Origin of the sequence: Acinetobacter pittii (genome assembly GCF_022449185.1) — a bacterium.
GTDB classification, from domain to species: Bacteria; Pseudomonadota; Gammaproteobacteria; order Pseudomonadales; family Moraxellaceae; genus Acinetobacter; species Acinetobacter pittii_I.
In genome coordinates, this window is the sequence record NZ_JAKUKO010000004.1 from 173,014 (window position 1) to 288,356 (window position 115,343).

Genomic DNA, 115,343 nt, shown 5'->3' on the forward strand with positions numbered 1-115,343 from the left:
CATACAAGCATCAGTTGCTTCATGATAAGCTCTGAGTACTTCGGCAGCTTCGCCTGCGCCATCAGCTACAATGTCAGCAACCTTACCTGAATCCATTGGAACGTCTTGGGCTAACATTGAAACAGTTAAACCATTTTGAATAGAAACTTCACCAGAATCTGGTAATAGGCTTCCCTCGATCAGTTTAAGTAAAGTAGACTTACCTTCACCATTACGACCAATTAAACAGACTCGTTCGCCACGTTCTAGATTAAAGTTCGCGCCATCGAGCAGGGCAGGTCCGCCAAAAGCAAGTTGGACATCCCTTAGGGTAATATAGGCCATAATGTTTTCCAGAATCTCAAATGAGGATTTAAATGACTAAACCACCATATCATGATGATCAAGCGTCATTTTCCGCACCCATTGAAGATTTGCAAGTGCGAATTACATTTTTGGATGATTTAGTTGAACAATTAAATCAACAACTCGCTATTCAAACTCAAGAAATAGCTGATTTGAAAAAACAAATGCAATTTCTTTATCAACGTGTGGAATCGTCGGATTTATCAGAAGGTATTGCCCCTTTTGATCCATTAACGAATAAACCTCCTCACTATTAATAAAAAGGCAAGTTCGATACTTGCCTTTTTATTTAGGAATATTGTCAATTCTACTTAAAAACCTTGTAAGACAATCTTCCCCTTTGTTGTCCCACTTTCAATTTGCTGATGAACTCGTTTTAAATTTTCAGCATTAATTGGACTTATAACTTCAGTCACAGTTGTTTTGATTTTTCCTTCATCCACCAGCTTGCTGACTTCATTTAATAGTTCACTTTGTTTTGCCATATCTTCGGTCTGGAACATTGAACGTGTAAACATAAATTCCCAATGCACAGATACAGACTTGATTTTAAACGGTTTGATATCTAACTGTTCAGGATCATCAATAAGTCCAAAACGGCCTTGCGGTGCAATCAACTCGACAATATCTGCTAAATGCTGATCTGTTTGAGTAGTCGAGAACACATATAAAGGTGCAGTTAAACCTAATTGCTTGATTTGGGCTGCTAAAGGTTGACGATGATCTAACACATAATCTGCTCCAAGTTGCTTAACCCAGTCTTGAGTTTCTGCTCGTGAAGCTGTTGCAATAATTGTTAGGTTTGTCAGCTGTTTAAGAAGTTGAATGGTGATTGAGCCAACGCCGCCAGCTCCACCAATCACTAATATTGTTGTGTTTTCTGGCGCTTTCTTTGGAACTTGCAGGCGATCAAATAACATCTCCCAAGCTGTGATTGCAGTTAAAGGGAGAGCTGCCGCCTCGGTTGCTTCTAAAGTTTTTGGTTTATGGCCAACGATGCGTTCATCAACGAGTTGTAATTCGCTATTACTACCTTGACGATTAAGAGCACCTGCATACCAAACAATATCGCCAATCTTAAATTGAGTAACTTTATCTCCAATCGCTTCAACTACACCTACAGCGTCCCAGCCAAGCGTTTTCCACTGATTATTCTCAGGGCTTACATTCTTTCGAATTTTTGTATCAACCGGATTAACTGAAATTGCCTGAACACGAACAAGTAAATCATGGCCTTCTGCAACGGGAGTGTCGAGTTCAATATCAACGAGTGCTTCTGGTGACGTAATGGGACCTGCTTTTTGATATGCCACAGCTTTCATAATTATCATTCCTCTTGTTGAGAGTTTGATCATAACGTAAGCTTAAAATAAGTGACTACAGACAAATAACGCTCATAGTGTCAAAAAGGATACTGTAAAATGGCAAAAGCAAGACACTCAAGTTTTGATTGCTCTCCGGGTTGTTCAGTGGAGGCAGCGATTAGCTTGATTGATGGAAAATGGAAATGCGTCATTCTTTGGCATTTATTTAATGAAGGCACCTTGAGGTTTAACGAAATTCGAAAGCGTGTTCCGAGTATTACCCAAAGAATGCTGACAAATCAGCTACGTGAATTGGAACAAGATGGAATTATTCATAGAGAAGTCTATCCTCAGGTACCACCTAAAGTAGAATACTGCCTGACTGATTTGGGACAAAGTCTTGAGAAAATTCTGTTTGCTTTAAAACAGTGGGGGGATGCTCATATTGACCAGTTTGGAAAGCTGACACTTGTTGATGGCCATCCGAATCCTTAAAGATATTTGTGTCAGCTCATCGCAATTTGCACTGTGAAATCTGGCTATTTTTAAGCTTGCCCCTGTATCGGGCATTATTTTTATGATGAAACTTGCGTTTTCTGGTCAGCTTATGCAACTCTAATAAAAGAGATTAATAGGTTTTGCTATGGACAATATGGGAATTTGGGTTACCGTTATCATTGTTCTTTTCGTACTAGGCTCCATTTTTGGTTTAAGAGTGAGCCCACGTGAAAAGGCACTTGGTATTATGCGTGATAAAGCGCGTAAAATGGGTTTACACCCGCGTGTAATCGTTGCACCTGAATGGACACATGTCCCAATGGCGACTGAAAAGCGTGCCAGCATGGTTGCTTATTATAGTGTATTGATTCCCGATGCCCGTTTATCTTTAATGCGTGCTCGCGTTATAGACGGCAAATTAAAAGTGGTTCAAGGTGATGAGAAATTTAATGATTCTCCCATTGCATTAAAAGGGATTTATGCTATTGATATGCAGGCAAACTGTGTAGGGCTTTATTGGGATGAGGAATCAGACCTGAGAGCAACACAATTAGATGAGATGAAGGCTTATCTGTTGAACTTGGCTAAAGCCTGATTTTTAAATTTATTGGTATAGGAATAACATTTTATATGGCGAATACCTCGCGCTCTGCATCTCAAAGCACAGCATCTACTGCACCTGCTGCACATAAACGTGCCTTAGTGATTGTGGAGTCGCCTGCCAAAGCGAAAACCATCAATAAATATCTGGGTTCGCAATACATTGTAAAGTCTTCTGTAGGTCACGTGCGTGATTTGCCAACAGGTGGCAGTAAATCAACTGAGAAAAAGCCGGCTGCCCGGACGAAACTCACTGAAGCAGAAAAAGAACAAAAAGCCAGTCAGGCTTTAGTTAATCGTATGGGGGTTGATCCTGAACATGGTTGGGAAGCTCATTACGAAGTTCTGCCAGGTAAGGAAAATGTTGTTGCTGAACTAAAAAAACTCGCCAAAGATGCCGATGCAATCTATCTCGCAACGGACTTGGATAGAGAAGGGGAAGCCATTGCTTGGCACCTAAGAGAAGTTATTGGGGGTGATGACAGTCGTTATCATCGCGTGGTATTTAACGAAATTACTAAAAATGCCATTCAAGAAGCATTTAAACAACCTACGCGCCTAGATTTAAACCGAGTTAATGCTCAGCAAGCACGCCGTTTCTTAGACCGCGTAGTGGGTTTCATGGTTTCGCCATTACTTTGGGAAAAGATTGCCCGTGGTTTATCGGCAGGTCGCGTACAGTCAGTTGCTGTAAAGCTTGTTGTGGAACGTGAACGTGAAATTCGTGCTTTTATTCCAGAAGAATATTGGCAAGTTTTTGCAGATACCCAAGCAAAAAAAGATGACATCCGTCTTGAAGCAGTTAGACAAGCAGGTAAAACGCTTAAACTGAAAAATAAAGCTGAAACCGATGCTCTATTAGACATTTTAAAAGGTGCTGAATATAAAGTTGCACAGCGTGAAGATAAACCGACTAAGGTAAATCCAAGTGCACCCTATATCACTTCAACGCTTCAACAGGCTGCAAGTACACGTTTAGGTTTTTCTGTAAAGAAAACTATGATGCTGGCGCAGCGTTTATATGAAGCAGGTTTTATTACCTATATGCGTACTGACTCAACGTTCTTGAGTGATGATGCAGTAAGCATGGTACGTGCCCATATTGAAAGCCAATTTGGTGAGAAATATTTACCGGCAAAGCCAAACCGCTATGGTAACAAAGCGGGTGCTCAAGAAGCACATGAAGCAATTCGTCCTTCTAATGTTGCGCTTACAGGTGATCAGCTTGCGGGTGTAGAGCGTGATGCTCAACGTTTATATGATTTGATTTGGCGTCAGTTTGTTGCATGTCAAATGACTCCAGCAGAATATTTATCTTCAACTTTAACGGTTGAAGCTGCAAATGTTGAATTGAAGGCAAAAGGCCGTACGCTTGTATTTGATGGTTTTACACGAGTGCGTGGTGCTAACAAGTCTGATGACGATATTATTTTGCCTGCAATTAAAGTAGGCGAAATTTTAAAATTAGAGAAGTTAGACCCAAGTCAGCACTTTACTAAACCACCTGCACGTTTTACTGAAGCTTCTTTGGTTAAAGAGCTCGAAAAACGTAGTATTGGTCGTCCTTCGACTTATGCAGCGATTATTTCTACGATTCAAGAACGTGGCTACGTTAAGTTAGAAAACCGTCGTCTTTTCGCCGAAAAAATGGGTGAAATTGTCACGGATCGTCTTGATGAAAGTTTCAATAACTTGATGAACTATGCATTTACAGCAGACCTTGAGGGGCAGCTCGATAAAGTTGCAACAGGTGAGCGTAACTGGAAAGAGTTACTTGATACTTTCTATGGTGATTTCAAGAAACGTCTTACCAATGCTCAGGGCGAGCACGGAATGCGCCGTAACCAACCAGTTGAAGTACCAGCAGTACATTGTCCTGAATGTTCACGTCCAATGCAGATTCGTACAGGTACAACAGGTGTATTCTTAGGATGTTCTGGCTATAACTTGCCGCCTAAAGAGCGTTGTAAAGGTACTTTGAACTTAACACCTGTTGAGTCCTTAGCTGCTCTTTCTGATGATGATGGTGCTGAAACCGCAGACTTGATGTCAAAACATCGTTGTGCAAAATGTGGCACAGCCATGGACAGCTATGTAATTGATGGTGGTCGTAAACTACATGTATGTGGTAACAACCCTGATTGTGACGGTTTTGAGCTTGAAGAAGGCGAGTTCAAGATTAAAGGCTACGATGGACCAACCATTCCGTGTGATAAATGTGATGGTGAAATGCAGCTTAAGACTGGCCGTTTTGGTCCGTATTTCGCTTGTACAAGCTGTGACAATACTCGTAAGGTCTTGAAAAGCGGTCAGCCTGCACCTCCACGGGTTGAACCGATCAAGATGGAACATTTGCGCTCAACAAAGCATGATGACTATTTCGTGTTGCGCGATGGTGCTGCTGGTCTGTTTTTGGCCGCAAGTAAATTCCCGAAAATTCGTGAAACACGTGCGCCAAAAGTTGCGGAATTGCGTAGTGTTGCTGCTCAGCTTGATCCTAAATATCAATTTATTTTACAAGCGCCAGATGTAGACCCTGAAGGTAATCCGACAGTTGTGAAATTCAGTCGTAAGAATCAATCACAATATGTAGGCTCGGAAACTCCAGAAGGCAAACAAACCAAATGGAGCTTAGTTTACCAAGATGGTAAATGGGTTGAAGGCTAATTAAGTCCACAATAAAAAATGCTAGCTCAGCTAGCATTTTTTATATCTAAAACAATAAAAGAAAATTTTAGTTTTATGGGGAAAAAGAATGTGGAAAAACATTCGGGTTTTATGTTTGTTAATTATTTTATTGATTGTTGCTGTTCAGGCATGGCGAGATCAAAACCAAGACTGGAATCAACCTATTGTTGTCGTTTTACATCCTATTAATGCAGATGGTTTGCAGACAACTCAGAGCTATATCCATCAGTTAAAATACACTGATTTTGAGAGAATAAGAAATTATTTGGGAGAATGGTCGCAGCATTACCGTGGTCAATCAGGAAACTTTGTAATTCGTTTAGGTCAGCCATTACAGCAACGACCTCCTGAGGTTCCTCAAAATGCCAATATCTTTCATGTGATGTGGTGGAGTTTAAAGTTCCGTTTTTATGCATGGCGACATCAACAATCTGAAGATAATGGGGCATCACTTAAACTTTATTTAAATTATTACGATCCCCATTATCAAAAAGTTTTGATCCATTCGACTGCTTTGGAAAAAGGTCGTATTGGTAGTGTGAATTTATTTGCGACCAACACACAAGCTTCTCAAAATCAGATCGTGATTGTTCATGAGCTATTACATGGCTTTGGGGCACAAGACAAATATGATTTAAAAACTGGTCAACCGCTTTATCCTCTAGGTTATGCGTACCCTGAGAAAGTGCCTTTATATCCGCAAACAGCGGCTGAAATCATGGGGGGGCAAACGCCCTTATCTGAGCAGAGCAGTAAAATGCCGAATGGTTTACATGAAACAATAATAGGTTTACCTACAGCTCAAGAAATTGGTTGGGTGAAATAAAATTGTGGATAAATACTGCTTTATCCACATTAATTGATAAGAAACGATGCAGATTTTATACAGACAAAAAATGTGAAGTGGATCACTATTATTAGGTAGATGAAATTCTAATACCTGATAATAAGAGTGGCCATGATGAAAACTGTCGGTAATGATTTGGTGCGCAATCAGTTACATGCTGATCGTAAGTGGTATTTGATATTAGGCTTTGTGCTTATTGGCTTTGGTCTGATTTTGTTTAGTTCATTACCATTTGCGACCTTTTCTGTCGTTTTTTTATTTGGAATACTCATGATGGTCGGAGGTGTTTTACATCTTGTTGCGGCTATTAGTGTTTTTAAAGGCGCAAGCCGATGGTTATGGGCACTGTTTGGTGTACTTTATTTAATAGCGGGTTATTACGCTTTTTCTACTCCTGTAAAAACAGCGGTAGTTTTAACAAGCTTACTATCGATTGCACTTATCATCGCTGGGACTATACGTACAGTAAACGCGATTTTACTTAAACCAATTACTGGATGGGGTTGGACCTTATTTTCAGGATTATTAACACTCGCTACAGGTATTTTGATCTTGGTTTCTAAAGATTCACCTTTTTGGGTGTTAGGCATGTTCCTTGCCATAGATATCTTATTCCAAGGAATTAATTTTCTAGGTTTGGCTTCTGCGATTAAGCATCTGCCATCTAGTTCAAAAACAGTATCTTAAATAATATTGTTGAATCAAAGAGCACTTTAGGTGCTCTTTTTGTTTTTAGGACGGGCAGACGCATCAGTGTTTGGGTCTGTTAAACTATGTCTTGGTGTTTTAGCGATATGTGTTATGAGTCTTGCAAAATTAATTAATGAACTAAATGCTCAGCAAAAAAAAGCAGCCACGACGTCTGCGCAGAACTGTTTAGTTTTAGCAGGTGCTGGCTGTGGCAAGACTAAGACGATTGTTGCCCGTGCTGCCTATTTAATTGATCAAGGCTTACCAGCAAACCAAATTCAGATTTTAACGTTTACTCGACGTGCTGCGAGTGAAATTGTTGCAAGGGTAGAGCAGCATGTAGGAGCACAGGCAAAGGGCCTAAGAGCTTCGACTTTTCATACTTTTTGTATGTATTTACTGCGCCGTAATCCACAAGCTTTTGGCTTAAATCAATTTAGTATTATTGATCGCGATGATCAGTTACTGATGTTCCGTTTATTAAGAGGTAAAGACAAAGATAATGTTTTACCTAAAGCGGCAGAGCTGTGTGATTTATATTCCTATGCAAGAAATACTCAAACCAAGCTTTCTGAAGCACTGCTTAAGCAACTTCCAGAAGCCTATGAGCACAAGGCACAAATTGCTGAGTTGATGAAAACTTATGAGCAACGTAAAAGAGAGCGTAATTTTTTAGATTACGACGATATCTTGTCGATTGTGGCTGTTCATTTACAAAACTCAGAAGCGTTGACCAATTGGGTGGCAGGCTTTTGTCAGGCATTGCTAGTTGATGAAATGCAAGATACAAACCCTTTGCAATGGGCTTTGTTGCAGCCCTTAATTGGTAAAGTGAAGTTATTTTGCGTGGGTGATGACGCTCAGTCCATTTATGGCTTTCGTGGCGCAGACTTTGAAAATATTCATTCTTTTAAAGAACGAATACCCGATGCAGAAGTACTTACACTCGCTTTAAATTATCGCTCGACTCAAGAAATTCTAGATTTATCAAATTGGTTGTTGGCACATAGCCCAATTGATTATCAAAAACAGCTACAAGCACATCGTGGCCAAGGGCAAAAGCCACAGCTACATTTGTTTGGTAATGAGTTTGAAGAAGCAAACTGGATTGCACAAGATTTAATAACGCGCCATCAGCAAGGTGCAAACTGGCATGACCATATGGTGTTAGTACGTTCTGGTTATAGTGCCCGATATCTAGAAGGGGCTTTTATTGCTGCTGAAATACCTTATCGTTTTATTGGTGGGGTAAAGCTTCTTGAGTCGGCCCATGTAAAGGATGTACTGAGCCTGCTACGTATTGTGAGTAACCCTCACGATGATTTGGCTTGGATGCGCTTTCTAACCTTGTGGGATGGGATCGGTGATGTTGGTGCTAGTAAGTTAGCCCAAGAGCTGATGGGAATTGTTGATGTCGAGGAGCGCTGTCAGCGACTTGAACGCCATGGCAAGGTACCTCTACAAGCGATTTTAATTTTAAAACAGCTAGATGTATTACAGCAGCATGTCGAGGCAAGTATTGGTTTGGCTCTCGATGCTTTAGGTGAACAGCTAGAGCAAAATTATAAAACTAAAGATTGGTCGCGTCGTTTAAAAGACTTTGATTTGGTTAAGCAACTTGCACGCAAACATGCGTCGTTAGGTGAATTCCTTGAAGAATATGTGCTTGAACCGATTTCAGTTTCTGAAATTGAAAAAGCTGCTGATCAAGATTTGGTAACTTTAATTACGATTCATTCAGCTAAGGGTGCCGAACAGAAAGTTTGTTATGTACCTCACGTATCACCAAATCAATATCCTTATGCAAGAGCACAGGGTGATTTTGATGATGTTGAGGAAGAGCGCCGTGTGCTGTATGTCGCCTTAACGCGTGCTGAAAATGAATTAATCTTGACGAAGCAAAATCTTAATACGTGGTCGCAAGACACCTATGATGAGCAAGGTCGTAAAATTGAGAGTTATTTCTTAAATGATCTGCCTGCACACTTGGTTCAAGCAAAAATTCATAGGCAAGTACCTCAGCAATTTACTAAAAAACAATGGAACAGATCTCCTGCAGTAAATTTAGGTTTTGGTATCGATCTGGACTAAACTACTGTATAAGACGCTGTGATTACTTAAATGTATATTGGCCCTCCCTTTTATTGCCAATTAAGGTTAGAAAATGAAGATATTAGTTCGTAATTTAGATCGTGCTGTAAGTGAAGCTGAAGTTTTAGAGTTATTCAAGGCATATGGTAAAGTTGATACATGTGTTCTGGTGACTGATAAAGATACAGGTAAATCGAAGGGCTTTGGTTTTGTTGAAATGCCTAATCCCCGTGAAGCGATTAAGGCAATTAAAGGCTTAAATACGCTTAAAGTAAAAGGCTATGGAATTCGAGTTAAAGCAGCCGAAGAATAAGTTTTTCTGATGAAAAGACAATTTTTAGCTCTCTCGATTGTAACGCCGAATGGTACTCGTATTGCTGAAGGTATAAAAACACTTGAAGTGCGTTCATGGGTACCTACGCAGTTGCCAGTGAAAGATCTATTAATTGTCGAAAACCGGAACTTTCTGGTTAAAGATACTGATGAAGAGGAGGGAGTTGCTGTCGCTTTAGTTGATGTCGACTCTGTTCATATTTGGCGAAATGATGAGGTCAATTTAGCCTGTGCATCTGCTTGGAGTGAAGGCTATTTTGCTTGGGTCTTAAGTAATGTTCGTCCTATAAAACAGCCAGTGAAAGTTTTAGCTAAACGTAAAATTTATCAAGTTGAGCTGGATTTACCATAAATAACGTTGATTTTATCAATGGAGTCGTTAAGCTAAGAATAGCTATTGCAATGGCGATTTTAGAACAGGAAAGTTTAGTTATGTCACGTGTTGCTCGTTATCATGCCGATCGTACCAATCAGAAGCTCTATTTTGCACGTCTAGCGTGTCAACAGGCAGAGCAGACCGATCATGTGCAGCAGGTACAAGCTTACCGTGAAGCAGCTGTATTTCATTTACATGGCGCAATGTTAGCGTTCTTACAAGAATTGGTACGTTATTACCGTTTAAATGATTTGCAACCCACCTTAAAATCTATAGAGGAACATATGGCGGCAAAAGGGCAGGTTTCTCCTGAAGTGTCCGTTTTGCAGCAATTGGCAAAAGATGGTTTTGTTGCAGAGTTAAAACGAGCTTATCGTATGTGCCAATACGCCCCAGAACCCAAAGAACCGACTCCAGAAGAAGAAACTTCTTCTAACCTCATTATTAAAGTGACACAAGGGCCTCAGTCTTGGTTGCCAGATGTTAAAATCTTGCGTGAATGGCACCGAGAATTAAGTCATTTAATTGATGGTTTTCGTAACGAAATGGTCGAGTTCTAAAATTAAACTGCCTAGATGCTTGAAATTTCGACTAGGTGTGCCTATATAAATAAGACAAGAGATGCAAAGTGCAAGGGTGCTTTGCCACCATGTTGAAACATGGAGGAAGTATATGTCTATACAGCAATTGAAAGAGTTATTTGGAAATCAAGAAGCAGTGTTGGAATTAGTTCAACTCGAAGGTGGTGAACTCGCCTTGCGTAATGCAGGTTCTGAGAATGAACCCTTGGTTAAAATTCAATTTAGCGATGAAGTCAAAGCAATCTTGGGTGAGCAGACTCCAGTTGTTGCTCAGCATATGATTCAGGCTGCATTGTTTGGACTGCTGGAAAAGCAGGTAAACGAGTGGCAGGCTGAGGTATTAGACGAACAGCCTAAATTCTTGAGTTAAAAAAAGCGTACTCTTGAGTACGCTTTTTATATGGGTTAATGAATCGTTGACTGATGAGCAAGCTCGATCTGATTTAAGATGTGATGGCTCATATTCTTTGCCATTTCTTCTTTTGCATAGAACACTTCGCCAATATTTTCGTCACGGATAACTGCTGCTTCTTCTTTGCTTTCTGCGCAAATTAACACCTGAATCTGAGGATTTAATTGCTTGGCAATGGTCACGATACGGTGAATATCTAAAATATCCATAGGTGAGATTACCAAGAGTCGTGCATGCATGATATGTGCTTGAATTAAAACACTCGGTTCAGTAGCAACACCACTCACAGCAGCAATATTTGCGTTACGTAGTTTTTCTACGATTTCACGATTCTCTTCAGCAATAACGACCTTAATATTCTCATTAATTAAATTTTCAGTAATGCGTCGTCCTACACCGCCATATCCCACAATCACGACCTGATCACGTAAGTAAGCTTGATCAACTTCATCGGGTAACATTGCTAATGGGTCACCACTACGTTCAAGCAGTCGAGCTAAGTGAGAGCGTTCACGAATCCAGCGTTGTACAGGCTCAATGGCTGAGAAGATGAAAGAGTTAAGTGTAATTGAAAATAAAGCGCCAGCTAGAATCAGATTTTGAGCTTCTAAGCTTAATAGGCCTAAAGAAACACCCAAGGTCGCCAAAATAAATGAAAACTCACCAATCTGTGCAAGGCTTGCCCCGACTGTTAAAGCTGTATTGATTGGATAGCGGAAGAATAAAACCAGTGCCATTGCAGCGAGTGTCTTACCCACCATAATAATCGCGATAACAGCTAAAATATGGAGCGGACTCTCCACAAGAATATGTGGATCAAACAGCATACCCACAGAAACGAAAAATAAAATCGAGAAAATTTCACGTAGTGGGAGAGTCTCTTCTTCTGCACGATGGCTAAAGTCTGATTCTTTAACGACCATACCCGCAAAGAATGCACCTAAAGCCATTGAAACCCCAAAGATGGCATAAGAACCGTAAGCAATCGAAACAGCAGCAGCGACGACAGTCAGCGTAAATAGCTCTCTTGATCCTAAACGAGCAACAAATTGCATAATAATAGGTACAACGCGTTTGCCTACAATCAGCATAAAAGCAATAAAGCCAACAACTTTAAGTAGAGTCACTCCGAGGGTTAACCAGATATTACCATCTGCACCTGCTGGTGCTTTTCCACCGAGTAAAACAGCTGTAGCCGGAAGAAGTACTAAAACCAGTACCATCACTAAGTCTTCGACTAACAACCAACCCACAGCAATTTTGCCGTTAACTGAGTCTAAAAGACCTCGGTCTCCTAATGCTTTTAATAATACAACTGTACTCGCACACGATAGACTTAAGCCGAAAACGAGTGCAGACCCGAAACTCCATCCCCATAGCATTGAAACGCCAATACCAAGTAAGGTTGCAACGGCGATTTGTAAAATTGCGCCAGGCAAGGCAATACGACGAACCAGTAATAAGTCTTTTAATGAAAAGTGCATCCCTACACCGAACATTAAGAACATGACCCCGAGTTCTGCAAGCTGGTTGGCAAGGTGAATGTCTGCAACGATACCAGGTGTATTGGGACTAATAATAATTCCGGCAATTAAATAGCCGATAAGAGGAGGGAGTCGTAATCGGGCTGCAAAATAGCCAAAAATGAGGGCAACGCCGAAACCAACAGCAAGTAAAATAATTAAATCTACGTCATGCGGCACTAAAAACTCCTTTTACGTGAGTTAGGCTAAAAACAAGCATAAAAAATGCCAAGGCGGAATGTAGAGAAAGTTTAACAAAAAGGCAGATATAAAAAAAATGCAAAAAAAAACGACTTCATAAAGAAGTCGTTTTTTTCGAGGCTAAAATTATTTGATTTTAGCTTCTTTGAAAATCACGTGTTGACGGATTTTTGGATCAAATTTTTTGATTTCCATTTTTTCCGGCATAGTACGTTTGTTTTTAGTCGTGGTATAGAAGTAACCTGTACCAGCTGAAGAAACGAGGCGAATCTTATCACGCATTGCTCAGACTCCTTAGATCTTTTGACCTTGAGCACGAAGGTCTGCAACAACCTTTTCGATACCCAATTTGTCAATAATACGCATACCTTTAGTGGTTAAACGAAGACGTACAAAACGTTTTTCGCTTTCTAACCAGAAACGGTGGTGGTGCAGGTTCGGCTCGAACCGGCGCTTGGTTTTGTTGTTGGCGTGTGAGACGTTGTTACCAACGACTGGACGCTTGCCGGTAACTTGGCAAACCTTAGACATGGTGTAACTCCATTGATTCAGCCAACAGCAAATCTGTGGCCAGTCATACTAAATGTAAACGGATGAATTCATTCAAGGGGCGTTTTATACCAAAAATACGATTAAAAGACAAGCGAAATTGGTAAAAACGAGGCATGATTTAGTATAACAGATCATGCCTTGATCAGTTAGCGCAACAAGGTTTTCGAAATGAATCGATGAATCGGCTTATTGAACGGTGGAAGAATATATTTAAGGCTATAAAGTTTTGGATTTGACATCACCGAACGCTCATGAGAAAGGCTAAAAAAGCCCTCTGGTCCGTGATATTTACCCATACCTGATGCGCCAATTCCGCCAAACGGTAAATCATCTTGTGCAACATGGGTAATCACCATGTTAATTCCGAAATGCCCTGAATGGGTGTGCTGTGCAATATAGTCAGCACGCGCTTGATCATAGTCAAAATAATACATCGCTAAAGGACGTGGACGACTATTAATGAATTCGATGACTTCTTCTATTTGGTCATATTCTAAAATCGGTAGAATAGGCCCGAAGATTTCATTTTGCATAATATCCATTGCGGTCGTCACGCCAGTGACTAAAGTCGGTGCAATTTTGCGGACATCATCTAAAATTTCATTTTGCGGATTAATTTCAACAATACGTGCGCCTTGATCACGGGCATTTTCGAGATAACCCTGAATGCGGTTGTACTGTTTATCATTAATAATAGAAGTGTAGTCTTGGTTGTTTCTGAAATGAGGATACATTCCTGCCACAATCAATTTAAAGTTTTCGATGAACTCGGCAGTTTTGCCTCGTGGTAAGAAAATATGATCTGGTGCAACACAAGTTTGTCCTGCATTCCACAATTTACCTACAGCAATACGTTGGGCAACATCTTTCATATCCATAGATGCATGCACAAGGGCAGGAGACTTTCCGCCTAACTCGAGAATTACTGGAACTAGGTTTTGAGCTGCGGCTGCCATCACTGTTTTACCAACAGAAGTTGAGCCTGTGAAAATCATTTTGTCAAAAGGCAAATGACTAAACGCATCTGAAATAACGCCACCACCATTTACCACAGCAACTAATTCTTGTGGGAATGCTTCTGCCAATGCACTTTCAAGGACTCTTCCAAAATTTGGAGAGGCACTAGAAATTTTGATCATTGCATGATTGCCCGCAGCTAATGCACAGATCAGAGGTCCAACCGAAAGTAATAATGGATAATTCCATGGTGTAATAATACCAATCACACCCATAGGCTGATATTGTACCCAACCTTTTGCTGGCTGATGTAATACACTGATGTGGCGTTTTGATGGTTTCATCCATGCAGTCAGATGTTTACTGTAATACTTGATTTGTTCCAAACTCGTGAGTAGTTCACCAATTTTTGTTTCCATAACTGCACGATTGCCATAATCAAGGTTAATTGCTTCGGCAATCTGATCTTGATATTTTACCAAGACTCTTTTAAGACGAGCTAAACGATCAATACGCTCTTTAGCAGTGGGTACCGGATGACGTAAATAAGCGAGCTTTTGTTGTTCAAGCAAGTCATGTAAATGCTTAACATCATAAGGAAGCTGAGTCTCTGGATTTGTTTTTGTTTGACTGTTCATCGGTACTTACCAAATATACTGATATACTTATTTTTTAGAGTAAATACTCTAAATAGTCAAGTCGGTTTATGTGTTTAAGTCTTAACCATGTGAATTATTAAAGGTTATTAAAATGTCTCTACCTAAAGCTCTGAAGACAAAAGACCGGATTTTACAAATCAGTTTGCAGCTTTTTAACGAGCGAGGTGAACGGTCGGTTACAACCAATCATATTGCTGCGGAGTTAGGTATTAGCCCTGGAAACTTGTATTACCATTTCCGGAATAAGCATGAAATTATTAAAGAATTAATGTACCAATATCAGGTTGAGACTTTGGAAATGCTTTCGTTACCTGAAGACAGACCATTAACGACCAATGATAAAATCAACTATTTTCAGGTATTAAGTGGTCAACTTTGGAGTTACCGTTTTATCCATCGTGATGTCTATCATTTAGTTGAAAGTAACGAAGACTTTAAAAAGATTTATCCTCGTTTTGCGGGACAGGTCATGCAACAGGGGCAAAAGATTTATCAAGCCTTTGTCGATGCCGGCCTTATGAAAATGACACCATCTGAAATTGAAGCGCTCATTATTAACTTATGGATTGTATTAACAAACTGGACAAACTTTTTATATATGTCTGGTCACATTAGTGACAATAACCACTTAGAAGAAAAATGGGTTTGGCAGGCATTACGTCAAATGGTTTTCCTTGAAGGCCCTTATCTTATGGGGGAAAGCCGAGCAACTTACGAGCAGTTGCTTGATTCACTGGGGCCTTCTGATCTATTCGCCAGCTTGTCGTCGTTAAAAGATGAATAGTTGTACTTGCTTATTTAGAGCGCTAGAATACTCGGCTTATTAAAAATTTGACTCAATTAAGTGATATTAACCAAATGAATATGACCACTGCCAATACAGCCCGTTTACTGATTACTTGTGAAGACAAGCCTGGGATCGTACAGGCTGTATCGAGCTTTTTGTACCACCAAGGTGCAAACATTACCGCGCTTGATCAGTATGCGACGGAAGCTCAGGGTGGGCGTTATTTCATGCGTGTTGAGTTTGAACTTGACCATTTACAGTCACGTAAAGATGCATTAATTCAAACATTTGCTGCCAACGTTGCTGAGCGTTATAGCATGCAATGGCGTCTTGCTTTCGTAAATGAAATTAAAAAGGTTGGTATTTTAGTTTCTAAAGTCGATCATGCTTTACTTGAGTTATTGTGGCGTCATGCACGTGGGTCGTTACCTTGTGAAATTACACACGTGATTTCTAACCACGAAGATTTACGTGAATCTGTTGAGAACTTCGGTATTCCATTTACTGTAATTAAAGTAACTAAAGACAATAAAGCTGAAGCTTATGCACAAATTGATGAAATGATGCAGGGCAATGACTTATTAGTTCTTGCACGCTACATGCAGATTTTAAGCGAAGATTTTGTTGCGAAATGGGAAATGAAAATCATCAATATCCACCATTCTTTCTTGCCAGCTTTTGTTGGGGCAAATCCTTATAAGCAAGCTTATGAAAAAGGTGTGAAGTTGATTGGTGCGACAGCTCACTATGTGACGGCTGATCTAGACCAAGGCCCAATTATTGAGCAGGACGTTGAGCGTGTAAGCCATGACTATAATGTTGAGCAATTACGTGAGCTAGGTGAAGATGTTGAGCGTAATGTATTGGCTCGCGCAGTAAAATGGCATTTAGAAGACCGTATTATTGTTGATGGTAATAAGACGGTTGTTTTTTAAATAGCGCTTATTTTAAAGAAGCACGCTTCATGCGTGTTTTTTTATATCAAAAAAATTATTGAAATGATATAACGTAACAATATTGAATGATTTTATGGTAAGATTTGATCTCTTCATAGTGAAATTAGCCTAACTATATAAGTTAGATTAAACACTTTGTGAACAAGAGATACGCGTTCATGTAACTATGAGAAAACAAAAGCAAAGACACTCAACTGATACAAATTAGTGATATTGAGCAAATGTTTTTCTCAAAAAATAGTTGCAAATGAAAACACTTCTCATTTATTATTGTGGCACTTTATTGTTCTATCCGATGTTTGAAATCGTTTCTACAAATAGAAATCTGAAATCATCATCCATTAGGTAATTAGATTCTTATGAGTCAATCTTCCGCAGCCTTAAACTCTCCCAATCCGATGAAAAAGAAAGTCATCACGGCACTAATTGCGGTTGCAATTGGTCATATCGGGGTCTTATGGGCGGTCAGCCATATTAAGCCTGCTGAATTAAAGCCAATCGAGAAGAAGCCTTTACAGGTACGTTTCGTAAAAATTCAAGAGCAACCAAAACCACTACCTCCTAAGCCAAAGGAACCGCCTAAAAAGCCGGAACCTAAAAAAGAGGTAAAAGAAGTTAAAGTTGTTGAAAAGCCTGTGACACCACCTAAAAAAGTGGAAAAAATTCAACAGGTGAAAAAGGCTGAAACACCAAAAGAAACAGTAAAGACAGAACCTAAAGTTGAAACCAAAGTGGTAACAACAACTGTTACTGAAAAAGTTATTGAAAAACCAAAACCAGTGGTACAAGAAGCGCCTAAAGCTCAACCTGCCCCAGATCCATCACCGAAACGCGTTTCAATTGGTGGTTCGGGTGTACAGTGGAGCCGCTCACCACGTTTAACAGTTTCTTCAAAAGATTTACAAGGCGAAGCACGCTCTGTCATGGTACTTATTGAAGCCGATGAGAAAGGCAAAATTATTAATGTACGAGTGACTAGAAGTAGTGGTATTTCAAGTCTAGATGACAAAGTTGTACGTGCTGTTCGCGGTGCGAAATTTAAACCTTATATGGAAAATGGTGTTGCTTATCCAATTAAAGCAGAGCAACCCTTTGATTTAACCCCTTAAATGAATTTGAGTCCCAACGGCTAACCTTAATCAGGAGTTCAATATGAACTTTTCAATCTATTGGCAACATGCAGATGCAGTGAGTAAAACCCTGTATTTCATCTTATTGGCAATGTCGATTGCTACCTGGACAGTTTTCATCTTACGTTTGATGGGGACTCGCCAGCTAAAACAACAAGCTTATGCTCAACTTTCTCAGGCTATTACTTCGCTAAAAGCAAAGTTACAACCGTTGAGTTTTGAACAGCGTAAAGCGGTTGCAGAGCAGGCATTACTTCGTCAGATTTCTGCTGAAAAAGCCAATGCTGATAAAGGTATTTCTGTTTTAGGAACGATTGCTTCAATTGCACCATTCGTAGGTTTGTTTGGTACGGTTTGGGGTATTTTCCATGCGCTGGTTGCCGTAGGTAAAAGCGGACAAGCAGGTTTGGCTCAAGTGGCTACACCTGTAGGTGAAGCACTGATTATGACGGGTCTTGGTCTTGCAGTTGCGATTCCAGCGGTATTAGCTTATAACATTTGTGTACGTGCAAACCGTGGTCTTGCTCACGACTTACAAGACCAAGCGCACAGCTTGTTAATTGACACAATGTTGCAGCAAGACTCAACTGTAAAGTCTGATGTTAAAACTGCACAGCAAAGTTACGTTGGAGGTCAAGCTTAATGGCTTTTCAATTGGGTGAAGACCACGATAGTGGCATGAATGAGATGAATCTCATTCCGCTAATCGACATTATGTTGGTGTTAATGATCATCTTTTTGGTCACAGCAACAGTTGCCAACCCATCGATTCCATTAACGCTTCCTAAAACAACTGCTGAAATTATTGATCCACCACCAAAAGCAATTACGATTAGTATCAATGCAAATGGTGAAGTGGCTTGGGATACTCAAGTAATTAGCCTAGATGAGCTTCAAAAACGTTTTCAAGAAGCAGGTCAAGGCGATGTTAAACCAACAGTTCAACTTCGTGCTGATAAAGAGTCGAAGTACGATACTGTTGCTCAGGTAATGTCTCGCGCCAGTGAAGCCGGACTGAGCGATATTGCCTTTGTAAGTGAAAACTAAAATTTAGTTTACTCAATAAAAAAGCAACCAAACTGGTTGCTTTTTTATTGCTCTGACTTACTGATCTTTCATCAGATGCTGGAATTTACTATATAGCTTGAGCAGCTTTGGTGGAATCGCAAAGTTGCAATAACCTTGTGAAGGATTCTTTGCATAGTAATTCTGATGATATTCTTCTGCTGGATAGAATGTCGGAACAGGAGACAGCTCAGTCACAATATCAAGATCGTCATTTTTTAGCGTTTGAATCGTGTGTTCGGCAGCCTGTTTTTGTTCTTCGTTATAATAGTAAATAACAGAACGGTATTGAGTACCAATATCATTACCTTGGCGGTTTAAAGTTGTTGGGTCATGCGTTGCAAAGAACACGTCGAGTAACTGGGAGTAAGTTACTTGCTGTTCATCAAAGTCGACTAAGATCACCTCAGCGTGCTGGGTGTCTCCTTGACATACTTGCTCGTAGGTAGGGTTAGTGGTGTGTCCACCTGCATAACCACTAGTTACTTTTTCTACACCACGTATTTGTAAAAATACAGCTTCGACGCACCAAAAACAGCCGCCGCCAAATAATGCCTGTTGCATTGTTTTTCCCTCTATTTCCTATCTATTACAATAGGGTTTATCTATTTAGATTACAAAGAAAAGCGTGTATAAAAAAGTAAAGAAAAGTGCATTACTTATTTCATTTAGCTTTAGGTAAACCTTGTCGAACTATTTGAGAGAAGTGTTCACTACTCTGATCTGAAAGCTGTTCAAAATTTTCAGTACGTGGATTGATATGTGCAATTTGATACCACTGTTTTAAACTGACATTTTGATTAAGTGCTTTAAGATCATATAAATAATTAGGTAAGTAACCTGAAGCGATTAGACGATAATCTTTAGGAAGCTGATATGGGTTAATTGCTTGAACCATATCAAAAATTAAGGTTGTACAGTTACTCGTAAGGGTATTGTACCACTCTGGTTTTGTACGCAACTCATCTGATTTTTTAAGATATTCTAAAAATAAAGCCTTTTGTTCAGCATGGGGCATATTAACTGGAAAATTATAAACTTGCTCTTTACGGATATTGCTACGCGTGTAGACGATATCTTTTTCATCAGATGCAATTAAACTCAGTTCATATTTTCTAAAAAATCCGCCAATTGCCGAAAACTCTTCAGTTTTTTCTTTACGAATCTCGATTGAGAAGACTAAAGGTTGCTGATTCTTAAATTCGAAGCTTACCAGTGTATGAGCAATTTGTGGCCCCATCCAGTAAGAGGCAATGATGTTTATTCCATTTAACTGGTTGAGGTCAAAAGTTCGAGTTTCCCAGCGAACATCATAGGTGCCATCAGGATGCCAGTTGAAGTTACGGACATTGTGCAAAGTGACTACATCGCCATGCTTTTCATAACTGAGCATATTGGCAACTTCAGGATTCCAGTCTCGGTCTTGACGTGCAGTAATCGAAAAATACCAAACAAGAGAGCAGGCAAAAGCTAAAAGGTAAATCAGGATGTCTGTACGTCTGCTAACAAGATGACCTTCAACATATAAGCCAGCCATACTGAGAGCAAAAGCAATCCAGATACCAATGAGTATGCGGCTGCCTAACACACCAAAAGGTTGTTGAACCCAAAGAGCTAAACATAGCCAAATGCTGGAAAGCACAATAAACAACGTGAATAGACTATGTAAAGCACCGAAGAGGAGGGCGATAATAAATTCACGTGTTCCGATATTGTGCATAGGCATCCATAAAATTATTTTTTATAAGTAGCAAACTCGAATGAAGTTCCTGATTTTTCATCAACTTGCTGCTCACTTGCAGTTTTGTGAAATTCACTCGGTATTGTTGGATAATGTGCATCACCTTGCACATCTAAGTCAACATGAGTAAGTTCAAGACGGTCTGCAATTGACAATGTTTGCTTGAAGATCTCACCGCCACCAATGATGAACAGTGCTTGTTTTTCAGTATTCTTTACATCTTCTAAAGCTGCATTCAAAGCATCTTCAATTGAATACGCAACTTTAACGCCGTCAAATTGCCAGTTAATGTCACGGGTAATTACCCAATTCACACGGTTCGGTAGAGCACGGCCCATAGACTCAAGAGTTTTACGGCCCATCACGACCACACCACCTTGGGTGATTTCTTTAAAGTGTTTTAAATCGGCAGAAATATGCCAGGGCAACGCATTGCCTTTACCAATACAGTGATTTTTGTCCATTGCCACAACGTGGACAACTTCTACATTTTGCCATGCCATAATCTTGCTCTCTAAACCGTAATCTAATGAAATTTAAGCCGTTGTTATACTGCAACTGGTGCTTTAATTGCCGGATGTGATTCGTAACCTACAATTTCAATATCTTCAAATTTGAAATCAAATAAGTCAGTTATTTCTGGATTTAGTTTCAATTGGCATAGCGGTAAAGGCTCACGTGTCAATTGAAGTTTAGCTTGTTCAAAATGGTTGGCATAAAGATGCGTATCGCCACCTGTCCACACAAAATCACCGACACCTAAACCACACACTTGAGCAATCATATGGGTGAGTAGAGCATAACTCGCAATGTTAAAGGGTACGCCTAAGAACACGTCAGCACTACGTTGATAAAGCTGGCATGACAATTTATTGTCTTGTACGAAAAATTGGAAGAGTGTGTGACAAGGTGGCAAAGCAACTTGTCCAGCTTCATTTGGGTTCCAACCAGAAACGATTAAACGGCGTGAATTTGGATTGGTTTTAATTTCGTTAATTAACCATTTGATTTGGTCAAAACCATCTTGATTATAAGTACCGTCAGCATTTTTAGTCGCGCCGAAATTACGCCATTGGTGGCCATAAACAGGGCCTAGTTCATGTTCTGGGCGGCCAAAACGAGCTGTTTGTTCTGCGGTTGCCCATTCGTCCCAAATGGTGACTTTATTGTCTTTTAGATATTGTACGTTGGTGTCGCCTTTTAAAAACCAAAGTAACTCAATCACAATAGAACGGAAGTGAACTTTTTTTGTGGTGAGTAAAGGAAAACCTTTAGAGAGATCAAAACGCATTTGATGACCAAATACAGAACGGGTTCCTGTGCCTGTACGGTCGCCTTTGTCACCGCCATTATCAAGGATATGTTGTAGAAGGTCTAAATATGCACGCATAACACTCTCGAGTTCGGATTAATTCCATCAAATAAAAGGGAAAGATAGGTCAGATGATATATAAATACTCAAATGTATAAATACATAAATGTGTAAATACATAAATGTATAAATACTCAAAGATGATACCTGTTGTCGCTCAAGATGAAAATCTAAAATTAGTTCTATGGCATTTTGATGAATGTAATTAGTCAAAACGCTTGGCACGATTTTGATAAATCGAAACAAGAAAAAATCCAACCAGTACAAAGCCTAAAGCTTGTATCATTACGATCCAATTGTGCTGAGGTGGCAATATCCACACCACAATAGCAACAATAATGAAAGGATAAATTCTCAGCAGAAACTGGAAGTTAGATTTATATAAACTACGGTCTGGAATTTTTGTTTGTAAATATTGCCCGAAATGAAGTCCGAAACCTAACACAAGGCTAAGAACAGTGTAAGTCGGTGATAAAGGCTGGACTTGATTGGCTGCATAAATTGCAACACAAACAACAATAATGAAGATAAGTTTGATGTGACGCGGTGCGTTGTACCAATAAGCCAACATAGATTGAGCCTATTTATTAAAAAGTGATTGCGGGGAAAAGATAAAAGCTGCAAGCGCCATAAAAGCGATTCCTTGAACACCCCAGATCAGCAAGTTTGGCATTGTTTTAACAAAAATAAGTGCAAATAAAAGAGCGATAGGGATCCAAGTCAGCAGGCGGTAAAGCAAACCGGTTGGGTTACTTTGAGCAAAATGCAATTTAAAATAACGGCAGATTAAAAAAATAACGCCAGTTCCCGTAAACATTAAAATGGTATCTAAAGGCAATGGCTGGTATTGATATAGCCCAATACAGATCAACAAGGTAATAATTAAAATCATTAATTTTTTAAAAGTTGGGACTTGCGTGTTAAACCAGAATTCCAGCATAGCGAATCTTCTTTCTTGGGAGATAAAAACTGTAGCATAAAAAAGAGGAGCCGAAACTCCTCTGATTTAGATGTTAACTGTTCTTTTGAGGGCCCCAGTCATAAATTTTCTTTTGATAGGCATACCACATCATCCAAAGGCCAATGAGTAGCATTGGAACGGTGAGGATCTGACCTTTAGTCATCCAGCCAAATAAAATGAAACCTTGATCGGCATCGGGTTGGCGGAAGAATTCCATTACAAAACGTGCAACGCCGTAACCCATTAAAAATAACGCTGAAACCGCCATACGTGGACGAGGTTTTGAACTAAACCACCACAAAACAATAAAGAGTAATAGCCCTTCGCAAAGCGCTTGGTAGATTTGAGAAGGGTGGCGTACCAATTGTAATGGATCGGTTGGGAAGATCATACCAAATGGATAATTTGGATCAGTGACCGCACGACCGTATAACTCTCCGCCAATAAAGTTACCAATACGTCCGAACATTAAGCCTGTCGGTACACAAGGGGCAATAAAATCGAGGGTCTGGAACCATGTTTTTTGATATTTTTTACACCAAAATAACATCGCAATCATGACGCCTAAGAAGCCACCATGGAAACTCATACCGCCTGTCCACACTTGGAATAACCAGATGGGATTTTCAAGGAATTTATCAAACTCATAGAAAAGCACATAGCCGATACGTCCGCCGAGTACAACACCTAAAGCGCCGTAAAACACCAGATCGGAAACCATGTCCGATGTCCAGCCATCACGCTGTTTGGCACGGTAGGAAGCAAGTCCCCAAGCACATAAAAATGCCAATAAATACATGAGTCCATACCAATGGACTTGAAGAGGTCCTAGATGTATTGCGACCGGATCGATATTAGGATAGGTCAGCATTGCTGCTCCTTGATCTTACGTTTTGACAGATTGTAGCGGAATGATGTGAAAAATGTTGTACATTCAATGTGTAAACATAGGGAACAAGAATCGATGTGTATTGTGGCTTTAGCATGGCATGTTCTGGATGATATGCCCTTGTGTCTTATTTCAAATCGGGATGAATTTTATCATCGACCAACTGCATTGTTACATCAATGGGAAGGTACCCCGATTATTGCGGGGCAAGATTTACAGTCGGGTGGGACTTGGATGGGTGTTACACCACAAGGTCGATGGGCTGTGTTAACCAATTTTCGTGATGGATATGATAAGAAACAATACCAAACTTCTCGCGGTCATTTAGTTCAAGCTTTTTTAGAGTCTGATTTATTGCCAATTCGCTTTGCTCAGCAATTAGAACAACAGCAACAGAACTTTGCTGGGTTTAACCTGTTTATGGGAAATGTGGATCAGGCAGTCTATATGAGTAACCGCGGGGAAGCTCCTCAAGTATTAGCCAACGGCGTTTATGTGGTTTCAAATGGTTTGATGTCCGATCACTGGGAAAAAACCAAACATTTACGAACCCGTTTTACGCAAGAGTTTTTGCCTATGCATCAGCACAAAACAGAAGAGTTAAGCTTGCAACATGCAGCGTGGGATATTTTAGAAGATGAGCGTAAGGTCACCACAGCATTGTTGCCAAATACGGGCATTCAACCAGAAATGGAAGAGTTATTATCATCGACTTTTATTCAAAGCCCAGTATATGGAACACGTTGTTCGAATTTTTTAAGAATGACCAATAATGAATGGATTTGGTTGGAAAAGACCCAGCAAGGCGAACATAGCGGTCAAATTGTGCAGCAACAGGTTCTCTTAAATCGATAATAATAAAAATGCCGATCAAGTGATCGGCATTTTTGAGATGAGGAACAAATTAACCAGCAATAACGCCGCCATCTTTACGGGTAATGACTACAGTTGCTGAGCGTGGGCGCGCAGTTTTGTTATTTGGGTCTTTTTGTGTAGCAGGCCAGTTACTGTCTGGTGTCGCGTAATTTATAGAATCTTCACCAGGGTGCTGAACATTAATGAAGATTGCTTTGTGGTCAGGTGTCATCGCAATACCTGTAATCTCACATTGCTTTGGTCCAACCAAGAAGCGGCGTAATGTTGAGTCTGTGACTTTAGCGCCTACTAAGGTTTGCTGGCCATTTGAAGTGGTTGCTGCCGCACCATCGGCAATCTGGCCTGGTAATGCAGCAAGCATCATACAGTTGGTTACATCTGTATACGCGCCATCGTCTGTTTGAATCCAAAGTACACCACGTGGGTCAAACCACATACCATCTGGAGATGAAAAGTCATTGTTATCTGTTAGGCCAGATAAATTAACGTTTGAAGCCATTGATGCTTCTGCACCAAATAGGTAAATATCCCACTTAAAAGTTTCGGCAGTTGTTTTGTCATCAGTTTCTTTAAAACGGATAATATGGCCGTTCACATTACCTTTTTGCTCTTTGGTACCATTATATAAATCTGTGTAATTACGTGGATTGGCCGCATCAGTTGGATAGTCTTTACCACGATTTGAGTTGTTAGTGAGCGTGACATAGACTTCGCCGTTCACTGGGTTGACCGTACACCATTCTGGGCGGTCCATTTTTGTCGCACCGACGGCGTCACCCGCTAAACGTGCAAATGTCACAACATCTGCTTGAGATTTAAATGGATAAGTGGTGTTGCTTTCATTTAAGCCATTTTTGCCATAAGCAAGTTCAATCCATTGACCTGAACCATCGTTATTAAACTTAGCAACATACAATTTACCAGCGTTCATGTATTTGTCGCCAATTGCATAACCGCCATTTATATCTTTTGCATCCCACACTGCGGTAGAGACGAATTTATAGATGTATTCACCACGAGAGTCATCACCCATATAAAATGCTAATGGTTGACCTACAACGGCACGGCAAGCACTGTCTTCATGTGCAAAACGACCAAGTGAAGTACGTTTAACTGGGTTTTGACGTCTATCAAATGGATCAATCTCGACCATCCAGCCAAATGTATTTGGTCCATTACGGTAGTCTTCGGTGGCTTGTGTAGCTTTTACATCGGCATTCCAGCGGTCATAGAGGTCTTGTGACTCGATTTGACCAATCGCAGTTTCCCAACCGTAACGAGAACTTGCACCTAAATAAATTTGTCGTCCTTGTTCATCAACGTTAGGGATTAACTCACCATTTTTATCTTTTTCATAAATGATTTTGCCCTCGGTATCTTTTTTAGGAGCACCTTTCTCATCTTTCTCATAACGATAGAGCTCATCTTTTTTAACACCTAAGCCATAACGCTTTAGGGCAATTTTTTCTGCATCTGTACGAGCATATTCATCGCTACCTGAACGTTGGAAATAACCAATAAAGTTTTCTTCCGTGGTTAAGTATGTGCCCCAAGGTGTATACCCATTACCGCAGTTATTATGGGTACCGCGAGTTTTACGTGCAGTAGGGGAGAAGCGAGTTGCGAGCAAGCTAGAACCAGCTGCTGCACCTTCAAAATCCATCTCTGTTGATGCTGTAATACGACGGTTAAAAGCAGAACTTTTATCAATTGTTACTTGTTGAGTTGTTGGGTCTTTTTTAATGTGAACAATAGAAACGCCATGCGCATTGGTTTCACGAATGACTTCATCTTCAGGACGGCGACCGTCAACCTTAGTTGGACCTTTTGGGTGAAGGAAGGTCTGGTTGATATATTCGTGATTCATGACTAACAAACCTTCAGCTGAAACACTTTCGTCAAAGCGGTTTGTTGAAGTATTTAAGCCAAAGAAATGCATACCATCATGACAGTCGCCTGAACGGAACTGAAAGCTTGGGCCTGATGGAATATTATTGTCGTCCCATTCGCCAAAATTAGGGTTGATTGAATCACCCAATGCATAAATGACATTCGCTTCATAACCTTCTGGTACGGTCACAATATCATTATGGTTTTTCGCAACTGCGGTAAAAGTTAATTTTTCTGGTTTTTTATTTGGATCTACAGGTGTGGTTCCACCGTTGTTAGAACCTGAATCATCATCGCTATCATTACAGCCTGTTAAGGTAGAGGCTAAAGTTAACGCTACAGCACCACTTGCTGCTTTAGTAATCAAACTACGGCGACTGATGTGTTGTTCTAAAATGTCGCGGAAGTGGATATTGTCAGAAGTATTATTATCCAATTCTTGGTCTTCATGATATGGCGTCAGCTCTGTCATGGGAAATTCCTAAGTAAATAAAGAGATTGTTCTAAAATTCTTCATGAGCTTAGTTTATGAATGTGACGAGGCGTTGACGTTTTGATGATAAGTTAATGAAAAGTTCTGTAATTTTTCATTTAATTTTCATAAAAAGTAAAAGCTGAATGTAAAAACATTAAAGCTGACCTTAGCCAGCTTTAATGTTTAGAGAGGCTATGAAAAATTATTTAGTTGTGACTGAAGGGGCAATTGGGTCTGCTGTAATATAGCCGACGTTAGCACTATAACCATTGTTGTAATTTTGGTTAATTAATGCCTTAACATCCTCAGGTACACTACTACTGTCGCCTGGATGTTGGAAGTTGCTCATGATGTAAGTCCAACCATTGATTGAATCTACAGCATGTAAACCTGTTGACTCTGCACCTGCAGGTGTAGAAAGCAGTCGTGTTAATTCTTTGGTATCTACATTGTATGCCCACAAGAAGTTGTTCACGTGGTTACCTGAGTCTTCACCAATGAATAATGTACGTAAAGTTTCAGAGAACTTCAGATTGTCTGGGCTGGCAATTTTGTCTGGATTCGCTGTATTACCTAAACTATCTTTCGCAGCAAGATCTTCACCCATGAGTAGCATATATGAGTAAAGAGGAACCCATTCGCTATTGATTGCGCTGCCTTCATTGTCTGTAAAGCTATTACCTAACTTGTGTGCAAGCACGCCACCAGCAGTAATTTTTTTAGAGAACGCGACATTATGTTCTGCAACATAACCTTTACCGCCAATGACCATTGAATCTTGAATATTAGCTAAAGCAGAGTAAGCAACTTTATCTTTAATATTTACGTTAGTACCTTCCATCTTGGTAAACGCCATACTTGCACCTTTTAGTGCTGCATAACGATGTGTTTCCAAGAAAGCTGCTGCTTTTTCCATACCTGGTTTAAGTTTGACCCAAAGCTGTTTCTTTGCCAAAGTGATTTCAGTATAGCTGGCATCATTTGGATTGGTTGTTAAACTTTCCATGATGTCAGTTGACTTAATCCCACCAGCAACTAAATCCTCAATTTCTTTACTTGTCGCATGGCCAAGTTTGATCCATTGAATGCTAGCAGTTGAGGTTTCAGTTAGCGTATTGATGTATTTAGCAACATAGAGCGTACCTGCCGATAAATCTTTTTCTTTATCTGCAACGAACATGAAGAAGCCACCGTTGGTGTAGTCATCACCCATAATGGCAGTACGGTTGTCTGGCATAACATGGATAAGTTCGTGAGAAATACGACCTAAACAATAGTGTTTTTTAATGCTACCAGTACCATCAAGGTTAACTGTTACTTCTGGCAAATGACCGTAGTTATATGGGTTTGCTTTAGTTTCATCACCAAAGAAGTATTTACCAAGATATTTTGGATCTGTACCGCCAATGCCTTGATTGAATGCATCTGGCTCGTATTCTTCACTTGATAAGTGAGTGTTCCAAGGTGATAAGCTAGCACCGCAAGTAATCCATAAACCGTGTACTGGTGCAGTATCAACATTGAAGTATTTTTTAAGTTCTAGGTGACCTGTTTTTTGGTCTTGATCTAAAGTCAAAATTGCGATTGGAGATGGTAGTTGACCGTAAGTATCGCCGCCTGCTTGGTCTTTAGAGTTGTATTCAAATTGAACAACGTGGAATACTGGGTTTGCTACACCTTCAACTTTCGCACCTTCTAATTGAATTAGAGATGAACCATCTGGACAGTCTGAAAAGAATTGACGTTCTTTACCAGCAACTGACTTATCCATAATTGGATTGCCGTTAACATCAAAATAACCACCCGCGATAATCGTCCCACCACCGTGCTTTGGTACGCTATCACCTGTTTTAAAGAAGGGTTTATAAGCGAGTTGGTATTCAGTACTGGTTGAGTTTTCCCAGTCAATTTTTAATTTAGAATTCACTAAAGTTGTTGCACGGTCTGCCGCAGTTGTTGGCGCTGGCATTGCTGTGAATTTTGCATTTTTAAATTTGCTTGGTTGTGGTGTTGGAGTGACTACTGAGCTGTCATCACTATCATTACAACCTGCTAATGTTGCTGCCGTAGCCATCGCCCCTAATGGTAGAAAAGGAATCCCCGAAAACCATTTTAAAATTTCGCGACGCGTTGGTTGAGTAGAAGCAGTTGTCATAAGAAATCCGTAAATTTTGTGGGTATATTTGTTGAGTTGATTCTATGGACTGAAAATGACACTTTTCTTACATTTTTAAGTCATTTTGAAGACAGTTTATTGCTTTGTAGATTGAAAAGTGTTCTACATAAAAAAGCCGGAACTTGTAGGTTCAGGCTTTTTCTTAGAAATCATTTTATTCAGCAGAATGGGCTTTTCTTTTCTCAAGAATTTTACCAAAGAGCAATCCCAGCTCAAAAAGCAACCACATTGGAATGGCTAACATCACCATTGAAATTGCATCTGGCGGTGTAATAAACATCGCTACAAAAAAACATCCAACAATAATAAAACGTCTTTTTTCAGCAAGGCTTTTTGTATTTACCACACCGATTAAAATAAGGAGAAGCGTAGCGATTGGAATTTCAAAAGTCAGTCCAAATACTAAAAATAACTTTAAGCAGAAGCTTAGGTAGCTATTAATATCCGTCATCGGTGCAACAGTTTCAGGCGATACACTAATAAAGAAATGTAAAATTGCCGGAAGAGTAATGTAATATGCAAAAGCAACACCCGCATAAAACAAGACAATACTACCGATGAGTAATGGTAGTGCTAAATGACGTTCTTTTTGATAGAGTGCTGGACGAACAAATGACCAAATTTCATAAAGAATAAATGGCATTGCCAGCACAAGTGCGACAAATAAATTGAGTTTAAAAGGCGCCATAAAGGTTGCAGTGACATCTGTTGCAATCATTGACGAGGAGGTTGGAAGTTGCAGCCTCAAAGGTTCAGATAGTAATTGGTAAGTATTATTTCTAAAAGGTAATAAGCAAAAAAATAAAAATAAGGTTACTCCGACAATCCTAAATAAATGACGTCGTAAAACGACCAAATGGCTCATGATTGGCATTTGGTCTAAATTTTCCTGATTATTTACAGTGGTTGAAGGCAGTTGGTTCATACGGCAATCTTCAATTTAACAGGTGATGTCTCTGAAATATCAATTGATGATGCTAAAGGCATAAATTTTCTAATGTATGGGACTTTATAATGGCCAGATATAGGAAGACATATCCGAATAGGTTGGGGCACTGATTTGGTTGCCTCAGCCTTATCTATATTTTCAGAAATATTCTGCTTTTGAATTTCTTCAAGCTGTTGTTGTACTTTACGTTCTAGTGCTTCAATGCGGTTGAGTTCTTCTTGCATTTCTTTTCGAAACTCAGAAAGACGCAACTCTTGATCAATCTCATTTTGCAAATTAGTAATATAACGTTTTAGGCGAACATACCAACGACCAGCAAAGCGTGCAGCTTCTGGAAGTTTATCCGGGCCTAAAACTAAAATTGCAATAATTGCAAAACAGAGTAGCTCTGTCATTCCTACATCAAGCATGGTCGAAAACCTTTAGCTTTTTACTGATGTGCTGTCAGGTGTTTTGACTTGGGCATCAATTGTACGTGGAGTATTAAGAGCAGTAGTCTCATCTTCTTCACGAACTGATTTTTTAAAGTCTTTTACTGCACCGCCTACGTCTTTACCAATATTTTTTAATTTCGACGTACCGAATAATAAAATAACGACAATTGCAAAAATAACGACATGCCAAATAGATAAACCGGCCATAATCTTATACCTCTTTTCAGTTTGCTTTATATCAACAGGTTGCCATGACAGGAATGTGACATTTATATGTCATTTTTAAGACAATGAATGACTTTCAAAACCTAAAAAGTTAATTTTATAAACCGCATATCTTCTTTTTTTTATTTATACATAGTTTGAAAAGAGTCACTTAAATTACTTGAAATGGAGAGTACATTTCATTTTGAAAAGGTGTAGCATAGCAAGCTGGTTTTGATGAGCAAGAGGAGAGAGCGTGGCGTTACTACTGCCTGTATTGGCATTTATCACAGGACTTCTACTTGCTCAGACTTCCCTTGCAGAAACCATAAAACCTATTCTTTCAGCTTGGCTTGCCCGCTTACTAATTCCGATTGTGATTATTTACAACATGGTATTTTATCAGCCAGGTAGTTTGAGTTTGATGCTGTTTAGCTTCGGTTCAGCATTTCTTATTTTCTTTGCCTATTTAGCTCTATTTAAAGACAGATTATTAGCGCTTTGCGTGAGTTATACCAACATGGGGTGGCTTGGCTTTCCCTTTGCCATGGCTTTATTTGGCCCTGATGCTACGGCTCCTATTGTGGCTTTATATATTGGTATGTCTCTTTTTGGCAATGCATGGGCTGTTACTGCAGTCACCACTGCACCACAAAGTAAGCTCAACATATTAAAAAAGGTTTTAACTTCTCCACCGTGTATTTCAATATTCTGTGCACTTTTACTTAGGTCGTTAGGTGCTCAACATATCGAGCATCCTGCTATACATTGGGTATATGAAGTTGCTAAGTTTGTCATGACTTTTGCTGGTATGTGTGTGCTGGGAATGTGGCTACGCCGTACTCGAGTGTATTTAAAAGACTTAATTTACAGTACAAAAGCTCAAGCATTTAAAGTAGTGTGCGGGTTTATTCTTTGTGGCTTAACTTATAGATTTTTACCCATTCCAAATATAAACCAGCAAATTGGAGTGATGTTTTTAATGTTCTGTCTACCGCCAGCAGCCAATATTGTAGCGCTAGAAACCCATTATCAAGGGACTGGAAGATCGGCGGCTTACATTGCCTCAGGGACGATTGTGAGTTGTATTTTTATTGCGATTTATGCGGTGTTTTTGCATTTCCCACTATAATTAATTTAAAAATTTTTCCCCTACATCTGCTTGTGCGAAGGCGGCATGGATGCAGCCAGTTAGACTGTGGTACATGAACGTACCATCAGTCTAACAAAAGATTTTGCTTACTTTTCATCTTTGAAAAGTAAGGTCTGCCTATACAAAGTTTAATATATTCTAACGCTGCATATTGTGGCCATGTGATCAGCTTACTTCTGTAAGCTCTCTCTAAATAACTGCATCGCTTGCCCACGATGACTAATCTTATTCTTGTCTTCTTTAGACAATTCAGCGCTAGACACTTGTAGCTCAGGCAACCAGAACAATGGGTCATAACCAAAGCCATTTTCACCACGTGCAGCTTCTAAAATTTCGCCGTGCCAAATGCCTTGGAAAATTTGTGGTAAAGGATCTTCAGCATGCGTCACTAAAGCAAGTACGCATACAAACATACCTTCAATTACTTCACCATTTTTACGGTAGGGTAAAAGGTCATTTAATAATTTGGCATTGTTGGCTGCATCGTCACCATGTTCTCCAGCATAGCGTGCTGAATAAATACCAGGTGCGCCGCCTAAAACTGGTACACAAATACCAGAGTCGTCAGCCATAGCAGGTTTACCTGAAATTTTAGAGGCATGACGAGCTTTAATAATAGCATTTTCAATAAAGCTTAAGCCGTCTTCAATTGCATCAGGAATATTAAGGCGACCTTGAGGAATAATTTCTACTGGTAACTTAAGCTGTTCAAAAAGTTTTTCAAACTCTGCGACTTTACCTTTGTTATTGCTGGCAAGAACTAAACTGCCCTGATCAAACCAATGTGGGGTAGACATAATAAAACCAAACTTTATAGCTAATATCGAACGTGAGTTATGTTACGTGTTTTTTAAGAGGGGATATAGAGGGAAATAAATAGAATATAAAATGGGACAACCTAAACTAAAGCCACCTTGTAGAACATACAAGGTGGCTTTAGTCGAGTAAGGTTTTTTACGGATGAACCGTTATTATTGTGCTTGAATCCATTTGTCTGCACGGTCACGCGCTGTACGGATTTGTTCTTGAGTTAAGTTCGCCGCTAGAGCAGTTTTCTTACCTTCAGATAGGCTAATCACTTTATTATCGAGCATGCCATCACGAGTTGAAAGCTCATACCATTGGTAAGCACCAACGTAGTTTTTCTTTTGCTCTTCCATCATCGCAAGGTTATAGCTTGCACGGTTATCACCATTGCTTGCTGCTTTTTCAAAGTATTTACGAGCCATAGACTCATCTTTTTTAACACCAATACCGTCGGCATACATGCGGCCTACGTTTAATTGTGCGGGCGATAAACCTTGATCCGCTGCTGCTTTAAACCATGCGAAAGCCTGTTTGTCATCTTTTGCTACATCTTTACCATATTGATAATGTGTACCAAGATAAAACTGTGCGCCTGCTTGACCAGCTTTTGCTGCTTTCTGAAGATCGTTAATCCCCATTGTTGAAAAACGTGCAGCCTGACTCGCAACCGATTGTGGCTGGGCGATATAATCTGCATGAGCCTGCATACTTAGCAGTCCTGCAAATAGTGTGCTAAATAATGTCTTTTTCATAGTGCACTCACTCGATAAATAGCGACTTCACCAAACAAATTCGGAACATGTTTGCTTAACAGGCTTCCCTGCTGATTTCCATTGACGGCGAGTCGATTAATAATTTGTATCTGATTTTCAGCACATAGTGCTTCGAAATCTTTAAATGTACATAAATGAATATTGGGGGTGTTATACCACATATATGGTAGAGCATCCGATACAGGCATCATTCCTTTTAATGCAAGAAAAGAGCGAGTCTTCCAATGTGCAAAGTTTGGAAAAGTAATAATTGCCTGTTTACCCACACGCACCATGTCTCTTAATAAAACATCGGGTGCATCTACGGCTTGCAAAGCTTGTGCCATAACCACATAGTCAAAGGACTGGTCTGCAAAGCGGCTTAAGCCGAGATTCAAATCTTGTTGAATAATATTTAACCCGCGACTGACGGCAATTGCAATCTTTTCTTGATCAATTTCTAAACCATAAGCACGAATTTGATGCTTTTGGCTCATATGAGCGAGTAATTCACCGTCACCACACCCTAAATCGAGTACGCTTGAGCCAGGTTTAATCCACTTTTCTGCCAGTTGTTGATCAATACGCATTAGCTTGCCTCCAGTGATGTCGATTTTAAGTGTTCTTCACCGCCTAAGAAAGCGCGCATGGTTTTGACATACAGTGGAATAGGAAATAAGAACGAGTCATGACCTTGTTCAGCATCAATGTCGAGATAACTTACTGGCTTATGATTGGTAATAAGCGCATCTACAATTTCTTGTGAGCGGCTTGGTGCAAAACGCCAGTCAGTTGTGAACGAGACAATCAAGAACTGGCATTTAGTTTTGCCCATCGCTTCAGTTAAAGAATGGCCGTATTCACGAGATGGGTCAAAGTAATCTAAAGCTTTAGTCATGATGAGATAGGTATTGGCATCAAAGTTACGGCTGAACTGTTCACCTTGATAACGTAGATAGCTTTCGACCTGAAACTCGACATCAAAACCGTACATAAATTTGCCAGATTTTAAATCACGGCCAAATTTTTGTTTCATAGCTTCTTCTGAAAGATAGGTGATATGACCTACCATGCGAGCCAAAATTAGTCCGCGTTTCGGGTAACTATCATTTTCTAAATAACGGCCATGATGGAAATCTGGATCAGACAAGATTGACTGACGAGCAACCTCATTAAATGCAATATTCTGTGCTGAAAGCTTTGGTGCACTGGCAATAATCACACATTTTTGTAGGCGGTCAGGGTAGTCTACGGACCATTGTAGTGCTTGCATGCCTCCTAATGATCCACCGACCACTGCATACCAGACATCTACACCCAAACGGTCAGAAAGCATGGCCTGAGTTTTAACCCAGTCGCGTACCGTTACTAATGGGAAATCAGGTCCATAAGGGCGATTGTCATTTTCAGGATTTGGTGAGGTCGGGCCAGTTGAGCCATTACAGCCACCAATATTATTGAGCGAAACTACAAAAAATTTATTCGTATCAATTGCCTTACCCGGGCCAATACAACTATCCCACCATCCAGCTTTTTTATCATCTTCGTGGTGATAACCCGCTGCATGATGATGTCCGGAAAGAGCATGACAGATTAAAATTGCATTTGATTTATCAGCATTTAAAGTGCCGTAAGTTTCGACCATTAGTTCAAAACGTGGCAAAACACGATCACATTCAAGGTGTAATGGTTCTTCAAATTGGAACTTTTGCGGAGTGACTAACCCCACTGAATCAGCTGGAAAAGACACGGGAACATTTCGCCTTTTAAATCTTTCAGGAATAAAAAGAAAGGATACCAAGCTAGGTATCCTTTCCAAAGTCTTTTTTTAATTAAACAGCGGCGGCAACAACCTGATCTGTACTTAAAACACCTTGATCAATCAAACGGTTGGTACACGCAATAATTGCTTCAATGGATGAGGTGACTGTATTGTCATGAACACCAGCACCAAATGAACCTTTACCTGTACCTTTTACTTGAAGCTCAATTAAGGTTAATGCTTTCGCATTTGCACCAGAACTAATACTACGTTCTTCATAGTTCAATACGTCAATTGGTAATTGAAGAGCATTTAAGAATGCAGAAATTGGTCCATTACCTTCACCACGAAGTTGTTGTGTTTCACCTTCGACATCAATATCAAGTTCGATAATTTGAGTACCATTAATGTCAGATAACTTGTAGTGTTTGACTGTGTAATGGTGGTTCTTCACATCAACATACGCGTCTTTAAATAAGGTCCAGATTTCTTTAGCGTTAATTTCTGTACCGTTCTCATCAGCATATTGTTGAACAACCTGACTGAATTCGATTTGCAAACGACGTGGTAATACAACGTTGTAGTTCGATTCTAATAAATAAGCGATACCACCTTTACCAGACTGACTATTTACACGAATTACAGCATCGTAGTCACGGCCCAAATCTTTCGGGTCGATTGGTAAGTATGGCATATCCCAGATTTCTTCGTTTTTCTGGTACTCGAAGCCTTTTTTAATAGCATCTTGATGTGAACCAGAGAATGCAGTAAATACCAAATCACCTGCATATGGATGACGAGGGTGTACAGGTAAACCAGTACATTCTTCAACCGTTGCAATCACTTCATTAATATTAGAAAAATCTAACTCTGGTGCTACACCTTGGGTATACATGTTCAATGCAATAGCTGCAACGTCAACGTTACCTGTACGTTCACCATTACCGAACACACAGCCTTCAACACGGTCAGCACCTGCCATAATGGCAAGTTCTGATGCAGCAATACCACAGCCACGGTCATTGTGACAGTGAACAGAAATGATCACACCATCACGACGTGCCAAATTACGATGCATCCATTCAATTTGGTCTGCATAAACATTTGGTGTAGAAACTTCTACAGTCGCTGGTAAGTTTAAAATAACTTTATGATCTGGACGTGCATCCCAGATTTCTGTGACGGCATCACAGACATCTTTAGCGACTTCTAATTCAGTTGCAGAGAAACATTCTGGGCTGTATTGGAAAATCCAGTCTGTTTGAGGATATTGAGCCGCATACTCTTTAACTTTTTGAGCAGCATTAATTGCTAATTGTTTTGCGCCATCAACATCTACATTCAACACCTTTTGACGGAAGGTTGGAGAGTTCGAGTTATAAATATGCACAATTGCGCGTTTAGCACCTGCCAAAGATTCAAAAGTACGTTCAATTAAATGGTCACGTGCTTGAACCAAAACCTCAATGTATACGTCATCAGGAATATGATTTTCTTCGATTAACATGCGAGTAAAATCGAAATCAATTTGAGATGCTGAAGGGAAACCGATTTCAATATGCTTAAAACCAATTTTCACAAGCATTTTGAACATTTTGAATTTTTGTTCCATGTTCATCGGTTCAAAAATTGCTTGGTTACCGTCACGTAAATCAGTACTCATCCAGATTGGCGCTTTTGTAATTTCTTTATTTGGCCATTGGCGATCTGGTAAATCCACTCGTTGGTACATACGGCGGTATTTTTTGCTTGGGTCAGCCAACATCATGAGAAAACTCCTTGTCTCGTAGCGCGGTTGCTCTGGATATATTTAAAAGGCAACGTCTACAGTTATATATGGTATCTAATTCAGAAAAATTAAAGGTAATTTTGAAGTGCTGCTTTAAAAAGCAGGCAAAATTTTTATACGCGCGCTTGGCGCAGCATCAGGAGTTGCAGATGATGTCTTGCTTGAGTAGGCGGGGCAAACAAGTAATTCGTTTTCATCTCTAGACCGTGAAATAATAAGTTTGGTGGTTTGCAGGTAATCTTGTTATTTAGATATATCACATCTAAACAATGATTACACCTTGTGCAAAATTCTTATCATAATTTTAGTTAAATAGTTTAGAAAATAATTTTCTAATTTTGCGCCATTTTGTTTTTTGTGGGAAATAATTTTCATATTTTTGCCTTATTAAGGTAAAAAAGATTATCTGGTCTTAAAAAGGCAAAAATAAATATAGTTACAGTTCTGACCACATACGAATTAAATTATGATAAATGTTGGTCAGCTTCATGACTTCTGAATAGTTATCGCCGTGTGCTTTACGTAGTTCTCGAATGCTCTCATCAAGATTAAATAAAAGGTGGCGTTTACTATCGTCACGGACCAAACTTTGTACCCAGAAAAAAGAAGCAAAACGAGTACCTGAGGTAAGGCTACTGACTTCGTGCAGGCTAGTAGACGGGTAGAGCACGACATCACCTGCTGGTAATTTAACTTCGTGATAACCATAAGTGTCTTCAATCACTAGGTCACCACCTTCATATTCATCGGGTTCACTTAAAAATAATGTACAAGATAAATCAGTGCGGAGCTGTTCAGAAGTTCCACGGATAAGGCGAATTGAGTTGTCTACATGGAAACCGAAGCTTTCATGTTCATCATAACGATTAAAAAGCGGTGGAATAATTTTGTGGGGTAGGGCGGCAGCCTGAAACACTGGATTTTGCCAAATTGCTTTGATGACAAGATCACTTAAATGATGAGTAAGCGGGTCTTGTTCTGAGAGTTGCTGATTTCTTTTCACAGAAGCAGACAAGGTGCCGGCAGTCACTTTCCCACCTACCCAATTGGCGTCTTCCATGAGCTTACGAAACTCGGCAACTTGCTCTTTGCTTAAAACATTGGGGATATGATGAATCACGGCAAACACCTTTTAAATAGATACTTCATTTGTAAAAATAGCCTCATGACGAGGCTATTTTATATGAACTTCAATTAATTCCATAAATAAATTATGGAATTTAATCTTAGTACTTAAAGTTAATCGCTAAGACAGCATTACGACCATTGCCTTCAAATGCGTAGTGAGCTGCATGTGCACTTGTGAAATAACGCTTATCAGAGATATTGTTGATGTTAAGCTGTAAATTTACGTTCTTGTTCACGTCGTATTTAGCCATAGCATTGTAAATAGTGTAGGTTGGCAAGTATTTTGGAGCAGTCGTGTTTACAAAGACTTGATCACGATATTCAACACCAGCGCCTAAAGTCAATTGAGGCATTACTCTGTACGTAGACCAAAGTGTAGCACTGTTTTTCGCTACAAATGGTAATGGCTTACCTTCTTGAGCAACTGCATTGTATGCCGCTTCAGTGATTTCGCTATCTAAATAGCTATAGCCTGTAGAAACATCCCATTTGTCGGTAATTTTGCCGTTCAAACTAATTTCAAATCCATCAACTTTACTTTTACCTGCATTGGCAGTCGTATTCGGATCGATCTGGATGCGAGTATTTTGCTTTTCAGTACGGAAAACTGCTGCTGTTAAATTAGCACGGTTATTAAACAGATCCCATTTAGTTCCTAACTCGAAAGTACGAGCTTCTTCTGGTTTTAGATCATTTGCACTCGCACTTGCAGCACCTGAGTCGCTAATAGAATCTGAACCTGTATCACCTTCAGCAAGCACGCCTACTGGGTTTGCTGACGTAGCATAGCTTAAATAAATACTACCATCTTCTGTTGGTTTAAAAACTAAACCAGCTTGGTAAGAGAAGTAGTCTGTATCGCTTTCTAATTTATCACCAGCTTTATGAGGAGTACGTCCACTTACGTCCTTATTATATTTTTTCTCAGTTTCAAATTTATCCCAACGAACGCCTAGGTTAAGTAACCATTGTGGATTAAATTCGATACTATCTAAAGCGTAGACTCCTACATTGTGACTACGTGTCGTAGATTGTGCTTTAATAGATCCACGTTTATCTGTAAATGCACCATTTCCTGGATTATTTAAACTCGTACACCAACCATTTGCCGCCGCAGCTTCTGAAGTACAATTTTTAATATTGCTGTCTAAAATAGTAGATGTGGTTTCACCTGCAGCATTAGTAAATGTATATACACCTTGGTCGGTCTCTTGGAAGCTCCATTCAGTTCCGACATTAAAAGAATGTATTAATGAACCAGTATTAAATTTACCTCTTAAAGAAAGCTGATCGCTATAAGCATCGCTATCTAAGATACGGCTTAAAGCGCGGCGAGCGATTGTGCCTCTGTAAATGTTACCTTTAGAGTCATCAGCATTCGTATAAACATAATCAGATTTAGATTTGTTGTAAGTTGCTACATTCGATAAGGTAAGATTTTCATTAAAATCATGTTCTAACTTAAATGTACCAATATGGTTTTCACGTTTATCAAAATCACGTGCTTTCCAACCATAGTAGGTTCCTGCTTTTACATCAACAGGTTTACCATCACCAGGTGTTACTGTCACTCCTGGAGGAGGAGTTGTTGGATTTGCATTGTTAAATGGGATACCGGCATCAGGTTCATCATTACTACGTAAATAGTAGTAGCTCAGTGTTCCGCGAGTTGCCGTATCTAAACCAAATGCAAGACTTGAGGCAATACCGGCACGAGCATATTCAGCGCCGTTACTCTGACCAGCTTTTTCATTTTCGTGACCCATGATAACTACACGACCAGCAATGCCATTTCCAAAGTCTTTGTTGGCATCAAGTTGGATATGACGATAGTTATCAGTACCGCCTTGGATACTGCCTTGATAAACGTCACCTTCATGAGCAACTTTAGGAATTAAGTTAATACTTCCGCCAACGCTACCACCACCACCAAGAGCAGAAGAAGAGCCTTTGATGACTTCTACTTGTTCAATGGCAAACATATCGCGATTTTGAGACGTTGTATTACGAACACCATCAACATAAATAGAAGACTGACCGCTATAACCACGAATGTAAGGCATATCGGTAAACGGGGTACCACCTTCACCAGCACCTAACGTAATACCAGGTTCATAGCGTAACGCTTCGAGTAGGGTATTAGAGTTTGTATCTTTAATTAATTTTTGAGAAAGAATAGAGACTGATTTTGGTGTGTCTTTGAGAGGAGCTACGAATTTAGAGTTTGCAGACTGATCTACTTTTAAAGATTCTTCTTGAGTCGCTTTAGCATGAATTGTTGGTAATTGTGAAACTGCTTCTTGCGCGATGGCTGTTGTTGCAATCATTGATAGCGATGAAGCTATTGCAGAAGAAACAATTTTTTTACGTGTTCTAATCAAAGACATAACTTCAGGACTCTAAAACTAAAAGGTTATGCGAATAATAATAATTCTTATTTATATGTACAGTTTGTGTTAATTGGATTTGCCAATTGAATTATGAAGAGAAAATGAATAATTGAATGGTAAATTGTACTTTTATGTAGCTAATCTACTGATTATTGGTAATTGTTTATTAAAGCGATTAAATTCAAAGTTTAATTGTAATTTTAGATTTATAAAGAATAACTAAAAAATTAGTTTTACTTAAGTACTTATTAAAAATATTTAAAGAATCATAAAATTACTGTGAAATTTACTAGAATAATGTCCTTCACTTACATCAAGTGATCGGTTAATTTTGTATATCTTGAAAGTTGTCATATAATACAGCACTTTTTTAAAAACTGTTCCTACTAACTAATTTTTATCGAGGAAGCCATGCAAGTAACGACTGAAGCGGTTTCGGGCGTTGCCCGTCGTTTAAATGTGTCTGTACCGACGAGCCGTATTAACGAGCAATTTGAAGCTCGTTTGAAGCGCACTGCCAAAACTGTGAAGATCAACGGCTTCCGTCCAGGTAAAGTACCTGAAAACGTTGTTCGTCGCGAATACGGTGCAAGCATTTATCAAGAAGTTGTAAATGACATCATTCGTGATAGCGTTTTTGAAGCAATTCAACAAGAAAAAATCAATGCGGTAGGTATGCCGAACATTGAGAAAGTTGAACATAAAGAAGACGCTTTAGTTTTTGAAGCAACTGTAGAAGTTTATCCAGAAGTTGAAGTAAAAGCATTTGACGGCTTAGAAGTTGAACGTAAATCAGCTGAAATCAAAGACGCTGACGTTGACGCTATGATCGAAAACTTGCAAAAACAACGTCAAACTTGGGCTGTAACCAAGGGTATGGCGAAAAAAGACATGCAAGTGACTTTTGACTTTGAAGGCACTATCGATGGTGAGAAGTTTGAAGGCGGTTCTGCTGAAGACTTTAAACTTGTGTTAGGTTCAGGTCGTATGATCCCTGGCTTCGAAGATGGCATCATTGGCATGAAAGCTGGTGAAGAGAAAGTAATTGACGTTACTTTCCCTGAAGATTACCAAGCTGAAAACTTGGCTGGTAAAGCAGCTCAGTTCAAAATCACTGTGAAGCAAGTTGAAAAATCTAAACTTCCAGAAATTGATGCTGAATTCTTAAAAATCTTCGGTGTAACTGAAGAAGAAGGCGTTGAGAAGTTAAAAGCTGACGTTCGTAAGAATATGGAACGTGAAGTTCGCAATGGTTTACGTAACCAAGTTAAACAAGCTGCTTTTGATGCTCTTGTTGCTGCGAATGAAGTTGAAGTTCCAACTGCAATGGTTGCTCAAGAAATTGACCGTCAACGTCAACAAATGGTTCAACAGTTCACTCAACAATTTGGTGGTGCAGGCGCGCAATCTTTTGACAAGAGCATGCTTCCTGACGAATTGTTCAAAGAACAAGCAGAGCGTTCTGTTAAGCTTGGCGTATTGGTAAGCAAAGTTTTAGCTGATGCTAAACTTGAAGTTGATCAAGCTCGCGTTGATGCTTACATTGACGACATGGCTTCTTCTTACGAAGATCCAACTGAAGTGATTGAATACTTCAAAAATGATGCTCAACAACGTGCTCAAATCGAAGCAGTTGTATTAGAAGATCAAGTTGTTGATCACATCTTAGCTGGTGCTAAAGTGACTGACAAAGCTGTATCTTATGATGACTTATTGAAAGAACAACAAGCTCGCCGTATGGGCTAATCTTTTAAGAAGTCAGAAAAAGGCGCCGAAGGCGCCTTTTTTGTTTTTCATTATGTGGTCAATTTGAGTGCGGCATTAAGTACTTAGGTATAAATAATATAATATTTCAGTGCGAACCTTTTGCAATTTGAGAAATTATCCCGCATATTGTTGCCATAGGTTAAGTCACAAAAAATTTAGGAATAAATAACGTATGTATGTTCCAACAATTGAAAATGCTTTAGTTCCTGTTGTGGTTGAACAATCTTCTCGCGGCGAACGTTCTTTTGATATTTATTCACGACTTTTACGTGAGCGCGTCATTTTTTTGACAGGTGAAGTTGAAGATAACATGGCAAATTTGATCGTTGCCCAAATGTTGTTTTTAGAAGCTGAAAATCCTGATAAAGATATCCACCTTTATATTAACTCTCCAGGTGGATCTGTGACAGCGGGTATGGCCATTTATGACACGATGCAGTTTATTAAGCCTGATGTCGTGACATATTGTATGGGGCAAGCTGCTTCAATGGGGGCATTCTTATTAAATGCGGGTGCTAAAGGCAAACGCTATTGTTTAGAAAATGCCCGTGTCATGATTCATCAACCATTGGGTGGTTTCCGTGGTCAAGCATCGGATATTGAAATCCATGCGCGTGAAATTCTCTTTATTAAAGAGCGCTTGAACCGCTTAATGGCAGAGCATAGTGGTCAAGACTATGAAACCGTTGCTCGTGATACTGACCGTGATAACTTTATGACAGCCCAAGCTGCTAAAGAATATGGTCTGGTAGATCAGGTGTTAAGTAAGCGTCCATAAGGACCTTCTTATATAAATAACTTGAGATGTTGAAAAAGATCTCCATTTAGTTATTTATGCAGTGCATCTTGCCCTAATATTTAAGATTCTATTTGTGGAGTGAATATGTCCGAACATCCTCAAGGACAAAAACATTGTTCATTTTGCGGTAAAACGCAGTCTGAAGTCGGGAAACTGATTGCAGGTGAGGACGCATATATTTGTAATGAATGTGTGGATGTCTGCTTAGACCTTGTACAAACCAGCCAACAGGTTGAAGCAGGTGACTGGGCGAGTAAGGCATTGCCAAAACCACATGAAATACGTGCTGCGCTTGATCAATATGTTATTGGTCAAGATCTTGCCAAAAAGACATTATCTGTTGCGGTTTATAACCATTATAAACGCTTAAAAGTTGGTCATAATGGCCATGTCTCTAAAGAAGTAGAAATTGCTAAAAGTAATATCTTACTGATTGGACCTACTGGCTCAGGTAAAACTTTACTTGCGCAAACATTAGCTCGCCTTTTAGATGTTCCATTTGCTATGGCAGATGCAACAACATTAACCGAAGCTGGTTATGTGGGTGAGGATGTTGAAAATATTGTGCAAAAGCTTTTGCAAAAAGCAGACTACGATGTAGAGAAGGCTCAGAAGGGCATTATCTATATTGATGAGATTGATAAGATTACTCGTAAATCTGAAAATCCATCAATTACGCGTGATGTGTCTGGTGAAGGTGTACAACAAGCATTATTAAAAATGATTGAAGGTACAGTTGCTTCGATTCCGCCTCAAGGTGGTCGTAAGCATCCACAGCAAGAGTTTATCCAAATTGACACCTCAAATATCTTATTTATTTGTGGTGGTGCATTTTCTGGTTTGGAAAAAATTGTACAACAGCGTCAAGAGAAAGGCGGTATTGGTTTTACAGCTGATGTTAAAAACAAAGATGAAACCAAAAAGCTTGCTGAATTGTTCCGTCAGGTTGAGCCAACTGACTTAGTGAAATTTGGTTTGATTCCAGAATTCATTGGTCGTTTACCAGTGATTGCTACACTTGAAGAGCTAGACGAAGAAGCTTTAATGCAAATTTTGACTGAGCCAAAAAATGCATTAACACGCCAATATCAATATCTTTTCACTATGGAAAATGTTGATCTGATCTTTGAAGACTCTGCATTACGTGCTGTTGCTAAAAAAGCGCTTGAACGTAATACGGGGGCGCGTGGTCTACGTTCTATTATGGAAAACGTACTGCTTGAAACTATGTATGATTTACCAAGTCGTACAGATGTTGGAACAGTCATTATTAATGAAGCAGTTATTAATGGTGAAGCAGAACCTGTTTATCAGGCTGAACGTCAACCTAAAGAAGCTGCAACGCATGAAAGTGTTGCTAAGGCAGATTTAAAGGTTATTGATTCGAAGTCTGCATAGATTTCATTCATCTAAAAAGCATGAATCGCGTTAGTGATTCATGCTTTTTTTGTTTTCAATTTATATGGGTAGTGTTAATCTTAAAAATACAAAATACGCATAGTTTTGCGGTGTAAAAAATAAATCAAAAACAAAACGCTTTGAGGGATGCCATGCGTTATTTAATCGTATCTTTGTGCTGTGCCGGACTATTTGTGGGCTGTCAAAGTTCATCTCATTTAGAAAAAAATTCGAGTGAATTGACCGCGACTCTACCTAAGGTTGATGTTGAAAAAGAACCTGGTTTACTGGATCAATATCATTTAGGCGGTTTTACTGTGGGAGGGTGGGTCAACCAAAAATTGGGTCAGACTTTTGCTCCAATCAAACCACAAAATGAACAGGCAGCTGTAGTTTATCTATATCGACCAGACACAAAATGGAATCGTCAGGAAATTGCAGCGATTAATCTCTTTGTGAATGGTAAGCGCATTCCGAGTCTATTACATAATCATTATTACTGGATTGAGTTACCAGCAGGAACGTATCGCCTTTCCGCGAGTCGCCCTTTACTTGGTATCCATTTTCAAGAACCAAAATATATTGATATCACTGTTGAGGCGGGAACGTCTTATTATTTGAAATATGATGAAGAAAATAAAATGGACCGAAGTGAACATACTGGTCCATTTATGTTAATGCAAGACAATATTGGACGTAGAGAGATAGCATTTACCGAGCTTAAATCTTCTAGCTATAATTTTGTTGCTGAAGATACTTCAGGAAAGATCCGTCATAAACCACAAGAATTAAAGCCAGCCAAATATGATGAGAAATCAGATGTACATCTGATTAAACCATTTAAATTATGGAATCCTTTAACTTGGTAATGAGCTGCAAAAGATAAAGAAAAGTTAAGACTTTTCTTTATCTTTCATGAGTGGTGCAAGAATTTTAAGTATTTCTTCTTGCATATGATCTCGTGCTTTAGGGTCATTAAACGTTTGCTGTCCCAACTCCATCATATATTCTGAAATTTGTCCCATAATCTGTACGTTCTTGCGTGTAATTGATTGGCCTTCTGGGGTTTTTAAAAATTTCAGATTAGCCTGAATTTCCTCTTCAGTATAAGTCTTTAGGTAAATATCCTGTAAGGCTTGGGTGGTTTTTGGGTTGCTAATGAGCTGATTGCTCGAATCTTTTAAGAGAGAACCTAACTTCTTCGCGGCCTCTTTTTCTTTTGGACCTAAAGTTTTGATACCCGTGATATTACTAACGATCTGTTCTGCCTGTTGATCATAGTAAGGCGTTAATTCATCAATTGATTCTTTAAGCAGGTAATCAATTTGGCTCATTTGCATGAGTTCTTTAACTGAACTTAACTTGGCAGGAGAGGCAAACAAGCTTGTGGTAATACAGCTTAGACAAAGGCTGATTGAGAGATTTTTAAGAATAGGGCGAATAGTCATGAAATGACCTATATTCAATATTTGGCGAGAGGGTGCTTTCATTAATAGCATAGATTGACGAACTAATTGTTACAATTTTTTTCAGATTTTAAAATAAAAAAAGAATGCATAAAAAAAGCACCGAATTCGGTGCTTTTCTTGATTAGCCAGCTGCTGCATCGACTACTGGAATTTTTCCAATTTTCGCTTGCCAGATTTTTGGAGCTACTGCGTGAATTGAAGTACCATTTACGTCAACTGCAACAGAAACAGGCATATCTTCAACTACGAATTTGTAGATGGCTTCCATACCTAAGTCTGCAAATGCAACAACTTCAGCTTCACGAACAGCTTTAGATACGAGGTAAGCCGCACCACCAACTGCCATTAAGTAAGTTGCTTTGTTGTCTTTGATTGCTTCAATTGCTGTAGGACCACGGTCAGCTTTACCGATCATACCGAATAGGCCAGTATGTTCTAATACTTTACGTGTGAATTTATCCATACGTGTTGCAGTTGTAGGGCCAGCAGGACCAACAACTTCATCACCCACTGGATCAACAGGGCCAACGTAGTAAATAAATTTACCTTTAAGATCAACTGGTAATTCTTCACCATTGTCGATCATTTCAACCATACGTTTGTGCGCAGCATCACGACCTGTGTACATTGTTCCGCTAAGAAGTAATGTGTCACCTGGTTTCCAAGAGTCCATTTCTTCTTGAGTAATGGTATCAAGGTTTACGCGTTTAGACTGTGAAGAGTCCCAAGTTACAGAAGGGTAGTCTTCAAGTTTTGGTGCTTGAATATGAGCTACACCTGTACCATCAAGCTGGAAGTGAGCATGACGAGTCGCAGCACAGTTAGGAATCATGCCTACTGGTTTACCAGCAGCGTGACATGGGTAATCTTTGATTTTAATATCAAGAACAGTCGTTAAACCGCCAAGACCTTGTGCCCCAATACCAAGTGCATTTACTTTTTCAAAGATTTCGATACGAAGTTCTTCGATTTTGTTCTCTGGTCCACGACGAAGTAATTCATCCATGTTGATTTCTTCCATGAGCGCTTCTTTAGCAAGCATCATGGCTTTTTCAGCAGTACCACCAATACCAATACCGAGCATGCCAGGAGGACACCAGCCTGCACCCATAGTTGGAACAGTTTTAAGTACCCAGTCAACAATTGAGTCAGATGGGTTAAGCATCGCAAGTTTAGATTTGTTTTCTGAACCGCCACCTTTAGCAGCAACAGTAATATCTACTTTGTTACCCGGAACGAGTTTGTAGTGAATTACAGCAGGGGTATTATCTTTTGTATTTTTACGACCAAATGCAGGGTCAGCAAGTACAGAAGCACGAAGAACGTTGCTGTTTTCAAGGTAACCTTGGCGAACACCTTCGTTTACTGCATCGTCTAAGCTCATCGTTAAATCAAATTTAACATCTAAGCCCACTTCAAGGAAAACGTTAACAATACCAGTATCTTGGCAAATTGGACGATGACCTTCCGCACACATGCGAGAGTTAATTAGAATCTGTGCAATTGCATCCTTTGCGGCTTTGTTTTCTTCGCGATCATAAGCACGGCTCATCGCTTGGATAAAGTCTTGCGGGTGATAGTACGAAATAAACTGTAGGGCGTCCTTGATCGATGTAATCAAGTCATCTTGTTTGATAATCGTTGTCATACCAGAAAATCTCTTGAGCGGGCTGTTAGCTAGCGGGCTAAATTATATGACAAAAAGACAGTGTTGTGGGAGATTGGTTGATCTTTTGACCGAAAGTCGCATAAGAACATATTGATGTGATTTAAAAGAGAGAAATTGGAAAATTATTTATTTTTGAATGACTAAAATAAAAAAAGCCATTTGAGCGGACATCAAATGGCGAGAGGTAGTAAAGGTGAATTATATTAATTATTTGGCAGCGGCTTGCTGTTCTGCCTGAATTGCGGTTAATGCAATGGTAAAGACGATGTCATCTACCAATGCTCCTCGAGACAAGTCATTGACTGGTTTGTTGAGGCCTTGCAGCATTGGACCTACACTTACAACATTTGCAGCACGTTGTACTGCTTTATAAGTTGTATTGCCTGTATTTAAGTCTGGGAAAATAAATACATTTGCGCGGCCAGCAACGCGTGAGTCTGGTGCCTTTTGACGTCCTACGCTTTCAACTGAAGCTGCATCGTATTGAAGTGGACCATCAATCAGTAAGTCAGGACGACGTTGTTGAGCAATTTGAGTTGCTTGCTGTACTTTTTCAACATCAGCGCCTGTTCCGGAAGTACCGGTTGAGTAGCTGATCATGGCAATACGTGGGTCAATTCCAAAAGCTTTCGCTGAGTCAGCAGACTGAATTGCAATTTCAGCAAGTTGCTCTGCTGTTGGGTCTGGGTTAATTGCACAGTCGCCATACACATAAACTTCATCTGGCAAAAGCATAAAAAATATTGATGAAACCAGTGAATATTCAGGTGCTGTCTTGATGAGTTGGAATGCTGGGCGGACCGTATTTGCTGTGGTGTGTACCGCTCCTGAAACTAAACCATCGACTTGATCTAAAGCTAACATCATGGTGCCAAGCACAACGGTATCTTGAAGCTGCTCTTTCGCTTGAAGCTCATTGAGTTTACCTTTACGTAGCTCAACCATTGGTGCAACGTATTGATCACGAATACTATCGGGGTCGACAATTGCCAATTCGGCCGGTAATTCAATACCACGTGCTTTTGCAACATCGTGCACAGCATCTGGTTTAGCCAGCAAAATACAGTCGGCAATGCCACGTGCCTGACAAATTGCTGCAGCTTGAATGGTGCGCGGTTCATCACCTTCAGGTAGCACAATCCGTTTTTTTGCTGCAATTGATTTTTGCACCAATTCATGACGGAAAGCCGACGGTGACAGGCGAGGGGTAGCGGCATTGTTGCTGTGCTGTTTAAGCCATTCGACATCAATATGACTTGAAACAAATCGGGTCACTTGCTCAGCACGTTCAGTATCGTCAGTTGGAATCTCATTGCCAAAATTAGATAAACGCTGAGCAGTTTCAAGTGTGTTTAAACGAGTATGTAAAATCGGCAAACCTTGTTTAATTGCACTTTGACAAAAGTCTAAAAGCTCTGGTGCTGGCGCTTCTCTTTCGGTAAGTACCAAACCTGCAAGAGGAATACCATTGCTGGTTGCCAAACTACTTGCAAGTAAAACGTCGGTACGCTCAGATGCGCTAATAATCAATTCGCCTGCAATAAATTTATTCAGTTCGTATTCAATGCTTGAAGCAATTAAACTTGAATGCAAAATACGACGTGTTTTAGCTTCACCTTGATGTACCCATTGCCCATCAATGACATTTGCAATATCAAGTGTTCTAGGTACACTTAGCGTGTTACTAAATGGAACCAGCCCAATAATCGGTAAATCACTAGAACCAAAATAACGATTATATTTTTGCAGTTCAGTCGTAAATTTTACGATTTCTTCAGTCGGTCGTAATGATGGATCAAACGCAACAGGAATTTGTGCTGTTTCTTCAGTTAATCCACGGGTACGCATAAACAGTACACCAGCAGTACGATTTGATGTTGCTCCACCAAACTGGCGTAAATGAGCATCTACTTTTTCTGCTGCTTTTTTCGGGTTTTGAATATCTGCTGTGCTGACCAGCACGACTTCTGCATCAAGTGCTTGAGCAAGACTTGCGTTGAGTTCACTGGCGAAGTGGTCTTGTCCGTTAGGTAATAAGCCTTCCACAATAATGACATCATGGTCTGCTGCAACGCTACGGTGGAGACTAACAGCTTCTTCAAGTAATTCATCTACTTCCCCAGCGGCAATAAGCTGAGTTAATTTTTCATGCGAAATAGATTGAACAGTTTTACTTTGAAATAAATGACCAAATAATGAAGTGGTTCGGTCAAGATGCTCTTGGTCTTCTTGAGAAAATGGTTTTAAAAAGCCAGCTTTAATCCCGTTGCAATCAAGTGCGTAAATCATACCTAAGCAGGCAGAGGTTAGGCCAACCCCTTCACCTGTAGGAATCAATAAAATTGTATTCATATAAACCTATAAATAAACGAATATCGAGTTTTCGCTAAGCTCTAATTAAGCAAGGCTTGCTACAGATGCTGTATTTTCTGCTGCTTCAACAACTTGACGAGTTTCTTTGGCAATACGGCCTTCTTCATCTGTAGGAATGACCCAAATTTGAGGTCCTGTTCCGTTGTCGATTCGGCCTTCAGTGCCACGTTTTAGGTTGTTGTTTTGATCTTTATCAAGCTGCAAACCAAAATGAGGTAAATACGCTAAGGTTTTTTCACGAATATAGGCTGAGTTCTCGCCAATACCGCCAGTGAAGATTAAGCCGTCTAAAGTTGGTAAACCACAGCTTAATGCAGCAAGTGATTTTGCAAGGCGATAACTAAAGACTTCAATTGCAAGGCAAGCATCTTCATTGCCATTTTCAGCAGCTTCAATCACTGTACGCATGTCGTTAGACAGTTGAGATAAACCTAATAAGCCACTTTCGTTATTTAAAACTTTATCAATTTTTGCTAAGTCCCAACCGAGGTTTTTCGCAAGGAAGCTATGTAAGCTTGGGTCGACATCCCCACTACGTGTTCCCATCACTACACCTTCAAGCGGAGTAAGGCCCATAGAAGTATCAACACTTTGTCCATTCCACACTGCGCAAGTTGAACTGCCGTTTCCTAGATGCGCTGTTAACCATCCACCTTTTTTCAAGTTACCTGCGAGCTCACTCGCTTTATCAGACACATAAGCATGGCTTGTACCATGGAAGCCATAACGGCGGACGTTATGGTCAGTATATAAAAATTTAGGAATTGCATAACGATATGCATGCGGTGGCATGGTTTGATGGAATGCAGTATCAAATACGGCAACCTGAGGTAATTCAGGAAATAGGCGTACGGTTGCGTCAATACCAATTAAATGTGCTGGATTATGAAGCGGAGCCAAAGGCGTTGCTGCACGAATACGTTCAATAATTTCAGGAGTGAGTAATTCTGCTTTGGTTAAACTACCACCGTGCACAACACGATGTCCGATTGCTTGCGGTTTGTAGTTGGCAAGACGTGCAAGTAAAGTTTCTAAAGCTTTGGCATGGTCAGCATAAGGAATTGAAAGTTCAAGTGGTTCACCACCTACTGTAATTCCCTTAATACGAGCATCAGCTGCCCCCAAGTTTTCTGCTAAACCGTAAATACGATCTTCACGACGCTCTGAAACCAGTGCGTATTTAATAGATGAAGAGCCGCAATTGATAACTAATACTGATGTAGCCACGTTGAAATACCCAAGTCCTGATTTAAAATAGTTTTCCTAACTTCCTGTTCAAGATGTATTATTTTTCGATACAGATTGAACGGGTTGTCATGTTTTAACATGTGTTGTTTTTCTGTCCAAGATAGACTTTAGCCCATTAGACTTAAGCACTATCGACCATCAAATTATTTGTAACTAATATTTGTCCAGTATAAAGCTTAACCACTGTATTCCTTGTTTTTTTATACGCATAGAAATGAGTTTTTTGTATATATTTATGAAAAAATAAACCCAAATGAAGGATGAATTTTAAATGGTAGAAACCAAACCTTTATTGAATAAGTGAGTTGGTTCTTTAAGTTAAATTTTAAGCATCTATTACAAATAATATACGTAATTGAAATTAAGTTTTGATGGTATTTAAGGGAGTTAAAAAGAACCTAATATGGATTTATAAGTACTAAAAATTAGAATGAAAAGCTCATCATTTATATATTGTTAAATATATTTTATTATGTTGATTTACAATAAATTTACTGTATTTTTGAGATTTGGTTTAGCTGTAAACATACCTAAATATTAAATAAGTCTTTTGTCTAAAATATAAACTTACTATCTCTATAAAGCTTGTGCTGAGGCCATTACAGCAGGATTGGCTGGGGTTGCATGTCGCTTTTTGCGTGAATAATATTGTTCATCCTTTTTCAAATGATCATAAGAAATATATCATTTGGTCTATTTTTATTTTCCGGCTTATCCGGTTGTACAGGAGCGTCCAGCATGGACTTGCCGAATCCAGTATTGGCAAAAGTGACCGAGCGTGTAATCGCACGTAGTCAAAAAACTCGTTCTGCATATTTACAACGTATTGAACATGCACAAGGCAAATTTCCTGCTCGTGGAGCACTTTCATGTGCCAATCTGGCTCATGGTTTTGCCGGTATGGACGATAATGAAAAATTAATTATTAAAGTAGGCCGTGAACCAAATATTGGCATCGTATCTTCATATAACGAAATGCTGTCGGCTCACGCACCTTATAAAACTTTTCCAGATTTAATTAAAACAGCTGCTCGTGAGAATGGTGGCGTGGCACAGTTTGCAGGTGGTGTTCCTGCGATGTGTGACGGTATTACCCAAGGTAATGCTGGCATGGAACTATCTTTGTTCTCTCGTGAAACCATTGCGATGAGCACAGCGATTGCATTGTCTCATAACATGTTTGACGCAGCTTTATGTCTGGGCGTTTGCGATAAAATTGTGCCGGGCTTACTGATTGGTGCTCTGCAGTTTGGCTATTTACCTACTATTTTTGTGCCAGCTGGTCCAATGACCAGTGGTCTATCTAACGATGAGAAAGCCAAAATTCGTCAGCAATTTGCAACGGGTCAGGTTGGCCGAGATGCTTTGCTAGAAGCTGAGTCAGCTGCTTATCACGGACAAGGGACTTGTACTTTTTATGGTACAGCCAACAGTAATCAAATGCTGATGGAAGTAATGGGCTTACATTTGCCAAGTGCCGCATTTGTTCATCCTCACACACCATTACGTGATGTACTCACCGCAGAAGCAGCGATTCGTGTACTTGATTTAACAGTTGAGCGTGGAAACTACACGCCGATTGGTCATGTTGTCGATGAAAAAGCAATTATAAACGGCATCGTGGCATTGCTCGCGACAGGTGGGTCAACCAATCATACTTTGCATTTGATTGCGATTGCTCGTGCTGCTGGTATCTTGATTGATTGGGACGACTTTGATGAGTTGTCTGCTGTTGTTCCATTGCTCGCAAAAATCTATCCAAATGGTAAGGCCGATGTAAACCATTTCCAAGCTGCGGGTGGGGTAGCTTTCCTCATTCGTAACTTACTTGAAGCTGGTCTGTTGCATAACGATGTAACGACAGTGGCTGGTAAAGGTTTGCAGCATTACACCAAAGAACCAAAACTGATTGACGGTAAGCTCACTTGGGTTGGCGGTGTGGTTCAAAGCCTTGATGACAAAGTTTTACGTAGCATTGATGCGCCGTTTCAACCAGATGGTGGCTTGCGTTTAATGCAGGGTCGCCTTGGTCGTGGTGTGATCAAGATTTCTGCTGTTGCGCCAGAGCATCGTAAAGTTAAAGCTCCGGCAATTGTGTTTGATTCGCAAGAAGCAGTGCAAGCTGCTTTTGATCGTGGTGAATTACACCGAGACTTTATTGCAGTTGTTCGTTTCCAAGGTGCGCGTGCGAATGGTATGCCTGAATTGCATCGTTTAACGCCTGTGTTGGGTGTTTTACAAGATCAAGGTTTCCACGTTGCTTTAGTCACTGATGGGCGTATGTCTGGTGCTTCAGGTAAAGTTCCTGCGGTGATTCATTTATCTCCAGAGGCCTTACTAAATGGGCCGATTGCTAAAGTGCAAACAGGCGATATGTTGATTATTGATGCTGAGGCTGGCGTACTTGATGTTGAAATAGATGAAGATGTATGGCAGTCACGCCCTGTTGCACAGCCAGAACATCAGACAGAAAACGAAGTTGGCTTTGGCCGTGAATTATTTGGTGTTTTCCGTGCTGCTGCTGCGCCAGCTGAACATGGGGCATCTGTATTTGGTGCATTGGTTGGTGAAAATTCACCAGAGCAGATTTGAGTCAAAGGAACTGAAAAATAATGATTAAAATTGAAGATATCGTCAAATTAGGCCCAGTCATCCCTGTATTGGCATTTGATTCTGCCGAGCAAGGTGAGGATGTATCACGTGCTTTACATACAGGTGGCGTGAAAGTCCTTGAAATTACCTTACGTACCGCTGCGGGTCTTGCTGCTATCGAGCGTGCTAGCCAATTGGCAGATGATATTGTGGTGGGTGTAGGAACAATTACCAAACCAGAACACTGTGCTCAAGCCAAAAAAGCAGGCGCTCAATTTGGGGTATCTCCTGGTTTGACTAAAGATCTGCATTTGGCTGCCCAAGATGCTGGCTTACCTCTATTGCCGGGTGTGATGACACCAAGTGACCTGATTCAAGCGATTGAATTGGGTTATGACATTGTGAAGTTCTTTCCAGCTCAACAGGCTGGCGGCGTTGAGATGCTAAAAGCATTTTATGGCCCATTTCCAAACTTGCGCTTTTGTCCGACTGGTGGAATTACTGCAGAGTCAGCGCCAGATTTCTTAAAGCAACCTAACGTGGTTTGTGTAGGTGGTTCATGGTTAACACCTAAAGCTACTGTAGCTGCCCAAGACTGGGCTGAAATTACTCGCTTGGCACAAATTGCGAGTCAGTTGAGAGCTTTGTAAATGTAGACAATATTTATAAAAAATGAAGTGCATTCTATGTGCTTTAAAGGCTGTATTGATGTGACCAGTTTGTGTTGGTCACACCTAAATATAAAAATTTAATGTCTTAACAGTAGGAATTACTGTGGTTGAAGACCCTTGTTTAGGTAGTGTGCCTAAATAATTATTCCAAGGAGAAGTGTCCCATGGAGACGGTTCAGGGTGGCATGTTACTGATCTACACTGTAATCGCGATTATTGCTTTAGTGGTCATGATCGCGAAGTTTAGAATTTATCCATTTTTAGTTCTTATTATTGTTTCACTCGGTTTAGCCTTGGCTGTTGGCATGCCAATGGGTGATATTGTTAAGTCTTATGAAGCCGGTACAGGTAAAACCTTAGGCCACCTTGCGATTGTAATCGCACTAGGAACGATGCTCGGTAAAATGATGGCCGAGTCTGGTGGTGCAGAGCGAATAGCAATTACTTTAATTAAGTGGTTTGGTGAGAAAAATATTCACTGGGCCATGATGTTTATTGCCCTTATTGTTGGGCTTCCCGTATTTTTCGAAGTAGGTTTCGTTCTACTCATTCCAATTGCATTCAACATTGCTAAACGGACAGGTAAATCTTTATTGGTTGTTGGCTTACCAATGGTTGCCGGTTTATCGGTTGTGCATGGGTTAATTCCACCACATCCAGCGGCACTGTTGGCAGTACAGGCTTATCATGCTGATATTGGTAAAACGATTGCTTATAGTCTGATCGTTGGTGTGCCAACGGCTATTGTTGCTGGACCACTGTATGCACTTTGGATTAATAAATACGTTAAATTGCCCGAAAATAATCCGTTAGCGAAGCAGTTTATTGAAGCAGATACCAATAGAACTCGTGAGCTACCAAGCTTTGGGATTACCTTATTCACAATTATGCTGCCTGTAGTATTAATGTTGATCGGTAGCTGGGCAGATCTTTTCTTTGCACCACAAACTTTTGCAAACGACTTACTACGTTTTATTGGTACTTCTGATATCGCATTGCTTATTGCTGTACTGGTCAGCTTTATTACTTTCGGTACGATGCAGGGCTTTAACCGTGAACAAATTGAAAAATTCTGCGGCGGATGTTTAGCTTCTATTGCTGGGATTATGTTGATTGTAGGTGCTGGTGGTGGTTTTGGTGGCATTTTGCGTGACACCGGTATTTCTAATGAGATTGTTTCTACAGCATTGAAGGCAAACCTGTCGCCGTTATTGTTGGGCTGGTTTGTTGCAGCATTAATTCGTTTGGCAACAGGATCGGCAACGGTGGCTATGGCTACAGCGTGTAGCATTGTTGCTCCAATTGCAGCAACGGCTGGTGTTGCAGTTAGGCCAGAACTTTTAGTACTTGCCACAGGTTCGGGTTCATTAGTTTTCTCACATGTAAATGACGCAGGATTCTGGTTAATCAAAGAATATTTTGGTATGACAGTAGGGCAGACGCTCAAGACTTGGTCAGTATTGGAAACGATCATTTCAGTGTTGGGTTTATCTTTCACGCTACTGCTTAGCACTATTTTATAATTAAAGGTGAGTAATCCATGATTGTGATTGCAATGGGTGTCTGTGGAACAGGTAAAACGCTGATTGGTGAGTTGTTATCAGAGCGTTTGGCTTGTGAGTTCCTTGATGGCGATACGCTTCATTCAGCTGCAAATAAAAGTAAGATGAGTCAAGGTATCCCTTTAACTGATGAAGACCGCTTGCCATGGTTACAGGCAATTCGTGAGGTCATTGAAACCAAACAAAGAGACGGTGAAACGGCTGTATTTACATGCTCATCTTTAAAACGTATGTATCGCGATATTTTAAGAGGGCAGGACCAGAATGTTAAGTTTGTCTACTTAAAAGGTTCTTATGAGTTATTACAGCAACGACTTGCAGCAAGATCAGGTCATTTCTTTGATCCCTCATTGCTACAAACTCAGCTAGATACATTAGAAGAACCAGATCTTCATGAAGCAATTGCTATTGATATTGCTTTGACGCCTGAACAAATTGTTGCGCAAGTCATGCAGCAACTTGGTGTAGTCAGCGATGTATGTCAGGAATAATCATTAAAAAATATCATGCTAAAACCAAAAACGCCTGATCAAAATCAGGCGTTTTTGTTTGAACCAATAGATTAATTATTGGCGAATTTGTCCGTCACCTAACACAATCCATTTTTGTGAAGTTAAGCCTTCTAAACCAACTGGGCCGCGGGCATGGATTTTATCTGTAGAGATACCAATTTCTGCGCCTAAACCATATTCGAAACCATCAGCAAAACGAGTTGAAGCATTAATCACGACTGAACTTGAATCTACACGAGCCAAGAACTGACGAGCCAAAGTATAGTTTTCTGTCACAATGGCATCAGTGTGATGTGAACCATATTTGTTGATATGGTCAATTGCTTCATCAATACCGCTAACCACTTTGACAGCAAGAATTGGCCCTAAATATTCGGTATACCAATCTTCTTCTGTCGCAGGTTTTACAGAGGCACCCAAAATACGGCGTGTCTCTGGACAACCGCGTAACTCAACTTGTTTTTCAGCATATAGTTCGGCAATACGTGGTAAGAAAACGTCTGCAATTTTTTCATCAACCAATAGCGTTTCCATCGCATTACAAACGCCGTAACGATGTGTTTTTGCATTTAATGTAATTGGTAAAGCTTTTTGCAAATCTGCTTGTGCTTCAACAAATACATGGCAGTTACCGTCAAGATGTTTAATCACCGGAATACGCGCTTCGTTAGTGACACGCTCAATTAAGCTTTTACCGCCACGTGGAACGATTACATCTACATATTCCGCCATGGTAATAAGATGACCAACAGCCGCGCGGTCAGAAGTGTTAATCACTTGAACTGAATCTTCAGGTAAGCCAGCAACTTTTAAGCCATGCTTAATCGCTTCAGCAATTGCTTTATTTGACTCGAGTGCTTCTGAACCACCACGTAAAATAATGGCGTTGCCAGATTTAATCGCTAAAGATGCAGCTTCAAGAGTTACGTTTGGACGTGATTCGTAAATCATCCCAACAACACCTAAAGGTACACGCATTTTTCCAATTTGAATGCCGGTGGGGCGGTATGCAAGATCAGTAATTTCCCCAATTGGATCGACAAGCGCGATCACATCTTTTAAACCTTGCAACATCCCTTTAAAGCGTGCGGGCGTAAGCTCAAGACGATCAAGTAAGGCACTGTCGAGCTGATTGCTACGACCTTTATCCATGTCGATTTGATTCGCCGCCAAGATTGCTGCCTGATTATTTTCTAAAGCAGTATAAATAGCAGAGAGTGCATGATTTTTTAGTGAGGTTGAAGCACTTGTTAAAACGCGTGAGGCCTCGCGTGCTTGTTGCCCAACTTTTTGCATATATTGTTCAATTGAATCTTGCATAGCATTTTTTAATCATTTACCAATGAGTAAGATAGTAGCAGTCAAATGCGGAACAATGAATGGCTTTTTTTGAAAAATGTGACCATCATAAAAAAACATTTAAATATTTTGCAAACTATTAGCGACTTAAACAAGATGAGCGGTCATTTCAGCGATTGCGTATATTTCAGACAATTGTTTAGAATGGACTTGTGCAATACAAACTAATACAAATTTTAAAGTTTTGTGCATAAAAGATTACGTGTTCAAGAAGGAACTCTTGCAGCATAAAAAAATTACAGCAAGGAGGAAGCAAGGATATGAATTCCATTATTCAAATGGATTCGGAGATCAACCAAGCTTATGCCGGTTTTGGCTTTTTCGATATCTACCATAGAGATAGTTTTAAACAACCTGCTCGTACAACATGGATTGACGGTTGGAAAATTGAATATATGGCAATTGCCGATCCTAAAACGATTCACAAAACGCCGATTGTGATTGTTGGTGGTGCTTTCCAGAATTTTAATTCTTATAAATATTGTGTTGAACAATTGTTTGAAAGTGGTCCGGTTATTTTAATTGACTTACCTTCAATGGGTGCAAATCAGCAAATTACCAATCGCGACACAGGAGTATCTGCGGGTACTTTAGAACTTCCTGATTTATCTGAAATGTTAGGACGTTGGTTAGATATCGTTGGAATACAAAAAGTTTCTGTAATGGGAATGTCTTTAGGGTCCGTGATTGCCTCTTGTTTTGCTCATCACCGTCCTGACCTGATGGATCGTATGATTTTGATGGGTGTTATGCAAAAGACCCGAAAAAGTTGGCGAATGATTTTGGAAGAATCCCTCAAACTCATGCAAGAAAACCGTATGGAAGAGTTTGGGCAAGCTGTTATTTTATATTTAGTTAATCATGCAAAATTAGATAAAACTCGTATGTCGCCAACCGCTAAAAAGTTATTTTTTAGACAAATGGCCGAGTTTACGGGGACTGAGCGAGAACGTTATGAAATTAACTGTAATCGCCTTTTGCGTTTAACAGATGTACCTATTCCCGAGTGCAAAACGCTAGTAGCAGCAGGGCAGTACGATAGTTTTACTTTGCCTCATGAAAATGCCAATTTTGCTTTGCAATGTCCTGATATGGAATTTGCACTTATTGCAAACGCTGATCATGTGCCACAGCTCCAGCGTCGTAAAGAAACCATGAGTTTGTTCACTTCATTCTTGAAGGGTGAATCTATCCAAAATCTGGATGGCATTATTCCTATGACACGTGAACAAATGCAAAACATGGAGCGCCGTGGTGAAGAGCGAGTTCCAGTTTTGCAACCGAACACTCAACTGAGCCACCGTGAATGTAAAACAGAAGTGCCAGTGACGATTGTGGATGTGACTTTCTTTGGGATGTATTTAAAAATGGATGATGTTTCGCAGCTTGATTTTGTGAATGATCATCCACGTGATTTGGCACTTAATTTAGAAGATGAAGAAGGTCGTTTTGCAATTGAGTGTTTAATCTTTGAAGCTACTGAACACGGAATCCGTGCTTTATTTAAACATGGCAGTTTTGAGCTTGCGGATCGTTTAAGTCGTTTTATTGTCCGTCAAAAACAAACTGCTTAATTAGGTTTTTATAAATGGAAGCTCGTTGATGTCGAGCTTCCATTTTTTATATTTATTATTTTATTTGAGCGTGAATAATCCAGACTAAATCGCCTAAATGCTCTTCATGGCTATCTTGAGAAACTTTCCCAAAAAATATTTGTGGCTGTTCAATAGTAACCTGCTCAAACTCTGTATCTTTAAAAAAGTCTTTCACTTCTTGTGGACTTTTAAAATGAAAACTAAACGAGCTTCGAGACATTAATTTCAATAATTTACTGCTATTCCAGATAATACTGGCAAGTTTGTTTTTAACTGGTTCAGGGTATAGGTCAGTTAAATAATGAAACTTTTTAAAAGAAGCACCATAGTGGCCAATCGATTGGATCAATTGTTTTAATAAATTTTTGTCGAAATAGTTAATCAAGCCTTCACTGATTACAACCAGTGGGCGGTTAGGGTCAAATACTTCAAATGCCTGTGCAAAAGCTTCTGTAAATAAATCAACTGATAAAACTTCAGGTGCATTTTTTTCAATTTGCTGTAACGCATTTTGTTTGGTTTGTGCCATATTGGGCAAATCAAGCTCCCGATAGGTAATAGAAGGGTAATGTTGTCTAAACCACCAGCCACGTGGCGACAGGCCACATGCTATTTCAAGCACCTGTAAATCAGGATTTTCTTGAATGAGTTGTTCTAAATGATGATCAAGCATGGTGTGGCGTTGTTTGAGCGTAGTGCGCATGCTACCGCCCACATATTTCTCTGCCCATGATTCTATCGGATGAACCAAATACGCTAGTGACTTGCCTTTCGTTGTGGCAAGTGCTTCATGAGAAATCCCCATTTGATACCAGATATAACCCGTATAATGGGCTGTAAAAGAGATATGGCGGTGTTTTGAAAGTTGTTGTGTCATTCGTCCTGAACTCGGTTTATTGTTTTTGTGTGATCTTAGTTGCCTAGGCGTTTATAAGACCTTGCACTGAAATTATGTCATTTAAGCTGACATACATCACGGCAGAGTTTTACTGTGTAAATGTTTCATTTCGGCAGTAACCTTCGGTTCGACCTACTTTTGTTTTGGCAAAAGTAGGCAAAACCTGAGGTACGAATAGCAAAGATTAATTATCTTTGCCGTACCGTAAAACGAAAGCTATGCTTGAGTAAATGCTATGCACTTCGTTTGTCTTGCGCAATGCGAAAGCGCTAACGCTTTTGCATTGCTCAGGTTGCGTATGACTTAATCGCGTATCAGATAGTGAATAGGTTTTTGTAGCCAATTAAAATTTTTACTAACTTAAATCGAATTTTTAAACTCTTCAATGGCTGTTTTGACAGCTTGCCACTCATTTCCAAGCGATAAGGTTTCACCGATCTGAATTTGTGGAATTTGGCCGCGCATGCGTTCTAAACGCTCTTGGTTTGGTAGCTCTAAATCTGTAATACCTTCAAGTGCTGTACAGGCTGCACTTCGGTCATTACATACCAGCCCCATGTCACACCCAGCCGCTAGAGCAGCTTGAATACGAGCATCTGCGCCACCTGCTACACATGCAGCCTGCATGCTTAAGTCATCAGAGAAAAGTACACCATCAAACTTCAAACGCTTGCGTAGAACTTCTTGAATCCAGAAAGGTGAAAAACCTGCTGGATTTGGATCAACTTGATCATAAATCACATGTGCAGGCATGAGCGCATCTAGCTGAGGCATAAGCTTAATGAAGCTCTGCATATCATGGTTGTAAATTTCGTCATAGCTACGACTGTCGATTGCGGCCGCAACATGCGAGTCAGCTTTTACTGAACCGTGACCCGGGAAGTGCTTGCCCGTATTTGCCATGCCGGCTTTTTTCATACCTTGCATAAATGCGCCTGCAAGTGGGGCAATATCATCAATATTTTTAGAGAAGCCACGGTCGCCAATCACGTCACTAATTGCATTAAGATCTAAAACTGGTGCAAAACTAAAATCGATGCCGACTGCAAGGACTTCTGTTGCCATTAACCAACCGCACTGTTCAGCCAGCTCAAGTGCTTTTTGAGGTTGAGTTAAATATAAATCCCCAAAACGGCCCATGGCTGGTAATAAGGTAAAACCTGATTTTAGGCGTTGAACTCGGCCACCTTCTTGGTCAACAGCAATCAAAATATCTGGGCGAATTTGACGCATATGGTCGGTTAAAGCACGTACTTGTTGTGGAGATTCAATATTTCGTGCAAATAAAATCATGCCACCGACTTGCGGAGCGCGTAATAGTTCAATATCTTCTTGAGTAAGTTCTGTGCCGGCGATGTCCAGCATCAATGCGCCAATCATATTGGTTCCATTTGAATTTTGATTGAAAAACAATAAGCGAATTTTGCAATGTTTTGCTACATTTTGTCAGTACAGAATATGATAAAACTACACGGTATAAACAATTTAGTTGGTTAAGATTTTGAATCTGCTTAGTTCATATCGAAAACAGAGCGTGTAAGATAGGAACACCCAAGGAAGTATTAAAAATTTATGAAACTTCAAACTATAGCTTGTGCAGTAGCGATCGCGACTGGCGGTTTATTCTTCTCTCATACGATGAATGAAGCGAGAGCGGCAACCAATACTGCTGCGGTTTCTCAATCAATCCAGCCAACGCAAGAACAGGCTTTGGTGGCTCGCCAACTGGCAACTTTAGTTGATCGTCAACATTATTTAAATATGCGTCTGGATGCGACCACATCAAATCGTATTCTGGATATGTATTTAGATAGTCTTGATCCAGATCACTCACTATTTTTAGATTCTGAAGTTCAAAATTATAAAAAACTATATGGTTCAAATTTTGGTGCTTCATTAAAAGCGGGGAATTTAACTGGACCGTTTGCAATTCATCAGCAATATCGTGAACGCTTAAAACAATTTTATGAGTTTATGTTAGCTGAGTTAAAACAACAGCAAAATTTAAAGCAGCCGAATAGCTATATTGAAGTTGATCGTGAAAAAGCACCGTATTTTAAAACGACTGCTGAGCAACAAAATCATTGGCGAAAAATGTTGGTTTCACAGTTAATCAACTTAACCATTAGCCGTGAAGAAGAGCAGGCGAAGCAAAAAGCGCTTAAAGAGAATCCTTCACTTGCAAATGGGCAAGACTTAACTGGCCCAGAAGATTTAACGCCAGCTCAAACGTTAACTAAACGTTATACGCGTCAGCTTGAAAGAATTAGTCGTGTGAAAAGCGATGATGTCTTGGATAAAACATTAAATGCAATGTTGGCGACCTATGATCCACATAGTAACTATTACCCGCCAATTGATGCGATAGAACTTAATCGCCAAACTACCTTGCAGCTTGAAGGTATTGGTGTGTCGATTCGTCCAGAACGTGGCAACGAAGATTACACCAAAATTGAAACCATTGTAGAAGGTGGCCCTGCAAGTAAGTCTGGCCAAGTGAAATCAGGAGATCGAATCATTGGTGTCGCCCAAGAAGGCGAAAAAATGGTTGATGTGATTGGCTGGACAAGTTCTGAAATTGTTGGACTCATTCGTGGTAAACGCGGAACAAAAGTCACGCTAAAACTTCTTGGTGCTGGCGCATCAATGAGTCAGGCACGTAACGTGACATTAGTACGTGATGTTATCCAAGAAGAAGATGCTGGTGTTCGTTCACGCACAGTTGAAGTGACACGTGATGGGAAAAAGCATGTGTTGGGCGTAATTGAAATTCCATCATTCTATTTTGACTATCGTTCACGTCGTGCGGGTAAACAATACCGTTCAGTTTCTGAAGATACTGCAAATGCTTTTGAAGCGCTAAAAGCGAAGAAAGTAGAAGGTATTATTATTGACTTACGTAATGACCCGGGTGGTTCATTAGAAGAAGTTGCACGTATGTTGGGGCAGGTGATTAAGTCTGGTCCAGTTGTACAAATTCGTGATGGCAATGGCAACGTAAGCGTGTTTGAAGATAACGATGGGGGGCAGCAAATTTATACAGGTCCACTCGCTGTATTGGTGAACTTGGCATCGGCATCAGCAAGTGAGATTTACTCTGCTGCAATTCAAGATTATGAGCGCGGTATTATTATTGGTAGTACAACCACTGGTAAGGGTACAGCTCAGGTACAACTTGATACTCTTGCATATGGTCAAGCGACTTTAACTCAGCGTAAGTTCTATCGTATTACTGGCGGTAGTACACAAAATAAAGGTGTAGTGCCAGACATTAAACTCGTCGATATCTATAACGAAGAGTTTGGTGAGCGTAAATCGAAGAATGCGTTGAAATGGGACACAATTCCTACTGCACCATTTAAGCGAGAAGGTTCTGTTCAACCTTATGTGACAAAGTTGTCTCAATTCTCTGAACAACGTGTTGGCAATGACGCTCAGTTTAAATATCTAAATAAACGTACTGCGATTGCTAAGGTAACGAGTGATCAGAAACAAGTGGTACTTGATATTGATAAGCGCCGTGCTGAATTACTTGGCTTAGAGAAACAAACTTTAGATGCAGAAAATGAACGCCGTGCTGCAACGGGTCAAAAGCCTTTTGCAAACTGGGAAAGCTATCAAGCTTCATTAGATGCTCTAGCTGAATCTCGCGCTAAAATGAAAGCATCGCAACGTCCAGCGTTACCAGAAGAAGAAACTTTTGTGACTGAAGCTGCTAATGTACTCATGGATTATGCAAAATTACAAAACCGCTAAGAGTTACTAGGCTTTAAGAAAAAAGCATGCTGTCATCAGTGTGCTTTTTTATTTTTCATGTCAGTAAACTGTCACGCATTTATCATCAAAATGTCAAAAAAACTGCTTAATCTTTAAGCATGAAAATAAATACATTGATGGATGGCGCTATGCAAAGTTCATACGCGACAGCACTATTAAAACAACAGCAACTTCCTGAAAGCTTCCAATTCTTTTTTAAACAAAAGCAGCAGCTATCCAATGCACATTCATTGCATGACTTGGTGCGCCCACGTTTAAAAATTGCGATTGTGACGGAAACTTGGCCACCCGAAATCAATGGTGTGGCACTTTCATTATTACAGTTATGCCAAGGTTTACAAAAACAGGGGCATAAGATTTTACTGATTCGCCCAGAGCAAAAAGCGAAATGTCATGACTTTACACCAGAGCAAGAATGTCTGGTGATGTCACAAGCTATTCCAAAATATCCAACTTTACAATTTGGTTGGCCACAATATTTAAAAGTATCGAAAGCTTTTGAAAAGTTTGTGCCAGATGTCGTACACATTGTGACTGAAGGGCCATTGGGTTTAACTGCCATGCAAGCTGCTAAGGCAAAAGCTATTCCAGTTTCGAGCGGCTTTCATTCACCATTTCAAGACTTTAGTCGATTCTTCGATTTGGCTTTTTTAGTCAAACCGATTCAAAAATACCTGTGCTGGTTTCACAATAACACTCAAGTAACTTGTGTGCCGAGTAAAGATACTCAAGAAGCATTACGTGGTTTCGGTATTACTTGTCCACTGGTTGTCGTTGGGCGTGGCGTAGATACAACCAGATTTTCACCGAAGCATCGCTCTGAAAATTTACGAAAGCAATGGGATGCTGATGAGAATACCCGCGTTATGCTGTATGTAGGGCGTTTATCTCCCGAAAAAGAAGTGCAAGTGCTCATTGAAAGTTATGCCAACTTACAAACCATTCAGCCACATAAAACTAAATTAGTTATTGTTGGAGATGGCCCGGATTTTGCTCGTTTAAAGTTACTGCCTGAAGCGAAGAATGTTATCTTTACCGGAAGTCTGAGAGGGCAAGATTTGGCGGCTGCCTATGCGAGTGCAGATGTATTCGTATTTGCGAGTCAAGTTGAAACGTTTGGTAACGTAGTTTTAGAGGCAATGGCAAGCGGTTTACCAGTTATAGCGTATGATTATGCATGTGCACATCAATACTTAACACATGGTGTGAATGGCTGGTTAAGCCCACTTGGACAAAAAAACCACTTTATACAACAAATTTATCAGCTTCCTTCGGTACAACAACTTAGAGAAATGGGCGTACAAGCCTGTCATAAAGTACAGCAAAGCGGTTGGCAACTTCCGGTTCAGCAATTGGAGCAGGCATTTTATCAGGTAGTGAAGGAGCCCTCGTTGGACTTCACCTAAGTATCCTAAAATAGGAGAATGACCATGAAATTTAAGAATGCAAAAATAAAAATACTCGATTTAGATTTGAGAGGCTGTTTATATCTGAACAATTTCTCTCACTCACAGCGCGTTGCCCTTTTTTTCAAAATTATCAGTCGTGTTGGTGATGGGCCATTTTGGTATCTAATGTTAGCAATCGTATGGGGTATGCAAGGCATTAACTATAGCTTGCAGATCATCTACTTGTTATTAGGTGGTTCAGTTGGCACAGCAATCTATAAATTTTTAAAACACAAAACAACGCGACCACGTCCTTATCAGGTGCATCAGGTAATTGTACTTGGTGAAAGACCACTTGATCACTTTAGTTTTCCATCAGGTCACACGCTTCATGCGGTCATGGTGACAATTGTATTGGGTTACATCCAGCCAGTTCTGCTTGCAGCCATGTTCCCATTTATGGTGCTTGTCGCTTTGTCTCGTATGGTACTGGGTCTTCATTACCCAAGTGATGTGATTGTTGGTGCGCTAATTGGTGCAGCGGTTGCGGCTACGATTATTTTTGTGGCGCCATTATTGAACATTGCTTTATAAGCATCGGTAATTTTTATCAGCTTAAGCTATCGATTAGGTTTGTGGATTTGCTAAAGTACACAGTTCGTGATTTAGCAGATTAAACAGATAGGAGCCGCTATGGGCTTACGTTGGACAGATACGATTGATATTGCCATTGAATTGTCAGAAGCACATCCAGAAGTTGATCCGCAATGGATCCGTTTTACCGATTTACATGCATGGGTGTGCGCATTGCCAGACTTCAGTGATGACCCAAATAAATCGACAGAAGGATTGTTAGAAGGCATTCAGATGGCCTGGATAGACGAAGTTCGCTAAAAACAGTAGAAAAAATCGCAACTTTTACACATTCAAAGCTGATTATTGCCTATGACATCGGTATAATGCGGCAAATTTTTTAAAGTTTAAATCTTAAAATAAAGGAGCCACTCATGGCTATTGAACGTACTTTGTCTATCGTAAAACCTGATGCAGTGTCTAAAAACCACATCGGTGAAATTTTTGCTCGTTTTGAAAAAGCGGGTTTAAAAATTGTTGCGACTAAAATGAAACACCTTTCTCAAGCTGATGCTGAAGGTTTCTATGCTGAGCATAAAGAACGTGGTTTCTTCGGTGACTTAGTTGCATTCATGACTTCTGGTCCAGTTGTTGTATCTGTTCTTGAAGGTGAAAACGCAGTTCTTGCACACCGTGAAATCTTAGGTGCTACAAACCCTAAAGAAGCTGCTCCTGGTACTATCCGCGCTGACTTCGCTGTAAGCATCGACGAAAACGCTGCTCACGGTTCTGACTCAGTTGCTTCTGCAGAGCGTGAAATTGCTTACTTCTTTGCTGACAACGAGATCTGCCCACGCACTCGTTAATCGAAAGCATTCAAACCAGATAAGTGGTATACTACTTATCTGGTTTTTTTATTCTCTTAAGAGAATATTGTTTGATTCTTGAACAATATCTTCAGTTTTTTTGACATGGTTTAGGTAAATACACATGAGTTCTGCAGTGGTCGTTTCATCTGAAAATCTTGATGGACAGCAGCAATCTTCGTCCACGCCGGTAATCCCTGCTGCCGAAAATAAAGTGAATTTACTCGGCATGTCTCGTCCTGAGTTAGAAAAATTCTTTGAAGATATTGGTGAGAAGAAGTTTCGTGCCGGACAGGTCATGAAATGGATACATCAATACTTTGTTACTGACTTTGCTGAAATGACCAATATTTCAGGCAAATTACGTGCGAAGCTTGAACAGATTTGTGAAATTAAAGCACCTGAAGTGGTTCACCGTCATTACTCAAAAGATGGTACACGTAAGTGGGTGTTTCGCGTAGGTGAGGGTGCAGGTTCTTTAGTTGAAACTGTATTAATTCCTGCCGAAGATAAAACTGGGTTACGTAAAACGCTTTGTATTTCCTCTCAAGTGGGCTGCGCATTAGATTGCTCATTTTGTTCAACAGGTAAACAAGGTTTCCAACGTGATTTAACGCCAGATGAAATTATTGGGCAACTCTGGATGGCAAACTACTCTTATATGGAAGAAGTGCCTGTTGCTGAGCGCGAACGTTCAGTGACCAATGTTGTGATGATGGGCATGGGTGAGCCATTGCTCAACTATGATGCCGTATTAAGCTCAATGCAGATTATGCTTGATGACTTTGCTTATGGCATGTCAAAACGTCGTGTGACTTTATCAACTTCAGGTGTTGTACCAAAAATTGATCAACTTGCAAAAGACATTGATGTGGCTTTAGCCATTTCTTTACATGCGCCAAACGATGAATTACGTAACGAATTGGTACCTATTAATAAAAAATATCCATTGGCTCAGTTAATTGCAGCATGTCAGCGTTATATTGCCAAAGATGGTAATGAAAGTACGCGTAAACATGTGACTATTGAATATGTGATGTTAGAAGGCGTAAATGATCAGCCTGAACATGCACAGCAAATGATTAAATTATTAAAAAATTTACCAAGTAAAATTAACTTGATTCCGTTTAACCCGTTCCCGCATGCGCCATATGGTCGCTCAAGCCGAAATCGTATTATCTCGTTCCAAAAAACTTTGTCTGATGCGGGATTTGTGTGTACGATTCGTCAAACACGTGGTGATGATATTGACGCTGCATGTGGGCAGTTGGTGGGTCAAGTGGCTGACAGAACCCGTCGTGCTGAACAGTGGCAGAAAAAAGTCACACAGCGTCAAGAGATTTTGCGGACACAAGGATAAATTGAGGGCAGGCTTTGAGTATTCCAAAGTTAAAAACGGTTTTATGTATGGGGATTGCAGTTGCATTTCTGGTAAGTGGTTGCCAGACAACGCATACGCAAAAAAAAGACCCTGAGAAAGCGGTAAAGGTGCGTACACAACTTGCTGCTGAACATATCCGTTCGGGTGACTTGGACTCAGCAAAGCGAGCTCTTGATCAAGCTTTAAGTGTAGATAGCCGCGATGCTACTGCAAATATGATGATGGGTATTTTGCTACAGCAAGAAGGTAGCAAATCCAATTTAGAAAAAGCAGAACATTATTTTAAAAGAGCAATTTCATCTGAACCGGATAATGCTCAAGCACATAATAATTATGGTACTTATTTATATCAAATGGAGCGTTATAATGATGCGGTTGAGCAATTTCGTATTGCTGGCGCAACATTAGGTTATGACCAACGCTATCAGGCATTAGAAAATCTGGGGCGTATTTATTTAAAATTGGGTGATGTTGCGAATGCTGAAAAAACATTCAAACAAGCACTCCTTGCTAACCGCGACTCTTATATTTCAATGTTAGAGTTAGCGGAAATTTTTTATTTGCAGCAGCAGATTCCGGCTGCTACACAAATGTATGAGCAATATGTTCGTACAGTGGGGCAGAAAAATCAGGGTGCAAGAGCACTTTGGATTGGTGTAAGAGTGGCTCGAGCCAATGCGGATAAAATGGGAATGCAAGTGTTAGTAAACCAGTTACGTGCTTTGTTCCCGGAAAGTCCAGAATATCAACGTTATTTGCAATTACAGTATAGTACTGAGGCCGTATGGAAATAAATCCTAATTCACAGCAGCCAACTGGCTCAAGCTTACCGACTTCTGCTTTAGGAAATATTCAACGTCCTGGTGAGTATTTACGTCAAATTCGAGTTGCTCAGAATAAAGAGTTAGGGCAAGTTTCTTCAGATTTAAATATGCCGGTTAAGACCTTGACCGCTTTAGAGCAAGATGACTATAAATCATTGCCGGAAGCGACTTTTATTAAGGGTTATTACCGTTCATATGCAAAATATTTAAATACGGACGCGACGGCAATTATTCAGCGTTTCGATGAGATTTATGCAAATGATACTGGGCTGTTACCAAATCATGCCTTAAATAATTCGCCAATTAAAATCATGGGTAAACTCCCGGGTTCTAATAGTGATCGTAATAAGAAATGGTTAAAGCGCGCACTTCTTGCTGTTGTAATTCTTGCTGTTGTGTCATTGCTTGTTATGGGTGTCCAAAAATGGACTTCAAAGAAAGAAGATGCTGATTTACCTAAAGTAAATCAATCGAATGTTGAAGTTTTACCTATGCAAGGGGCTACCACCTCAACAGTGGGTGATCAATTGGTGTTAAACTTTAACCGACCAACTTCTGTTCATATTGTTGATGCAACAGGTAAAGTTTTGGCGACAGGTCGTCAGTCATCAACTTTAAACTTAACTGGTGAGTCTCCATTCCAGATTCGTCTTGATGATGCAACGGCTGTGTCATTAAGTCTAAACCAAGAACAGATTTCATTGTCTCCATATACGGTAAACGGTAAAGCAGAATTCCGTTTATCCCGCTAATACCATGAGTTGAGCGATACAATGATAGAGAACCCAATTAAACGTCGACCAACACGTAAAATCCGTGTTGGTTCGGTGTATGTCGGTGGCGATGCACCTATTAGTGTGCAAAGTATGACAAATACCGAAACTTGCGATGTCGATGCAACCGTTGCTCAAATCGAGCGTTGCGTTGATGCAGGTGCTGATATTATGCGTGTTTCGGTCCCATCTATGGAGGCTGCTGAGGCATTTGGTGCGATCCGTAAACGTGTTTCAGTTCCATTGGTGGCTGATATTCACTTTGACCATAGAATTGCTCTGGCAGTTGCAGACTATGGTGCAGACTGTTTACGTATTAACCCAGGCAATATTGGCTCAGACCAGAAAGTGCGTGAAGTCGTTGCTGCGGCGCGTCATCATGGCATTTCTATGCGTATTGGGGTCAATGCGGGTTCTTTAGAAAAAGATTTACAAAAGAAATATGGCGAACCTACAGGTGAGGCGCTGCTTGAATCAGCACTACGTCATATTGATATTTTAGATCGTCTCAACTTCCATGAATTTAAAGTCAGCGTAAAAGCATCAAATGTGTTTTTAACCATGGATGCTTATCGTTTACTTTCAAAGCAAATTGATAACCCATTACATCTAGGTGTGACTGAAGCTGGTATTTATCGTACAGGTACTGTGAAGTCGGCGATTGCCCTTGGCGGATTGTTGATGGAAGGTATTGGCGATACGATGCGTATTTCGCTTGCCGCCGAACCGGAAGATGAAATCAAGATTGGTTTTGATATCTTAAAATCACTAGGACTTCGTTCTAACGGTATTAACTTTATTGCTTGCCCAAGTTGCTCTCGCCAAGAATTTAATGTTATTCAGGTAATGCAAGCATTGGAAGAGCGTTTAGAAGATATTCGTACTCCAATGGATGTGTCGGTAATTGGCTGTAAAGTAAACGGCCCAGGTGAAGCAAAAGAAGCCGATATCGGGGTCGTTGGGGCTGCGCCTCGCTCATTGGTTTATCGTAATGGTGAAAAAAGCCATTTAATCGATACCGATCAATTGGTTGATGAAATCGAAACTATGGTTCGTCAACGTGTCCAAGAGCTTGAAGAAGCTAAATCTAAAGAAATTATTCGTAGTTCATCATGAGTTCAATCGTCGCAATCAAAGGTTTTAATGACATCTTGCCAACGCAAACAGTAGCGTGGAGACGTCTCGAGCAACATTTAGCATCTTTAATGGATGCTTATGGATATCAACAAATTCGTTTGCCGATCGTTGAACAAACGGGCTTGTTTAAACGTGCTATTGGTGATGCTACCGATATTGTTGAAAAAGAAATGTATACCTTTTTTGACAAAGGTAATCCACCAGAGTCATTAACCTTACGTCCAGAGGGTACTGCAGGTTGTGTTCGTGCTTTGGTTGAACATAATTTGTTGCGCGGTGCTACGCCACGCGTGTGGTATATGGGACCTATGTTCCGTTATGAAAAACCACAAAAAGGACGTTACCGTCAGTTCCACCAATTTGGTGTGGAAACTTTCGGTGTTGCGACTCCTGATATTGAAGCTGAAGTTATCTTGATGACAGCTCGATTATGGAAACGTATGGGCGTTGATCACATGGTTCAACTTGAGTTGAATACTTTGGGTGAAAAAGATGAGCGTACAGAGTATCGTAATGCTTTGGTTGCGTTTTTAAATGAGCATAAAGATGCGTTGGATGAAGATTCACAGCGCCGTTTAACAACGAATCCACTACGTATTTTGGATTCTAAAATTGAATCGACTCAGAAAATTCTGGAAAATGCGCCGAAATTATATGACTTTTTGAAAGAAGATAGTTTAAGTCACTTCCAACAATTACAAGACTATTTGACTGCTGCGGGTGTTAAATTTGTCATTAATCAAAAATTGGTGCGTGGTCTGGATTACTACAATAAAACCGTTTTTGAATGGACAACAACTGCACTTGGTTCGCAAGGTACGGTGTGTGGCGGTGGTCGTTATGATGGTCTTGTTGGTCAGCTAAAAGGTAAGCCAGATCAATCTGTACCTGCTGTTGGCTTTGGTATGGGGATGGAGCGTTTATTGCTTCTGGTTGAGCAAGTTGAACAGGCTCAAGTTATTCGTGATTGTGAAGTCTTCTTGGTTGCAGAACCTGCTTATCAAACTAAGGCTTTGATTTTAGCGGAACAATTACGTGACCAGTTAGAAGCTGAAAATAGCAGTATTCGAATCAAAACAGGTTCACAAGGCAGTATGAAGAGTCAGATGAAAAAAGCTGATCAGGCTGGGGCTGTTTACGCCATGATTTTAGGTGAGCGTGAATGGGAAGCACAGCAACTTGCTATCAAAGAGTTAGCAACAGCTGAGCAGTCTCAAGTTGCGCTGGCTGAGCTTGTACCATTCTTAATCGAAAAATTTACAAAATAAACTGAAACATCTGGAAAAGGACAATCACATGAGTGTAAGTGATGAAGAACAATTCGACAGCTTAAAGTCGTTCGCCAAAAAATATGGTTCTGCCATGATTAGCGGGATTCTCATTGCATTGATTGCCTTTTTTGGGTGGGAATATTGGCAAAAAAGAAATCTTGCGAGCAGCCAGACAGAAACTGCAAAAGTACAGCAGTTAATGGATGAGGCAAATGCAAGTGCTGATAATCCTAATGCTTTAACTTCGGTAACTGCATCGGCAGATAAAATCGTAAAAGATGATATCGATTCTGTTCAGGCAATACAGACTCAGTTTGTATTAGCAAAATTAGCCTATGAAAAACAGGATTATGCTGCTGCTGAAAAAGCATTGAAGAAAGTCGAAAATTCAAAAGTAAAAGATGAAGGTTTGATTCAGGTTGTAAAATTGCGTTTAGCAGATGCACAATTGGCGCAAAACAAATATGATGAAGCACTAAAAACCTTGTCTGGTAACGTCGATCCTGCATTTAAAGCAACAGTAGAAGAGTTACGTGGTGATATCTTTGTTGCTAAGAAAGATGTTGATTCTGCTAAAAAAGCGTATCAGGCAGCATGGGATTCGTTACTGGAACGTAAACAAGAACGACAAATTTTACAAATTAAACTCGAAAGTGTTGGCGTTTTAGTTGAAGATCCACAGATTGAGCGCCCAATTTTGGAAACACAGGTGGAAGAGTCTTAATGAATCAGAAATTCAAACTGCCTTTGGCAATTGCAATCGCATCAGCTGTACTGGTGGGATGTTCTAGCAACAAAGTAAAAGAAGCAAAACCAAATCCACTACCGAAATTGACTGAGTCGAAAAAGACTCTAGTACCCGTGTTTTCGCGCAGTGTTTCTTCTACTGATAAGGCAGATCCGTTACGTTTGCAGCTTGATGCAAGTGAGGGCGTGGTCTTTACGCTTGACCCAAAAGGTGAAGTCGCTGCATATCGTGGCAAGCAACGCATTTGGGAGAAAAAAGTCAGCAAATTAGGCTTGAGCTCTGGTGTTGAAGCTGCTGAAGGAATTGTTGTTGTTGGCAATAGTAAAGGTCAACTTTTTGCTTTAGATCAGGCAACAGGTGAACAAAAGTGGACTGCGCAGTTATCTGGTGCACTATTAAGTCCTTCTTTAGTTCAGTCTGGACGCGTTATTACCATTGCAAACGACGGTACTGTATTTGCGCATGATGCTGCTTCAGGTCAGCAAGTTTGGACGTATAAATTACCAAATGTCCAATTTAGTTTGCGTGGTCAAGCATCACCAGTGAGTCTTGATTCGCGTACTGTATTAATCGCATCTGCAAATGCGTATGTGTATGCAATTGATACGATTAGTGGTATTCCACGTTTCCAACGTCGTGTTGCGGTAAGTGAAGGCCGTTCTGATATTCAACGTTTGATTGATATCGATGGTGATCCTACTGTTGCTGGACAGTTTATGGTAACTACTAGTTTCCAAGGACAAGTGACTGTAACTGATCTAGCTTCGCAACGTGTAGTTTGGAGTGAAGACTCAAGCAGCACGAAGCGTCCAGAAGTTTATGACAATAAAGTATTTGTTTCATCAACTGATGGTAAGTTAACTGCTTATGATTTAACGACAGGCGAACAAGTTTGGCAAAATGATAGTTTATTAAACCGTCATTTAAGTAACCCTGTTGTGTTGGGATCGGACCTTATTGTTGGTGATTTAGATGGCGTATTACATCTTGTTGATCCTGCAACAGGTAAGTTGATTGGTCGTTCAAAAACAAGTGGTGAGGTCAATACATTACGTGTTATTGAGAACCAACTTTACGTTTCGACCAGAAAAGGCGATTTAAGTATTTGGCAGAATCGTTAATTTCGTTTGCTTGTGCTAAAATAGCCGCTTAACAAATTACGCTGTTAAAAAAATATCGGGGTGTTTGAATTAAATCAGTTCAAAGCCCCGTCTTTTATTATGGTCATATCTGACCTTAAAATATATCTCCTGTATTGTTTCTAATGCTCATGCCATGAGATATGGCTGGTCTTGAATTAAGGTTATTGTATGAAACCCGTTATTGCGCTCATTGGTCGTCCGAATGTCGGAAAATCAACGTTATTTAACCAGATTACCAAGAGTCGTGATGCACTTGTAGCCGACTTCGCGGGTCTGACTCGTGACCGTAAATATGGTGATGCGACTTATCAAAATAAGTCTTTCATTGTTGTTGATACTGGTGGTATCGGTGAGAGTGAAGGCGGTATCGATAACTACATGGCCGAGCAGTCAAAAACAGCGATCAATGAAGCAGATATTATTATTTTTGTGGTTGACGCTCGTGCGGGATTATTAGCTTCTGATGAGCAAATTGCTCGTGAACTACGTACTTTAGGCAAGAAAATTTATCTTGTTGCGAACAAGGTAGATGGTGTTCATGCTGAAGCAGCTTTGGTTGAGTTCTATAAACTTGGTATGGGTGAACCATTACAAGTTGCCGCTAGCCATGGTCGTGGCGTACAGCAAATGCTGGAAGATGTACTTGCAGAAGTTCCAGAAGATGAAAATCCAGAAGAGCATGACAAAGATACTGGCTTACGTTTAGCAATTATTGGTCGTCCTAACGTTGGTAAGTCAACACTGGTCAACCGTTTGCTTGGTGAGGACCGCGTGGTGGCATTTGACCAACCAGGTACAACGCGTGACTCTATTTACATTCCTTTTGAGCGTGAAGGCCGTAAATACACTTTAATTGATACAGCCGGTGTGCGTCGTAAAGGTAAGGTTGATGAAATGATTGAGAAGTTCTCAATTGTTAAAACTTTGCAAGCAATGAAAGATGCACATGTTGTCGTGGTTGTAGTCGATGCGCGTGAAGGTATTGTTGAGCAAGACTTGCATTTAATTGGCTATGCGCTTGAAGCTGGTCGTGCCATGGTTATTGCCATCAACAAATGGGATAACATGTCTGAATATGACCGCAAGCAATGTAAGCTTGATGTTGAACGTCGTTTTGACTTTATTCCATGGGCAAAAATTCATTTAATTTCTGCTTTACATGGAACTGGGGTAGGTGATTTATATCCTTCTATCCACCGTGCTTATGAGTCTGCGAACTTAAAAGTATCCCCAGCTAAATTGACTCAAATTTTGAGTGATGCGACAGAAGCTCATCAACCGCCAATGATTAGCGGTCGTCGTATTAAAATGCGTTATGCGCATATGGGTGGACAGAACCCACCAACTATTGTGATTCATGGTAATAAGGTTGATAAGACACCTGCCGATTATCGCCGTTATTTAGAAAACGTGTTCCGTAAAGTGTATAAACTTGAAGGTACACCAGTTCGTATTGACTTTAAAACTTCTGAAAACCCGTTTGAAGGTCGTAAGAGTCAGGTTGATGAACGTACTGCTGCACGTCGCCGTCGCTATATTCAGAAATTCAAAAAAGCGGAAAAGAAATTTAATCGTTAATCTATGTAAATGTAAAAAAGCCCAAAGTATTCTTTGGGCTTTTTATTATATGGTTTAATAAGTTATTGGTATTTTTTATACTAGCTTTAGTCCCTCATGGGGTGGATTTAGAAAAATGAATAATAGGAAAATTGAAGTCTATACACAGGCATTATCTCAACTTCTTTTAAAGTCTAAACAAGATTTTCCAGACTTCCGTTCATTTAATCATTATAAAAAACAACAAATACAGAATGTCAGAAATAGACTGATTGCAGAGAAACTACAACTCAATTCAATGGAATTGGAGTTTGCCAAGCATGAACATGGCAAACCTTATTTAGCGAAGCATACTTTGCATTTTAATCATTCACATAGCCAACAATATTATGCTTTAGCGCTGAGTGAGCGAGTTAAAGATATTGGTATAGATGTTGAAGAGCTTGATCGTAAAGTACGTCTGGATAGTCTGGCACAACATGCTTTTCATCCTGATGAATATGCAACGTGGCAAAGTCTAGAACAAGATAGAGAATATTGGTTTAAAGTCTGGACGACTAAAGAAGCTGTTTTAAAAGCATCGGGTCTTGGTATACGTTTAGATTTAAATACCTTAAACACCCAAGCACATCCTACAAATCAGGGCGGATTATGTTCGCATGAGCTTATTGGGACATTTGCCTACCAAAACTTTGTGTTTGGTAATATGATCTTAACAGTCGCATGGCGTTCAGAACAATCATGCCGTGGATTCCAGTTTCCTTCTATTCAGATTCATTCACTTGACCGTTAAATCTAAATTACTCCCATAAAAAAACCGCGAATTACGCGGTTTTTTGAGTTTAGGGTAAGCTATAAAATTAAGCTTGACCTTCAACAGCAGCAGCTTGAGCACGTTGCATGTTTGCTTCGAACTCTGCATCAAAGTTGATTGGAGTAAGAAGTAACTGTGGGAAGCTACCTTTAGTTACTAAATCATTTACAGCTTCACGCAAGAACGGGAACAAAATATTCGGGCAGTATGCGCCTAAAATATAAGGTAAACGCTCTTCTTCAATGTTGTCGATCAAGAAAATACCTGATTGAGTTACATCTACAATGAACGCTGTTTCGTTGTCGTTATCGGCTTGTACCACAACTTTTAAAGAAACTTCAAAGTGAGTTGGGTCAATCTTTTCTGCAGCAGAAGACAGATTGATATTAAGTTCAGGTTGCCATTGTTTAGTAAAAACCTGCGCCCCTGGAACCTCAAAAGAAATATCTTTTGTATAAATACGCTCTAAAGCTAATTGTGGTTGAACTTGTTGTTCTTCGCTCATTGTTTTTTCCTTAATATGGATGCGATGTTAAGCCAATAATTCGTCGAGTTTACCTTCACGCTCTAAAGCATAAAGTTGGTCAAAACCACCGATAAACTGATCGTTAATGAAAATTTGTGGGACAGTACGATGATTTGTGCGTTGCATTAATTCAACACGTACTTCTGGTGCTTCAACAGAAAGATTTACTTCTTTATAAGCAACACCTTTACGCTCAAGTAACTGTTTAGCACGAACACAATACGGGCATACAGAAGTTGAGTAAACAATGACATTTGCAGCCATGATAATTCTCCTTAAGCTTTTGGTTTGCTTTTAACAAGAGGTAAGCCTTGTGCTTTCCAGTTACTGATACCACCATCAAGACGATAGCTATCGTGGTGAGCAACTTTTTGCAAAGCACTTCCAGCAACTTGCCCCAAGTTGCAAATAAATACCAATGGACGGTCACTTGCTTTTAATTCGTCAGCATGACTTGCGATTTGGCTATACGGAATATTGCGACTGCCACTAATGTGACCTTCGCGGAAATCTTTGCTATCGCGTAAGTCAATCAAAAGAGCATTTTTCGCTTTCACTAAAATACCAAGCGACTGTGGAGAAATTTTACGACCATTACGTTGACCTTCAAAAATGAAGAACAAAACGATCAAGACTCCGAGCGTACCAAACAAAATGGGGTGATTCCCCATAAACTCTAACCAGCGTTCCACAAGTCACCTAAAAAAATTAAAAAACAAAATTGACCTAGAGTATAGCCTATATAGATGGTGATCAAAATCACCACTTCAAGGGCAAATAGGGCAGAAAATCAGTTTTTTTGCTGTGCTTCTTGAATCTCATCGATTAAACGCAAAAAGCTATCTAAACGTCGTGGCAAAATTTCACCCGCTTCAACGGCCTGTTTTAGCCCACAATTCTTTTCATGAGTATGTGTGCAATTACGGAACTGGCAAGATCCTAGATGTGCGGCAATGTCTGGAAAGCCCATACGAATTTTTTCTAAATCGAGATGCCAAAGCCCAAACTCGCGAATTCCGGGAGAATCAATTAAGGCACCATTTTTACCGAAGTTGATTAAGCGCGTAGAGGTTGTCGTGTGTTGTCCAAGTGCTGAGTTTTCAGAAATAACATTGGTTTTTTGCTCTGCATCTGGAATGAGCACATTAATTAAAGAGCTTTTTCCTACGCCTGATTGCCCTACAAATGCTACGGTTTCACCATCTAAACGCTCAGATAAAGCAGAGATATCTCCCTTCTTGGACTGACAAATCATTACCTCATAACCCAAGGTTTTATATTCTTCTAATAGGGTAAGAATTGGGTCATTTTCAGTGAGTAAATCAGACTTATTGAGGACCAAAAGAGCAGGAATGTTTGCATCTGCACAAGCAACTAAATACCGATCAATTAACGTTGGAGCTGGTTCAGGAAGCGGTGAAAATACAATCACAATCAAACTGATATTCGCGGCCACTGGTTTAACTTTGTGATAGCGGTCAGGGCGGGTAAGTAAAGAGGTGCGTGGGTGAATGGCTGTAATAATGCCTAAACCTGTATTTGGGTCTGCCTGCCATTTAACACGATCACCAGTTACAAGTAACTCAAGATTAGTTCGAGTATGGCAACGCCAAACACTATTGAGCTCGATCGGCTTCCAGAATGGTTCTGGTTCTCCTTCGGCAACTTGTGGTTTTTCTGGGTGATGCTTAGGTACAGAGAGGGCCTGTACTTCAAGTTGACGGCCATAGTGTTGTACAACGAGTCCATCTAGATCCTGTGAAGTATCGATCTCTTCTTGGCGAGTTTTATGCTGTTTTTCAATACGACGTTGCTGTTGTTCAGTTAAACGACGCTTACGAATTAAAGCCATTCATATCCCAAAAAAACCATTGTTTGAAGACCGCAAAAATAGCATGAAGCAGCTATAGAATTACAGCGCGGAAGCAAGAAATTTGCTACTATTGATGTTTTTACGGCATTTTAGAACGTACATTCATGAGCAGTACTTTAAATACACGATTAATTTGGATTGATCTGGAAATGACCGGATTAGATACCGATAATGACCAAATTATTGAAATCGCAACAATTATTACAGATGATCATTTAAATGTACTTGCCGAAGGTCCAGTTTTGGCTATTCATCAACCTGATCGTATTTTAAATGCAATGGATGAATGGAACACTCGTCAACATGGGCAGTCTGGACTAATTGAACGAGTTCGTCGCAGTAAATTAACAGCTCGTGATGCTGAGTTACAAACTTTAGAATTCCTAAAAAAATGGGTGAATCCAAAAGTTTCACCAATGTGCGGTAACTCGATTTGTCAGGACCGCCGTTTCTTACACCGTCTTATGCCTGAACTTGAGCAGTATTTCCACTACCGTAATCTTGATGTATCTACGGTAAAAGAGCTTTCAAAACGCTGGCGCCCTGAAATTATGAGTGGCCTGAAAAAGAATGCATCACATTTGGCAATGGATGATATTCGTGACTCAATTTCAGAGTTGAAATATTACCGCGAATATTTCTTTATTATGAATACTGATGGTAAAGATTGATTACATTGTAGACGTGATATGAAAGGAGGCTTATGCCTCCTTTTTTATTGTATAAAGGACATTGTTACAATAATGCCAATTGCTTAATTTGGCTTTCATATTCATTTTGCTTAAAATGATGTTTTAAATTTTTATTATAAAAAGAGAGCATTTATGCAAAGTAATAACCCGATACTGACTCGCGTTGAAATGGTCAGTGACTATAGTCAACCGATGACTGTGCAAGGTGCGATTCAAAAATCTGTTATGTTGACGGTCATTGCAGCTGCGGTGGGTGTCGCTTTATTTTTCTATGCAGCCTTTACTGCAAATGTTGGTATTGCTTACGCAGCTTCAATTGTGGGTGCAATTGGTGGTTTGGTTTTAGCTTTAGTTACAACCTTTAAACCAACGACTGCGCCAACCTTGGCAATTCCGTATGCCTTATTTGAAGGGGCTTTTTTAGGTGGTATTTCGTTTACTTTCCAGTTGAAATACCCAGGTGTTCCACTTCAGGCTTTATTAGCGACCTTTGTCACCACTTTGGTGATGTTTGGTTTATATAAATTCCAAATTATTCGCGCAACTGAAAAGTTCAAGTCAGTTGTAATCTCTGCATCTTTAGCTATCTTTATTGTATTTATCGTGCAGATGGTCATGCGTTTAGCTTTTGGTTCAAGCGTTCCTTATATTTTTGAAAGTAACTGGTTAGGTATAGGTTTTGCTGCATTCGTCGCAGTCATTGCTTCACTTAACCTGATTTTAGATTTTGATTTAATCGAAACTAATGCAGCATATCGTGCACCAAAATTCATGGAATGGTTGTGTGGTATCGCATTACTTGTAACTTTAGTATGGATGTATATTTCTTTCTTACGCTTACTGGGCTTATTGTCTGACGACTAAGATTGAATTCATCTAGAAGTCGCTCCTTATCAGGAGTGATTTTTTTCGTGCGATTTTTGAAAAAAGATGCATTATGCAATTTCGAAAACCGCCGAATATTGGCATTATGCTTGAAATTGTTTTGAGTGAGATCGGCATGACACAAGGACTTTTAGCAGGTAAGCGCTTTTTGATTGCAGGCGTTGCTAGTAAATTATCAATTGCTTTTGGTATTGCACAAGCATTACACCGTGAAGGTGCAGAGCTTGCGTTTACTTATCCAAACGAAAAATTAAAAAAACGTGTGGATGAATTTGCTGAGCAATTCGGTTCTAAGCTTGTGTTTCCATGTGATGTTGCTGTTGATGCTGAAATTGATAATGCATTTGCAGAACTTGCAAAACATTGGGATGGTGTAGACGGTGTTGTACACTCAATTGGCTTCGCACCTGCACATACACTTGATGGTGATTTTACTGACGTGACTGACCGTGAAGGTTTTAAAGTTGCTCATGACATCAGTGCATACAGCTTTGTTGCAATGGCACGTGCTGCAAAACCTCTATTACAAGCTCGTCAAGGTTGTTTATTGACTTTGACTTACCAAGGTTCTGAGCGTGTTATGCCTAACTATAACGTTATGGGTATGGCAAAAGCTTCTTTAGAAGCTGGTGTTCGCTATTTAGCATCAAGTCTTGGTGTTGATGGTATTCGTGTAAACGCGATTTCTGCGGGTCCAATCCGTACTTTGGCTGCTTCTGGTATTAAATCTTTCCGTAAAATGTTAGATGCCAATGAAAAAGTTGCGCCGTTAAAACGTAACGTAACCATTGAAGAAGTAGGTAATGCAGCATTATTCCTATGCTCACCTTGGGCTTCAGGTATTACTGGTGAAATTCTATATGTAGATGCTGGTTTCAATACTGTAGGTATGAGCCAATCTATGATGGATGATGAATAAGTTTCGAAATTTATTCAGGCATAAAAAAAGCCGTAGTTGAAGGACTACGGCTTTTTTTATGGGCGCAAGTTATTGCAGTAGTTCTTTTACAGGTGAACCACCTAAAGCTTGCATGAGAGTGACATACGCGTTGTATTGGCTTTGCTTGGTTTCAACGAGGCTTAAACGTGCAGTACGTGTAGTTTGCTGTGCATCGAGAAGAGTCTTTAATGCAACAGCACCATAACGGTAGCGCACTTCAGTTAAACGTTCGGTTTTTTCTGCAAGTTCAACATTACGCTCTTGTAACGCTACTTGTTTGTCGAGTTCGGTACGACTCGATAAAGCATTTTCTACATCAGCAAAAGCCTGATAAAGCGTTTGACGATATTGAATAATCGCTTTTTCATAATCTAGATTACTAATCGCGATATCTTTCTTCATATCGTTGTATTGCAAAAACGGTAAGCTTAAACTTGCCCCAAGCGTGAGGGCGGGGTTACGTAATAACTCCGTTAACGATGTGCTGCTTGAACCTAAACTGCTAGTTAGGCTAATAGAAGGGTAGTAGCTCGCCTTAGTAGCATCTTTAGTTGCTAATGCTTTTCTTAAGCGGAGCTCACTTGCTTGCAAATCAGGTCGGCGCGATAAAATGTCGGCAGGTAAGCCAGCACCAATTGCAGGTAGAGCAGTGCGTGGTAAACGCTTTGGCTCTTGAATATTTAATTGCTGCAATGGTTCATGCAATAACACCGCAATGGCTGTGCGTGTTTCAACCAGTTGCTGTTCAATCTGGCTTAAGCTTGCTTTTTGGCTTTGCACCGATTGTTCTGCTTGAGTCAGATCTACACCTGAAACAGCACCAGCTTTATATTGAATTTGTACCAAGTCATAAAGCTTTTGAGAGGTTGCGAGACTTTGCTGAGCAGTCGCATAACGTTCATTTAAATAACCCAGTTGCCAATAAAGTTTGGCCGTGGTTGCAATTAAACTTTGTCCAGTAGCTTGTAAATCTTGTTCGGTCGCTAAGGCTTCCCATTTGCTTGCTTCAGTTTGGCGTGCAAGCTTGCCAAACAAATCAAGCTCATAGCTTACACCCGCACTCATTGATAGGCCTTTAGAGCTGTCATCTCCCGAATTTAAATCGAAAGAATGTCCTGTAGAAACACTAGAATTGGTACGCAAGCCTTGTTTGTTAGCGGTTAAGTCAGCTTGTAGACGGGCTTGCTTTAGAGCAATACCTGCAACTGCTAAATCACTATTACGTTCTAATACATTACTTACAAGTTGATTGAGCTGTGCATCGTTAAAGAGTGTCCACCAACGGTCAGAATATTGATTGGCAGACATGGTTTTTGTTTTTGCTGTGTCATACTGAAAACTACCTGGAACTTGTACCGCAGGCGTTTCATAAGGTGTTTTTACTACAGCTGCACATCCTACAAGAGAACCTGTGAGAAGAAGTGCTGTGCTGAGTTTAGTCATAGAGAAAGACATGCAATTTTCCTTATTCTCGAGATAGTGCGGCAACAGGGTCAAGTTTCGCGGCATTCTTAGCAGGCAAGAAACCGAATACGACACCAATCAGTGTTGAACAGACAAATGCTGCAATAATAGAAGTGCTTGAATAAGCCACACTAAAGTTACCGCCAGCAAATTTATTAATAAGTTGCCCAAGGCCAAGCGATAGTAAGACGCCAAGCACACCACCAATTAAACACACCAAAATTGCTTCAATCAGGAATTGCTGCAAAATATCACTTTGACGCGCACCGACGGCCATACGTACGCCAATTTCCTGAGTACGTTCAGTCACCGAAACCAACATAATATTCATTACCCCGATACCACCAACGACCAATGAAATTACGGCAATTGCTGAAACCAGAAGGGTCATCGTGCTGGTTGTTTTCTCAATAGTCTGACGGATACTGTCACTGTTCATGGTGAAAATATCTTGTGCACCATGGCGCTGGGTTAATAAATTCACAATCGCATTTTCTGCGGCAGCAGTTGAATATTTGTCATTAATACGAACCACAATATTACGTACATTAGATTGTCCTAACATACGGCTCATTACGGTTGTATAAGGCATATAGACATTCAAAGTGTCATCTGAACCCATACCGCTTGTTTGTGGCTCAACCACACCAATAATACGCGCAGGTACACTACCGAGTAACACTACTTGACCGATAGGGTTGGTACCGTCACTAAAGAACTGCTTTTGAGTATTAGTATCAATGACCACATCCTGTGAGCGATCACGGACACTACGTTGATCAAAAGTTTGTCCATCTTTAAAGACCAAACCTTTCACATCGAAATAATCGTTACTCACACCATTAATGGTCGCGTTCGCTTCATTTTGTTGGTAACGCATGGTTTTGGATGTACTGACGATTGGGCTGACTGCACTAACATACGGTTGAGTCATTAATGCATCGGCATCGGCAGGTACCAAGGTTTTAAAGCTTGCAGTTTTAGAGTTATCACCAAAACCGCGGCCCTGAAATACCGTAATCGTATTTGTTCCCAGACTGCTAATATTGCTTAAAATTTGCTGTTGAGAGCCTTTACCTAACGCGACAACCGTAACAACCGATGCAATACCAATAATAATCCCCAGCATGGTTAAAAAAGTACGCATACGGTGGGCATTCATAGACAGTAAAGCCATTTGAAAGGCTTCAGATAAACGGTCTAAAGTAGAGCGCCATGCAGAAATACTTTTGCCTTTCTTCTGTTTACCTTGCAAAGCAGGCGCCGCATCAGGATCAGATTTGATTGGTTCAGCTGCTTGATCTGGAACATTAGGGCGGTCACTAATAATTTCTCCGTCACTAATCTCGATAATGCGAGTCGCATTTTTTGCAACTTGCATATCGTGGGTGACTAAAATAATAGTGTGGCCTGCGGCATTGAGTTCACGCAAAATACGCATTACCTCAACACCACTATGAGAGTCAAGCGCCCCTGTTGGTTCATCTGCCAGAATAACGTCACCGCCATTCATCAGCGCGCGGGCAATAGAAACACGCTGCTGCTGACCACCAGAAAGTTGACTTGGTCTATTGAGGGTTTTAGTACCTAAACCTAATTCGGTCAGTAAAGCCGTTGCGCGTTGTTTACGTTCAGAAGGGGTAACACCTGCATAAACAGCTGGAACTTCTACGTTACCTTCAGCAGATAAATCACCCAATAAATGGTAGCGTTGGAAAATAAAACCAAAATATTCACGGCGTAGTCGAGCGAGTTGATCTGGCTCAAGTTTACCGGTTTCTTGTCCATTAACCTTGTAACTACCACTTGTAGGTCGGTCCAAACACCCCAAAATATTCATGAGGGTCGATTTGCCGGAACCAGACTGGCCGACAATCGCAACCAGTTCACCTTCATAAATGGTCAGGTCAATACCTTTTAAAATTTGTATCGTGCTTTCGCCAGCAGGGAATTCCCGGACTAGATTGCTGACTTCAAGCAAAGCTTGTTTTGTCATGCTTACATTCCCATTGGGCCACTACGGCGACGGTTATTACTACTATTTGCTGATGCAGCAGAAGTATCTGCACTATCGGCAATCACAACTTGATCACCTTGTTTTAAGCCCGCAAGAACTTGCGCATTTACACGGTTATTAATACCTACCAAAATCTGAGTCGGTTTAGTTGTGCCATCGGCTTGTAATACACGTACAACACTTAACGTTAATTTACCTTGTTCAACCAGTTGTTTTTGTTCAGCAGTTAAATTTAAACGTTCTAAACGAACACCACTACCTGAATTTTTTCTTTCTGCACTTGGAGTCGAAGCAGCTTTATCTGTAGATTGACCAGATTTTCTTTGGCCTGAAAATTGTTTAGAACTCAGTGCTGATGAAGGAACAAGTAGGGCATTTTTAGCTGAATCTAATACGATATAAACTTGTGCTGTCATATCAATACGCAATTTACCATCAGTATTTGGCACATCGAATAACGCATTATAGTAAACAGCTGAACTGGTTGTTGAGCTTGTTGTACTTGTTGATTCACTAGAAATTGAGTCTGGAGCTGGTTCAATCTGACGTAATGTTGCATAGCGCTTAGTTTCATCACCTAAAGTTGTAAAGTAAACCTGTTGTCCTTTTTCAACTTTCATAATGTCAGCTTCACTCACCTGCGCCTTAATCGTCATGTTTTGTAGTTTTGCAATTTTGACAATTGTTGGAGCGCTTTGGTTTGCGTTTACAGTTTGGCCTTCTTCGGTCACAATCGCGACAACGGTACCATCAGTTGGAGCAACAATACGTGTGTAACCAATATTGGTTTGTGCCGTAGATTTTGTCACTTTTGCAGATTCGATCTGTGCATCTAATGCTTTAATTTGCGCCTGAGCTGTTTTATAGCTTGCCTCAGCCGATTCTAAATCTGCACGAGGCGTTGCATCTTGCGCATACATTTGTTGCTGACGGCGGTATTCAAGTTGTTTTTCATTTAAAGAAGCAACTTGTTGAAGGCGCTGCGCTTCTAAATTTTTAATATTCGCATCAGAAGTTTTTAAACTATTTTCTTGGGTGGTTGAGTCAATTTGTGCGATAAGTTGACCTTGTTTCACTTGATCGCCCAACTGTACATACATCTTTTTGACCTGACCAGATACCTGTGCACCCACACTAATCAGTTTGGTTGCATCAAGTGTACCTGTTGCAAGGACATTATTTTCAATATCTCCGCGTGTTACCTCAGCTGTAATATATTGAGGCTGCTGCTCTTTAGGCTTTAAAAATTTCCAAGCTAATACAGCAATAATGGCTATACAGACGATGATAATAACAAGTTTGATTGGCTTTATTTTTGGCATGGCGAGAGGTCGAAAAGTCTAAAATTTAATTTAGTATAAAAGCGAAATGAGGATAAAACGTGAATTTTTATGATATTTCAGGAATGAAGAAAAATGATTCGGCCGAATTATTGTATAAATAGTGTTTTCCCACATAATTCAGCAATCGCTTGCTGCATTAAATGTTGGGCATTTTCGTTCGACATTCCTTTAATTGCTGCATCTACTTGCAATAGAAGGGTAGACCAGCCTAAAAATTGTTGAGGATTTAATCTTCTTAAAGCTTGTTGATATAAACCAACCTTTGTTTTCCAGATACCAAGTTGTAATGCATTATGAGGCTGCTCAAATAATTGCATCAGTAAACGCATTTCTTTGCTTAGTGTCCATAAAATCAGACTTTCTGGTTCGCCAGCAGCAATTAAATATTGAAAAATTTTAATAGATTGAGCGAGATTACCTTCTAATAAAGCATCGCTTAAATCGTAAGTGGTATAACGAGATTGATCTTGTAGACAAGCATACAACTGTTCAATTTGAATGAGTTGTTGGTCTGGAAAAGTATCTCTTACACGCATCAAGCTATTCTTAGCTGCGAGCAGATTATGCTCATGATGCTGCATGAGCCACTGCCAGGCATCATTATCGAGTTGAATTTCAAGTTTCTCTGCTTCGGCAGATAAAATTCTTTGACGGTCTTGCGGATAGTTTGCCGTTAGGGCAACGACAACACCATTTGCTTCCACAACTTGGAAAAAAGCAGACTTTAAACTACTACTATCTTGCTTAGGTAAAACAATTAAAAGTAAGTTAGTCTCATTATGTTGGATATAACTTTTAAGTTGTTTTAGTCCATTTGCGTCAGGCTTTATATTACCATGTACTTCAATGGCAAGCTGCTGAGAAAATAAAGATAAGCTGTTAAGAGCGTTAAAAACATTTTTCCAGTCGCTCACGCTACTAATATCGTAGCGCTGTCTTTCAACTTCTTGTTGTTGCCAACTTTTACGAAAAGCATCTAATAAATTTTGTTCCAGCAAAGGTTCTTGGCCATGTAAAATCCACGCACCCCGTGCTTCCGGAATGCGTTTTAAGGCTTGTAAATAGTCAATTTTCATTGCTGATAAAACTGGAGATTAAGGTTGAGCTTTTGGTAAACGGTTTGCTGAAATCTGACGAGTAATTTGCTGTGCAATGTCATCAATTACAATACGTTGTAAATAAGATTCTTGCTGATTTTCGGTGTTAACCGTTGCAAGATCATACTGATAACTACGAGATGCAGTTAATGAACGTGGTTCAGTAATTTTATTACCCTGACGGTCTTCAATCTGGAAGGTTACGGTTAAGCGTAATAATACTTCCGTTAGTTTTCCATTTAAAAGCTGACGACGTGGTGTGTACTCTAAAACACGGAGTACGTAGGCATCATTATCATTGCTGAATTGAACACCATTTGCAGCTAAATAAACTTTTAACTGGGTTTCTAAATCATCAGTTTTAGCTGGTAACTCAAGGCTTAACTTTTTATAAACAAGCGGAGTTGCAGTCGGGTTGGTTCCTTTTAAATGAAATCCACACCCGACTAAGCCTGCACTAAGGCCTAAGGTTAAAACAACAGCGGCTAAACGTTTGGCAAAGTGCATGCTTGATCCTCTCATTAATAACTTTAATTAAACCACGAGGTTAACTAATTTATTTGGAACCACAATTTCTTTCTTTGTTGGTCCTGTTAAGAATTGTTGAACTTCTGGAAGGGCCTTAGCTTGAGCTAATAGATCTTCTTTAGAAATATCAACAGAAACTTCAAGTTTACCGCGAAGTTTACCGTTAACCTGTACAACAATCGTTTGCGTATTACGAGTTAATGCAGAAGCATCGACTTCAGGGAATGTTGCTTCTGTTACATCTGTACCAAACTGAGCCAATAATGTTTGACTTAAATGCGGTGCAAATGGAGCAAGTAAAGTTAACAGTGTAGTGATCGCTTCACGTTCTACAGCAACGTCGTTGTCATCTTTTGCTTCAAACTTATTGCTTGCATTTAACAATTCCATCAAAGCAGCAATCGCAGTATTGAATGCATGACGACGTTCGATATCATCACTTACTTTTTGGATAGTTTCGTGAGTTTTACGACGTAAATCTTGAGCATCTTTAGACAAGTTAGCAGCATCAATCGTAGAAGCTTGGTTGCCCTTTTCAAGGAAGCTCGCTACAAGGCGCCATACACGTTTCAAGAAACGGTTTGCACCTTCAACACCTGCATCAGACCATTCTAAAGATTGATCTGGTGGAGCAGCGAACATCATAAATACACGTGCTGTGTCTGCACCGTATTGATCAATAATCGCTTGTGGGTCGATCCCGTTGTTTTTCGACTTAGACATTTTTTCTTGTCCGCCGATCACAACTTCTTGACCATCACCTGAATATTTTGCAGAAAGAATACGACCTTTTTCATCGCGTTCTAATTCGATATCAGCAGGGTTAAACCAAGTTTTCTTACCATTTTCTGCTTCACGATAGAATGTATCTGCAAGCACCATGCCTTGAGTTAACAAGTTGGTAAATGGCTCATTACCTTGTACAACACCTTCATCACGCATCAATTTATGGAAGAAACGTGCATAAAGTAAGTGGAGAATCGCGTGTTCAACACCACCAATGTATTGGTTTACAGGAAGCCAGTTTTGAGCTGCTTCAGGTTTAACCATACCGCCAGTAAAGTCTGGAGATGCATAGCGTGCGTAGTACCAAGATGACTCTACGAAAGTATCCAAGGTATCTGTTTCACGACGTGCATCGCCGCCACAGCAAGGACATTTAGTTTCATAGAATTCAGGCATTTTATTAAGCGGATTACCTGAACCATCTGGAACAACGTCAGTTGGTAATACAACCGGAAGCTGGTCTTCTGGAACTGTGACTTGACCACAAGTATCACAGTTAATCATTGGAATTGGACAACCCCAGTAACGTTGACGAGAAACACCCCAGTCACGTAAACGGAATTGAACTTTAGAATTTGCTAAACCTTGTGGTTCTAATTTTGCAAGGAATGCATCGAATGCAGCTTGGAATTCCAAACCGTCAAACTCGCCCGAGTTAACAAGTTTACCTTCTTTAGAACCGTACCATTCTTGCCACTCAGTTGCAGAGTAATCTGCATCGTCAGCACCTTTGGCATCAATCACTTGCTTAATTGGCAAATTGAACTTGTTAGCAAATTCAAAATCACGTTCGTCATGCGCCGGTACAGCCATTACTGCGCCAGAACCGTAAGACATTAATACGTAGTTTGCGATCCAGACAGGAAGGTCTTCACCAGTTACAGGGTGTTTTACAAACAAGCCTGTTGCCATGCCTTTCTTCTCGGCTGTTGCCAAGTCAGCTTCTGCAACTGAACCCATGCGGCATTCTTCAATAAATGCAGCCAATTCAGGGTTGTTTTCAGCAGCTTTAAGTGCAAGAGGATGTTCTGCTGCAACAGCAACATATGTCACGCCCATAAGCGTGTCAGCACGTGTTGTATAAACAGTTAAGCCGTCAGCATAAATTTCGGTATTGGCAGATGGGAAAGTAATTTCCATACCAGTAGAGCGACCAATCCAGTTACGTTGCATGGTCAACACTTGTTGAGGCCAGCCGTCTTGTAGGGTGTCTAGGTCGTCTAATAATTCTTGTGCATAGTCCGTAATACGGAAGTAGTACATTGGAATATCGCGTTTTTCAACCAATGCACCAGAACGCCAACCGCGGCCATTTTCAACTTGTTCGTTTGCCAAAACTGTTTGGTCAACTGGATCCCAGTTTACTGTTGAAAGTTTACGGTAGATCAGGCCTTTTTTATAAAGCTGAACAAATAACCATTGTTCCCAGTGATAATACTCTGGTGTACAAGTTGCAAATTCACGATCCCAATCTACAGATAGACCTAATTTTTTTAATTGGTCACGCATGTACGCAATGTTTTCAAATGTCCATTTTGCCGGAGCAACTTTATGGGCAATTGCTGCGTTTTCTGCAGGTAAACCGAATGCATCCCAACCCATAGGTTGTAATACAGTTTCACCTTTTAAACGGTAAAAACGGCTAATCACATCGCCAATTGTATAGTTACGCACATGCCCCATATGCAGCTTGCCGCTTGGGTAAGGAAACATTGACAGGATGTAACGATGTTTACCTTCGACAGTGTCGGCAACTTTAAAGACTTTACGATTTTCCCAATCTTGTTGAACTGATGGTTCAATCGTGTTTGCTTGATATTCGGGGTCAATGTGAGAAATAGTCATAGACGTAAGCTATACAACGAAAATTGAAATGAAAGATTGCTGCACAGCATAGCGCAAAATAGAGGAAAATGTCAGTTTTTAGATGACGATTTTATCTTTTAGTATGAGCTATAAAAATTTACCAACTCATTCTTCTTCATTTTAAATAATGGAAGAGTGGTGAAAGCATTCACCACTCTTCTTTACTTATCGTAGTGCTGTAACAGATGGGGCAGGTACCGCAGGTGGAACTGCGACTGCGGGTGCATTTTTTTCCTGTACGGCGTTAGCTGCTGTTGGTATGACTTTATCTGTTTTATCTTGAGTTTGCTGTTCTGGGGGGGGATGTCGAATTTTTTACGGATGATTGGCTACCGTAAATCGAAACTGTGTTCAAATGTTTCGTGCCTTTAGGTGGTGGAGTCGTGGTGTAATGTGTTGAGCCACTTTTATCTACCCATTTGTAATATTGCTGTGCCTGACTTTGAGTTGAGTAAATTAAAATTGCTGTTGCAATTGCTGTATATGAGATTGTTTTTAAATAAGATAAATTCATATCAGATATTCCCCAAAGAAAGCTGGCTATATTTAAATAAAGTTCATAAATAAGCAATTTACAATTCATGGTTTTATATAAAAAAGAAGAATTATTTTTAATAAATAGAGGGTAGAACTACCAAATTTACGATTTAATCTTAGATCAAAAAAGAAGCAGCTAATTTTTTTTATGGAAAAACCTTTTCTTTAATCTTGACTTTAGTGAATTAAACAACAAAAATGCTTCCTTTAGTTTTATATGCGATTATTTGATCACCCTTCGAATAATTGTCATGTTTTGTAATAGACATTCTCTCTAGCCGAGAGAGTGATTTTACTAAAGTATGTATATCCAGACATGCTTTATTAATGTTAAAAAAGCTTATACGGCTGAAAAACAGAAATTTTTCTATTGCAACGAAAACTAGACAATATGTGTGCTATAACAGTGCAGACAATTCAATGAATGAAACACTATTTGTGCCTTCCATAAATAGTGATAAAGATTTTAGGGTGAATCACGTTGGAACTTTTATCTGGTGGTGAAATGCTCGTTCGTGCTCTTGCGGACGAAGGCGTTGAACATGTTTTTGGTTATCCAGGCGGCGCTGTATTACATATTTATGATGCGCTATTTCAACAAGACAAAATTAATCATTACCTCGTACGTCATGAACAAGCTGCTGGTCATATGGCAGATGCTTACTCGCGTGCTACAGGTAAGACTGGCGTAGTACTGGTCACTTCTGGACCTGGCGCAACCAATACAGTAACTCCAATTGCAACAGCTTATATGGACTCAATCCCAATGGTGATTTTGTCTGGCCAGGTTGCATCACATCTTATTGGTGAAGACGCTTTCCAAGAAACTGATATGGTGGGTATTTCACGTCCGATCGTGAAACACAGCTTCCAAGTTCGTCACGCAAGTGAAATTCCTGCAATTATCAAAAAAGCATTTTATATCGCAGCAAGTGGTCGCCCTGGTCCAGTTGTAGTCGATATTCCTAAAGATGCGACAAATCCTGCAGAAAAATTTGCGTACGAATATCCTGAAAAAGTGAAGATGCGTTCTTACCAACCACCTTCACGTGGTCATTCTGGCCAAATTCGTAAAGCGATTGATGAGCTTTTAAGTGCAAAACGCCCTGTAATTTATACAGGTGGTGGTGTTGTTCAGGGTAATGCATCGGCATTATTGACTGAACTCGCGCATTTACTCGGTTATCCGGTGACTAATACACTTATGGGCCTTGGTGGCTTCCCTGGCGATGATCCACAGTTTGTGGGCATGTTGGGTATGCACGGTACTTATGAAGCAAATATGGCGATGCATAATGCTGACGTCATTCTTGCAATTGGTGCGCGTTTTGATGACCGAGTGACCAATAACCCAGCAAAATTCTGTGTGAATGCTAAAGTTATTCATATTGATATTGATCCGGCGAGCATTTCAAAAACAATTATGGCGCACATTCCAATTGTAGGGGCGGTTGAGCCTGTACTTCAGGAAATGTTGACGCAATTGAAACAATTGAATGTGTCTAAGCCAAACCCTGAAGCAATTGCTGCGTGGTGGGATCAAATTAATGAATGGCGTAAAGTTCATGGCTTAAAGTTTGAAACCCCGACTGATGGCACAATGAAGCCACAGCAAGTTGTTGAAGCTTTATATAAAGTCACTAACGGTGATGCCATCATTACTTCAGATGTTGGCCAACACCAAATGTTTGGTGCGTTGTATTACAAATACAAGCGTCCACGTCAATGGATTAACTCAGGCGGATTAGGCACCATGGGCGTAGGTTTACCTTATGCTATGGCTGCTAAGCTTGCTTTCCCTGATCAACAAGTTGTTTGTATTACTGGCGAAGCTTCAATTCAAATGTGTATTCAAGAGCTTTCAACATGTAAGCAATACGGCATGAATGTGAAGATCTTGTGCTTGAATAACCGTGCTTTAGGTATGGTGAAGCAGTGGCAAGATATGAACTATGAAGGTCGTCATTCAAGCTCATACGTTGAATCATTACCTGATTTTGGCAAATTGATGGAAGCTTATGGCCATGTGGGTATCCAGATTGATCATGCTGACGAACTAGAGTCGAAGCTTGCTGAAGCAATGGCGATTAATGATAAATGTGTATTCATTAATGTCATGGTTGATCGCACGGAACATGTTTATCCAATGCTGATCGCAGGTCAGTCTATGAAGGATATGTGGTTAGGTAAAGGGGAGCGTACATAATGAGACATATTATTTCTGTACTCGTTGAAAATGAAGCTGGTGCGCTTTCTCGCCTTGTTGGTTTATTTAGCCAACGTGGATATAACATTGAAACACTGAATGTTGCGCCAACCGAAGACCCAACTTTGTCACGCTTAACATTAACAACTTATGGTGATGACCATAAGATTGAACAGATTACTAAGCAGCTCAATAAACTTGTTGAAGTTGTAAAAGTAGTTGATTTATCAGAAGGTGCACACATCGAACGTGAACTTATGCTAATCAAAGTAAAAGCATTAGGAGCTTCACGTGCCGAAATTAAGCGCACTGCGGATATTTTCCGTGCGCAAATTGTAGACGTGACACCAACGACCTATACCATTCAAATAGCAGGGACAACTGAAAAATTAGATGGTTTTATCGATGCACTTGCAGAAAACACCATTCTTGAAGTCGTTCGTTCAGGTGTATCTGGTATCGCCCGTGGCGAAAAAGTATTAACCATTTAATTTTTTAAAAAGTATTTTAGCGGAGAACACAAATGCAAATTTTTTACGATAAAGACTGTGACTTATCAATCATCCAAGGCAAGAAAGTAGCGATTATTGGTTACGGTTCTCAAGGTCATGCTCATGCACTTAACCTTAAAGACTCAGGTGTAGACGTAACTGTAGGTTTACGTGCAGATTCAGCTTCTTGGAAGAAAGCTGAAAATGCAGGTCTTAAAGTTGCAGAAGTTCCTGCTGCTGTTAAGCAAGCTGACCTCGTAATGATTTTGACTCCAGATGAATTCCAATCACAACTTTACCGTGATGTGATTGAGCCAAACATCAAAGAAGGCGCGACTCTTGCATTTGCTCATGGTTTCTCTGTTCTTTACAACCAAGTTGTTCCACGTAAAGATTTAGACGTAATCATGGTTGCTCCAAAAGCACCTGGTCACACTGTACGTTCAGAGTTCCAACGTGGTTCAGGTGTTCCTGACCTAATCGCAATCCACCAAGATGCTTCTGGTAATGCACGTAACGTTGCTCTTTCTTATGCTTCTGGCGTAGGTGGCGGCCGTACAGGTATTATCGAAACTTCATTCCGTGAAGAAACTGAAACTGACTTATTCGGTGAGCAAGCAGTTCTTTGTGGTGGTGCGGTTGAATTGGTGAAAATGGGCTTCGAAACTTTAGTGGAAGCTGGTTATGCACCAGAAATGGCTTACTTTGAATGCTTACACGAACTTAAGCTAATCGTTGACTTAATGTTCGAAGGCGGTATCGCTGACATGAACTACTCAGTTTCTAATAACGCTGAGTACGGCGAATACGTAACTGGTCCTGAAGTTATTAACGAACAGTCTCGTGAAGCAATGCGTAATGCATTGAAACGTATTCAATCTGGTGAATATGCTAAGATGTTCATTCAAGAAGGTGCGTTAAACTACCCATCTATGACAGCTCGTCGTCGTCAAAATGCTGCACATGGTATTGAACAAACTGGTAATAAGTTACGTGCAATGATGCCATGGATTCAAGCAAACAAAATCGTAGACAAAGAAAAGAACTAATTTTCTTTATCTAACGTTTTAAAAGAACCCTGCTTTAAGCAGGGTTCTTTATTTATACTATTTTATTTGAATGTGAAAATTGCGATTAGGTCAACTTGACTAGATTAAATAAATTCTATATTTTTCATACAATTGGCTGCTTAATTTTTATTTACTTTATTGATTTATAAAGTAAAAAATACTTGACCAAAAGATAGATAATGTTATTGTTTATAACTGACTGAATAAGTCAAATTTACTAAAATTTCTTTAACATGTTTAATTGTATTTTGGGCAATGAGTTGAACAAAATAAAAAAAAGTATTGAATAATCATGGAAGTCCAATATGGGTCATGTTGATTACGATAGCACATTGATCGTCGGCTCTTTTATTGCAGCTGGCTTCATTTGTTATATTGTAATTTCCATGGAACAGCTAATATTCAAGCAAGTCTATAAGAAATTTGAGTCCTTAATTTTATTTATTAATGGATTGCTACTCGCCTTAGCAATTAGCATTGTCCATATTGTTGGTATACAAGCTTATCATCTGTTTGATACAGCCCACTCTAATATTCCTTTAATTGCAATTTCTTATGCTATCAGTGCGTTGTTATCTTGCATTGCGATGTGGCTGACTTCGCGTTTTACACTCCCTTTGTTTAGACTCATTTTGAGCTCGATTATTATGGGAATTGGAATTTCAGCCTCCTATTACATTAGCATGTTGGGCTGGAATATGAATGTTTATAAAAAAGATTACACTTCGTTTCTACTCTTATTTTCTGTATTAATTGCAATGAGTGGTTCAGGGCTAGCGTTTTTACTCGCTTATAAATTAAAAGATACTGAACGATATCGCTTAACTTTAAAAATCGCATTTTCAGTTATGATGACCTTAAGTATTATGGGGATGCACTACACAGCGCTTATTGCGACGAATATTACTGATAAGTTTATTAGCCAATATCAGGCTGAGCATGACTTATTATTATTCACAATTATTCTAGTGACATGTTTGGTACTCGTAGCAAGTTTTATTGTTGCAATGTTAGAGCAACGCCTTACTCAACAGAATTTAGAGCTACGTAAGGCAAACAAAGAATTAGCTAACCTATCTATACAAGACAATTTAACCAAATTGCCTAACCGCCTTTATTTGGTGGATTATGCTGAAGTCTTACTCTCAGATCATCGGTACAAAGACCAGAAAATTGCTTTCTTATACATTGACTTAGACCGATTTAAATCGGTGAATGATGCATTTGGACATCATGTGGGTGATCAATTACTTATTCAGATGGCAAACCGCTTACACTGGCAACTCAATGAGAAATGTAAACTGCTTAGAATTGGCGGTGATGAGTTTTTGCTTATTGCCGAAAATACAAATGCCGATGAAGCAGTTATTTTGGCTGAGAAAGTTTTACAGCTGATTCAGGAAAGTTATCAAATTTCTGGTAAAGAAATTAATATCTCTGCAAGTTTAGGGGTGGCACTATTTCCTGAGCACGGACAAAATGTTCAGGACTTACTCATGAATGCTGATGCCGCGATGCTTATGTCTAAAGAACAAGGCCGAAATACTTACACCATCTTTAGTTATTCAACACATCAACAAGAAACAAGAAGTCAGTCAAAACTGATCAATGATCTTTATAAGGCCGTAGAAGAAAAGCAGTTCATCCTATATTACCAACCAAAATTTAATACGAATCTTGAAATCTGTGGTGTTGAGGCATTAATCCGTTGGAATCATCCAGCTTTAGGAATACTCACACCACATATGTTCATAGAAGGGGCAGAAAAAACGGGTTTGATCATTCCAATGGGGTATTGGGCGCTTGAGCAAGCTTGCCTGCAAATTCAACAGTGGGAACGCAGTAACACTCCATTTTACCCAGTTGCAGTAAACTTATCTGCACTACAGTTCGAAAATAAAAAATTATTTAGTACGCTCGAAGCATTATTAAAAAAATACCAAATTCAACCTCATCACTTAATTGTTGAGATTACTGAATCAACAGCAATGCGTCACATTGATTTAAGTATTCGAGCTTGTGAACGACTACGTGATATGGGTATTCGTGTTGCAATTGATGATTTTGGAACTGGTCATTCGAGTTTCTTGTATTTAAAAGATTTACCTGTTGATGAACTTAAAATTGACCGTGGTTTTATTGTAGATTTAAAACCGGGGTCAAAAGAAGAAGTTATTTTAGAAAGTATTATTCACTTGGCGAAAAAGCTGGGTTTGACCGTAACAGCCGAAGGGGTAGAGACTCAGCAGCAAGTTGAGATTTTAACGCGTTTAGGTTGTCAGCAGTTCCAAGGTTATTTGTTAGGGATGCCTGTTCAGGTCGATCAACTGATTGATTCTCAAGGCGCCCATTTTGCTTAGTCTTTTTTAAATCGATTTTAAAAAAACTATATCTTATTTTTAAATTTTTCTTTAAAGATTAATAAATTAACATTGGGGTAATTCATTAAAATACCTAGATGTTGGTTATGCTTAATATGCAATATCTTGACATGAGTATGAAAATCGTAAATATAATAATTTATAAATATATACTGATAGTATAAAGTAATTCTAATAAGCCGATTGCTTTGGTATATAAAATTCAATATTTAAAATTAATTAATATAAATTACTATTAAGTTTATATAATAAATTAATATTTATTATTGGATTGTAAAATATAATTATTTAAATTTTTATATATTTTAAGAATTAGGAATCGTGGTGGAGTTTGGTTCATGCTCCACCGAATTAAAATATTGTGTATTTTTGTTAAAGTGTAGAGTTCTAGCCGATTTATAGGCTATGCAGTTTCGAACTCTTGAATTGCTTCGAATTTAATAATTTTTCTAATATAAGACCATGTTTTTTGGGAGTTAATTTGTGATTTATTTATTGTGCCATCAATAATAATTCCATCAATAATATTAAGGAAAAGACTAGTAAGTGTATGGGTATCTTTAATTTCTAATTCTAGAAATATTGAGAAAACCAATTTGTAAACCCATTCTCGGTATTTATTCACTTGATCTTTAAGAGAGGGATACAATTGCATGACTTCGATCGTCGCTTTTTTAAATAAACAACCATTGAAATCATCTGTATTGATCCAGTCAATATACCAGTTAAAAATACTTTTAAGTTTAATCAATGGATCATCAATATTGCTAATTTTTTGAAATAGAGAAGCCTGAACTTCTTGATTCCTTTGGCGAAGACATTCTTCAATTAAGTTTTCTTTAGAAGAAAAGTACTTATAAAAAGTCATTTTTGCAACGCCTGATTCAGCGATAATACAGTCAACTCCAATAGAGGTGTAGCTTTTCTGATTAAAGAGGGAGGTGGCTGTTGTTATAATATTTTCTCTTTTTGACATCGATTTATCCGTCACAAATATTTTTGATTAACTTTGCTATTGTAAAGTATGAAAGCTTAAATAAATTTTCTCTAATCATATTTAAAAAATTATATTTATTCAATATCTTGATTTGTTATTAAAAATAAAAATATATGTTTCTAATTGGCAATATTTTACTTTTTTTAAAAATTATTAATTAATTCGTTGATTTGTTGAGTTAACAAACATAATATAAAATTGTTAAGTTTTGGTTTGTGGAATTTATTTTAGCAATTGAATGCAAAATTTAAATAAAAATAAGACCTATAACTTAACTATAAGAACAAACTTTTTACTGAGAACGATTATGTCAAAAAAATTTGAAGACTTTAATAATCCAAGAGAAAAAGCATTGCAGGGGATGAGAAGTAGTATTCCTGCAAAACAATGGGATGAAAATTTAAAATTTCTCGAACAGTTAAGAAGTAAAATTGCGGAATTACCCGTTTCTAAACATCCTGCGATTGAGGTATTAAATAATGGGTATCTCGATAAAACGAGTTTAATTCGTATTCATTTAGAATATCGTCATGCAATTGTACAGATTTTTACTGATGCTTTACTACAAGCACAATTTCAGACCAAACAATTGGAACCTAAACTCCATTCTGGAGCTAAAATGTTTCCAAGAGTATTATTAAGTTTAAATATACTTGATGAATTTGGTTTCCGTCCGGGATTAGATAAAGATAACTACTATCTGGGTAATCCTGAATACGCTCACTATCCTTTGTATGAAGATTTGCTTAATGATTATGGCTTAACAGAGCTTGATCGTCGTAATTATAAACCATCAAAAATCGCTAATCAGGTTAGATCATTTTTAGAATCTTCGTATGATAATTATATTAAAGTCGTAGCATTGTTAGCAGTGGCCGAGGAAGAAGTCATTCTTTTTAGTCCTCCATTACGTCAAGCAACCAAATTCGTAAATATCGATGTTGAAGGTGGTGGTTACTATCATGTACATGGTGTATCTACGGATGAAACATCTGAGGCCGCTGATGACGATCATGAAGATGACTTGTGGTTTGCATTAGCACAAGCAATTACAAAAGATGATTATGAAAGCCTAACCAAGCTATGTATTGATTACTGTGCTTTATGGAATGAGTTTTGGGATGCACAAATTGCAGATGTTCAATTCATTGAAGAAAAGAAATTAGCGTAAAGATTCTATTAAGTCTTAATCAAGCCCCATCTCAAATAGGTGGGCTTTTTTAATTGTAAAATTTCTAAGGAGCTAAACTACATTCTCAAAAAAGATCTAAAAAGTTTGTGAATAACTCATGGTTTATCAACAATCATTAAACAGTTCTATAAATCTGCTACAATTACGCCAATTTTTATTTTGATCGACTTTAGGTCTTTGGCACTGCAATCTCCGCAGTAGGTGTATTTCATGAGTTTTAAAGATGAGTTAGCGGCACAGGTTGCTCAACGCCGCACATTTGCCATCATTTCCCACCCCGATGCCGGTAAAACGACTATGACAGAGAAATTACTGTTATGGGGTAAAGCAATTCAGGTTGCAGGGATGGTAAAAAGCCGTAAATCTGATCGCGCAGCTACATCTGACTGGATGGAAATGGAAAAAGAGCGTGGAATTTCCATTACCACTTCTGTTATGCAGTTCCCTTATAAAGGTCACACTATTAACTTACTTGATACACCGGGACATGAAGACTTCTCTGAAGATACTTATCGTACCCTAACTGCAGTTGACTCTGCGTTAATGGTGATTGATGGTGCAAAAGGTGTCGAAGAACGTACCATCAAATTGATGGAAGTTTGTCGTATGCGTGACACTCCGATTATTTCATTTGTAAACAAGATGGATCGTGAGATTCGTGAACCACTTGAGTTGCTGGATGAAATTGAGAACGTCCTCAATATTCGCTGTGTACCAATTACATGGCCATTAGGGATGGGGCGTGATTTTGCTGGTGTATACAACATTCTTGAAAACAAATTGTATGTCTACAAAGCAGGTTTTGGTTCCACCATTACAGATATTGAAGTGCGCGATGGTTATGACCATGCAGATATCCGTGAAAAAGTAGGTGAGCTGGCTTGGGCGTCTTTTGAAGAGTCACTTGAGCTCGTACAAATGGCGAATGAGCCTTTGGACCGCGAATTATTTTTACAAGGTAAACAAACTCCAGTTCTATTTGGTACAGCATTAGGTAACTTTGGTGTTGACCACGTGTTAGACGCATTTATGAATTGGGCACCAGAACCTAAAGCGCATCCAACACAAGAGCGTGTTGTCGATGCTAAAGAAGAAGGTTTTTCTGGTTTCGTCTTTAAAATTCAAGCCAACATGGATCCGAAACACCGTGACCGTATTGCCTTTATGCGTATTTGCTCAGGTAAATACGAGAAAGGTTTGAAGATGAATCATGTACGTATTGGTAAAGATGTTCGTATTAGTGATGCATTGACATTCCTTGCGGGTGAGCGTGAGCACTTAGAAGAAGCGTGGCCAGGTGATATTATTGGTTTGCATAACCACGGCACAATTCAAATTGGTGATACTTTCACAAGTGGTGAAAATCTACATTTCACAGGTATTCCTCACTTCGCACCAGAGATGTTCCGTCGTGTGCGTTTGAAAGATCCATTAAAATCAAAACAATTGCAAAAAGGTTTGAAAGAGTTGTCAGAAGAAGGTGCAACTCAGGTATTTATGCCACAAATTAGCAATGATTTGATCGTGGGCGCAGTTGGTGTACTTCAGTTTGACGTTGTTGCTTACCGTCTGAAAGAAGAATACAAAGTTGACTGTGTGTATGAGCCTGTAAGTGTTAATACGGTTCGTTGGATTCATTGTGATGATGACAAGATTCTCAATGAATTTAAGAAAAAAGCGCATGATCAGCTTTCTATCGATGGTGGTGGTCACTTAACTTATCTTGCACCAAGTCGTGTCAACTTGCAGATTATGCAAGAGCGTTGGCCTGATATTCAGTTCCGTAACACACGTGAACACTAATCTTTAAGATTTGACAGACAGCTTCGAACAGAAGCTGTTTTGTTTTGAAAAATAAGAAAGGATGATGAAATGAATTTGAATAGAAAGACAGCTATTGCACTTTTAGTTGCGGTAATCATATTACTTTTGGCTATTTGCCTTTTTGTCTGGAAAAGCTCTCAACCTTCATCATCTTCTCAAATGAAATCGGCTTCTACCCAAAATCAAAATATAGAGAAAGCTGAAGTACTACCATTTCTAAACTTGCAGCAAGTAAAAGCTGATTATGCTTTACCATTTTGTGAGAAGAAAAATTGTATTGATGTCGATATTCAAACGATAAAGACCCAAGATGCATGGCTAAATGAATGGATCGCGAAAAGTCAGGCTAAGGTAATTCAAGATCAAATTGATTTGAAAAAAGACTTAAGTTTGCAGCAAGCCATTAATGCTTATGTTAAAAAGTCTGATGAATGGCAAGATAAATATTCAAAGAATCGGGCTTACGAATTGCATCTTCATACCCGTATTGCATCGCAGCGTAACCAATACGTTTTATTGCAATTAGGACTTGATACCAAGCAAGAAGAGCTCACGATCAAAGATCGCTATTACTTTTTTGTGGCCGACCGAAAACTGCATAAGAGCTTAACTTTGTTAGATGTTTTAAAAAAGGATCAGCAAACAGCTGTGCATCAAATGGTGCAGGTGGCCTATCAAGACTGGTTAAAAAAGCAGACTGCTGACATAAAAAAAGAAGCACCAAAAACTTTATATTGGGGGCAGGCAGATTGGTTCTTTGATGGTGAAGGGGTTGGCTTACATTATCAGGCAAACCAGATTACTAAAGAAGCTCCACAGCTCGATATTTATTTATCTAAAGAACAGACCAAAAAAATATTACAACCCGAGGTTTATGAACAAATGTTTTAAGATGGTAGCAGAATTTGCAACCTCTATTTATATGCGCTAATTTCTTAGAAAGGCATAGCGTAATCTCCTTAGAATAAAAGGCAAAATATGATGTTATCTTCTAAAGCTTCACTGCGATTAACTTTGCTTGCTTCTGCTATATTTTTGGCAGCATGCCAACCTAAAGCTGATCCTAAGGATTCTCAAGAGCAGCAGAAACCAGCAGTCGAGGAACAAAAGCCAGTAGAGTTGACTTTGAAGGGTGAAACAATTCCTAGTAAGGTGGTTTTACCTGATTGTGATGGTAAAACTTGTCCAGAATTCACAGTTGAACGTTTGCAGAGTAATTTTCCATTTATTGACAAAATTCTAGATCAACAAATCTTAAGTACACTAAATCAAATTTTAGAAATTGCTGAACCTGATGCTAAGGGTACGCAAACGGAACAAAAAGCAGAAGCTTCAGCAGTGGCGGGTGCAGAGCAAAAAAATAGTTTTGATGCACAGGTGCAACGCTATGCAAATTCATTTATTGATTTAGATAATGAGTTAAAAGCTTTAAGTAGTAATCATCAGATTAATCTTTTAGTTAAACCTAAGATTTTGCAGGCTCAAGGTAAAGTTGTAACTGTAGTGCTTAACAGTAGTAGTTATTTAGGTGGAGCTCATGGCTCTGCTGCACAGTATTATTATAATTTTGATTTAAAAGAGCAAAAGCAAATTAAGCTTGAAGATTTATTACGTCCTCAGCAAAAAGCAACTTTAGAGAAGTTAGCCCATGAAGCCTTTAAGACATGGGTGATGGATTCTAAATTGGCTGATAATGTTGCTGACTATGAACAAGCATGGCCATTTAAATTATCTAATAACTTCTTGTTGGGTGAGCAAGGTTTAATCCTTCAATACGGTGAGTATGAAATTGGACCATATGTGGTTGGACTCCCTCGATTAGTCATTCCTTATGACCAATTGCAAGATGTGTTGAAAGAAGAATATTTGCCACAGCCTAAAGCCAAACCTGCTTCGGCACCAGTTGCAAAAAGTGCTGGCTAATGCATTTGTTTGATACCCATACCCATTTCGATGTTGCCGATTTTGATGAAGATCGGCAGCAGTTAGCATTTAATGCTAAAAAAGCTGGAGTTGATGCATTAGTCTTAATTGGGTTTGTGCAGTCACGTTTTGATGAGCTGGTGCAGATTCATCATCAGTTAAAAAGTTGGGAAAATGTGCCTACTTCTTATTTAGCACCAGGCTTACACCCATTTTATATTGAACAGCATCAACCAGAGCATTTGACTCATCTTGAACATATCTTGCAGCAAGAAAACTGCGTGGCTGTAGGTGAAATTGGCTTAGATACTTTCTTAAAAGAACATAAGCAGCCAGATGTATATGCAAAGCAAAAACAATATTTTGCAGATCAGTTAGAGCTAGCAGCCCAATACCAAAAACCAGTGTTACTCCACATTCGAAAAGCGCATGGTGATGTGCTTGCTATATTAAAAGCTCAAAAATTTAAATTTGGCGGAATTGCTCATGCCTTTAGTGGTGGAGTAGAAGAGGCAAAGGGTCTTATTAAGCTTGGTTTTAAAATTGGTGTGACGGGGCAGATCACCAACCCGAATGCGAAAAAACTTCATACTGTTGTGCAGGCTATAGGTGCAGGTCACTTGGTGATTGAAACAGATTGTCCAGATATGACACCGCTTTGCTGTCAAACCTCAACAGAACAGCGGACTCGTAATACGCCTGTTAATTTGCCTTATGTTTTACAAAGTTTGGCTGAAAATTTAAATATGCCAGAGCCAGATTTGGCTGAGTTACTGTGGAAAAACTCTCTTACTGCATTGAAATTATCGTAATAAAAATCAAAGATTAAAAATATTAACTAAAACAAAACACAGCGATTAAAAAAGAAGCTTAAAGTAAGAAAACAACATGTAAAAACGTGAAAAATAACATTGCCAGACGTGGGAGGATAACCCAATGGCTAAGTATAGCAATATTAATAGTTTTAATGCTTTACAGACGCTAACAGTAGGTTCCAGCAATTATCAGATTTTTAGCTTAGCCCAAGCAGAGAAAACGCTAGGGGATATTGCCAAACTGCCGAAATCTTTAAAAGTATTATTGGAAAACTTATTACGGTTTGAAGATCAGCATAGCGTTAAAACGGAACACATCCATGCTTTAGCAGAATGGCTAAAAAGCCGCACCTCAGATCAGGAAATTCAATATCGACCTGCGCGGGTTTTAATGCAAGATTTTACGGGTGTGCCAGCGGTCGTTGATTTAGCCGCAATGCGAGCAGCGATGGCACAAGCGGGCGGTGATCCTGAAAAAATTAATCCATTATCTCCTGTTGATTTGGTGATTGATCATTCTGTCATGGTCGACTATTTTGCCGATGATCAGGCATTTGAAGAAAACGTACAAATCGAGATGCAACGTAATGGTGAGCGATATCAATTTTTACGTTGGGGACAATCTGCATTTAATAACTTTAGTGTAGTGCCACCGGGTACGGGGATTTGTCATCAGGTCAATTTAGAATATTTGGCTCAAGCGGTGTGGCTAGGTGAAGATAATGGTCAGACTTTTGCTTTCCCCGATACTTTAGTGGGTACAGACTCACATACCACCATGATTAATGGTTTAGGTGTTTTAGGTTGGGGTGTAGGGGGTATTGAGGCCGAAGCGGCTATGCTGGGCCAACCGATTTCTATGCTGATTCCTGAAGTTATTGGTTTTAAATTGACAGGAAAACTACCAGAAGGGATTACTGCAACTGACTTGGTGTTGACCATTACTCAAATGCTCCGTCAAAAAGGAGTTGTGGGGAAATTTGTAGAGTTTTATGGAGATGGTTTAGCCGATTTACCACTGGCTGACCGAGCGACCATCGCCAACATGGCGCCGGAATATGGTGCGACTTGTGGTTTCTTCCCGATTGATGAAGTGACTTTGGGTTATTTGAAATTAACTGGCCGTCAAAGTGATCGTATTGAACTAGTCGAAGCGTATAGCAAAGCGCAAGGTTTATGGCGTAATGCGGGTGATGAACCTGTTTTCACCGATACTTTAAGTCTTGATATGAGTACAGTTCAGGCAAGTTTGGCAGGTCCAAAACGTCCACAAGATCGCGTGCTTTTATCAGAAGTACCTAAAACCTTTAATGCACTCATGGAATTAACGCTTAAACCAGCGAAAGAAGCTAAAGAGCGTTTAGAAAATGAAGGCGGCGGTGGTACTGCTGTCGAGGCAAAAAAAGCAAATATTCAACATGAAAGTCCATCTTGCGTGATTGAAGGAAAAGAATATCCATTAAATCATGGTGATGTTGTTATTTCGGCCATTACATCTTGTACCAATACTTCTAACCCGAGTGTAATGCTGGCAGCAGGGTTGCTTGCTAAAAAAGCGATTGAAAAAGGCTTACAGCGTAAACCGTGGGTGAAAAGCTCTCTTGCACCGGGTTCTAAAGTCGTGACTGACTATTTGCTGGCTGCTGGGCTTACGCCATATTTAGATGAGTTGGGCTATAACTTGGTGGGATATGGTTGTACAACCTGTATTGGTAACTCAGGTCCACTACCTGAGCCAGTGGAAGATGCAATTCAATGCCATGACTTGAATGTTGCCTCTGTACTTTCTGGTAACCGTAACTTTGAAGGACGCGTACATCCATTAGTTAAAACAAACTGGCTTGCTTCGCCACCTTTGGTAGTGGCATATGGTTTAGTTGGTAATATTCGTACCGATTTGACTACGCAACCTATTGGGCAAGGTAAAGATGGACAACCTGTCTATTTAAAAGATATCTGGCCAAGTCAGGCAGAGATTGATGCTGTCTTACAGAAAGTAAATACCGACATGTTCCACAAAGAATATGCTGCTGTGTTTGATGGCGATGAAAGTTGGCAATCAATCCAGATTCCAAAGAGTAAAACTTATGAATGGGCGGATGATTCGACTTATATTCGTCACCCGCCATTCTTTGAAGGAATTGGTGAACCGCCAAAACCGATTAAAAATATTGAACAGGCACGTATTTTGGCAGTGCTAGGTGACTCGGTAACGACTGACCATATTTCACCAGCGGGTAATATCAAAAAAGACAGCCCAGCAGGTCGATATTTACAAGAGCAAGGTGTTGAGCCAAAAGACTTTAACTCCTATGGTTCTCGACGCGGTAATCATGAAGTGATGATGCGAGGTACTTTTGCCAACATTCGTATTAAAAACGAAATGCTCGGCGGTGAAGAGGGTGGTAATACCATTCATGTACCAAGTGGTGAAAAGCTCGCTATTTATGATGCCGCAATGCGTTACCAACAAGAACATACACCGCTTGTGATTATTGCTGGTAAAGAATATGGAACAGGTTCTTCACGTGACTGGGCAGCCAAAGGAACAAATTTATTAGGCGTGAAGGCCGTGATTGCTGAGAGCTTTGAACGTATTCACCGTTCAAACTTGGTGGGTATGGGCGTGTTGCCACTACAGTTTGTTGATGGACAAACTCGACAGTCGCTCAACTTAACTGGTCATGAGGTGATATCAATTCGAGGTTTGTCTGATGGCGTTCAGCCTCATCAAATTCTTGAGGTTGATGTAAAAGGGCCAAATGGGGTAGCAAGTCATTTTAATGTGTTATGTCGAATTGATACGTTAAATGAGGTTGAGTACTTTAAGGTGGGTGGTATTTTGCATTATGTACTGCGAAATTTGATTGCTTCATAAATTGGCTAAGCTTGTACAGCCTTGTAATAAATATGAATGAACTAATGTTGGGTATATAGCCATATCCTTACTTTTTAAGGATAAAAAGTAACAAAAATCCTTTGTCGGGCTGACGGTATGTCCTTATACCGCAGCCCAACTGAGCGGCATCCATGCCGCCTGCCACACTAGTAATCAATAGTTTAAATCTTAAGCCGTATAATTTGATTAATAATCATAAGACTTGTCGTGAGTTTAAATATTACAGTCTCAAGTTTTCTTTGATCTAAAATACACTTTCTTCTGAAAAGCAGTAAAATACCTCCTGTGTTTTATATCCACTAAGAGTAGCAATGACCGATCTTCAACAAGATGAATATGACCGCCGTTTTGCAGGTGTAGCCAAAATTTATGGTGATTCATCGTTCCAGCACTATGAAAAAAGTCATGTGATGGTGATTGGTATTGGTGGGGTCGGCAGTTGGGCGGTAGAAGCTTTAGCGCGTACAGGTATTGGTGAGATTACATTAGTCGATATGGATGTGGTTGCAGCGTCAAATGTAAACCGTCAGCTACCTGCAATGACCTCAACTCTGGGCTGTGAAAAAGTTGAAATTATGGCGGAGCGTTGTCGTCAAATTAACCCACGTATTAAAGTAAATATTATTGATGACTTCTTAACGCCTGAAAATGTCACAGAGCTTTTAAACCCTGTACCAGACATTGTTTTAGACTGCATCGATGACGTTAAAGCAAAACTGGCTTTAATGCTGCATTGTCGTTTTAATAAGATTTCTTTGATTGTGTCGGGTGGGGCAGGTGGTAAGCTCGATCCACTTAAAATTCGTGTGGCGGATTTATCAAAAACAGAACAAGATCCGATGTTAGCGAAGCTACGTAGTCAACTTCGTGCTCGAGGCATCTGTAAAAAGCCAAAAGAGAAATTTGGTATTACCTGTATTTACTCAATCGATAATCCATTTTCTAGTGCAGATGTTTGCCCATCGGCGGGCTTACGTTGTGGTGGCTATGGTTCAGCGGTAGTGGTGACTTCAAGCTTTGCGATGATTGCTGTGGCTGAAGTTTTGAAAAAGCTTGATTTAAAGAAAGCTTAATTTAAATATTGAAAAGGCATGTGCTTATGTGAGTGCATGCCTTTTTATTTTTGAGAGAAACTATTTAATCATACAGCTCTATGTTGTCTTGCTGGGGCTGTGTGGGTAGTTGCTGATCATAAAATTTAAAGCACCATAAAATTAGAACAACAACGGTGAAAATGACAAACCCTTTTAAATACTTCATGAATAATTCAATCAATTGAATGGTCTTGATAAAATTCTAGTCAAGGATATTCATCTAATCTAATATAGAAAATAGACCTAATAATCTAATTTTGAGATGGTTATGCTCACATTAAAACAATTTCAATATTTTATAAAAATTGTTGAAGAAGGGAGTTTCACTGCTGCTTCAGAGAAATTATTCATTGCTCAGTCTGCTTTAAGTCGACAAATGAAACTATTAGAAGAAGAAATTGGTTTTCAGTTGTTTGATCGCACGGATAAAAGAGCAAAACTCACATTGGCAGGAGAAGTTTTCTATAAAAAAATAAAAGATAATATGCATTATTTAAATGAAATCATTGCAGTTTCTAAGGATATTGCGGAAGGAAAAAATCGTCAGATTAAAATTGCTCATTCGAGCAGTATTATTATGGATGATAAAAAGGTTCAGATATTAAAAGAAATTAGCTTAACGCAACAAATCAATTTTGAGATCAATACCTTGTCATCTGAGCATCAGATTTTGGCTTTACTGAATGGGGAAATTGATATTGGTTTGATTAGACCACCAGTTCGGCACATATTAGATGACGTCAATGTTATTAAATTATATAAAGAACCTTTAATGGTGGCTGTGCACATTGATCATGCTAAGTTTCTAAATAAAGAGAAGGTCGAAGTCAGAGATTTAAAAGATGAATACTTCGTTTCTACACCCCATTCTAAAAGAGGTGGATTAAGCTATTTAGTTTCAAATCTATGTTTAGCCGCAGGTTTTAACCCACCTAAAGCTCCAATCCAGTCGCGTAAGATCTCACAATTACAACTTGTGGCAGCAAATTTAGGGATAAGTATTGTGCCCAAAGAGTTTCAGCAGATTTTGCCAGCTCACGTGAAACTATTACCTTTAACCGATCAGTTATCAGTTTCTGAAGTGGTTTTGATCTATAGAAAAGATAATGATGAAATAATTCAGCATTGTGCCGAACGCATTCACCAAATTTTTCAATCTTAGAAAATTGATTAGGCAGCTAATCTATAGTAAGTATAAGTGACGTTATCATCTTTATAGACGTCATAGCTATTTTGTTTGAAGTCAGAGACCCATTCACTTCCGGTGTACCCTGCGATGTGTCCATAAATGTGGTTGCGGGTTCTGTGAATGATATAAATGTCACCTTCTTGAGGTTCGTCGAAGGCTGGATCAATTTGTTTATAGCCAATCTTTTTGAGAGTATCGCCCCAATCTGAAGCTGCGATTGGATGGTTTTCAACATTCGCACCAGCAGATTCGAGTGCAAGACGGATACTACGTGCGCATCTAGCTTTACTGCGTCTAGAAGTAACGCTTTCTAATTTTTCTACAAACTTTTCTACATCGATGGGTGGGTTGGTTGAAGTTTGAGTTTGATGATTATTGGGTTTCATGGTGAAAGGATAAGGTAGGCTGGGTGCGCTGTGCGATACAACAATGGCTGCCTGATTTGAATCCTGATACATGTAATTATCAGCTACTTGTCCGTCATAAATAATCATCGTGAAATCTCTACCGTGCTACCTATATCCATATTAAAAAATCACCACCTACCTGTGGCGTTCAGAGATACTAATAGGCGTATCTTAAAAGTTTTGTTTATGTTATGTAATAACGTATCTTTTTTCCAGAGGTATCTGCCTTGGAGTGAAAAGATACTTATCAAAAGAGATGGTCAAAAATAGTGAAATTTAAATTATTGATATCATTGTAAATAAATAACTAATCAGAGCTTAAATTTGAATATTTTGTTCCAACATTTGCGAATATACTCAAAATCTAAGTCTCTGATTTAAAATGCCACATTTTCTTACAATTTAAGAAGTCGTCGCCAACTTAAACCTGCTGCTCTTTTACATATTCTTCAGTGCGAATCATGGCTGCTCGCATGTTTTGAATGGCATTTTCAACATCAGCTAAAGTCTTTGCATTTCCACCACTTAGTGCTTGGCGCCATTTACGAGCACCCGGTAAGTTTTGGAATAAACCTAAAATATGACGTGTAATGATTGAAAGGGGAGCACCTTCAGCCATGCGTTGCTCAATATAAGGCAGCATTTGTTCCATAATATCGAATCGATCTGGTGCTTCTAAATTCCAAAGCTGGCCGAGCTCAGCAAGTAGGTAAGGGTTGTGATAGGCTTCACGGCCAATCATGACACCATCAACATGTTGTAAATGAGCTTGAGTTTCGGCAAAAGTTTTAATTCCGCCGTTAATTTCAATGGTTAGATGGGGGCGTTCTTGCTTTAAGCGGTATACATCTTCGTAGCGTAAAGGAGGGACTTCTCGGTTTTCTTTTGGAGACAAACCTTTCAATATCGCAATACGGGCATGCACAACAAAATACGTACAACCTGTTGCAGCGACAGTATCTACGAAATGTAGCATTTCTTCGTAAGACTGCATGTCATCAATACCGATACGGTGCTTAACTGTTACCGGAATATTGACGGCTTTTTGCATGCTGTGAATGCATTCAGCAACCAAGTCTGGCTCTGCCATTAAACATGCACCGATTTTATTGTTCTGTACACGGTCACTTGGGCAGCCTACATTTAGGTTGACTTCGTCATAACCCCAGTCTTCAGCCATTTTTGTGCATGTGGCAAGCTCTTGTGGGTTTGAGCCGCCTAACTGTAATACAATAGGATGCTCTTGTGCACTGTAGTCTAAATGGCGTTTAGCATCGCCAAAAAGAATCGCACCTGTGGTCACCATTTCGGTGTATAGCACAACATTTGGGTTAAACAAGCGCGCAAAAAAACGGTAATCTTTGGTTGTCCAATCCATCATCGGAGCGACGGATATTCTTGGATGTATTTCTTCGATTACATTATTTTGAATATCAGACATTTGAACACCAATAGAATCATAAGAGAGGAGAGTCGGATCTGTATTTTATCAATCAACTTTATGCGCTGAATATATGAGCTCGAAGAATTCTTCTCATACATCAATTCAAGTGACTGCGATAAATCAGAAAATTCTGAAAATAGATTAAAAAAGTAGGAGCTGAATTATACTGAAATGCTAGAATTTAGCAAAAAATTCAATGCTGGCATGAATATTGAATAGATTAATATTTGCTCAAATTTGTATTTTGTCTCATTACATAAAATTACACAAATTATATAATATTGATTTTTATAAATAATTTTAATTATTTTATACAATAATAGTTTCAATTCAAACTATTTCATCTCAATTAATTTGAAGAAAAAATATTCGCTCCCTATAATGATTTCCACTCATGGGATCAGGAAGAAAAGTATTTGGTTTAGACATAAAGAGCGATAAATAGCGTGGGAATTTTCCATTAAAATACAGACAACATCATGTGTGGCGTACTAAAATAGTGTGTTTAGCTTTTTTTGTGCGTGATTATGATGGATGATGCTGTACGTGTTTTACAAAGTGTTCGGCGGATAGAACAATGTGTGGAGCTTTATTCCAAACGATTGTCTCAACTTCACCACATCACTACACCACAATTAGTTGCTCTGATGACAATTGCAAAAATTGGTCCTTGCAGCATGTCTGCAATAGGTAAAGCAATTTTTGTAAGCCCAAGTACGGTTGTTGGAATTGTTGATCGCCTAGAAGAAAAAGGGTTGGTATTGCGTATGAGGGATACACAAGACCGTCGACATGTACGTGTCAGCCTGACTTCAAAAGGTGAGCAATTACTTAATCAATCACCATCTGCATTACCAGAAGGTTTTTCACTGGCTTTACAAGCTTTAACCAATGATGAGCGCCAAAGTCTCATTATTTCGTTAGAGCAGTTTGCCCAGTTACTAGAGGCAAAAGTTCCAAATTAAAGCCAGTAGAAAGCAAGATTATACAGATAAAGATTTGATTATTTTCTAACAATATAAATAAGCTTTCCTGATACCACACTTAACTTGAGTATGCCGAGTATGGAAATACAAAAGGAGATAGCGTGGAAGCTTTATCAAGACAGTCGCTACGTTCGACGAAACAATCAATTATTCATCAATTGAATCAATACAATGTGCGTAATTTTCAGCCACAAGATGTGCGAGAAGTTCATGCCTTGATTCAATCTTGTCCATCTTTGGATTTAAACTCACTCTACGCTTATGCATTACTTGCTGAGCATCATACAGATACATGTCTTGTCGCCTATGATCATAAGGAACAGATTTGTGGTGTTGTCACGGGATATATTTGTCCTGAAGAACCTGATACTTATTTCTTGTGGCAGATCGCAGTCTCGCCCACAGAGCAAGGAAAAGGTATAGGCTCCTTACTCCTTGATAATGTTAGAGAACAATGCCTAGAACCCCGCCAATTAAAACGATTAAAAACAACAATTTCACCAAGCAACAAAGCCTCTCAAAATCTTTTCCGCAGTTTCGCTTCCCGTTTTGATGTTGATTGTAAAGTCAGTCCATTTTTATCAAAACAGGCGTTGCAACCCTTAGAACCAGAACCTTTTGAAACACAACATGAACCTGAAGATCTCTACACATTAGGGCGTTGGGATTGGAATTGATCAACCGTTAAAACGTTGAACTTGTTGTTTTACATTCACTCGGAGTGATTCATGAATATTTTCAGCCGATTAGAGTCTGAAGTACGCGGCTATATCCATTCTTTTCCTACAGTTTTTAAAACTGCAAAAAATGCAGTTTTAGTAGATGAGAAAAATAAGCACTACATCGACTTTTTGGCGGGTGCAGGCACATTAAATTATGGACATAACAATCCAGTCTTAAAGCAAGCTGCGATTGACTATCTGATGCAGGATGGAATTGTGCATGGTTTGGACATGGCGACCTCTGCAAAGAAGGCATTTATTGAGACTTTTGAGCAATACATTTTAAAGCCAAGAGCTCTAGATTATAAATTGCAATTTACAGGTCCAACAGGGACCAATGCCGTAGAAGCTGCAATTAAACTCGCACGTAACGTGACCAAGCGACATAACATTATTGCCTTCACCAATGGCTTTCATGGTGTCAGCTTAGGTGCACTTTCACTCACGGGAAATCAAAAGTTTCGTGAAGCTGCTGGGGTTGAGTTAGGCAATGTTCATCATGCAGCTTATGCAGGCTATTTTGGTGATGACGTTGATACCATTGCGATGCTTGATAAGTTGCTCACAGATCGAAGCAGTGGTGTGGATTTACCTGCTGCGATTATTGTGGAATGCGTACAAGGTGAAGGTGGTCTAAATACAGCAAGTATGCAGTGGCTTAAAAAACTTTCAACTTTGTGTAAACAGCACAAAATATTATTAATTGTGGATGATATTCAAGCAGGATGTGGTCGTTCTGGAAGTTTCTTTAGTTTTGAAAAAGCTGAGATTTATCCTGATATTGTGACTTTATCTAAATCATTGTCAGGCTTTGGTTTGCCGATGTCTTTGGTGTTGTTCAAGCCAGCGTTAGATATCTGGAAATCTGGGCAACATAACGGAACGTTCCGTGGTAATAATCTTGCATTTGTTACTGCAACCACAGCCATTCAAAAATTTTGGGCAGATCAAAAATTCCAAACAGAATTAGCGCAAAAGTCTGAGCTGGTGAGTGGTCGCCTAAAGCATATCGTTCAAAAATTTCCTGAAGCTGAACTGACACATCGTGGCCGTGGTTTGATGCAAGGTATTGCCTTTAAAAATCCTGACTTGGCAGATGAGGTGACGACACACGCGTTCAATCTAGGCTTAGTGATTGAAACTTCAGGTAGTCGTGGTGAAGTGGTGAAATTGCTTCCGCCCTTAACCATTGAGAATGAAACCTTAGAAAAAGGAATCGACCTTCTAACCCAAGCGATTGAGCAAGTTGTACAAGATGATGCTCACGCTAAAACTTTGAGTATTCAAAGCAAATCTATGAATAAATTACAAGGAGCTGTTTCATGATCGTACGTCAACTACAAGATATCTTAAATACTGAGCGTGATGTGCAAACAGAAACTTGGGCAAGCCGCCGTCTACTCTTACAAGAAGATGGTATGGGCTTTTCTATGCATGAAACAACTATTTTTGCAGGGACGCAAACGCATATTTGGTACAAAAATCATTTGGAGGCGGTGTATTGCGTACAAGGTGAGGGTGAGGTTGAACTGATCCCTTCTGGTGAAGTCTATAAAATTACACCGGGAACATTGTATGCCTTGAATAAAAATGACAATCACTATTTACGTGCAAAAACGGATTTGGTGCTGGTGTGTACCTTTAATCCTGCATTGGTTGGAACAGAAGTTCACGACAAAGATGGTGTTTATGCAACACCTGAACAAATGATGAAACAAGTGGAGGAGGAGGCTTAATCATGCAAATGAGTAATCCTTATCTAACTCGACGAAATGACTCGGCTGCAATTGTGGCTCGTGTTGATCCTGTGGTCTATGAAGAAACTATCACACAAGGTGTTTCCGAGCAGCAAAAGCAAGACTATGCCAACAATGGTTTCTTACAAATAGACGACTTGTTTAGTGCAGAAGAAGTGAAATATTTACTCGATGAGTTGCATCAAATGCGCCAAGATTTTGCGGTGCAGCAACGTCCAGAAGCGATTATTGAGCGAGAAAGCCAAGAAGTGCGTTCAATCTTTAATGTACATCGTTTGAATGACGTGTTTAAAAACTTGGTTGCAGATGAACGTGTACTTAATGTTGCTCGATCATTGCTCGGCAGCGAAGTTTATGTGCATCAGTCTCGTATCAACTATAAGCCGGGTCTGCATGGCAAAGAGTTCTTTTGGCATTCTGACTTTGAAACTTGGCATAGTGAAGATGGTATGCCGAGAATGCGTGCGTTGAGTTGTTCGATTTTATTAACAGATAATAGCGAACATAATGGGCCATTATTGGTAATTCCGGGATCCCACAAGCATTATATTTCTTGCCAAGGTGAAACACCTGATGAGCACTATAAAAAGTCTTTGAAGAAGCAGGAATATGGTGTGCCAGATGGTAGCTTGTTAGAGTATTTGGCTGATATGGGTGGCATTCATTCTTGCACAGGATTGGCTGGAAGCGTTGTGTTCTTTGACTGCAACCTTATGCATGGTTCAAATAGCAATATTACACCGTTCTCTCGGAGCAATATTTTCTTTGTCTACAATAGTATTGACAATCAATTGCAGCAACCTTTAGGTGGTATTAAACCTCGACCTGAATTTATTGCGGCTAGAGAAGATATAGAAGTAATTCAACCCAATAATTTACAACTTTA

108 protein-coding genes and 1 pseudogene (2 of these 109 only partly in view) are annotated in these 115,343 nt (G+C 39.6%); 61 read left to right on the forward strand and 48 right to left on the reverse strand.

All coding sequences use genetic code 11. From position 1 onward, the window contains the following. Positions 1-324: the 5' portion of an ATP-binding cassette domain-containing protein gene (gene uup / locus MKX14_RS11120; RefSeq protein ID WP_240282453.1), read on the reverse strand. The gene continues 1,587 nt to the left of window position 1, outside the view; the window shows 324 of its 1,911 coding nt (coding positions 1-324); the start codon lies at positions 322-324; its stop codon lies off the left edge, out of view. Positions 325-356: 32 nt separating this feature from the next. Between uup and MKX14_RS11125 the strand changes: the two genes are divergently transcribed. Then, the gene (locus tag MKX14_RS11125; RefSeq protein WP_002115104.1) at positions 357-602 is read left to right on the forward strand and encodes a SlyX family protein; all 246 of its coding nucleotides are present in this window, start codon (positions 357-359) and stop codon (positions 600-602) included. 54 nt (positions 603-656) lie between these two features. Here MKX14_RS11125 and MKX14_RS11130 read toward each other — a convergent pair whose 3' ends face one another. Continuing rightward, entirely contained in the window at positions 657-1,667 is a 1,011-nt protein-coding gene (locus tag MKX14_RS11130) for a zinc-binding alcohol dehydrogenase family protein (RefSeq protein WP_240282454.1), read from the reverse strand. A gap of 99 nt (positions 1,668-1,766) precedes the next feature. On the opposite strand from MKX14_RS11130, the gene MKX14_RS11135 reads away from it, so the two are divergent. The 10 genes from MKX14_RS11135 (at position 1,767) to MKX14_RS11180 (ending at position 10,723) form a co-directional block, all read left to right on the forward strand. After that, positions 1,767-2,144, forward strand: a complete 378-nt coding sequence (locus MKX14_RS11135; protein ID WP_032035382.1) for a winged helix-turn-helix transcriptional regulator — start codon at positions 1,767-1,769, stop codon at positions 2,142-2,144. Between the two features lie 148 nt (positions 2,145-2,292). Further along, entirely contained in the window at positions 2,293-2,742 is a 450-nt protein-coding gene (locus MKX14_RS11140; RefSeq protein ID WP_004842579.1) for a hypothetical protein, read from the forward strand. 35 nt (positions 2,743-2,777) lie between these two features. Continuing rightward, positions 2,778-5,414, forward strand: a complete 2,637-nt coding sequence (gene topA / locus MKX14_RS11145; RefSeq protein ID WP_240282455.1) for a type I DNA topoisomerase — start codon at positions 2,778-2,780, stop codon at positions 5,412-5,414. A gap of 88 nt (positions 5,415-5,502) precedes the next feature. Continuing rightward, a complete protein-coding gene (locus MKX14_RS11150; RefSeq protein ID WP_240282456.1) occupies positions 5,503-6,261 on the forward strand; it encodes a hypothetical protein in 759 nt (252 codons plus the stop codon). A 126-nt stretch (positions 6,262-6,387) separates the two neighbouring features. Then, positions 6,388-6,969: an HdeD family acid-resistance protein gene (locus MKX14_RS11155; RefSeq protein ID WP_240282457.1), complete on the forward strand. Its 582-nt coding sequence runs from the start codon at positions 6,388-6,390 to the stop codon at positions 6,967-6,969. 114 nt (positions 6,970-7,083) lie between these two features. Further along, entirely contained in the window at positions 7,084-9,063 is a 1,980-nt protein-coding gene (gene pcrA, locus MKX14_RS11160) for an ATP-dependent helicase (RefSeq protein WP_240282458.1), read from the forward strand. A gap of 73 nt (positions 9,064-9,136) precedes the next feature. Continuing rightward, a complete protein-coding gene (gene rbpD, locus MKX14_RS11165; protein WP_002115113.1) occupies positions 9,137-9,376 on the forward strand; it encodes an RNA recognition motif domain-containing protein in 240 nt (79 codons plus the stop codon). 9 nt (positions 9,377-9,385) lie between these two features. Beyond that, positions 9,386-9,748, forward strand: a complete 363-nt coding sequence (locus MKX14_RS11170; RefSeq protein ID WP_240282459.1) for an ASCH domain-containing protein — start codon at positions 9,386-9,388, stop codon at positions 9,746-9,748. Between the two features lie 80 nt (positions 9,749-9,828). Continuing rightward, positions 9,829-10,332 (forward strand): DUF6586 family protein, encoded by a 504-nt coding sequence (locus MKX14_RS11175; protein ID WP_005066079.1) that lies wholly within the window; start codon positions 9,829-9,831, stop codon positions 10,330-10,332. A 112-nt stretch (positions 10,333-10,444) separates the two neighbouring features. After that, on the forward strand, positions 10,445-10,723 hold the full coding sequence (locus MKX14_RS11180; RefSeq protein ID WP_002114792.1) for a hypothetical protein: 279 nt from the start codon (positions 10,445-10,447) through the stop codon (positions 10,721-10,723). A 35-nt stretch (positions 10,724-10,758) separates the two neighbouring features. On the opposite strand, the gene ybaL is transcribed toward MKX14_RS11180, so the two are convergent. The 4 genes from ybaL to calB form a co-directional block, all read right to left on the reverse strand. Beyond that, on the reverse strand, positions 10,759-12,468 hold the full coding sequence (ybaL, locus tag MKX14_RS11185; protein ID WP_240282460.1) for a cation:proton antiporter: 1,710 nt from the start codon (positions 12,466-12,468) through the stop codon (positions 10,759-10,761). 147 nt (positions 12,469-12,615) lie between these two features. Continuing rightward, positions 12,616-12,771 (reverse strand): 50S ribosomal protein L33, encoded by a 156-nt coding sequence (rpmG, locus tag MKX14_RS11190; protein ID WP_001205031.1) that lies wholly within the window; start codon positions 12,769-12,771, stop codon positions 12,616-12,618. A gap of 12 nt (positions 12,772-12,783) precedes the next feature. Then, positions 12,784-13,020, reverse strand: coding sequence for a 50S ribosomal protein L28 (gene rpmB, locus MKX14_RS11195; protein ID WP_000048256.1), 237 nt, complete (start codon positions 13,018-13,020; stop codon positions 12,784-12,786). A gap of 167 nt (positions 13,021-13,187) precedes the next feature. Further along, positions 13,188-14,636, reverse strand: coding sequence for a coniferyl aldehyde dehydrogenase (gene calB / locus MKX14_RS11200; protein WP_002115149.1), 1,449 nt, complete (start codon positions 14,634-14,636; stop codon positions 13,188-13,190). Between the two features lie 112 nt (positions 14,637-14,748). Here calB and MKX14_RS11205 point away from each other — a divergent pair, with 112 nt between their 5' ends. The 5 genes from MKX14_RS11205 to MKX14_RS11225 all read left to right on the forward strand — a co-directional run bounded on the left by MKX14_RS11205 (position 14,749) and on the right by MKX14_RS11225 (position 18,577). After that, positions 14,749-15,441 (forward strand): TetR/AcrR family transcriptional regulator, encoded by a 693-nt coding sequence (locus MKX14_RS11205; protein WP_002114968.1) that lies wholly within the window; start codon positions 14,749-14,751, stop codon positions 15,439-15,441. 74 nt (positions 15,442-15,515) lie between these two features. Beyond that, positions 15,516-16,379, forward strand: a complete 864-nt coding sequence (gene purU / locus MKX14_RS11210) for a formyltetrahydrofolate deformylase (RefSeq protein WP_240282461.1) — start codon at positions 15,516-15,518, stop codon at positions 16,377-16,379. A 380-nt stretch (positions 16,380-16,759) separates the two neighbouring features. Beyond that, a complete protein-coding gene (locus tag MKX14_RS11215) occupies positions 16,760-17,509 on the forward strand; it encodes an energy transducer TonB (RefSeq protein ID WP_002114938.1) in 750 nt (249 codons plus the stop codon). Positions 17,510-17,552: 43 nt separating this feature from the next. Continuing rightward, positions 17,553-18,173: a MotA/TolQ/ExbB proton channel family protein gene (gene exbB, locus MKX14_RS11220; protein ID WP_001011664.1), complete on the forward strand. Its 621-nt coding sequence runs from the start codon at positions 17,553-17,555 to the stop codon at positions 18,171-18,173. After that, on the forward strand, positions 18,173-18,577 hold the full coding sequence (locus MKX14_RS11225; protein WP_000885432.1) for an ExbD/TolR family protein: 405 nt from the start codon (positions 18,173-18,175) through the stop codon (positions 18,575-18,577). The genes exbB and MKX14_RS11225 overlap by 1 nt, the downstream gene beginning before the upstream one ends. 57 nt (positions 18,578-18,634) lie before the next feature. On the opposite strand, the gene msrA is transcribed toward MKX14_RS11225, so the two are convergent. From msrA to lgt, 7 genes are all read right to left on the reverse strand, one after another. Continuing rightward, entirely contained in the window at positions 18,635-19,159 is a 525-nt protein-coding gene (gene msrA, locus MKX14_RS11230; RefSeq protein ID WP_002114706.1) for a peptide-methionine (S)-S-oxide reductase MsrA, read from the reverse strand. A 100-nt stretch (positions 19,160-19,259) separates the two neighbouring features. Beyond that, positions 19,260-20,315: a DUF4105 domain-containing protein gene (locus MKX14_RS11235; protein ID WP_240282462.1), complete on the reverse strand. Its 1,056-nt coding sequence runs from the start codon at positions 20,313-20,315 to the stop codon at positions 19,260-19,262. A 14-nt stretch (positions 20,316-20,329) separates the two neighbouring features. After that, positions 20,330-20,839 carry a dihydrofolate reductase gene (gene folA / locus MKX14_RS11240; protein WP_003654807.1) on the reverse strand — a complete coding sequence of 170 codons (510 nt, stop codon included), beginning with the start codon at positions 20,837-20,839 and terminating at the stop codon, positions 20,330-20,332. Between the two features lie 44 nt (positions 20,840-20,883). Beyond that, a complete protein-coding gene (gene thyA, locus MKX14_RS11245) occupies positions 20,884-21,726 on the reverse strand; it encodes a thymidylate synthase (protein WP_240282463.1) in 843 nt (280 codons plus the stop codon). A 187-nt stretch (positions 21,727-21,913) separates the two neighbouring features. Then, a complete protein-coding gene (locus MKX14_RS11250; protein WP_240282464.1) occupies positions 21,914-22,279 on the reverse strand; it encodes a hypothetical protein in 366 nt (121 codons plus the stop codon). A gap of 9 nt (positions 22,280-22,288) precedes the next feature. Beyond that, complete coding sequence (locus tag MKX14_RS11255; RefSeq protein ID WP_240282465.1) at positions 22,289-22,648, reverse strand: hypothetical protein; 360 nt, start codon at positions 22,646-22,648, stop codon at positions 22,289-22,291. Positions 22,649-22,721: 73 nt separating this feature from the next. Next, positions 22,722-23,540 carry a prolipoprotein diacylglyceryl transferase gene (lgt, locus tag MKX14_RS11260; protein ID WP_240282466.1) on the reverse strand — a complete coding sequence of 273 codons (819 nt, stop codon included), beginning with the start codon at positions 23,538-23,540 and terminating at the stop codon, positions 22,722-22,724. Positions 23,541-23,633: 93 nt separating this feature from the next. Here lgt and MKX14_RS11265 point away from each other — a divergent pair, with 93 nt between their 5' ends. Beyond that, complete coding sequence (locus MKX14_RS11265; protein ID WP_240282515.1) at positions 23,634-24,413, forward strand: NRDE family protein; 780 nt, start codon at positions 23,634-23,636, stop codon at positions 24,411-24,413. A gap of 49 nt (positions 24,414-24,462) precedes the next feature. On the opposite strand, the gene MKX14_RS11270 is transcribed toward MKX14_RS11265, so the two are convergent. The 5 genes from MKX14_RS11270 to tatA all read right to left on the reverse strand — a co-directional run bounded on the left by MKX14_RS11270 (position 24,463) and on the right by tatA (position 30,565). Beyond that, positions 24,463-26,796, reverse strand: a complete 2,334-nt coding sequence (locus MKX14_RS11270; RefSeq protein ID WP_240282467.1) for a PhoX family protein — start codon at positions 26,794-26,796, stop codon at positions 24,463-24,465. Between the two features lie 205 nt (positions 26,797-27,001). After that, positions 27,002-28,954 (reverse strand): PhoX family protein, encoded by a 1,953-nt coding sequence (locus MKX14_RS11275; RefSeq protein ID WP_240282468.1) that lies wholly within the window; start codon positions 28,952-28,954, stop codon positions 27,002-27,004. Positions 28,955-29,129: 175 nt separating this feature from the next. Continuing rightward, positions 29,130-29,900, reverse strand: coding sequence for a twin-arginine translocase subunit TatC (gene tatC, locus MKX14_RS11280; RefSeq protein ID WP_017398798.1), 771 nt, complete (start codon positions 29,898-29,900; stop codon positions 29,130-29,132). Continuing rightward, positions 29,897-30,334, reverse strand: a complete 438-nt coding sequence (tatB, locus tag MKX14_RS11285; protein ID WP_240282469.1) for a Sec-independent protein translocase protein TatB — start codon at positions 30,332-30,334, stop codon at positions 29,897-29,899. The genes tatC and tatB overlap by 4 nt, the downstream gene beginning before the upstream one ends. 12 nt (positions 30,335-30,346) lie before the next feature. Further along, the gene (gene tatA / locus MKX14_RS11290) at positions 30,347-30,565 is read right to left on the reverse strand and encodes a Sec-independent protein translocase subunit TatA (protein ID WP_002114991.1); all 219 of its coding nucleotides are present in this window, start codon (positions 30,563-30,565) and stop codon (positions 30,347-30,349) included. Positions 30,566-30,818: 253 nt separating this feature from the next. Between tatA and MKX14_RS11295 the strand changes: the two genes are divergently transcribed. After that, positions 30,819-31,694: an AEC family transporter gene (locus tag MKX14_RS11295; RefSeq protein ID WP_240282470.1), complete on the forward strand. Its 876-nt coding sequence runs from the start codon at positions 30,819-30,821 to the stop codon at positions 31,692-31,694. A gap of 191 nt (positions 31,695-31,885) precedes the next feature. Here MKX14_RS11295 and rdgB read toward each other — a convergent pair whose 3' ends face one another. The 7 genes from rdgB to bfrD all read right to left on the reverse strand — a co-directional run bounded on the left by rdgB (position 31,886) and on the right by bfrD (position 40,340). Further along, positions 31,886-32,512: an RdgB/HAM1 family non-canonical purine NTP pyrophosphatase gene (rdgB, locus tag MKX14_RS11300; RefSeq protein ID WP_004698813.1), complete on the reverse strand. Its 627-nt coding sequence runs from the start codon at positions 32,510-32,512 to the stop codon at positions 31,886-31,888. Positions 32,513-32,686: 174 nt separating this feature from the next. Continuing rightward, complete coding sequence (locus MKX14_RS11305) at positions 32,687-33,274, reverse strand: tetratricopeptide repeat protein (protein ID WP_005804213.1); 588 nt, start codon at positions 33,272-33,274, stop codon at positions 32,687-32,689. Then, positions 33,271-33,864, reverse strand: a complete 594-nt coding sequence (gene metW / locus MKX14_RS11310) for a methionine biosynthesis protein MetW (protein WP_001217230.1) — start codon at positions 33,862-33,864, stop codon at positions 33,271-33,273. Before metW ends, MKX14_RS11305 begins: the two co-directional genes overlap by 4 nt. After that, complete coding sequence (gene metX, locus MKX14_RS11315) at positions 33,864-35,024, reverse strand: homoserine O-succinyltransferase MetX (protein WP_002114709.1); 1,161 nt, start codon at positions 35,022-35,024, stop codon at positions 33,864-33,866. The genes metW and metX overlap by 1 nt, the downstream gene beginning before the upstream one ends. A gap of 82 nt (positions 35,025-35,106) precedes the next feature. After that, on the reverse strand, positions 35,107-36,804 hold the full coding sequence (gene leuA / locus MKX14_RS11320) for a 2-isopropylmalate synthase (RefSeq protein ID WP_002114718.1): 1,698 nt from the start codon (positions 36,802-36,804) through the stop codon (positions 35,107-35,109). Between the two features lie 457 nt (positions 36,805-37,261). Beyond that, positions 37,262-37,945 (reverse strand): Fe2+-dependent dioxygenase, encoded by a 684-nt coding sequence (gene piuC, locus MKX14_RS11325; RefSeq protein ID WP_046811426.1) that lies wholly within the window; start codon positions 37,943-37,945, stop codon positions 37,262-37,264. 106 nt (positions 37,946-38,051) lie between these two features. Next, positions 38,052-40,340 (reverse strand): TonB-dependent receptor, encoded by a 2,289-nt coding sequence (gene bfrD, locus MKX14_RS11330; RefSeq protein ID WP_108009436.1) that lies wholly within the window; start codon positions 40,338-40,340, stop codon positions 38,052-38,054. Positions 40,341-40,754: 414 nt separating this feature from the next. On the opposite strand from bfrD, the gene tig reads away from it, so the two are divergent. The 4 genes from tig to MKX14_RS11350 all read left to right on the forward strand — a co-directional run bounded on the left by tig (position 40,755) and on the right by MKX14_RS11350 (position 45,176). Then, positions 40,755-42,089 (forward strand): trigger factor, encoded by a 1,335-nt coding sequence (gene tig, locus MKX14_RS11335; protein ID WP_002114878.1) that lies wholly within the window; start codon positions 40,755-40,757, stop codon positions 42,087-42,089. A 193-nt stretch (positions 42,090-42,282) separates the two neighbouring features. Beyond that, positions 42,283-42,888, forward strand: coding sequence for an ATP-dependent Clp endopeptidase proteolytic subunit ClpP (clpP, locus tag MKX14_RS11340; protein WP_002114870.1), 606 nt, complete (start codon positions 42,283-42,285; stop codon positions 42,886-42,888). A 105-nt stretch (positions 42,889-42,993) separates the two neighbouring features. Further along, a complete protein-coding gene (gene clpX, locus MKX14_RS11345) occupies positions 42,994-44,307 on the forward strand; it encodes an ATP-dependent Clp protease ATP-binding subunit ClpX (protein ID WP_002114726.1) in 1,314 nt (437 codons plus the stop codon). A 152-nt stretch (positions 44,308-44,459) separates the two neighbouring features. Beyond that, positions 44,460-45,176, forward strand: a complete 717-nt coding sequence (locus MKX14_RS11350) for a DUF2846 domain-containing protein (protein WP_240282471.1) — start codon at positions 44,460-44,462, stop codon at positions 45,174-45,176. Positions 45,177-45,200: 24 nt separating this feature from the next. On the opposite strand, the gene MKX14_RS11355 is transcribed toward MKX14_RS11350, so the two are convergent. The 5 genes from MKX14_RS11355 to MKX14_RS11375 all read right to left on the reverse strand — a co-directional run bounded on the left by MKX14_RS11355 (position 45,201) and on the right by MKX14_RS11375 (position 51,146). After that, positions 45,201-45,755 carry a DUF2059 domain-containing protein gene (locus MKX14_RS11355; protein WP_240282472.1) on the reverse strand — a complete coding sequence of 185 codons (555 nt, stop codon included), beginning with the start codon at positions 45,753-45,755 and terminating at the stop codon, positions 45,201-45,203. A gap of 142 nt (positions 45,756-45,897) precedes the next feature. Then, complete coding sequence (gene fumA, locus MKX14_RS11360) at positions 45,898-47,424, reverse strand: fumarate hydratase (protein ID WP_002115045.1); 1,527 nt, start codon at positions 47,422-47,424, stop codon at positions 45,898-45,900. A 228-nt stretch (positions 47,425-47,652) separates the two neighbouring features. Further along, positions 47,653-49,797 carry a phosphate acetyltransferase gene (pta, locus tag MKX14_RS11365; protein WP_240282473.1) on the reverse strand — a complete coding sequence of 715 codons (2,145 nt, stop codon included), beginning with the start codon at positions 49,795-49,797 and terminating at the stop codon, positions 47,653-47,655. Between the two features lie 45 nt (positions 49,798-49,842). Further along, the gene (gene ackA, locus MKX14_RS11370) at positions 49,843-51,045 is read right to left on the reverse strand and encodes an acetate/propionate family kinase (RefSeq protein WP_005079149.1); all 1,203 of its coding nucleotides are present in this window, start codon (positions 51,043-51,045) and stop codon (positions 49,843-49,845) included. Next, entirely contained in the window at positions 51,027-51,146 is a 120-nt protein-coding gene (locus MKX14_RS11375) for a hypothetical protein (RefSeq protein ID WP_014208326.1), read from the reverse strand. The genes ackA and MKX14_RS11375 overlap by 19 nt, the downstream gene beginning before the upstream one ends. A gap of 658 nt (positions 51,147-51,804) precedes the next feature. Here MKX14_RS11375 and edd point away from each other — a divergent pair. The 4 genes from edd to idnK all read left to right on the forward strand — a co-directional run bounded on the left by edd (position 51,805) and on the right by idnK (position 56,382). Then, a complete protein-coding gene (gene edd, locus MKX14_RS11380; RefSeq protein ID WP_240282474.1) occupies positions 51,805-53,658 on the forward strand; it encodes a phosphogluconate dehydratase in 1,854 nt (617 codons plus the stop codon). A gap of 20 nt (positions 53,659-53,678) precedes the next feature. Then, the gene (eda, locus tag MKX14_RS11385) at positions 53,679-54,308 is read left to right on the forward strand and encodes a bifunctional 4-hydroxy-2-oxoglutarate aldolase/2-dehydro-3-deoxy-phosphogluconate aldolase (RefSeq protein ID WP_046811421.1); all 630 of its coding nucleotides are present in this window, start codon (positions 53,679-53,681) and stop codon (positions 54,306-54,308) included. Positions 54,309-54,493: 185 nt separating this feature from the next. Further along, entirely contained in the window at positions 54,494-55,852 is a 1,359-nt protein-coding gene (gene gntT / locus MKX14_RS11390) for a gluconate:H+ symporter (RefSeq protein ID WP_004794740.1), read from the forward strand. Positions 55,853-55,869: 17 nt separating this feature from the next. Continuing rightward, the gene (gene idnK / locus MKX14_RS11395) at positions 55,870-56,382 is read left to right on the forward strand and encodes a gluconokinase (protein ID WP_108009450.1); all 513 of its coding nucleotides are present in this window, start codon (positions 55,870-55,872) and stop codon (positions 56,380-56,382) included. A 75-nt stretch (positions 56,383-56,457) separates the two neighbouring features. Here the strand turns inward: idnK and proA are convergent, their stop codons facing one another. Next, positions 56,458-57,723 carry a glutamate-5-semialdehyde dehydrogenase gene (gene proA / locus MKX14_RS11400; RefSeq protein ID WP_032005603.1) on the reverse strand — a complete coding sequence of 422 codons (1,266 nt, stop codon included), beginning with the start codon at positions 57,721-57,723 and terminating at the stop codon, positions 56,458-56,460. A gap of 299 nt (positions 57,724-58,022) precedes the next feature. On the opposite strand from proA, the gene MKX14_RS11405 reads away from it, so the two are divergent. Then, positions 58,023-59,336, forward strand: a complete 1,314-nt coding sequence (locus MKX14_RS11405; protein WP_240282475.1) for an alpha/beta fold hydrolase — start codon at positions 58,023-58,025, stop codon at positions 59,334-59,336. A gap of 55 nt (positions 59,337-59,391) precedes the next feature. On the opposite strand, the gene MKX14_RS11410 is transcribed toward MKX14_RS11405, so the two are convergent. Both MKX14_RS11410 and nagZ read right to left on the reverse strand, forming a co-directional pair. After that, the gene (locus tag MKX14_RS11410; protein WP_240282476.1) at positions 59,392-60,234 is read right to left on the reverse strand and encodes a class I SAM-dependent methyltransferase; all 843 of its coding nucleotides are present in this window, start codon (positions 60,232-60,234) and stop codon (positions 59,392-59,394) included. Positions 60,235-60,615: 381 nt separating this feature from the next. Continuing rightward, positions 60,616-61,635: a beta-N-acetylhexosaminidase gene (gene nagZ / locus MKX14_RS11415; protein ID WP_240282477.1), complete on the reverse strand. Its 1,020-nt coding sequence runs from the start codon at positions 61,633-61,635 to the stop codon at positions 60,616-60,618. 192 nt (positions 61,636-61,827) lie between these two features. Between nagZ and prc the strand changes: the two genes are divergently transcribed. The 14 genes from prc (at position 61,828) to MKX14_RS11485 (ending at position 76,485) form a co-directional block, all read left to right on the forward strand. Then, positions 61,828-64,011 carry a carboxy terminal-processing peptidase gene (gene prc, locus MKX14_RS11420; RefSeq protein ID WP_240282478.1) on the forward strand — a complete coding sequence of 728 codons (2,184 nt, stop codon included), beginning with the start codon at positions 61,828-61,830 and terminating at the stop codon, positions 64,009-64,011. Positions 64,012-64,148: 137 nt separating this feature from the next. Next, the gene (locus MKX14_RS11425) at positions 64,149-65,438 is read left to right on the forward strand and encodes a glycosyltransferase family 4 protein (protein WP_240282516.1); all 1,290 of its coding nucleotides are present in this window, start codon (positions 64,149-64,151) and stop codon (positions 65,436-65,438) included. 24 nt (positions 65,439-65,462) lie between these two features. After that, positions 65,463-66,014 (forward strand): phosphatase PAP2 family protein, encoded by a 552-nt coding sequence (locus tag MKX14_RS11430; protein ID WP_005066176.1) that lies wholly within the window; start codon positions 65,463-65,465, stop codon positions 66,012-66,014. A 99-nt stretch (positions 66,015-66,113) separates the two neighbouring features. Beyond that, entirely contained in the window at positions 66,114-66,314 is a 201-nt protein-coding gene (iscX, locus tag MKX14_RS11435; protein WP_004698764.1) for a Fe-S cluster assembly protein IscX, read from the forward strand. 113 nt (positions 66,315-66,427) lie between these two features. After that, the gene (gene ndk, locus MKX14_RS11440; RefSeq protein WP_000963851.1) at positions 66,428-66,859 is read left to right on the forward strand and encodes a nucleoside-diphosphate kinase; all 432 of its coding nucleotides are present in this window, start codon (positions 66,428-66,430) and stop codon (positions 66,857-66,859) included. A gap of 124 nt (positions 66,860-66,983) precedes the next feature. Continuing rightward, a complete protein-coding gene (rlmN, locus tag MKX14_RS11445; protein ID WP_002115097.1) occupies positions 66,984-68,219 on the forward strand; it encodes a 23S rRNA (adenine(2503)-C(2))-methyltransferase RlmN in 1,236 nt (411 codons plus the stop codon). 14 nt (positions 68,220-68,233) lie between these two features. Next, on the forward strand, positions 68,234-69,034 hold the full coding sequence (gene pilW, locus MKX14_RS11450; protein WP_185140055.1) for a type IV pilus biogenesis/stability protein PilW: 801 nt from the start codon (positions 68,234-68,236) through the stop codon (positions 69,032-69,034). After that, positions 69,025-69,816 (forward strand): helix-turn-helix domain-containing protein, encoded by a 792-nt coding sequence (locus MKX14_RS11455; RefSeq protein WP_002114935.1) that lies wholly within the window; start codon positions 69,025-69,027, stop codon positions 69,814-69,816. Before pilW ends, MKX14_RS11455 begins: the two co-directional genes overlap by 10 nt. A gap of 21 nt (positions 69,817-69,837) precedes the next feature. After that, the gene (gene ispG, locus MKX14_RS11460; protein WP_002115078.1) at positions 69,838-70,953 is read left to right on the forward strand and encodes a flavodoxin-dependent (E)-4-hydroxy-3-methylbut-2-enyl-diphosphate synthase; all 1,116 of its coding nucleotides are present in this window, start codon (positions 69,838-69,840) and stop codon (positions 70,951-70,953) included. Continuing rightward, on the forward strand, positions 70,950-72,242 hold the full coding sequence (gene hisS / locus MKX14_RS11465; RefSeq protein WP_017482039.1) for a histidine--tRNA ligase: 1,293 nt from the start codon (positions 70,950-70,952) through the stop codon (positions 72,240-72,242). The genes ispG and hisS overlap by 4 nt, the downstream gene beginning before the upstream one ends. 28 nt (positions 72,243-72,270) lie before the next feature. Continuing rightward, a complete protein-coding gene (locus MKX14_RS11470; RefSeq protein ID WP_002114884.1) occupies positions 72,271-72,969 on the forward strand; it encodes a YfgM family protein in 699 nt (232 codons plus the stop codon). Continuing rightward, the gene (gene bamB / locus MKX14_RS11475) at positions 72,969-74,114 is read left to right on the forward strand and encodes an outer membrane protein assembly factor BamB (protein ID WP_240282479.1); all 1,146 of its coding nucleotides are present in this window, start codon (positions 72,969-72,971) and stop codon (positions 74,112-74,114) included. The genes MKX14_RS11470 and bamB overlap by 1 nt, the downstream gene beginning before the upstream one ends. 189 nt (positions 74,115-74,303) lie before the next feature. Further along, positions 74,304-75,713: a ribosome biogenesis GTPase Der gene (gene der, locus MKX14_RS11480; protein WP_005066184.1), complete on the forward strand. Its 1,410-nt coding sequence runs from the start codon at positions 74,304-74,306 to the stop codon at positions 75,711-75,713. A gap of 115 nt (positions 75,714-75,828) precedes the next feature. Further along, positions 75,829-76,485: a 4'-phosphopantetheinyl transferase family protein gene (locus tag MKX14_RS11485; RefSeq protein ID WP_240282480.1), complete on the forward strand. Its 657-nt coding sequence runs from the start codon at positions 75,829-75,831 to the stop codon at positions 76,483-76,485. Positions 76,486-76,552: 67 nt separating this feature from the next. On the opposite strand, the gene secB is transcribed toward MKX14_RS11485, so the two are convergent. From secB to rsgA, 4 genes are all read right to left on the reverse strand, one after another. After that, positions 76,553-77,011: a protein-export chaperone SecB gene (gene secB / locus MKX14_RS11490; RefSeq protein WP_002115005.1), complete on the reverse strand. Its 459-nt coding sequence runs from the start codon at positions 77,009-77,011 to the stop codon at positions 76,553-76,555. A gap of 27 nt (positions 77,012-77,038) precedes the next feature. Next, the gene (gene grxC, locus MKX14_RS11495; protein ID WP_002114715.1) at positions 77,039-77,296 is read right to left on the reverse strand and encodes a glutaredoxin 3; all 258 of its coding nucleotides are present in this window, start codon (positions 77,294-77,296) and stop codon (positions 77,039-77,041) included. Between the two features lie 11 nt (positions 77,297-77,307). Then, complete coding sequence (gene yibN, locus MKX14_RS11500; RefSeq protein WP_000443006.1) at positions 77,308-77,724, reverse strand: rhodanese-like domain-containing protein; 417 nt, start codon at positions 77,722-77,724, stop codon at positions 77,308-77,310. A 98-nt stretch (positions 77,725-77,822) separates the two neighbouring features. Continuing rightward, positions 77,823-78,884 (reverse strand): ribosome small subunit-dependent GTPase A, encoded by a 1,062-nt coding sequence (gene rsgA / locus MKX14_RS11505; protein WP_240282481.1) that lies wholly within the window; start codon positions 78,882-78,884, stop codon positions 77,823-77,825. Between the two features lie 125 nt (positions 78,885-79,009). Here rsgA and orn point away from each other — a divergent pair, with 125 nt between their 5' ends. The 3 genes from orn to fabI all read left to right on the forward strand — a co-directional run bounded on the left by orn (position 79,010) and on the right by fabI (position 81,401). Beyond that, the gene (gene orn, locus MKX14_RS11510; protein ID WP_000099436.1) at positions 79,010-79,576 is read left to right on the forward strand and encodes an oligoribonuclease; all 567 of its coding nucleotides are present in this window, start codon (positions 79,010-79,012) and stop codon (positions 79,574-79,576) included. Positions 79,577-79,729: 153 nt separating this feature from the next. Continuing rightward, positions 79,730-80,461 carry a Bax inhibitor-1/YccA family protein gene (locus MKX14_RS11515; RefSeq protein ID WP_240282482.1) on the forward strand — a complete coding sequence of 244 codons (732 nt, stop codon included), beginning with the start codon at positions 79,730-79,732 and terminating at the stop codon, positions 80,459-80,461. Positions 80,462-80,597: 136 nt separating this feature from the next. Next, positions 80,598-81,401: an enoyl-ACP reductase FabI gene (fabI, locus tag MKX14_RS11520; RefSeq protein WP_031944198.1), complete on the forward strand. Its 804-nt coding sequence runs from the start codon at positions 80,598-80,600 to the stop codon at positions 81,399-81,401. Between the two features lie 69 nt (positions 81,402-81,470). Here fabI and cmeC read toward each other — a convergent pair whose 3' ends face one another. From cmeC to MKX14_RS11555, 7 genes and pseudogenes are all read right to left on the reverse strand, one after another. Further along, positions 81,471-82,865 (reverse strand): efflux transporter outer membrane subunit, encoded by a 1,395-nt coding sequence (gene cmeC, locus MKX14_RS11525; protein WP_240282517.1) that lies wholly within the window; start codon positions 82,863-82,865, stop codon positions 81,471-81,473. Positions 82,866-82,887: 22 nt separating this feature from the next. Next, positions 82,888-84,882, reverse strand: coding sequence for a MacB family efflux pump subunit (gene macB, locus MKX14_RS11530; protein WP_002114873.1), 1,995 nt, complete (start codon positions 84,880-84,882; stop codon positions 82,888-82,890). A gap of 2 nt (positions 84,883-84,884) precedes the next feature. After that, positions 84,885-86,225 carry a MacA family efflux pump subunit gene (macA, locus tag MKX14_RS11535; protein WP_017398821.1) on the reverse strand — a complete coding sequence of 447 codons (1,341 nt, stop codon included), beginning with the start codon at positions 86,223-86,225 and terminating at the stop codon, positions 84,885-84,887. 107 nt (positions 86,226-86,332) lie between these two features. Continuing rightward, entirely contained in the window at positions 86,333-87,322 is a 990-nt protein-coding gene (gene holA / locus MKX14_RS11540) for a DNA polymerase III subunit delta (RefSeq protein WP_017398822.1), read from the reverse strand. 18 nt (positions 87,323-87,340) lie between these two features. Continuing rightward, the gene (gene lptE, locus MKX14_RS11545) at positions 87,341-87,850 is read right to left on the reverse strand and encodes an LPS assembly lipoprotein LptE (RefSeq protein WP_002115142.1); all 510 of its coding nucleotides are present in this window, start codon (positions 87,848-87,850) and stop codon (positions 87,341-87,343) included. Positions 87,851-87,877: 27 nt separating this feature from the next. Then, positions 87,878-90,502: a leucine--tRNA ligase gene (gene leuS / locus MKX14_RS11550; RefSeq protein WP_240282483.1), complete on the reverse strand. Its 2,625-nt coding sequence runs from the start codon at positions 90,500-90,502 to the stop codon at positions 87,878-87,880. 186 nt (positions 90,503-90,688) lie between these two features. After that, positions 90,689-91,037: pseudogene (locus MKX14_RS11555) on the reverse strand (DUF4124 domain-containing protein). Positions 91,038-91,541: 504 nt separating this feature from the next. Between MKX14_RS11555 and ilvI the strand changes: the two are divergent. From ilvI to MKX14_RS11575, 4 genes are all read left to right on the forward strand, one after another. Further along, on the forward strand, positions 91,542-93,266 hold the full coding sequence (ilvI, locus tag MKX14_RS11560; protein WP_005079103.1) for an acetolactate synthase 3 large subunit: 1,725 nt from the start codon (positions 91,542-91,544) through the stop codon (positions 93,264-93,266). Continuing rightward, a complete protein-coding gene (ilvN, locus tag MKX14_RS11565; protein ID WP_044101205.1) occupies positions 93,266-93,757 on the forward strand; it encodes an acetolactate synthase small subunit in 492 nt (163 codons plus the stop codon). Before ilvI ends, ilvN begins: the two co-directional genes overlap by 1 nt. A gap of 32 nt (positions 93,758-93,789) precedes the next feature. After that, positions 93,790-94,806, forward strand: a complete 1,017-nt coding sequence (ilvC, locus tag MKX14_RS11570) for a ketol-acid reductoisomerase (protein WP_046811400.1) — start codon at positions 93,790-93,792, stop codon at positions 94,804-94,806. 326 nt (positions 94,807-95,132) lie between these two features. Next, on the forward strand, positions 95,133-97,187 hold the full coding sequence (locus tag MKX14_RS11575) for a bifunctional diguanylate cyclase/phosphodiesterase (RefSeq protein ID WP_044101201.1): 2,055 nt from the start codon (positions 95,133-95,135) through the stop codon (positions 97,185-97,187). A 424-nt stretch (positions 97,188-97,611) separates the two neighbouring features. On the opposite strand, the gene MKX14_RS11580 is transcribed toward MKX14_RS11575, so the two are convergent. Further along, positions 97,612-98,184, reverse strand: a complete 573-nt coding sequence (locus MKX14_RS11580; protein WP_044101200.1) for a TetR/AcrR family transcriptional regulator — start codon at positions 98,182-98,184, stop codon at positions 97,612-97,614. A 328-nt stretch (positions 98,185-98,512) separates the two neighbouring features. Here MKX14_RS11580 and MKX14_RS11585 point away from each other — a divergent pair, with 328 nt between their 5' ends. The 7 genes from MKX14_RS11585 to MKX14_RS11615 all read left to right on the forward strand — a co-directional run bounded on the left by MKX14_RS11585 (position 98,513) and on the right by MKX14_RS11615 (position 107,931). After that, positions 98,513-99,376 carry a hypothetical protein gene (locus tag MKX14_RS11585; protein WP_044101198.1) on the forward strand — a complete coding sequence of 288 codons (864 nt, stop codon included), beginning with the start codon at positions 98,513-98,515 and terminating at the stop codon, positions 99,374-99,376. A gap of 231 nt (positions 99,377-99,607) precedes the next feature. Further along, entirely contained in the window at positions 99,608-101,200 is a 1,593-nt protein-coding gene (gene prfC, locus MKX14_RS11590; RefSeq protein WP_005066204.1) for a peptide chain release factor 3, read from the forward strand. Between the two features lie 69 nt (positions 101,201-101,269). Beyond that, entirely contained in the window at positions 101,270-102,112 is an 843-nt protein-coding gene (locus MKX14_RS11595) for a hypothetical protein (protein WP_240282484.1), read from the forward strand. A gap of 90 nt (positions 102,113-102,202) precedes the next feature. After that, positions 102,203-103,144, forward strand: coding sequence for an RsiV family protein (locus MKX14_RS11600; protein WP_240282518.1), 942 nt, complete (start codon positions 102,203-102,205; stop codon positions 103,142-103,144). After that, on the forward strand, positions 103,144-103,956 hold the full coding sequence (locus MKX14_RS11605; protein WP_240282485.1) for a TatD family hydrolase: 813 nt from the start codon (positions 103,144-103,146) through the stop codon (positions 103,954-103,956). Before MKX14_RS11600 ends, MKX14_RS11605 begins: the two co-directional genes overlap by 1 nt. Positions 103,957-104,080: 124 nt before the next feature. Beyond that, positions 104,081-106,837 (forward strand): aconitate hydratase AcnA, encoded by a 2,757-nt coding sequence (acnA, locus tag MKX14_RS11610; protein WP_240282486.1) that lies wholly within the window; start codon positions 104,081-104,083, stop codon positions 106,835-106,837. 332 nt (positions 106,838-107,169) lie between these two features. Then, positions 107,170-107,931 (forward strand): tRNA threonylcarbamoyladenosine dehydratase, encoded by a 762-nt coding sequence (locus tag MKX14_RS11615; protein WP_240282487.1) that lies wholly within the window; start codon positions 107,170-107,172, stop codon positions 107,929-107,931. A gap of 64 nt (positions 107,932-107,995) precedes the next feature. On the opposite strand, the gene MKX14_RS11620 is transcribed toward MKX14_RS11615, so the two are convergent. Continuing rightward, a complete protein-coding gene (locus MKX14_RS11620; protein WP_002117232.1) occupies positions 107,996-108,118 on the reverse strand; it encodes a hypothetical protein in 123 nt (40 codons plus the stop codon). Positions 108,119-108,214: 96 nt separating this feature from the next. Here MKX14_RS11620 and MKX14_RS11625 point away from each other — a divergent pair, with 96 nt between their 5' ends. Further along, on the forward strand, positions 108,215-109,114 hold the full coding sequence (locus MKX14_RS11625; RefSeq protein ID WP_240282488.1) for a LysR family transcriptional regulator: 900 nt from the start codon (positions 108,215-108,217) through the stop codon (positions 109,112-109,114). An 8-nt stretch (positions 109,115-109,122) separates the two neighbouring features. Here the strand turns inward: MKX14_RS11625 and MKX14_RS11630 are convergent, their stop codons facing one another. Further along, positions 109,123-109,635 carry a hypothetical protein gene (locus MKX14_RS11630; protein WP_133480862.1) on the reverse strand — a complete coding sequence of 171 codons (513 nt, stop codon included), beginning with the start codon at positions 109,633-109,635 and terminating at the stop codon, positions 109,123-109,125. Between the two features lie 334 nt (positions 109,636-109,969). Further along, the gene (dusA, locus tag MKX14_RS11635; RefSeq protein WP_240282489.1) at positions 109,970-110,989 is read right to left on the reverse strand and encodes a tRNA dihydrouridine(20/20a) synthase DusA; all 1,020 of its coding nucleotides are present in this window, start codon (positions 110,987-110,989) and stop codon (positions 109,970-109,972) included. A gap of 533 nt (positions 110,990-111,522) precedes the next feature. Here dusA and MKX14_RS11640 point away from each other — a divergent pair. The 5 genes from MKX14_RS11640 to thpD form a co-directional block, all read left to right on the forward strand. Next, positions 111,523-111,957, forward strand: a complete 435-nt coding sequence (locus MKX14_RS11640; protein WP_046812617.1) for a MarR family winged helix-turn-helix transcriptional regulator — start codon at positions 111,523-111,525, stop codon at positions 111,955-111,957. Positions 111,958-112,079: 122 nt separating this feature from the next. Further along, a complete protein-coding gene (gene ectA, locus MKX14_RS11645) occupies positions 112,080-112,655 on the forward strand; it encodes a diaminobutyrate acetyltransferase (protein ID WP_108009550.1) in 576 nt (191 codons plus the stop codon). A 51-nt stretch (positions 112,656-112,706) separates the two neighbouring features. After that, complete coding sequence (gene ectB / locus MKX14_RS11650) at positions 112,707-114,026, forward strand: diaminobutyrate--2-oxoglutarate transaminase (protein ID WP_046812614.1); 1,320 nt, start codon at positions 112,707-112,709, stop codon at positions 114,024-114,026. Then, positions 114,023-114,436 carry an ectoine synthase gene (locus MKX14_RS11655; protein ID WP_004881729.1) on the forward strand — a complete coding sequence of 138 codons (414 nt, stop codon included), beginning with the start codon at positions 114,023-114,025 and terminating at the stop codon, positions 114,434-114,436. Before ectB ends, MKX14_RS11655 begins: the two co-directional genes overlap by 4 nt. 2 nt (positions 114,437-114,438) lie before the next feature. Then, positions 114,439-115,343, forward strand: the 5' portion of a protein-coding gene (thpD, locus tag MKX14_RS11660) for an ectoine hydroxylase (protein ID WP_046812613.1). It continues 1 nt past the right edge of the window; only the first 905 of its 906 coding nucleotides appear in the window; the start codon lies at positions 114,439-114,441; its stop codon straddles the right edge of the window (only 2 of its three bases are visible, at positions 115,342-115,343).

Coding starts and splice junctions, on each gene's coding strand:
- MKX14_RS11640 (WP_046812617.1), top strand. CDS start 111,523: ATGGATGATGCTGTACGTGTTTTACAAAGTGTTCGGCGGATAGAACAA.
- bamB (WP_240282479.1), top strand. CDS start 72,969: ATGAATCAGAAATTCAAACTGCCTTTGGCAATTGCAATCGCATCAGCT.
- rpmG (WP_001205031.1), bottom strand. CDS start 12,771: ATGCGTGATAAGATTCGCCTCGTTTCTTCAGCTGGTACAGGTTACTTC.
- ilvN (WP_044101205.1), top strand. CDS start 93,266: ATGAGACATATTATTTCTGTACTCGTTGAAAATGAAGCTGGTGCGCTT.
- MKX14_RS11655 (WP_004881729.1), top strand. CDS start 114,023: ATGATCGTACGTCAACTACAAGATATCTTAAATACTGAGCGTGATGTG.
- rsgA (WP_240282481.1), bottom strand. CDS start 78,884: ATGGCTTTAATTCGTAAGCGTCGTTTAACTGAACAACAGCAACGTCGT.
- pcrA (WP_240282458.1), top strand. CDS start 7,084: ATGAGTCTTGCAAAATTAATTAATGAACTAAATGCTCAGCAAAAAAAA.
- fumA (WP_002115045.1), bottom strand. CDS start 47,424: ATGACAACGATTATCAAACAAGATGACTTGATTACATCGATCAAGGAC.
- ilvC (WP_046811400.1), top strand. CDS start 93,790: ATGCAAATTTTTTACGATAAAGACTGTGACTTATCAATCATCCAAGGC.
- MKX14_RS11430 (WP_005066176.1), top strand. CDS start 65,463: ATGAAATTTAAGAATGCAAAAATAAAAATACTCGATTTAGATTTGAGA.
- MKX14_RS11515 (WP_240282482.1), top strand. CDS start 79,730: ATGCAAAGTAATAACCCGATACTGACTCGCGTTGAAATGGTCAGTGAC.
- MKX14_RS11215 (WP_002114938.1), top strand. CDS start 16,760: ATGAGTCAATCTTCCGCAGCCTTAAACTCTCCCAATCCGATGAAAAAG.
- MKX14_RS11410 (WP_240282476.1), bottom strand. CDS start 60,234: ATGACACAACAACTTTCAAAACACCGCCATATCTCTTTTACAGCCCAT.
- holA (WP_017398822.1), bottom strand. CDS start 87,322: ATGAAAATTGACTATTTACAAGCCTTAAAACGCATTCCGGAAGCACGG.
- orn (WP_000099436.1), top strand. CDS start 79,010: ATGAGCAGTACTTTAAATACACGATTAATTTGGATTGATCTGGAAATG.
- MKX14_RS11470 (WP_002114884.1), top strand. CDS start 72,271: ATGAGTGTAAGTGATGAAGAACAATTCGACAGCTTAAAGTCGTTCGCC.
- MKX14_RS11125 (WP_002115104.1), top strand. CDS start 357: ATGACTAAACCACCATATCATGATGATCAAGCGTCATTTTCCGCACCC.
- MKX14_RS11375 (WP_014208326.1), bottom strand. CDS start 51,146: ATGTTAAAACATGACAACCCGTTCAATCTGTATCGAAAAATAATACAT.
- grxC (WP_002114715.1), bottom strand. CDS start 77,296: ATGGCTGCAAATGTCATTGTTTACTCAACTTCTGTATGCCCGTATTGT.
- iscX (WP_004698764.1), top strand. CDS start 66,114: ATGGGCTTACGTTGGACAGATACGATTGATATTGCCATTGAATTGTCA.
- macB (WP_002114873.1), bottom strand. CDS start 84,882: ATGACAAAACAAGCTTTGCTTGAAGTCAGCAATCTAGTCCGGGAATTC.
- clpX (WP_002114726.1), top strand. CDS start 42,994: ATGTCCGAACATCCTCAAGGACAAAAACATTGTTCATTTTGCGGTAAA.
- leuA (WP_002114718.1), bottom strand. CDS start 36,804: ATGATGTTGGCTGACCCAAGCAAAAAATACCGCCGTATGTACCAACGA.
- MKX14_RS11605 (WP_240282485.1), top strand. CDS start 103,144: ATGCATTTGTTTGATACCCATACCCATTTCGATGTTGCCGATTTTGAT.
- MKX14_RS11425 (WP_240282516.1), top strand. CDS start 64,149: ATGGATGGCGCTATGCAAAGTTCATACGCGACAGCACTATTAAAACAA.
- MKX14_RS11580 (WP_044101200.1), bottom strand. CDS start 98,184: ATGTCAAAAAGAGAAAATATTATAACAACAGCCACCTCCCTCTTTAAT.
- MKX14_RS11170 (WP_240282459.1), top strand. CDS start 9,386: ATGAAAAGACAATTTTTAGCTCTCTCGATTGTAACGCCGAATGGTACT.
- calB (WP_002115149.1), bottom strand. CDS start 14,636: ATGAACAGTCAAACAAAAACAAATCCAGAGACTCAGCTTCCTTATGAT.
- folA (WP_003654807.1), bottom strand. CDS start 20,839: ATGGCATGGCAAAATGTAGAAGTTGTCCACGTTGTGGCAATGGACAAA.
- MKX14_RS11620 (WP_002117232.1), bottom strand. CDS start 108,118: ATGAAGTATTTAAAAGGGTTTGTCATTTTCACCGTTGTTGTTCTAATT.
- MKX14_RS11175 (WP_005066079.1), top strand. CDS start 9,829: ATGTCACGTGTTGCTCGTTATCATGCCGATCGTACCAATCAGAAGCTC.
- tatB (WP_240282469.1), bottom strand. CDS start 30,334: ATGCTTGATGTAGGAATGACAGAGCTACTCTGTTTTGCAATTATTGCA.
- msrA (WP_002114706.1), bottom strand. CDS start 19,159: ATGCAACAGGCATTATTTGGCGGCGGCTGTTTTTGGTGCGTCGAAGCT.
- MKX14_RS11630 (WP_133480862.1), bottom strand. CDS start 109,635: ATGATTATTTATGACGGACAAGTAGCTGATAATTACATGTATCAGGAT.
- macA (WP_017398821.1), bottom strand. CDS start 86,225: ATGCCAAAAATAAAGCCAATCAAACTTGTTATTATCATCGTCTGTATA.
- clpP (WP_002114870.1), top strand. CDS start 42,283: ATGTATGTTCCAACAATTGAAAATGCTTTAGTTCCTGTTGTGGTTGAA.
- cmeC (WP_240282517.1), bottom strand. CDS start 82,865: ATGACTAAACTCAGCACAGCACTTCTTCTCACAGGTTCTCTTGTAGGA.
- nagZ (WP_240282477.1), bottom strand. CDS start 61,635: ATGATTGGCGCATTGATGCTGGACATCGCCGGCACAGAACTTACTCAA.
- rdgB (WP_004698813.1), bottom strand. CDS start 32,512: ATGTCTACCCCACATTGGTTTGATCAGGGCAGTTTAGTTCTTGCCAGC.
- MKX14_RS11405 (WP_240282475.1), top strand. CDS start 58,023: ATGAATTCCATTATTCAAATGGATTCGGAGATCAACCAAGCTTATGCC.
- MKX14_RS11270 (WP_240282467.1), bottom strand. CDS start 26,796: ATGACAGAGCTGACGCCATATCATGAAGACCAAGAATTGGATAATAAT.
- MKX14_RS11625 (WP_240282488.1), top strand. CDS start 108,215: ATGGTTATGCTCACATTAAAACAATTTCAATATTTTATAAAAATTGTT.
- MKX14_RS11205 (WP_002114968.1), top strand. CDS start 14,749: ATGTCTCTACCTAAAGCTCTGAAGACAAAAGACCGGATTTTACAAATC.
- ispG (WP_002115078.1), top strand. CDS start 69,838: ATGATAGAGAACCCAATTAAACGTCGACCAACACGTAAAATCCGTGTT.
- der (WP_005066184.1), top strand. CDS start 74,304: ATGAAACCCGTTATTGCGCTCATTGGTCGTCCGAATGTCGGAAAATCA.
- gntT (WP_004794740.1), top strand. CDS start 54,494: ATGGAGACGGTTCAGGGTGGCATGTTACTGATCTACACTGTAATCGCG.
- proA (WP_032005603.1), bottom strand. CDS start 57,723: ATGCAAGATTCAATTGAACAATATATGCAAAAAGTTGGGCAACAAGCA.
- dusA (WP_240282489.1), bottom strand. CDS start 110,989: ATGTCTGATATTCAAAATAATGTAATCGAAGAAATACATCCAAGAATA.
- ectB (WP_046812614.1), top strand. CDS start 112,707: ATGAATATTTTCAGCCGATTAGAGTCTGAAGTACGCGGCTATATCCAT.
- MKX14_RS11355 (WP_240282472.1), bottom strand. CDS start 45,755: ATGACTATTCGCCCTATTCTTAAAAATCTCTCAATCAGCCTTTGTCTA.
- leuS (WP_240282483.1), bottom strand. CDS start 90,502: ATGACTATTTCTCACATTGACCCCGAATATCAAGCAAACACGATTGAA.
- MKX14_RS11180 (WP_002114792.1), top strand. CDS start 10,445: ATGTCTATACAGCAATTGAAAGAGTTATTTGGAAATCAAGAAGCAGTG.
- MKX14_RS11250 (WP_240282464.1), bottom strand. CDS start 22,279: ATGTTGGCTTATTGGTACAACGCACCGCGTCACATCAAACTTATCTTC.
- rbpD (WP_002115113.1), top strand. CDS start 9,137: ATGAAGATATTAGTTCGTAATTTAGATCGTGCTGTAAGTGAAGCTGAA.
- MKX14_RS11265 (WP_240282515.1), top strand. CDS start 23,634: ATGTGTATTGTGGCTTTAGCATGGCATGTTCTGGATGATATGCCCTTG.
- MKX14_RS11140 (WP_004842579.1), top strand. CDS start 2,293: ATGGACAATATGGGAATTTGGGTTACCGTTATCATTGTTCTTTTCGTA.
- rpmB (WP_000048256.1), bottom strand. CDS start 13,020: ATGTCTAAGGTTTGCCAAGTTACCGGCAAGCGTCCAGTCGTTGGTAAC.
- ndk (WP_000963851.1), top strand. CDS start 66,428: ATGGCTATTGAACGTACTTTGTCTATCGTAAAACCTGATGCAGTGTCT.
- metW (WP_001217230.1), bottom strand. CDS start 33,864: ATGCGTATTGATCAACAACTGGCAGAAAAGTGGATTAAACCTGGCTCA.
- exbB (WP_001011664.1), top strand. CDS start 17,553: ATGAACTTTTCAATCTATTGGCAACATGCAGATGCAGTGAGTAAAACC.
- MKX14_RS11575 (WP_044101201.1), top strand. CDS start 95,133: ATGGGTCATGTTGATTACGATAGCACATTGATCGTCGGCTCTTTTATT.
- purU (WP_240282461.1), top strand. CDS start 15,516: ATGAATATGACCACTGCCAATACAGCCCGTTTACTGATTACTTGTGAA.
- thyA (WP_240282463.1), bottom strand. CDS start 21,726: ATGCGTGCATATTTAGACCTTCTACAACATATCCTTGATAATGGCGGT.
- pta (WP_240282473.1), bottom strand. CDS start 49,797: ATGAATACAATTTTATTGATTCCTACAGGTGAAGGGGTTGGCCTAACC.
- tatA (WP_002114991.1), bottom strand. CDS start 30,565: ATGGCCGGTTTATCTATTTGGCATGTCGTTATTTTTGCAATTGTCGTT.
- acnA (WP_240282486.1), top strand. CDS start 104,081: ATGGCTAAGTATAGCAATATTAATAGTTTTAATGCTTTACAGACGCTA.
- MKX14_RS11255 (WP_240282465.1), bottom strand. CDS start 22,648: ATGCTGGAATTCTGGTTTAACACGCAAGTCCCAACTTTTAAAAAATTA.
- eda (WP_046811421.1), top strand. CDS start 53,679: ATGATTAAAATTGAAGATATCGTCAAATTAGGCCCAGTCATCCCTGTA.
- secB (WP_002115005.1), bottom strand. CDS start 77,011: ATGAGCGAAGAACAACAAGTTCAACCACAATTAGCTTTAGAGCGTATT.
- MKX14_RS11350 (WP_240282471.1), top strand. CDS start 44,460: ATGCGTTATTTAATCGTATCTTTGTGCTGTGCCGGACTATTTGTGGGC.
- MKX14_RS11455 (WP_002114935.1), top strand. CDS start 69,025: ATGGAAATAAATCCTAATTCACAGCAGCCAACTGGCTCAAGCTTACCG.
- MKX14_RS11135 (WP_032035382.1), top strand. CDS start 1,767: ATGGCAAAAGCAAGACACTCAAGTTTTGATTGCTCTCCGGGTTGTTCA.
- rlmN (WP_002115097.1), top strand. CDS start 66,984: ATGAGTTCTGCAGTGGTCGTTTCATCTGAAAATCTTGATGGACAGCAG.
- MKX14_RS11585 (WP_044101198.1), top strand. CDS start 98,513: ATGTCAAAAAAATTTGAAGACTTTAATAATCCAAGAGAAAAAGCATTG.
- prc (WP_240282478.1), top strand. CDS start 61,828: ATGAAACTTCAAACTATAGCTTGTGCAGTAGCGATCGCGACTGGCGGT.
- edd (WP_240282474.1), top strand. CDS start 51,805: ATGGACTTGCCGAATCCAGTATTGGCAAAAGTGACCGAGCGTGTAATC.
- idnK (WP_108009450.1), top strand. CDS start 55,870: ATGATTGTGATTGCAATGGGTGTCTGTGGAACAGGTAAAACGCTGATT.
- lgt (WP_240282466.1), bottom strand. CDS start 23,540: ATGCTGACCTATCCTAATATCGATCCGGTCGCAATACATCTAGGACCT.
- MKX14_RS11150 (WP_240282456.1), top strand. CDS start 5,503: ATGTGGAAAAACATTCGGGTTTTATGTTTGTTAATTATTTTATTGATT.
- hisS (WP_017482039.1), top strand. CDS start 70,950: ATGAGTTCAATCGTCGCAATCAAAGGTTTTAATGACATCTTGCCAACG.
- bfrD (WP_108009436.1), bottom strand. CDS start 40,340: ATGTCTTTGATTAGAACACGTAAAAAAATTGTTTCTTCTGCAATAGCT.
- tatC (WP_017398798.1), bottom strand. CDS start 29,900: ATGAACCAACTGCCTTCAACCACTGTAAATAATCAGGAAAATTTAGAC.
- MKX14_RS11485 (WP_240282480.1), top strand. CDS start 75,829: ATGAATAATAGGAAAATTGAAGTCTATACACAGGCATTATCTCAACTT.
- tig (WP_002114878.1), top strand. CDS start 40,755: ATGCAAGTAACGACTGAAGCGGTTTCGGGCGTTGCCCGTCGTTTAAAT.
- lptE (WP_002115142.1), bottom strand. CDS start 87,850: ATGCACTTTGCCAAACGTTTAGCCGCTGTTGTTTTAACCTTAGGCCTT.
- MKX14_RS11600 (WP_240282518.1), top strand. CDS start 102,203: ATGTTATCTTCTAAAGCTTCACTGCGATTAACTTTGCTTGCTTCTGCT.
- MKX14_RS11275 (WP_240282468.1), bottom strand. CDS start 28,954: ATGACAACTGCTTCTACTCAACCAACGCGTCGCGAAATTTTAAAATGG.
- MKX14_RS11130 (WP_240282454.1), bottom strand. CDS start 1,667: ATGAAAGCTGTGGCATATCAAAAAGCAGGTCCCATTACGTCACCAGAA.
- prfC (WP_005066204.1), top strand. CDS start 99,608: ATGAGTTTTAAAGATGAGTTAGCGGCACAGGTTGCTCAACGCCGCACA.
- topA (WP_240282455.1), top strand. CDS start 2,778: ATGGCGAATACCTCGCGCTCTGCATCTCAAAGCACAGCATCTACTGCA.
- MKX14_RS11305 (WP_005804213.1), bottom strand. CDS start 33,274: ATGAAAAAGACATTATTTAGCACACTATTTGCAGGACTGCTAAGTATG.
- fabI (WP_031944198.1), top strand. CDS start 80,598: ATGACACAAGGACTTTTAGCAGGTAAGCGCTTTTTGATTGCAGGCGTT.
- MKX14_RS11235 (WP_240282462.1), bottom strand. CDS start 20,315: ATGCACAATATCGGAACACGTGAATTTATTATCGCCCTCCTCTTCGGT.
- MKX14_RS11595 (WP_240282484.1), top strand. CDS start 101,270: ATGAATTTGAATAGAAAGACAGCTATTGCACTTTTAGTTGCGGTAATC.
- MKX14_RS11225 (WP_000885432.1), top strand. CDS start 18,173: ATGGCTTTTCAATTGGGTGAAGACCACGATAGTGGCATGAATGAGATG.
- MKX14_RS11615 (WP_240282487.1), top strand. CDS start 107,170: ATGACCGATCTTCAACAAGATGAATATGACCGCCGTTTTGCAGGTGTA.